The organism is Mesorhizobium sp. ORM8.1 (genome assembly GCF_053005525.2).
The window spans coordinates 2750417-2865759 of record NZ_CM132600.1 but is presented as its reverse complement, the minus strand read 5'-3'; the positions used below and the strand labels follow the sequence as shown (position 1 = coordinate 2865759).

Sequence of the window (115343 nt, the reverse complement as noted above, 5' to 3'; positions counted from 1 at the left end):
GATCATCTTCTCCGCTGCAGGAAATGACAGCACGGGGATCGATCCGCCCATCGGCGCGAAGTACGCTAGTCCGTTTAACTGGGCGGCGATCGTAGCCCGCGGTCAGGGTATCAACAACGGCGTTATCGTCGAAGCGCATGACAAAGACGGAAAGCGCGCTCCGTTCTCCAATACGGGAGGCGATATCTCGTGCCCGGGTGTGGACATCGTCAGCACGGTCGCATTTGACGGTCAGCACCATACTTCTACTTCAGCGTATGGTAAGATGAGCGGGACGTCGATGGCTTCACCCTACTGCGCGGCTGGGCTTGCCCTGTTTCGTCTGGTGCGGCCAAGCTACTCTAGCGAAGAGGCAATGGCCTGCTTGCTCAAGTCAAATACGAAGTCGAGCTCAAATGTTCCTATGTTGAGGCTCAAGGATGCACTGGGAGCTTGCCCTTGAGTTTTGAATCGAGTTCCAATTTCTTGCGGCTTTTTGGCTACGGGACGAGACGGCCAAGACGAATATTGATGCTAAATAAATAAAACAACAAGCCAGGGCTCGCGCAATGAAGTTGGCTTCGCGCTGAACGCGGCTACTACGGGCTCTAAATCCTTGCTGCCGAAATTGGCCCACTCTTTGTAGTGGACGGCCTTATTCACGGCCCACTGCTCGACCTTGCTCGCGCCATTCGAACTTGAAAGAGCAGCTTTTCGCGCCAGGGCCGCTTGCTTGGCCGCCGTGTTGCCCCAAGACTGAGCCGAGTCGACGGCCCTGCCGTAGAGGTCTTTTAGGCGCGAGACCACGCTAGGCAGAAGCTCGCTAAGTTCGTAGTCTCCGTCACCTCAGAAGACGGGGCTCGCGCATGGCGTTGCCTTGCGATCGCTGGAACTCTTGAATCCGGATGTGCCATAGTTGAGCGGCAGCTGCGAACAGCGCGCCCAGTCGAGACACCCGACATCTGGAGACGCCGACGAATGTCGCGCCCCGCGCTGCTCGCGCTACTTAGCCAAAGGGACAGTAAGTGCTACTGACTTCAGAACGTCGGTTGCAAGAGTAATTGTGCCTGCAACGACACTTGGATCGGTTGACTGGAATTCAGAGAGCAGCCCATTCGCAAATTGAATGGACGTCTTGTTGTCGACAAAAGCGCGTCGGCTGAAAGCGACGTAACCCCTTGCGCTGGCGGAAGGAACGGAAAATTCAATCTGCTTGTGAGCAGTCAACCCCTCCAGCCCATCTACTTTGGCCGTTACGTCGACCATTACTTCCTGTGCCATCGGGAAGCATATTCGGCCGGCGCACGGGTCGCCTACCTGCCTGTCCAAATTATGCGAGGCAAAGAAGGTGGCTGGAGCCCCCATTCGCGTCACCACAGCGGAGAGCACGAGGCTGCAACCAGACCTCTTGTCTTTCGAGTATGTCGTGCCGTCCAGCCAGCGCTGGGTTCCGTCCGAAAGATTTACAACTTCGGTTGACGATAGCGAATTCGGACATCCGCCGGCCACGCTCGATTCAGCATGTAGTGTCTCTACCGCCTTTTGCGTTGTGGCCACTTGGCCCAGAAGCGTGTTGAAGGCCTCCACAGCTTTCAATGTCTGGTCGCTGGACTCCGAAGATAGCTTTTGCAGCATGGTACCCGAAGTCCAAGTGATGTCGACGGTGTCGTCCGACAAACCGGCATGGGAATACGAAAGGTAATACGGCCGAGTGGTATCGGGGACAATTTCGGGAGCCGTCGTCGCAGACGCGATTGATAGCGCCGCTGGAGTGGCTTTGTCTCCCGTCCCGGCCGCTGGTGCATATGATGCGGTGAAGTGCAATTGCGCCTTTGGAAGATAATATCGGATGACCGCGCCATCGATCTTGTCCGAGATAGCCATCGATTGTTGGCTTTTGAAGACCTCTCCACCGCAGCCCGCTAGCGGCCCAATAGCTAGCGCAACGACTGCTACCGCGAGCGCACGCATATTCTTCCCCTCGTAGATACCCCAACACCGTAACCTCAGAACTAATAAATGGGGAGTGTCAAGTGGTAAAATCGGCAATTTTTGAACCAAACCCTTGCTTTTCAATCCATTGTACAGCTAAAGAATTACAGTGCCTCGGCATTTTCGGCGCGCTGATTAGGGGCGTCATCACTGGCGTTTTTGGACTTAGCTCACCGGTAGGCACCAAGAACTAGCAGCAGCCATTCCGGTCGCTTTTCCGGATTGCCAGATATGGCGCTGTTTTGCCGAGCAGGCCCTTGGCGATCACCATGTCGCGCTTGTGGCAGATCTCGACTCTGGCTGCCGCTGAGACTTTCTCGATCAGCGGCGTCGCAGCCGCGGCATTGTTGCCCAGGGGCTGCAGCAATCGCCATATTCGTCTCGATAGCCAGGTCGCCGGGGTTAAGCTGGAGTGCCTGGCTGAATGCCGCCTACGCCTTCTCAAACTGACCGGCTAGCGTCTGCGCCACCCCCAACCGGTTGTAGGCCTTGCTGGTGTTTACCATTGGGGCTGCCTGGGCCAAGGCGCGAACGCCTACCTCCACATCTCCGGACTCGATCATGGCCGAGCCAAGTCCAAGCATCGCCGCCTCATTGTCCGGTGCCTTCGCCAGCGCGCCGCGATAGGCTTGAGCGGCTTGTGTTGGGTACCCGAATGCAGACCAGGCCACCGATGCTGACATGCTCGCAAGGTCGACGGACCCAAATGTTAAGCACAGCCCCGAAATGCCTAGCACGGCTTCAACCATGCGGCCGATCGAGAGTGCATCTAAGCCCTAGATCAGGAAGATCGAGTTCGATGCCCGTGAAAGCGACCCCAGGACGATTGGGGCCGCGACTGGATTCTTCGGCAGAGGCTCAGGATGCCCAGCGGCACCCGCGACAAAGCCATGGGAGACGACCAAAACGAAGTAGATCGCCACTATCGCGGCCGGCCGAACCACCGTTCGGCGCGATGCAAAGGTCAGAAGCGTGCCTGAGGCCGGGCTTTCCGACTCGTGAGTCGGCTTTTGAGGAGCCTCGGCAATGGCGTCAAGGACTGAGTTAGGCGCAAAGCTGCCATTGGGATAAACTAGTGAATGGCCACCAGCGAAACCTTAGTGTCACTTCGAGGTTTAAGCTCGTTGCCGCCGTGTCACAAATGGTCGGTTACGACCCAGATGTGACATCGTGTGATACCCTGACGAGTTACGTCGCCTCAGGGCATACCCCGATGTGCCGGAGAGACTGCATCGGCGCAACATGCTGGCCCTAGAAGCTCCGCCTTAACAATGAAATCTATTTTTGAAGGGCGATATCACAGGCGGTCAAAGGGTGCCAAAATCCATGGCAAATTCGTCGATGCACTCCAACGGCATCAGCGAGCTGGTAACAAACGGCATTTAACAGGAATCAAGCTTGACGGGCTGTGCGAAGCGCTCTTTCTAGGCACCAATCAAATGGACAAGGGAAAGCGGTGAGATTTTCTCGATTCGGGGGCGGAAGTATTGGTCCTTCCGCAGGAATGCGTGCGCGCGCCGAGCACAGGTGCGCGAGTTCCAAGCGAGATGCCGACAGCCAGTCCGATGAGACATCTCAGCCTTCCCAGCGAGGTGCCGCTTCGCCGAGCGTATCCACCATAGCGGCGAACGAACCGCCGGCAGAATCCGACAAAGCTATTGACGCTGTCTACGATCCATCGAGTGCTGCCTGGAGCCGAGCGGCGCATGCAGATGCCGAAACTGTCCGTGCAATAGACTCGCTCCGGTCGAAAGCGCCATGGCATACCGCAAGCCGCAGCTCGGCGAAAGGGCATTCGACGATTCAGATTTCTGACGGTTGTGCTTGTTTCTCCCCAATCAAGCGGAGGCCTTGGTGAAGACCAAAATTGAGGAGATAACCGCCATCGAGGAAGGGCTTGCGCGTTTGCTCGTTGAGGACGGAGATTTTCGCGTCTTAGAGAGGGAATTCGGTCAATTCTGCCCCTTTGAGGCGCTCGGTATGGTGCGTTCAGAAATTCGGCATGGAAATTTCCTGGCTTATCTGCTGAACCCAGATCGACCTCACGGATTTCACACAAAAGTGCTACGGGCATTTTTGATGAGTGTTGCAAAGAACGCTTCCTTAGGTGGCACCAATTCCCGTTTGAAACCCCTCGACGTTCATCTGCTGGAAATTGAGGAAGCCGACGTACGACGAGAATGGCGCAACATCGACCTTCTTGTGGTGCTGCACTCTGCAAAAATAGTCATATTGATCGAGCTAAAGATAGACTCAATCCAGGGTGGTGATCAGCTTGAGCGATACCGAAAGATAGCCCAAAGCGAGTGGCCTGCAGCCGGTGGGTGGCGCCATATCAACGTGTTTCTTACAAAGTATGAAGAAGCGCCTCTCGACAGGGACTATTGGCAACCTCTGAGGATTTTTGACCTTGCAAAAGATCTGGAGGGAGTTGCAAACGGCCATAGCGATGGACCCGCCGCCGAAACCTTTCGGGCATACCTTAGAATGCTGAGGAGACACCACTTGGAGGATGAACGCCTTGAGGAGATTGCACGTAAAATATGGGCTCATCATAGTGAGGCATTGAGTTTTCTTGCCGACAGACGACCGGATGCTGTGGGTAATCTTTTTGACACCATTAAGGACAGGAAAAGTGAAATTGAAACGGCAATCAATGCCGCTGGCATTGCAGTAGTCCCTGATGCAGATCACCGAGCCAATGCTCGTTTTGCCTTCAAAAACTGGGACGATCTTCCACAGTTTAGGACATCTACGTGGACCGAGTCTAAGCGGCTGATTCTGCTAGAGCTGAAGCGAGAGAGCCAAAAATTCAATGCCTATCTCTATTTGGGCCCTGGTGATGAAATTAGTAGGGCGAAATATTTGGAATTGCTTGATAAGAAACGGATGCATCGTCCTAACGCTCGACCAGGAAAGGATTGGATGTGTTTGGCTAAATCCGAAATCTTTACTGCTCGGCATGACGACGAAATCGACTTCGATGTGTCGGTCGACATGATTAAAAAGTCGCTGCAGAATTTCGCCAAGAAAATTTTCGATCATTTTGACCCAATCCTAAATTCATTGCGTACAGCAGTTGAACCTACGATTTAGGAAGTGGCGGGCCGACAAAGTTATTAGAGAGCTATGGGCTCTGTTGCGGCAGGTCTATTCTATGGGTCTCCAAGGCGACCGCGAAATCTTTTGACTGCGCTTGCAGACGAACGAGCGGTCGACTGAGTCCACAGGTATATACTCTGAATCCAGCGTTCTTGAATGGTGTCGACCCGATGTTGGCAACGACAGCGACGGCATCTGCGGACCAACAAGCCCTTGGCGATCCGCACTGGCTCAAGCCCTATGCTGCAAAAGGCAAACACGACGCTGATGCACTTTCAACCCATCCGGCCATCGTGCCCCGGTGGCGGGTTCCGCCAGGACTAACGGCGATGTGAATCCACTCCATCGAGCCGCTACGCTGATCACTAGTCTACAAATTTGACATACCGTGGCCCAGCGCCATTGATTTGCCGGGACTTCATCAATATTTCTGGCACGACTTCACTGGTTCGCACCCGAGCTGTCTTCACCACAAATTTCGGTAGCGTCGTCGAGCGAGCGATAACAACGCGAAGAACCTTCGGCGCGCCATCGTGTTCCAAGACTTGGACTATCAAATCTTGAGCGTCAGCTTGCAGAAATATTCCGACCGAATCAGCGGACATGATCGGTCGCGCGGCCAAAGCGGCTCCGCCGACATTCGACGACCTGCTCGCCGCGATCAAGGCGGCTCGAAATTAGGATGGATGATCGCAAGAAACGGCTGAAGGCGCTGGCGTGATCCGGCACACTTACTGGAGGATTGCGTAGGAAAAGATTTTTTGTGCTGAGCTGTTTCTGCGGGCCTTGACTAACTACAAAATTCCTAAGAAGAGTGACAGCTTTCTTGTCGCAAAAAGAGTATGGCGGTTTTCGGAAAAGGGCTGTCAATAACATACGAGAGGCCCTTCCTTCTATCTGAACACTACTGATAAGAACGATTGTCGACAACGACTTGTGACCATTTCTCGGGGGTGAGCCCGCTGCTGTGTCATTATCGGCATTGGCGCGCGCAAGTCCCGATTGGGGGAGACGCGGCAAAGTGAGAATATTGTCCTACAATCCAGGGCACGATGGCGCCATTGCGCTAATCGAGGACGGCCGCCTGGTGTTTTCACTCGAGGCGGAGAAGGGCTCGAACTACCGCTATTCCGCAGTTTCAATTGCCGACGTGCTCGACGCGGTCGGTGAACTATCCGATGTTCCAGATGTCATCTGTATGGGTGGCTGGTGGCCGCTCGATCACCATGAATTCCTCCACGGCTCGCGTCGCAATGCGGGCTATCGCGGGGTATCCGAGGCGGGCGCAATCATGGAAAAGGGGCGCCTCCTGCGCGGCCGAACTGACTACTTCTCGTCCTCCCACGAACGATCCCACATAATGTGCGCGTTGGGGATGTCGCCCCTCTCGAAAGGCACGTCGAGCTACGCCCTGGTCTGGGAGGGCGAGATGGGCTCGTTCTACGAAATCGGCGCAGATCTAAGCATCACTCTGATCGGGGACGTCCTCACCCAGCCCGGCAATCGCTATGGATTGCTATACGCGCTGGCCGATCCGACCTTTCTAAGGACGGCCCCTATCCACGGGCCTCTGATGCCGGGAAGCTCATGGCGCTCGCGTCGTTCTCGACCCGCTCCACGCCGACGACAGACGAGAAGGCGCTCCTCGCCTTCTTGCTGGATGGACCCTACCGGAAGCTTTCGGATTATGACGCCCTCGACAAGGCTCCACATTTGGATGCTGGCCTAGAGGACGCCGCATTCCGCGATTTCGCAGGCATCTACAGCGACGCCATCTTCGACCGCTTCGAGAGGTTCGCGCGCGAGAGGCTTGAGAGAGGCAGACCGCTGCTTGTTGCCGGGGGCTGCGGCCTCAATTGCGACTGGAATACTCGTTGGGAGCAGAGCGGACTTTTTCTGATGTCTTCGTCCCGCCGGTGGCAAACGACACAGGATCCGCCATCGGAACCGCCATTGATGCCCAGTTTCGGTACACGGGCGAACCCAAAATATGTTGGGATGTGTACGCTGGCGCAGAATTCCGAACGGGCGGCGGCATCGATCACATCGCCTACGACGTTTTCGAGAAGGACTATGCGCTAATCGCCGATATGCTCGCCAACGATCTGGTCCTGGGATGGGCACATGGACGGTATGAGATCGGCCCCCGTGCTCTCGGAAACCGATCCATTCTCGCGGCCCCGTTCCGAGATGCCACCAGAGAACGACTGAACGGGATCAAGCAACGAGAACAGTTCCGACCAATCGCGCCCGTCTGCCTAAGAGAGGAGGCTGAGAGATGGTTCGGATGTCGTGTTGATAGTCCGCACATGCTCTACACTTTTAGGGTCACGACGAAAGAGCTTCAGGCAGTCACACATGTCAACGGAACAGCGCGCCTCCAGACCGTCACGAGCAGTTCCAACCCAGAGCTCCACGACCTGCTCGTCGCATTCCGGGACCGAACCGGATTTGGGGTGCTCTGCAACACCTCACTGAACTTCAAGGGTAAAGGCTTCATCAACGACATCACTGATCTGGATATTTATGCCAGGGAACACGGTCTGGACGGCTTCGTTGTGGGAGGTCGCGCTCATCTCCTTAGGAGTTCGCCGCGGTACCAGTTGTACCTGGGCCAAGCCGATGGCTCGCCAGCCGTCTCGTCGCATGCGGCCAGGGCGCGCTGACGACAACGTCGTCCATCGGATTAGGCGAAGCTTAGTGGATCTTCAGCATATGCGACCTTTCCAAGCCGGGTTCGAGGAAGATGAGGCGCTGAGATCAGCCTACATCCGCGAACTCACTCTGCTCCAACTTCGCGACGATGGATTGATGGATTGTGCTAACAGCCGGCCGCCTTCGATTCCGAGAACACTGGTGAGGTTTTGGCACAATGAACTTGAGTTGCCGGACGATGTCCGAGCCTGCATGGCGAGTTGGGATAGGCTGATGGACGAAGGGTTCGTCCTACGGTTGTTCAACGATGTCACGGCAACTTCCTACATCGAGACCTTCTATGGACAACGGGAGCGTGCCGCCTTCGCCCGGTGCGAACACCCGGCGATGCGCTGCGACTATCTGCGAATGTGTGTTCTGCTGGCAGAGGGCGGGTGGTACGTGGATGCCGACGACGTGCTACTCGGAGACGACTGGAAGGTGATCTTCCGAAATGACCGAATGAAGGTGCAGCCGCTCTGCTACGATATCGCTGCGGGCGGCATGATGCCTTCAGCGGATATATGGCGCACCGATCTTCCCGCCGGCAACCGTGTGTTTTACGTCAATAACGACCCCATTGCCGCGCCGGCCGGGCATCCCATACTGCGGTTAGCGCTCAAACGCGCGACCGACAGGCTCCTCGGCAGTGACGGTTTTCTCGAAATCCAGGCGACTACAGGACCTGGCAATCTAACTGCCGCTCTCGCCGCGCACGCGCACTTGTTGCAAATTGCGGATCGCCGCTTCGACTTTGAGCTCATTCGAGACTGGGACGGAATCGCCGAGATGCGTTGGGAGCTTTCCTACCGTAATGACCGGCGCAACTGGCGCAACGTCTACGGATGCTAAAGTCTTCAAATTCGGAGCGTGGACCGTGAACCTCCGTGACACAACTAAGGGCCTCCGGCGTCTTGCATTTCGCCTGTGCCGCGGCGCGATTGCCGCCATACCGGGCGGACGGATCTCGGCATTCGGTTCGGGAGGAAGTCAGATTGGCGCTATCCTAGTTCTGAATCTCGATAGGCAGCCTCGCAGGCTCAGACGGACTATGCGCGAACTGGCGCGTTTCCGGACCCGCGACGGCGCCCCGCTGACATCCATCACGACGAGAGTGCCGGCGGTTGATGCGAGGGATGGCCGGGCCGTGGCGGCATCTGCCGATGTCGACCCCATGTTCCGGCTGGGTGACCAGCTTCACGTGCAGCCGGACGCCCGGCTGGAGGAGTGTTTTGGGGCGGATCAGGTGGTGCGTATGACACGTCAGGAGATCGCTGTCGCAAGATCGCACGTGGAGGCCTGGAAGACGATCGCCTCGGGCGTAATCGAACACGTTCTAGTCCTTGAGGACGACGTGTGGTTCCGCCGGGGCGCGGCAGCCGCGATAGATCACGGATGGCGCGCAGCAAATGAGCGCTGCGGATTGGCAGGTCCCCGAATGCTGTACTTGTCTTACGAGGATGCGGGCGGCACGTGCGAACGTATCGAGGTTTGTGACGGGCTTTTTCGTCCGGTGCGCGGCCTGTGGTTCCTCTCGGGATATGTCTTGTCACGGGAAGGGGCAGACACGCTCCTCCGAGCGATGCCCGTCGTCGGCCCCGTAGACATGTGGATCAACCGCCGTTTCGATCAGCTCCGGCCTCTGGCGATGCGCACGCCGGCGATCTTGCAGCGAGCGGACGCAGTTTCGGACAACTCTTATTCGGTGCTACCTTTCCTCGCACAGGCCGGTGTGGTCGACGCGGATGCTGTCCGCGCGCCGTCGCGCGCTCGACCGGCGCGTGTGCTGGCGTGGACCGCCAAGAGTGAACGTGAGCCGCTCGCCATGGCCCTGTCGATGATCGGCCTGCGCGTGCGCACGTTCGACCACAATTCGGACGAACTGTCGATCGAAGAGCTTGATCGTCAGTTTGATAGGTATGATGCACTCGTTAACCCGCGGCTGACGGAGCACGCGTTCGCGGTCGCTTCGAGGTGCAAGCGCACAAGGTTCGTCCTTGAGCCGAACTCCCGACTAGAACGCGCAGAGCACGTCAGCCGCTTGCCGCCCTCCAGAACATCTTTCCTTCCGAACGATGGTCCTGGCGACACTTGGTGGTTGCCTCTCAGCTCGCTGCTTCCCGTAGAGCCGCCAATACAAGCCTTTCCAGCGGGGCCGCCTCGGGCGTGGAGGATGTTTCGCGATGACGCCCGAGCGTCCGGGTCGACGGCAGACGTTTTATGGCAGAGCGACGAGATGGATGACACCGCTTGGGCGATCGCACGAACGCCCGGCTGTCCCGCTCGACCACGGCGTGACGGAGCCCCGATGCCCCAGTTGGTCACCCTTATGCAGGAAACGCTTACGAAGCCGACGCCTCACTTCCGCGCTCGCGTCGGAACGTTCCCCGGCAATAGGGTCGCGTTCTCCAGGGAGGGCATTGTCCACGGCCCGAACGGTGCGGCGGTGACTATCGACGGAGTCGAATCCGGGGACCGGCTCTACCGGTCCGGCGCCTTTGTTGCCGATAATGCGCTTCTACACGGGCGCGTCGAGGTGAACATCAAGGCGGCTCGGGGGGCGGCCTCGTCACAGGCTTCTTTCTGCACCGGGACTCGCCTCGACAGGAGATCGACATCGAGATTACAGGTGACGACCCGCGTAACATGCTGGTCAACGTCTACTTCAATCCAGGTGATGACGGTACGGCCCTCGACTTCGGCTACCGCGGCTCACCATGCCGCGTCGACCTCGGCTTTGATGCAAGTCTCGATTTCCATACCTATTCGATCGAATGGTGTCCGGACCGCATCTTATGGTTCGTGGACGGTGCGCTCATGCACGAGCGGGGCAGTTGGGATCCGACGCCGATACCGCACCTTCCCATGAAGCTCCACGCAAACCTCTGGTCACCACGTTCCGAAGGCCTAGCCGGGCCGTTGGAGGACCGCTCGATCCCGTCGACGGCGATGTTCAGGGATGTCGCGATCCGCGGCTTCATAAATCTGGATAACGAAACCTCAGCTAAGCATGGTGGCGTGCAAAGCCCAGTCGCGCCTTGTATATGCACGGAGGCTCTACTGTGCTTGGCGAGAGCGGTCGAGCCGAAAGCATAGCAGACGCGTAGCCGGCACTGTAGGCTCCCCAGGCAGCTATCGGCCCAAGGAGTCGCAAGGCCAACTTTCAAACCTCGTCAGGGTATACCCCCGCGTGACGTAACCCAGCCAGCACCGCACTGCGTAACATCCGGGTCGTCGCCGACCATTTGTGACAGATCAGCGTCAGGCCTAAACCTCGAAGTTACATTTGGGCCTTTGTGCACGGCGTAAGGCAACGGCGGCTTTGCGCCCCATGCACGAACCCGCTTCGCGGGAAGGCGCGGTTGGCAATGCGGTATGGTAATCTTCGGCTTTGAGTGCCTAACGGCCCGACCAGACCATGGAGTTCCCTTCAACGAGAGGAACTCGCCATGGCTACCCTGCCGACCAATGCACCGATATCACCGCTTCGTCAGCGCATGCAGCAAGACATGCTGATGCGAGGTCTGGGACCGCATACACAGCAGGATTACGTGCGTCACGTCCGGCGCTTTACCGCATTCCTTGGGCGCGCTCCCGATACTGCGACGCCCGAGGACATCCGTCGCTTCCAGCTGTATCAGCATGAGAACGGCGTCGGGCCTGCGACCATCAACGGCGCGGTCTCAGCGTTGCGGTTCCTGTTCCTGATGACGCTGAAGCGGCGGGATCTGGCCCGTGTGCTGGTGATCATGCGCTATCCACGCAAGCTGCCAGACGTGCTGAGCGTGGAGGAAGCGGCGCGGCTGCTCGAAGCAGCACCTGGTATCAAGTACAAGGCCGCGCTCGGTGTTGCCTATGGCGCGGGCCTGCGCGTATCGGAGGTCGCGCACCTGAAGGTCGATGATATCGACTCCACACGCATGCTGATCCGCGTCGAACAGGGCAAGGGACGCAAGGACCGCAACGCCATGCTCTCGCCGCAACTTCTGGAACTGCTGCGGCTGTGGTGGCGCGAAGGCAAGCGGCGCGGGGTGATGCTTCCGCATGGCTGGCTGTTCCCGGGGCGCAGTTGCACCGATCCGATCTCGTCGCGGCAACTGCACCGCGCCGTCCAGGAGGCTGCTGAAGTCGCAGGCATCCGCAAGCGCATCAGCCCGCATACGCTGCGGCACAGCTTTGCCACCCATCTGCTCGAGCAGGATGTCGACATCCGCGTCATCCAAGTGCTGCTAGGCCACAGCAAGCTCGATACGACCGCGCTTTACACCAAGGTCTCGACCCGGACGATCCACGCGGTCGCCGGGCCGCTCGACCGGCTGATGGCGCTGATGGAAGGCAAGTCGCCGCCCGGCTGATCCGTGCGCGCCTCGATCGAGGTCGCCGACATCTTCCGTGCCGCCGGGCCCGCCTATCGGGCCGCCTATGCAGGTCATCTGAGTCTGCAGCAACTCAAGGTCATGTCGGCGATCGAGCAATGTCGTACCGCGGCCCTCGGCGGGCATGTCGAAGCCTGCGAGGACTGCGGCGAGTGGCGCATCGCCTACAATTCCTGCCGCAACCGGCATTGTCCCAGGTGCCAGGGCGCGGCCGCGCGTACATGGCTCGCCGAGCGCGAAGCCGACCTGCTGCCGGTGGGATACTTCCACGTCGTGTTCACGCTGCCGGCCGAGGTCGCCGACATCGCGTTCCACAACAAGGCGCAGGTGTACGATCTGTTGTTCAAGGCGGCATCGGAGACGATGCTGACGATCGCGGCGGATCCCAAGCACCTCGGCGCGCGCATCGGCATCACCGCCGTCCTCCACACCTGGGGCTCGGCAATGACGCAGCATCCGCATGTCCACATGATCGTACCAGGCGGCGGCATCGCGCCGGACGGAAGCCGGTGGATATCGTCGCGTCCGGCTTTTCTCCTTCCAGTGCGCGTGCTCGGCAAACTGTTCCGCCGGCTCTTCCTCACCCGGCTGGTTACGCTGCACGAGGCCGGACGGCTCAGCTTCTTCGGATCGATGGCGCACCTGGGCGACCGCCAGGCATTCCTGCGGCACCTGTCGCCGGTCCGGAAGAAGCGCTGGGTGGTCTATGCCAAGGCGCCGTTCGCGGGACCGGAGGCGGTGCTCGCCTACCTGTCGCGCTACACCCACCGGGTCGCGATCTCGAACAGCCGGCTGATCGCCTTCGACAAGAGCGGCGTCACCTTCCGCTACAAGGATTACCGCCGTGACGGCGCCAACCGCCAGCAGGTCATGGTGCTCGCGATTGATGAGTTCGTCCGCCGCTTCCTGTTCCATGTCCTCCCGCACGGCTTCCATCGCATCCGGCATTACGGCCTGCTTGCCGGCGGCTCCCGCAAGGCCAGCCTCGCGCTCGCCCGCGAACTGCTGAGCGTTGCCACACCTCCCGATGACGACACCCCGCACGCGCCGGAAGACTTCCGCCCGTCATGCCCGTGCTGCGGCGGACGCATGGTCGTCATCGAGGTGTTCGAACGGTGGAGGCAGCCGCGCGGACCGCCCAACGCGACCGCAGCGAGCCGGGAGAACTCTCCATGACCCGGCATGGCCCGCTTGCCCCCACGACCGCGCTACGCCGGCGCAGGTCAACGGAAACGCATGTGCGCTTTGCTGTTGCGCCGGTCATCAGGCACGCGAACCCAGTCAGAATCACCGTAACAAGCTCCCCGACCAAGCCGGACGTTACTTCCTCGACACGCTCGCAGCACGAAATGTGAGCGTTCGCGACAGACGCTGGCACACCCGCCACACAAATCCCCATAGCGCACAGCATGCGGCCCGCGGGTTCCTGCATGGGAGGCTTTCGTACGCCTGACGGCACCCGAAACCCTTCACAATCTCCGCCGTTTAGCTCGGCTTAAGGCGATCCCGGTAGCTGCCGTTGAAGCGGAAGGAATTATGTGCGGTGGCGTGTAGCTTGTCGGGGATCACGACCGTGCTGTCCTGCTCCAAGAGATCTAGCAGGCTGTTGAAAAACTGCTTTGTTCACGGAACGTATCAGAATCAGGCCGAGCACAAACCAGATTCAAAACGGGTATCTCCGATCCTTTTTCCACAGCCTGCTTGCTAGGCGAAGAATGGTGCGATAGTTCCATCGAATCACTAGAGTATCGCGTGCGGGTTGCGCTGATCAGAATCGATGAGCCGCTTGACCCTTATGGAAAGTCAGCTTCGGCCGCTGTTTGCTTCCAGTCTGTCAGTTCTTGGAACTGAGCGTTAAGCTCAGCCTCTACCCTTTCGCTCGCTACGCGCCCGAGAACCAACCGGAATGGAGGGGTGTGGTGCTGCATTGTTCGAATGATGCACTGTGCCGCTCGCGCAGGATCACCCGGCTGATTTCCATGGATTCCGCTATTTTCCTTTCGAAGAAGGCCGGCGGTGGCGGCGTAGTCTTCAATCTGACGGCTGGCCTGACGCAACGACCTTCCGGCAAAATCTGTCCTAAAGGGCCCAGGCTCAACCAGGAGAACGCGGATGCCTAGTGGTTGAAGCTCCTTTCGCAGGCCGTCAGACATTCCCTCAACCGCAAATTTGCTAGCCGAATATAGAGCGTTGCCCGCCTGAGCGAGGCGACCGGCTGCGGAAGACATGTTTACGATATAGCCATGTTTACGCGCACGCATTCCCGGGAGCACCGCCTTCGTCAAGCGGACAAGACCGAAGAAGTTGGTGTCGAACAGGTCGCGCAATTCCTTGTCGTCACCTTCCTCGACCGCCGCGCGCAGACCAAATCCCGCGTTGTTGACCAGAACATCAATTGATCCGAACTTCCGTTCGGAACGATGCACGACCGCGTCGATAGCCTTAGCGTCAGTCACATCCAGCTTTTGAATCAGACATCGATCCGTCCCGAAATTGGTCGTGAAATACTCAAGTTCGTCTGGATTTCGGGCCGTTAGCGTTGCGTTCCACCCGCCCTCCAGCACAGCTAGTGCCAATGCCCGGCCGATGCCTGTCGAGCATCCCGTAATCAGCCAATTCTGCATTCAAAAATCCTCCTTTTGTAGAGCCTCAGCTAGAGGCCCGGAAACATCGCTTGACCAATTCAGCATATTCATTATATCAATTAAAAAAAGCAATACCGGAGGATCACAGTGCTGGAGGGCATCGGGCCACTAAACCGAGCAGAAGGAAGCCTGGCCGAGGAACTCGTGCGCCGAATCGAGGCGCTCATCCGCGAGCGCCGTGGAGAAGGCAATGAACGGCTCGGCTCCAAGGAGGAGTTACGTCAAACCTTCCAGGTTGCCCATGGAACAATGAATGAGGCAGTGCGAGTGCTCGAAACGCGCGGTCTGGTCGAACTGCGCCGCGGGCCGCAGGGCGGCGTTTTCGTCGCTCAGCCATCAATTTTTCTCCGGCTGAGCAATATTTTCCTTGGCTTTCGCAAGAACTCCGAGTCCGTACAAGACTGCCTCGCCGTGCGTGACCAACTGGAGGTTCTAACAGCTGTCGAGGCAGCCAAGACGGCCCTTTCCCGTCCCGAAGACGTGAAGGAGATGTATCGGCTTTACGACAAGATGGCTGAGACGGTCGACGATCTAACCGTCACGCTGAAGTGGAATTGGGAGTTGCATCGATGTATCTCCCGGATGGGCGCGAACAAGATACTTTCCGGAATTTATATGTCCCTGCTCGACTATATCGAGCAGGAGCTCGACGTCGTAGCATCGGCTACCGTTAGTGACCGCCCCCAGAGAATCCTAAAGATGCATCGAGACATCGTCGATGCAATCGCGTCGGGCGACGTTGATCGGGCAGCAGCTGCGGCGCGCCTTCATCCCCTTCCGCCTGAAGAAGGTCCTGACGTCCAGATGGGCGCACTCAAGCCATATCTCACGAAAGTGCGCGAGCCATGACCGACATTGATCTTGTTGGAATGGCAGGAGCGGCCCCGGTGCTGAGCTGCACCGGCCTCGTCAAGCGCTTCGGAGGAACCCTTGCTCTCAGGGGGTCGACTTCAACGTGAGGGCGGGTGAGATCCATGCTCTGCTTGGCGCCAATGGTGCCGGCAAATCCACACTAATCAAGATCCTTGCACGCGTTCATAAGCCGGATGTCGGTGAGATCACGTTGCGTGGGACTCCACTGACTGAAGAGATGCTCGGAACGCGCCTCTCTTTCGTACATCAAGACCTTGGCCTCATCGAAACGATGAGCGTTGGTGAAAACATGGCGATGGCCTACGGCTATCCGAGGCGTCGCAGATTGATTGACTGGCGTGCAGTCGATGTCATGGCTGATGCCGCACTGCGCAAGCTTGGCGCGCCGCTGCCTCTCAACAAGCTCATCGGCGAACTGAGCCAGGCAGAAAAATCGATCGTTGCCATTGCTAGGGCGCTGACCCAAGACATCGACATTCTTGTTCTCGACGAGCCGACGGCCAGCCTTCCCGAGGCGGATGTGGAGCGGCTGTTCGCTGCGGTGCGGACGCTTCGGGCGCGGGGCGTCGGCGTTATTTACGTGAGCCATCGTCTCGACGAGGTATTTCGGCTTGCGGATGCCGCAACCGTTCTCCGCGATGGTCAAGTTGTTGCCACGTATCGCCCCATGAGCGTATCGCCCGAGCAACTTGTCAAAGACATCTGTGGCAAGACGCCCTTGCGGCGCCAAAGCGCGGGTTCTCGAAAGAGCGTTGCTGCGGTGCTCGAAGTCGCAAACCTCTGCATTGATCATATCGGTCCCGTTTCGTTCGATGTCGCACCCGGAGAAATCCTGGGATTGGCCGGACTTAGAGGCCAAGGGCATGAGGCTGTGGGACGTGCCATCAGCGGAATCGATCCGGCGTCTTCTGGAGAAATTCGTGTCGCCGGTTCGACGAGACGTCTGCTGAAACCCCAGGATGCCATCGGAGCCGGTATTGGTTTTGCCTCCAGCAAGCGAGCGGAGGAAGGGCTCGCTCCCACGATGAACGTCAGGGAGAATCTTTTTCTCAATCCGTCCAATTTTGGCCGCGGCAGTTTCTCCCTCGCCACGCCTGCACGCGAAAGCCGGGACGCCGAGATAATCCTCAGGCGGCTCGACGTGCGTCCAAAAGATCCAGAGCGGGACGTAACCACCCTCAGTGGAGGCAACCAACAAAAAGTCGTTTTGGCCAGGCTAGCCGGACGGGATTACCGTGTCCTGGTGCTCGAAGATCCCACAATGGGAGTCGACGTTGGCGCAAAGGCGGAAATCTACAAGATTCTCGCTGATGGAGCGGCCAAAGGTACGGCCTCTATCGTCATCTCGTCGGATTTGGATGAATTGGCGCAGATCTGTGACCGTGTCCTTGCGTTTAGCGCAGGCAAGATCGTTGCGGAGCTAATCCGCGACGAACTTTCGGTTGAGGCGCTTATCAGTGAAATCAGTGGCGCAACTTCGGCGGCTGTCTCTCAAGCCGACGTCCGAGCTCGCGTCCCATGATCGAACGAATGCGGTCTGAGACCCAAATCAACAAGAAAAGTGAGGAAACGGACATGGCGGACAGCAACTTGTCGCCTCAAAATCTGAATGAAATGGCGACCGGAGGTCGGGAAATCCCGATCAGATTCGTGACTGAGAAGCGTACGTTTGGTCAATCTCTGCTTCACATTGTATCGAACCATGGGCTTCTTCTGCTCGCTATACTATTTATAATTGCATACGCATTCCTGTTGCCTGACACGTTTCTTACCAAGCAGACTTTTCGTGCAATTATAGCGGCAAGCGTCATCGTCTCGTTTCTCAGCCTGGCCGAGATGATTGTCATCGCCTCCAACAACTACGATCTCTCGATCGCTTACAATCTTGGGCTCTCCCACATTGTCGTAATGGGGCTTCTGACCACAACCCCAATCCCTTGGTATGTAGTTGTAATAATTGCGATTCTTGTCGGAGCGACGATAGGCCTGATCAATGGCCTACTGGTGGAATATGCGAAGATTGACTCTTTCATCGCGACCTTGGGTGTCGGCACAATCCTTTACGGACTCGGCGCCTGGTATACCAATGGCGCCCAGGTGGTTGGTGAACTGTCGACCTACTTCACCGACATCAATGACGCGACTTTCTTGAACATACCGCTGCCGGCCATCTTTGCTGCGATCCTCGCTGTCGTTCTCTGGGTTGGCTTTGAATTCCTGCCTGTCGGCCGACAAATCTACGCTGTGGGGGGCAACCGGAAGGCGGCCGAGTTGACGGGTATTTCGGCACGTCGCCTGGTAATCACCGTTTTCGTGCTTAGCGGGGCAATTGCCGCCTTTGCTGGTGTTGTATTGGCGGCGCGTTTGCGGGTCGGCCAAAGCGCTGTCGGTCCCGAGTTTCTACTGCCAGCGTTTGTGGGAGCGCTGCTCGGATCAACGACAATTCGCCCCGGCCGTGTCAACGCGTTCGGAACGATCGTTGCGGTGCTCGTCCTGGCAATTGGAATTTCCGGACTGCAACAGCTCGGTGGCGGATTCTACGTAGAGCCAATCTTCCAGGGCACCAGCCTTATTCTTTCGGTCGGGCTCGCGGGATATGCCGCACGCCGCCGCCGCGAAGGCCGCCGCGGCTGACAATACACAGTTCAGGATCGCACGGCGCCTGCGTAACAAGTCGTGCAAATCAACTGGGAGGAACGTTATGAAGACAACCCTGAAATCCACCTTTCTGTCTAGCGCCGGAGCATTTGGCCTGTTGCTTGCAACTGGTGCTCTGGCCCTGCCCGCCGCTGCCGAAAGCCTTGACCAGATCAAAGCTGAAGCGGCGGCGGCGACGGCGCCCGTGACACAATGGGATGGTCCAACGACGGGGCCAAAGGCCGACAAGGGCAAATTTGTCATCTACCTTGCGGATACGCAAACGAACGCCGGCAGCGCGGGCACGGCTGCGGGAGCCAAGGAGGCGACGGGCGCGCTTGGCTGGAAATTCCAATTGCTGGATGGCCAGAATACGGCGACAGGCCAGTCGGCGGCGCTTGAACAGGCTATCGCCCTAAAGCCTGACGGCATCATCCTGGGGAGTTTCCCCGTGGAGCGGTTTACGGATCTGATCAAGCGGGCTGGTGCGGCAGGAATCAAGATTGTGAGTTGGCACTCGGCTGCCGCACCCGGTCCCGTTGCCGGAGCGCCGGACCTCTTCTGGAACATTTCCACCGATCCATACGCGATTGCAAATACTGCCGGCAAGTATGCCGTTGCCCACAGCAACGGCACGGCGCAGGCGGTTCTCCTCACCGACGGGCAATACCCGATCGTCGTCACCAAGACCAAGGGTGAGTCGGACGGCATCACCGCGTGCGACACGTGCAAGGTGCTTTCTCAGGAGAACGCGCCCTATACGGAAATCTCGCAACGCATGCCATCCCTTATGGGAGCGCTGCTGCAGCGTTATGGCGACAACCTTGGCTACGTGCTCGCCTTCAATGATCTGTATTTCGACTTCTCCGTGCCGACGTTGCGCTCCAATGGCATTGCCGCGGACGCCAAGCCTTTCCTGATTTCCGCAGGGGACGGAAGTGTGTCGGCATATGAACGCATCCGAAAGGGCGAATACCAGATCGGCACGGTGCCGGAGCCGCTTAACATGCATGGATGGCAGGCGATCGACGAGCTCAACCGGGCCTTCCATGGCGAGAAGCCTAGCGGATACATCACCAAGGTCCACCTTGTTACCAAGGACAACATCAACGCCGACGGCGGAGACAAGAACAGTTTCGATCCGGGGAATGGCTATCGCGATCAGTATAAGAAGATCTGGGGCGTAAACTAACCCTTTTCTCTGGCTGGCGACGCTTAGCGTCGCCGGCCAAAATAGACAATAATCAGAAATAGTAATCGTCACTCAAGAGTTGAGCATCTAGATGCCAAGAGTATTTGCTTTCGAGCGTATCGATCCAACGGATGAGTCCACCGATTGGCTTCGGCAGCAGGGCGTCGACGTCATGCTAGGGCGACCGATGTGGGAGACGGGATTCAATCGTTACAGCGAGGATGAGATCATCTCGGCCGCCCAAGGCTTTGATGGGGTCATGGGTGCGAGCGGGGCTCATTTCACGCGTCGAGTTTTGGACGCGCTACCTCAGCTCAAGTACATTTCCAAGTTCGGCGTGGGGTTCGATAGCATCGATATCCCGGCCGCGACCGAGAAGGGCATTCTTGTCACCAATACGCCCGTTGATACGCAAGCCGTACCCGTCAGCGAGCATGCCATTGCGTTGATGATGGCTCTGAACAAACGACTGACCGAATGGACGCCCAGCTTCATGGCTGAAGGTGGCTGGCGGGGTGACATCTTCGGAACCATCGTCGAAGGCTCGACGATCGGTATTGTCGGTCTTGGCCGCATCGGTGCGGGTGTTGCGAAACGCCTCGCGGGTTGGGACGTCAAGATCCTTGGTTTCGATCCGTTCCTAAAGGAAGCGCCGACGGGGGTTGAGCTCTGCTCTCTGGAGCGGCTGCTAGCGGAATCTGATGTCGTGACATTGCATGCCGTTCCAACGCCCGAAAATCATAAATTGATCGATGCGTCAGCGCTGTCGAAAATGAAGTCGAATGCGATCCTGATCAATACGGGGCGTGCTTGGCTTGTAGACTACCCGGCGCTGCGCACAGCGCTTCGGGAAAAGAGGATCGCCGGCGCTGGTCTCGACGTGTTTGAAACCGAGCCACCATCGCGATCAGACCCGCTTTTCCAGATGAAGAACGTTGTCGTCACACCGCACTCGGCAGCCTGGACGCTGCCAGGCTTGAAGAACATGGGTTGGTACGGTGCCCGCAACATGTGGTCGATGATCAGTGGCGTTGGTGAAGCCAGTATCGTCAACCTGCACTAGCCGAATTTGCCGTCTGCACTTTGAATTGGAGAACGTCGATGACTACACCGCTGGTGGCTGAAAGTTCGCGCAATGTGAAATATCTCGGCCATTCCGATCAAGGGGAAGGCCGGACGGTGTTCAGGTCATGGTCTCTAATGGCTATGCCTATGTCTGCAACAACTTTTCAGCCGGCTTGACGGTGATCGATGTCCGGAACCCTCGTGATCCGAAGCCCGTCAACTTTCTCCCCGTCCATCCGAATTCCTGGTCAATTCATTGTCAGACCCACGGCGATCTCATGCTCGTCGTCGAGGAATTCAATTTCTACAAGGCGTTCGACAACGAGGAAAGTTATTATGGCGGCTCGATCCCCGGTATTCACAGTTCGAAATTCGGCAAACGAGGCGTCGATTATACCGCCGGGCTGCGGGTCTACGACATCTCGGACCGCGCCAATCCCAAGGCTATCGGTTTCATGGAGGTCGAGGGTCTAGGGCTCCACAGAGTGTGGTGGGTTGGGGAGCGTTGGGCTTATGCCTCAGCCTTTCTTGACGGCTATACCGACCACGTCTTCATTGTCATAGACATGGCCGACCCGACCAAACCTGTCGAAGTGGGTCGGTGGTGGCTGCCGGGAATGTGGGCGGAAGGCGGGGAAACCGCGAATTTCCATGGGAGGGTTGCCCTGCATCATGCGGTGATCGCCGATGATGTCGCATATGGCTGCTGGCGCGACGGCGGACTGACCCTGTTGGACGTTGCCGACAAGACAAAACCCAAGCTGATCTCGCATCGCAACTGGTGTCCGCCCTTTGCGGGCGGCACCCACAGCGCGCTGCCGCTGCACGATCGTAATCTCGTAATCGTCGCTGATGAGGCAGTGCGCAATATCGACGTAGAGCCGCTGAAATACACCTGGGTCTTTGACATCCGATCAAAGGAGAACCCGGTCAGCATCTCGACGATGCCGGTTCCAGCCGACCAGGACTATTTCAAGAAACCCGGCCACTTTGGGCCTCACAACCTCTGGGAGAACCGTCCCGAAGGATATCAGAGTTCGCGTTTCATTTTCGCGACCTATCAGAACGCCGGCCTGCGAGTTTTCGACATCGAAAACCCTTTCTGTCCTGAAGAGGTCGGCTGGTTTGTGCCCCCGGCACCCCGCAGCCTTGTCGACTTCCGCCCGGATATCGTTCTGCAACTGCATACGGCGGATATCTACGTTGAGAAGAACGGGGTCGGCTACATGACCGACTTTAATGGCGGACTCTACATCGTCGAAATCGACGGGATCTAGACGCTACCGCACCAGTCAGCACTCGCAGTACCGAAGGGACTCGATATGTACGACAAATCAGATCCACGCGCGAGCCTCGCTCCCGCGAATGCGAAGAGCGTTGAATTCGCGACGTATCATCCGTCCGAATACGCCCGTTTCTACGAGGGGCCACCGCAGTTGAGCGACGCGCTCGTCAGGACTTGGCTTGTGCGAGGGCAGAACGCCGTCAACGCATATTCCGAGACGAAAGCAGGCGCGCAATTCGAAAGAAAGGGACAAGTTGACGAGTGGGTCTTGCTGTTGCCCGATCCCAACGTGGTGGCGGAACTGGTAGTGGGTGGCCGAAGCCACAGCCTATCAGGCGGCACAGTCACGTTCGTTCCTCCAGGTGATAGCAGTCTCACGATCGTCTCTGGTGGACGCGTGGTGCGCTTTTTCACAACCCTCTCGCTGGATCTGGCCGAGCTTTGCGTCAATGCCAGAAGTTATCTTGAAGCTGACCCGAACATACCGCCGTTCCAGCCTTGGCCAACTCCTGCCGACGGCTTCAAAGTGCGGAGCTACAGTCTCGATGTGGCTGACGAGCCGGGTCGCTTTGGTAGGATCTGGCGTTGCACGACATTCATGGTCAACTATTTGGCGCCCATCGACGGCCCACGCGACATAACCAAACTGTCGCCGCATCACCACGACGACTTTGAACAGTACTCGCTGGCCCTGCAGGGGGCATTCATTCATCACATGCGATGGCCGTGGACGCCAAACATGAAGATGTGGCGTCCGGATGAGGGCGAGTTCTGTGGCACTCCGTCCGTCGCCGTTATTCCTCCGCCGGCCATTCATACGACGCGGGCGGTGGATTCGGGCGTGAACCAGCTTGTCGACGTCTTTTCGCCACCCAGGATCGATTTCTCGCAAAAGCCGGGGTGGGTGCTGAACGCCAGTGACTATCCGCTGCCCTGAGGCAGAGCAGGGCTTTGCGGCTGCGGCCTCCGATCCGGGAGCGTGACCCTTCATGAATGAAGCACAAATCTCGTTCCGGAAACGGTTCACATCGAGGGAGTTGCTCTTGGGCACTTTCATAAAAACTCCCACGACGCACGGGATAGAAATACTAGGCGGGCTGGGATTTGATTTCGTGGTGATCGACGAAGAGCACGCACCATTCGATCGTGTCACGGTCGACAATCTGCTCCTAGCCGCGCGCGCAGCCAATACCGCAGCCATTGTCCGCGTCGCCGAAGCGACGCCGGCTAATCTGTTGGCAGCTCTTGACGACGGCGCGGCAGGTGTCCTCGTGCCTCACGTCTCGAGCGTTGAAAAGGCCCGCGACGTGGTCGCTGCTTGTCGTTACAGCGGCAAACGTGGCTTCTCCAACTCGCCGCGAGCGGGGGCTACGGTCAGCTCAATATCTGGGAACATGTTGAAACGGCCGACGCTTCAGTCTCCGTCATCGCCATGATCGAGGACCCCGAAGCGGTCGAGATCATCGATGAAATAATATCGGTGGAGGGGCTGGACGGGGTGTTTATCGGCCGAGGCGATCTCACCGTTGCCATGCACGCGAGTGGTCCGGCTGATCCCCGAGTTAGATCTGTCACAGAACGTATCATTGCTGCGGGTCGCAAAGCCGGGAAGCCCGTGGTGATCATGGTAGGCGATGCAAAGGAGGCGGCCGAATGGCGGTCTCTCGGCGTTAATTGCTTCATCGTCGCATCCGACCAAGGATTCATGCGGCAAGCCGCGGGACGAACGCGGACGGACTTTACGGAACTCGCTGACGCATGACGCGCCGGAGGGCAACTGCTCGCCACACCGCAATTCATCATTCACTTTTAGAGATAAATCAGAGGTAAGGCCATGATCCGACGTTTGAAGACGGCGAAGCCAGAAGGCGAACGCGCTGAGGAGGATGCGAAGGTTCGCGCGACGGTCGAGGCGGCGCTCGCCGATATTGCCGCGCGCGGGGACACGGCCGTACGGGAAATGTCGCAGAAGTTCGACGGCCATTCTCCCGAGACGTTTCGACTGACCGACGGCGAAATCCAAACGGCGTTGTCGAGCGTGGCCAAACGCGATCTCGAAGACATCCGTTTCGCACAGGAACAAGTGCGCAATTTTGCACAGAAGCAGCGCGAGGCCCTGCGCGACATCGAAGTCGAGACGCGGCCCGGCGTGGTGCTCGGACACAAGAACATTCCGGTCAATTCCGTCGGTTGTTATGTGCCTGGCGGCAAGTACCCTATGGTGGCCTCGGCGCATATGAGCGTTCTGACCGCCAAGGTAGCTGGCGTTAAGCGCATCGTCGCGACCGCTCCGCCGGTGCGCACACCGAAAGGTCCGCGTCCGCATCCTGCAATCGTGGCGGCGATGCATCTGGCGGGTGCCGACGAGATCTATTCGCTCGGGGGCATCCAGGCGGTTGGCGCAATGGCACTCGGCACGGCTTCGATCGCGCCTGTCGATATGCTCGTCGGTCCCGGCAACGCTTTCGTCGCCGAGGCCAAGCGACAGCTTTATGGCCGCGTTGGCATCGACCTCTTCGCGGGTCCAACAGAAACACTCATCGTTGCCGACGACACAGTCGATGGAGAAATTTGCGCCACCGATCTGCTCGGCCAGGCCGAGCATGGGCCGACCTCGCCATCGATTCTGATTACCAACAGCGAGAAACTTGCCCGCGACACAATGAGCGAAATTGAACGGCTGTTGAAAATCTTGCCGACCGCCGACATTGCCGCGCAGAGTTGGGAAGACTACGGCGAGGTGATACTTTGCGACAACTATGAGGAGATGCTGGTCGCGGCAGAAGCAATTGCCTCGGAGCACGTGCAGGTCATGACGGACCGAGACAACTGGTTCTTCGAAAATATGACCTGTTATGGTGCTCTCTTCCTCGGCTCGCGAACCAACGTCGCGTTTGGCGACAAGGTTATCGGCACAAACCATACGCTGCCCACCCGGCATGCCGGGCGCTTTACTGGCGGCCTCTGGGTCGGCAAGTTCATCAAGACGCACACCTATCAGCGAGTGCTCACCGACGAAGCCTCGGCTGAGATTGGGGAATATTGTTCGCGACTCTGCATGCTCGAAGGCTTCGTCGGCCATGCCGAGCAGGCTAACGTGCGCGTTCGTCGCTACGGTCGACGCGACGTCGGTTACGGGCAAGCTGCTGAATGAGCGCGTTGCCGAGGATGCCATCGTTTCGTCTCGACGGACGACGGGCGATCGTCACCGGCGCTTCCCGGGGCATTGGACTAGCAAGCGCGGTTGCGCTCGCCGAAGCCGGAGCTGAAGTGACGCTTGTGGCAAGGGGGCGCGAAGAACTCGAGTTACGCGCAGCGGAGATCTCGCACGGCATTTGGAAGCGCCCATACGCTGCCGATTGATGTCGGCGACGTCCAGGTGGTGGAGCGCGAACTGACACGCGCCGGGCCATTTGACATCCTCGTCAACAACGCCGGCGTTTCGCGTCACCGTTCGATGCTGGAAACTACCCCCGAGGATTTCGACTATGTGATGTCTGTTAACCTGCGTGCAGCCTATTTCGTTGCAAAATCAGTCGCCGCCGGCATGGTCAAGGCTGGCCGACCGGGTGCAATCATCAACATATCCTCGCAAATGGGCCACGTCGGTGGCTTCGACCGAACCGTCTACAGCGCTAGCAAACATGCAGTCGAGGGACTGACCAAGTCGATGGCGATGGAACTCGGCGGCTATGGCGTGCGCGTCAATTCAATTGCCCCGACCTTCATCAAAACTCCGCTGACCGAAAGCACCTTCGCGGATCCCGTTCGGCGTGCCTGGATTGAAAGCAAGATCAAGCTTGGACGTGTCGGTGAGTTGGAAGACATCATGGGGGCGGTCGTTTTCCTAGCCAGCGACACCGCCGCGATGATTACCGGGACGAGTCTATTGATCGATGGCGGCTGGACGGCCGGTTAGCACACATGGTGGGCAGCCATGCACGATACCGGACTACTGCAGGAATGCTCACCGTCGCAATAGTCAAGGGCCTGCGTGTCTAGATTGCATCACCACTTGCGGGTATGGAGAGTGAGGCGTCCGTGAGCCCAGTTGGTCGTCAGATGTTGTTCTATGTCAGCTTGTCTAATTCGGCTCCCGATACCTGACAGTCCGCAAACGGCCCCATACCGGTCGTTCCAATCAGACCTGCTAATCGACCTCGGGCACTGCCCCTGTGATAGCCAGCACTTCGAGGCCTTCGATCTCCTGCATCACCTTCCCAGCAATTCCTTGCAAGTCGCCATACATGCCGACCGTCGATTCAATAACACCTTGAATTTGCGCTTCCCGCTTGGCCCACATTCGGATCGTGGCCTTGCGCTCACGTGCAAGATCGTCCTGCATGTCGGAAAACTTCTCGACTATCGCCTCGATGCGCTGCCGAAAACGCGGCCCGGTCAGATACCCGTAGACCAATTCCATCTTTGAAGCTTGGCCGACTTGGACTAACCGGGAGTTGGACAATTCGATAAGCGACTGCCGCAGCATAACAGCGATGGGGACTGCGCACTTGGGATGCGCGACATATACGCTGTCGACTAGGTCGAATGTTTCAACGCCCGGAGGTAGGGTTTCAGAAATGAGCAGGGCGATGTCAGCCTTCGCCACCCGTTGATCGGTCCTCAGCTTGGCGAGCCAGCCCTGACTCCAGTTTTTGGTGCGCTTTGACTCCCAAAGGATGGCCCCGCATTGCTGACCAGCCGGTCCCACGACCCGCTGAAGGACGTCACCACCGAACTCGCCTTTCGCCACGGGCTCGATCACGTCCACTGGGAAGCGACTGCTAATCAGTGCTTCCAGTTCCAACTCCAGAGCTTCACCTTGCAACTGTTGAGAGCCCTGTTCAGCGCGGCGCTTCAGATCTTCGATCTGGCGCTGCATGCCGGCAATTTGTTCCTCTTTTTCGACGATCTTCATTTTGAGGCCATCTTCGGCATCGGACCTCGCCTTTGCACGAACAGCCTCCAGTCCTTCCTGAACCTTTCGCTCAATTGTCAGGGCCATTTCTCTCCGCTCGTCCTCCAGCGCGCGCTGCTTCGTGAGGAATTCTGCTTGCTGCTTTTGCGCCTGTTCGAGCTTGTCATTGCGAGCCTTTAGCGTTTCCTCCAACTCGGCCACCTTCCGGTCCCTCTCCTCCAAGTCGGCCGAGAGCAAAAGTTTGGCCTTGCGAGCCTCGTCGGCCGCGATGTGACCTCGCTCGATCCTAACCTTTTCGGCAACGAGACTCTCGACGCCTTGTTTAGCCACTGCAACGTCATGGCGCTGACGCTCGAGTTCCTCTTCTCTGAGGGCGATCGCTGCATTCGTCTGAGCAATGCGCTGCTCATACTCCTCTCGCGTAGCGGCGATTAACGGCCCCGCCAAAGACTCGTTGAGCTTGATGTCCGTCTTGCAACTAGGGCAGGTGATCGTGGGCTCGCTGAAGACCTTGTCGCCGTGCAGAGTCTTGCTGACAGGTTGAACGGTCATCGAAATTCGCCTCGGAAGAATCGGTTTCCTTGAGGCGGTAGCTTAGCCGATGCTCGCAGCAGTGAATAGAACGAAAAGGGAACTTTTTGAGCGCTCCACCGAATTGAGCTGCTCAAACGTGGCGCCGCGACAGATAATGAATTGGCGCGGTCAACTGTCCAACAACATCCAGGGACGAGCCGCTTCATCCACTTCGAAATGTGGGGTGTAATGAGGGTTTTTACGATTGTGCCCGTGAAATTTTCAAGTTATTCAATGCGCTAACAATGGCAATGGCGGAGAGAGCGGTATTCGAACATGGACCGCGTCGTGCGACCTCCTGGGCAAGCCAGTCACCGGTCATTGAGGTTCAAATAGATAGCAGGGCAATTTCGCGATCTCGCCGGCCATTGTCCTCAGCGTCACTTCCCCATAAGTGTCGGCAACCGTTCTAGCAGCCTGACCCTGGATTGCATCCAGGATGCGAGGAGGGATACCGGCTTCCATACCAATTGTTTTGAAGCGATGACGCCAGCCGTGGTTGGGCGCCACATGCGGATCTGACACAAACGTGCGCCCGAACTCGGCCAGCCGGTTTTTCAAGCCGCGCAAAGCCCCCCGAACATTTTCTGACGGATCGACATTCAAAAAGAGGTGACCGCTTGCGGCTTCTCGTACAAAAGCAGGGAATCCAAGGTCGATCACCTGCTGATGAAGGGGCACCTCGCGAGCTTCATTGGTCTTGACTGTTCCGGCCTCAGGGGTAATGCGAATGACCCAGACGTCGCCGCGCAATGATACATCCTGCTTTCGCAATTGCGCCAGTTCGCCGACTCGGGCTCCTGTGAACGCGCACAGCCATGGAATCCAGCGCTTGGCAGCATAAGTCTTCGGACTCTCCTGTCCTTGCTGATGCGACATAGCGCCGGATAGGATGGCTTTAGCCTCGTGGTCTGAAAGGCTCTTCGATCTCAGCCGAGCCGTCTTCCCTACCTTCAGCGTGACGCCTGTCGCCGGGTTATGGGTAATAAGCCCGTTTGCAACTCCCCAATCAAAGACGACTTTCAAGGCTGACAGATTGCTGTCCTTAACGGTCTTCGCCGAAACCATCTTCCCGGTCTTGGGCGACGGCGTGCTGAGGCGGTGATTTTTGAATCCGATTACATCCTTGGCCGCGACTTTCGTCGCTTCGTCATGGCCGAGGAAATCGACAAGATAGGCAAACGCATTCCGATAGCTCTCATAGGTGCTCGGTTTCCGGCCCGCCGCCTTGTTTTCTTTCCACCAACCATCCACCAACCCCGTTAGCGTGGCTGAAGCAGATTTCGTCTTTGCAGTCGTCGCTTTGAATGGTCGATTGTCCGCTGGTTGAGATTCTGCAGAGCGGTGGATTGGTCCGGCTGGCAGCGGTTCTGCTTCATACTCCCCGCGTTCAAGCTTTTGCAGTGTCAAGCTGGCTCGTTGGAAAGCAGCCCCCACCGCCCGCGCTGTCTTTGTGATGCTCCAAGGATCGTTCGAAAAGCCGTTCTGTAGAAGGAGGTCTTTGGCCCTGCTGATGCAGACGGCCCTCATCGACTTCCAAAAAATGTTTTCGATCGGCATAGTTCCCGGAATGGGGTCAGAGATCCCTTCCACTCCCGGAATCGGATCAGTCGAAGGTAAGGGATATTCCGTCCACATGCCCTCATAGAAGTCGGTATGCCAGTGCAACTGCTCGCTAGGATTTTCATAGAATCTATTGAGCCATTCATCGTGGACCGTCTGGGCAATGGAGTGCGCCTCGCGGTCTGTGATGGGTCGTTTTAAGGGTTCGATTCCTGCAGTCGGTTTTTCTTTCAGTTCGCCACGCGCGGCACCGAGCCGAAGTCGGGAGCAATCACCTTCGAACTCCGCGAGCACCTCTGCGTATTTTCGCTTGGCCTCTACGGGGTCTTTCGTTCCAAGCGTCTTGTTGACTTCCTTGCGGCCCGTCAGCGCGGCTATGTCCGCCGGTAGGCGCTTTCGAAACCAGTAAACGCCGGTCTTACGATGTTTGACAGGACGGCTCATAGCAAGGACCATGTGTAACACCCGTGTGTGGCACTCGGGCAGGCCTAAGCATATCATTTTGCTAGTTTTTCAGCTGCGTCAACACCTTATGGAGGTGATGGTGCCCAGAGGCGGATTCGAACCACCGACACGCGGATTTTCAGTCCGCTGCTCTACCAACTGAGCTATCTGGGCCTGCGCCGGCTAACGGGGTCCGCCCGCCGGATTTCGTGGGAGCACCATAAGGCACCCCTTGAAAGCGCGTGGGTTATAGCACGGGTATCCTGCCTGTCCAGAGCAATTCCCGGAAAAGTATTTAGCGGTTTTCCGGTCCGGAATTGCGTGAAAACAACCACTTAGCTTGGCGGTTGATTTCACAGGAAAAGAAAAATCGTCGGAAAGCGGCGGCTCCCGCGACTCAGTCCTCATCCTTGGGTGCGGGACCCGGCTTCGGGTTGTCTTCTTCTTCCTCCTCGTCGTCGCGGCCAGGGATGACATAGGCGCCCTTCAGCCAGCGATTGAGGTCGATATCCTTGCAGCGCAGCGAGCAGAATGGATAGTGCTCGCGCGCGGAAGGTTTTCCGCATTCGGGGCAGGGCCGCTTCGGCCGAAGCGGCGTCACTTTGTCGTCCAGGCTCATGAGCGTGAAGCGTGCCAGTTCTGGTGGGCCTTGAAGCCTTCGCCGGAAAGCAGCGCGATGCTTTCATAGAGCGGCAGGCCGACCACATTGGTGTAGGAACCGACCAGCTTGACGACGAAGGAGCCGGCCAGGCCCTGCACGGCATAGCCGCCGGCCTTGCCGCGCCATTCGCCCGACGCGACAAAGGCGTCGATTTCCTCGCGCGGCAGCCGCTTGAAGCGGACCCTCGTCTCGACCAGCCGCAGACGCTGCTTGCCGCCCGGCGTGATCAGGCAGATGCCGGAATAGACCCGATGTGAGCGGCCGGAAAGCAGGCCGAGGCAGTTGCGGGCGTCGTCGATCGTCTCGGCTTTAGGCAGGATGCGGCGTCCGACCGCCACCACCGTGTCGGCGGCGAGGATGAAGGCAGGGGCGTAATCCTCCTCGCTTTTCAGCGAGGCCAGCGCCTTGTCGGCCTTGTCCTTGGCCAGCCGCTTTGCCAGCGAGCGCGGATGCTCGGCGCGCAGCGGCGTCTCGTCGACATCGGCCGGCAGCACGCGGTCCGGCTCGATGCCGGCCTGCTGCAACAGTTCAATGCGGCGCGGCGAACCCGAGGCAAGCACGAGCTTCTGCAGGATGCTCATCGGTTCGCGCCGGACTGTTACTTGAAACGGTAGGTGATGCGGCCCTTGGTCAGGTCATAGGGCGTCATCTCGACCAGGACCTTGTCGCCGGTCAGCACGCGGATGCGGTTCTTGCGCATGCGGCCGGCCGTATGGGCGATGATCTCGTGTTCGTTTTCGAGCTTCACGCGAAACATCGCATTGGGCAGCAGTTCAGTGACCACACCTGGAAACTCGAGGACTTCTTCCTTCGGCATTCGATACCTTTGCTTGGATGGACGTTCCGGCGCCCTGGAGCGCCCAGGCCGGAATTTCGGCGGAACCTATATGATAATCGTGCGCTTGTGAACACGCTTAATCCGTCGCGTTTTTTGCCTCTGGAAGCAGAAAACGGCGGCTTATGCGCGCTTTCAGCCGCTCGCGCACGTCGCGATAGGCGCTCATGATCTGTTCGCGCGTGCCGCCGGTGTCCGTCGGGTCGGGCATCGGCCAGTACTCGACCTCGACGGCGAGCGAGCGGGTCAGCTCAAGTGCCGCGTGATGTGCTTCCGGCGCCAGCGTGACGATCAGGTCGAAATAGTCGTCTTCCAGATCGTCGAGCGTCCTGGGTTGGCGCGCGCCGAGCGAAAGCCCTTCCTCGGTCAGCACCGCATCGACGAAAGGGTCGCGCTCGCCGGCGCGCACGCCGGCCGAAGCGACGAAGGTGGTGGCTGGAAGCATGCGGCGCGCCAATTGCTCGGCGATCGGCGAGCGCACGGCGTTCATGCCGCACAAAAACAGGATCGAATGCGGCAACGCAGTCAGCACCAGAGCATGATCCCGAAAAGTGGGAACCGGTTTTCGGAGAAGGTCATGCTCCAGGAAAGAGTTGGATCAGGATGGCGATTCAACGAAACGTCATCCTGATCTAGCCCCGCCAATGCAGCACGCAGACCAGCGTGAACAGCCGGCGCGCCGTGTCGAAGTCGATCTCGATCTTGCCGGCCAGCCGGTCCATCAGCGTCTGCGAGCCTTCATTGTGCAGGCCGCGCCGGCCCATGTCGATCGCCTCGATATGGCTCGGCGTCGAGGAGCGGATGGCCTCGTAGTAGCTTTCGCAGATCAGGTAGTAATCCTTGACGATGCGCCTGAGCGGCGTCAGCGACAGGATGTGGGTGACCACGGCGGCGCCGTCGTCGCGGCTGACGGCAAAGACCAGGCGTGACTCGGCCAGCGACAGCTTGAGCTTGTAGGGCCCGGCGCCGTCATCATTGACCGGTCGAAAAGAGTTTTCCTCGATCAGGTCGAAGATCGCCACCGCCCGCTCATGCTCGACGTCGGGCGTCGAACGTCCAATCGTCTCGTCGAGCTCGACGTCGATCAGCCTGTCGCGGGTTTGGTGGTGGCCCGGCATCGCTACATGTTCAGCCGGATCGCCACGGAGCGCGCATGCGCGTCGAGCCCTTCGGCCTTGGCAAGCGCGATCGCGGCCGGTCCCAGCGCCCTGAGCTGCTCCGGGCCGAGCTTGAGGATCGATGTGCGCTTGACGAAATCGAGCACCGACAAGCCTGAGGAAAACCGCGCCGAGCGAGCCGTCGGCAGCACATGGTTGGAGCCGCCGACATAGTCGCCGATCACTTCCGGCGTGTGCCGGCCGATAAACACCGCGCCGGCATTGCGCATCCTGGCGAGGAACGCCTCGGCGTCGTCGAAGGCGAGCTCGACATGTTCGGCCGCGATCCGGTTGACCAGCGGCAGCGAGGCTTCGAGCGTCGGCACCAGGATCACCGCGCCGAAGTCGCGCCAGCTTGCCGCCGCCGTCGCCGCGCGGGGGAGCGTCCGCAACTGGCGTTCGACCGCCTGCTCCACCGCCTTGCCGAATTCGGCACTGTCGGTGACCAGGATCGACTGCGCCGACACATCATGCTCGGCCTGTGCCAGCAGGTCGGCGGCGATCCAGTCCGGATCGTTGTCGGCGTCGGCCACGACCAGCACCTCCGAGGGACCGGCGATCATGTCGATGCCGACCGTGCCGAACACCTGGCGCTTGGCCGCCGCGACATAGGCGTTGCCTGGACCAACGACCTTGGCGACGGGCTTGATCGTCTCGGTGCCGTAGGCAAGGGCGGCAACGGCCTGCGCGCCGCCGACCCGGTAGATCTCGGAGACGCCGGCAAGGTCGGCCGCCACCAGCACCAGCGGGTTGATGACGCCGCCCGAAGCCGGCACGACGATGACGATGCGCTCGACGCCGGCGACCCCGGCCGGCACGGCGTTCATCAGCACCGAGCTTGGATAGCTCGCAGTGCCGCCCGGCACATAAAGGCCGGCGGCCTCGACCGCGGTCCAGCGCGAGCCGAGCTCGACACCGGCGGCGTCGGTGTAGCGGTCATCCTTCGGCTTTTGCCGCTCATGGTGCGAACGGATGCGGTCGCGCGCGAATTTGAGCGCTTCGACGGTCGCCGGATCGGCTTCGGCATAAGCCTTGCCGATGTCGTCCCTAGAGACGGCGATGCCGAGCTGGCCGAGATCAGCCTTGTCGAATTTCAGCGTGTAGTCGATCAGTGCCTTGTCGCCTTCGGCGCGGACGCGGCCGATGATGTCGCGCACCACGGCCTCGACATCGGCCGACACCTCGCGCTTGGTGGTGAGGAAGGCGGCGAAGCGCTGCTCGAAATCGGCGTCCTCCAGGCGGAGCGTTATCGCCATTGCACCCTAGCCCCTATGCACCGGGCGCGAGGAAGCTTCCCAGGAGCCGCCGATATCGGCGAGCCGGGCCTCGATGCATTCGACGTCGAGCATGATGGTGCCGCCGCCAGCAAACACCAGTTCGACGATGCCGGCCGGCTTGCTGATCGCAACGAAGCTGATCGCCAGCAGCGAGAGCACCTCAACTGGCTTGTCGCGGGCAATCCCACTGGTTTTCGCGCCGAGCACGCGGTCGAAATGCAGAACGGCCTGCCGCCGCTCGTTGTGCTGGCGAAACAGGCCCGATTTCGCCTCCCAGACGAAGCGGTTCATGGTCATCAGGAAGCGCTTGGCGGCCGGCAGGTATTCGAGGTCGGAGACCTTCATCACGGCGTCCTGGACATGCGCCGAGACGATGCTCAGATCCTGGTCGTCGAGTGCGATGAGTTTTAGGGCTGCCATGCGGAATTCGCACCTAAACGTTGACAATTCAACGTTCTGTTATGCGGTCTTTCCGCTCGGCGCAACCGCCGGGAAAGAATGCGGTTAGCGTCAGCCCGAAATGCGCTCGATCACCGCGCCGCAGCCGGAGAGCTTTTCTTCCAGCCGTTCGAAGCCGCGGTCGAGGTGATAGACGCGGTTGACCGTCGTCTCGCCCTCGGCGGCAAGGCCGGCGATGACCAGCGACACCGAGGCGCGCAGATCGGTCGCCATCACCGGCGCGCCCTTGAGCTTGCCGACACCGTCGACGATCGCCGTCTGGCCCGAAAGCGTGATGTGGGCGCCGAGACGGGCGAGCTCCTGCACATGCATGAAGCGGTTTTCGAAAATCGTCTCGGTGATGCGCGACTTGCCCTTGGCCATGGTCATCAACCCCATGAACTGCGCCTGCAGGTCGGTGGGGAAGGCCGGGAAGGGGGCGGTGGTCACGTCGACCGGCGCAATGCCGGCGCCGTTGCGCCTGACGCGGATGCCTTCATTGGTCGCCGTGATCTCGGCGCCGGTCTCGACGAGCACGTCGAGCGCGCTCTGCAAAAGATCGGGCTGGGCGCCGGCGAGCATGACGTCACCGCCGGTCATGGCCACGGCCATGGCATAGGTGCCGGTCTCGATACGGTCCGGAATGACCCGCACGCGGGCGCCCGACAGCGCCTCGACGCCCTGGATGGTGATGGTGGCGGTGCCGGCGCCGTGGATCTTGGCGCCCATGGCGATCAGGCATTCGGCGAGATTGACGATTTCTGGCTCGCGGGCGGCATTTTCCAGCACCGTCTCGCCCTTGGCGAGCGCGGCCGCCATCATCAGCACATGGGTGGCGCCGACCGAGACTTTCGGGAAGGCGTAGCGGTTGCCGACCAGGCGGCCGTTCCTGGCCTTGGCCAGGACATAGCCATTGTCGACGTCGAGCTCGGCGCCCAGCACCTGCAGGCCTTCGAGGAACAAATCGACCGGGCGCGTGCCGATGGCGCAGCCGCCAGGCAGCGACACCTTGGCTTCGCCCATGCGGGCAAGCAGCGGCCCGATGACCCAGAACGAGGCGCGCATCTTCGACACCAGTTCGTAGGGTGCGGTGGTATCGACGATGTTGCGGGCGGAGAAATTGATGGTGCGCGAATAGCCTTCCTGTTGCTTTTCGCGGCGGCCGTTGACGGAATAGTCGACGCCGTGATTGCCGAGGATACGGATCAGCTGCTCGACATCGGCCAGATGCGGCACGTTTTCCAAGGTCAGCGTGTCATCGGTAAGCAGCGAGGCGATCATCAGCGGCAACGCCGCGTTCTTGGCGCCCGAGATCGGAATGGTGCCGGTCAGCTTGTTGCCGCCGACGATTCTGATGCGATCCATGAGAAACAGTCCCCTCGGCCCAAAAGGCCGGTTCAATCGGTTGAGTGTGCCGGCTTAGACCATTGGCCGGCTTGGTTCAAGAAATAGGATTTCCCCGGAGCCGAACCAACTGTGGCCGGCCAGTATGGCTGATTTGGTCAGTCTTTGTGCATTTTTCCAGCAGTGGGCAACCCTTCCGGCCTTTCGTCGGCACTGCCGGTGCGCCGCGAACGCGTCTGCGCCTTGCGCTTCTGCAGATTGGCGCGCAGCGCCTCGGCAAGCCGGTCCTTGCGCCCGCCGCCGGCCGTTTTTGGAGGATTTGCCTTGTCGTTCATTGTCCCGTTCCTGGCCGGCGCGAGCCGGCGGCGATTTGAGGAACGGCTAACATTTTAAGGCCGCCATGTCATGGCTGTTGGCGGCCAGACCGTGGCTTGCCGGGACGCAGCCCAAAAAGCTGGCCGCATTCGCGGCCCTCACATGCGACGCTTTGGGTTTCTCTTGGCCTTGCGCTTGCCGATTCGATATGGCAGAAGCGCCGCCATCGCAGGCTGCGGTAGCTCAGTGGTAGAGCACTCCCTTGGTAAGGGAGAGGTCGAGAGTTCAATCCTCTCTCGCAGCACCAGTTCCCTATGGCATTGAATTGCGCCTGGCCGTCGATTTGCACCGGCTCAGTTGCCGATATGCGACAACGCCAGGTCGGCCTCGTCTTGAGCCTCGAGCAGCATCTCCTCCGCCGACCGGAACATGTCCTCGAACGCCAGTTCATGCTCGAAGACGACGCCGCCGGCGCGAATGGCAAGCACGTCCTTTTCGCCTTTCGGCGCAAAATAAATCTGTCCGACCGCCTGTCTGATGCGTTCGCCGACCTCCCTGGCGTCCTGCTTCGTCGCCCCGGGAAGGAAGACGCCGAACATCGAGTTTCCGATGCGGCCGATCAGGTCGTCCTCGCGCACTGAGGAGCGGATGGCCGAGGCGACCAGCCGCAAGGCCTCGTCGCCCCATCCGAGGCCGAAGCGCAAGTTGATTGACGCCAGATGTTCCGGATGGATGACCAGAAAGGCGCCGGAGCGCGGACCGGCCGGACGCGCGGCCCTTCTGTCGACCATCGACGTGAACACCACCCCGTTGAGGCAGCCGGTCAGCTTGTCGTAGGAGCCGGATCTCGTGAGTTCCCGCCGGTAGCGACGGATCTCGATCTGCATTCGGCCAAGCAGGAGGAAGAGCGGCAGGCCGATGATGATGGGCACAAGCGTCGCGGTTACGATGCTGCGGCCGAACGGCGTCAGAACATCGCTGAACAAGAGCAGATAGTTCAGGCCGAGCGACAGGCACACGCAGGCGGCAGTGCCCAGAAACGCTCGCCAAATGACCTGCCGCCATGGTTGAACCGGCGCGGTCTGAGTTCTTGTGGTCACCAAGCCAATCTCCTCTAGGAGCCATCTGTTTAAGGCCGGTGTGCTGCAATTTCAGTTTCAGGGAAGCCTACAATTTGATGGAAGCCAGCTATTGCGGCGGGCCGAAGGTGCGAGAGCGGGTGCCGTCGGTCCAGATGAAGGTTGGCGCGACGCTGTTGACGACGATGCCGTGCTGCGCCCATTCGGCGGCCAGGCCGCGTCGCATTTCCTACGTTTTGACGATCTCCGTCACGCAGTGGACGTAGTCCATGCGGTGGCCATCGGGCGCTCGGGCCACCTCGGCTTCGTAAGCCGTGTAAAGCGCGTCGACGATGGCCGAACGGTCGCTCGCGGGACGCGACGGATCGAGCGCGTTGGCAAAGACGATTTCGGACCAGGAGCGCAGCGTCGGCACGTAAGCCTTGGCGAAATCCTTGGCGTCGCCATGGACCCGGAACGCCTCGGCGTAGGGGCAGGGCGTCACCATGGTGAACATCGTCTCCAAGGCCAATCCGGCTCGCGACACCGGGGAGGCGGGATCGTGGAAGGGTGCCGCAAACTCGTCCGGCGTCTTGTAGAATTGCTGGAACGTCGCGTTGGTATACTCCGTCTCGTTGATCCGGCCGGTCTTGAGAAGGTCGCGCCAATGGCGCGCGAAGCCGTCGAACATGTCGACCCCTGTCGTATGGCCGAGATAGCGCCCTTCCTCGTCGACGCAGAAATTGGCTAGCGCCAGCCTGCCGCCGGACCGCAGCTCGCGCGCCCTGGCAAGCAGGATCGTCTCCCAGTCGCTCCGCGCTTGGGCGCGAAACTGCGCGCGCTCGGCGCCGGTCGCGCCAACCGCCTGGACATGGTCGGCGATCATGCAGGGGCGCTTGCTGATCCAGTGCATCGCGGTGGCGGAGAAGCCGAACGACAGGGAATTGTCGGGCAGGATCTGGCGATAGAAGCTGGTGCCGCTGCCAAAAATGTAGAGAGCGGGCGTCCCGGCCAGCGGAACGTCCGTGGCTGGGCCAACAAGCCCCTGGCTCAGCCTGAACAGGGTCGAGAAGTCGTTGTGGGGCAGGTCCGTGTAGGTGATCGATATTGCCCGATGCGGCTCCGTTTCGCGGATGGCGCCGATCAGCCGCCGCATCATGTCCATCGAGGTGCCGCCGTCGGCCGCGCCGAAATCGGCTATTGCAAATGGCTGGCCGTCGGCCGGCCGGGGCATCTTGGCGACAGCCTTGACGACGAGGTCGCCGACCTTGTCGATGACGTTCTTGGCCCCCACCGTGTTCGCCGAATAGTAGCCCGCTCCGCGCATGGCAATCTTCTGGCTGTCGGCTGCGCTCATGTCTTGTTCTCCCTCTAATCGTCGACGCGGCCACCGCCGGCGCCGCGCGTGCGCGATCTTTCGCTTTCCGGCACATAGGTTTTGGCCGCAAAGGCATTGAGCGCTGCCAGCGTCTCCCGGTCGATTGCCCCGCGCCGGCCCGCGACCGGCTGCGCGATCTGCAGATGGCGTTCGATGACGACATCGGCCCTGGGCAGCGCCACCGGACGCGCCAAGCGCATGGTCGACCGGCGCAGCATGGCGTCGAGCCAGACCGGCAGTGCGACATTTAAAATCGTCAGCGGCATCACGCTCGCCTCGGGCGGATCGTCGAGCAAAAGGTTTGCCGTCCGGATCGGACAGAGCGGCCTTCCGGCGGCGACATCAGCCTCGCCCATGCGCCAGCGCGCGGCGCGCCGGGGATCCGGCGGCGCGAAGGATTGGGCATTGTCGAGCAGGCCAAGCAAGGCCGGGCCCCAGTTTTCATCCTCGACCGCAATGCGGCGTGCCGCCCGTCCGATATCCTCGGCCAGGCCCCATGAAAATCCCGCGCCGCGCGCCGCCTTGGCGCTCAGCGTTTCCACCTCGTTGAGCGACAGGTCGATCATCCAGCCTCTCCCGCCGGCGACGTCGTGGCGACGTCCTCGATCAGGGGCTCGCCGCTGAACAGCGCGATCCGCAGCCAGCGATCCGAGCGCGGATCGAAACTGCGCGCGCCGAAAAATGCAAGCTTGGCGCGCAATATGTCGACGGGCCGCAATTCGGCGCCGATCAGATTGTCGTGGATCTCGCTATAGGGAAATTTGGCGACGATCTGCGCACGCCGCACGGTATGGCGCCACTCCGGCTGGCGAAGCAGAAACTCCGCGACACTGGCTGAAGCGGGTTGCTGCGCCAGTGCGGCGGCGAGCTTGAGTGCATCGCGAGCCGTTGCCAGGGGTTGCTCGAGTTCGGCCCCGTCTTCCTCGAAGCGTTCGCCAAGCCGGGGCTCGAGCTTCTCCGCCGAAACATACCAGAACCGTGCGTTGGCGGCCGGTTCGGCGAAGTCGATATCTGCCGCCCAGGAATAGCCGTCGAGAAGCACCTGGCGGAGCGAAGCGCAGTTCATGCTGCCGTCGATCGCATGTCCAGGCGTCTCGTCGGCCTTCATCGTCTCGCCGAGTTCGTCGATCAGCGCACCGTGCGGCTCGAGGATCAGCGCAACGCAGGCTTCCTGCCCTTCCAGAGAGAATCGGTCTTCCGCGAAGCGATAGAGCGCATCCCAAGGCTGCGGCTTCGCCAGAAGTCGATCGAGGTTTTCCGCCAGCGTATCGAGATCTCCCGCCAATGCCTGGGTTGCCGCGGCTTGACTTCTGTCGTCGCTGTGCCAGCGGGCGACGCGTTGGCTTAGGTCGGCGAGCGCTGTCGAAAAGACACTTCGTTCCACCTTGCCGGCATGCGGCAGGGCGCGAACCCGCGCCAGCGCGGTTTCTCGAGCCAGGAACCAGCTATGCGTCAGCAGCGGGTGGCGGACGAGGAAAGGGGCCATGCCCAGTCCCGTCGCATTGCCCACGCCCAGCGCGCGGCGCAAATCCGGCCCCAGCCTTGCCGCGCCGTCCGGATTGCGGCGATGGGCGATGTGATCGACCAGATCGAGAGTGAAGGACCGGATCAGCCAGACGGTAAGCATTTCCGCCTGGAAGGAGCCGGCAAGCTCCGGCCGCGACGCGATCTCGTCGCGATCGGCAATGCCGAACTTGCCGTTGCCATAGACCGCCGTCGTGCGCAGCAGATAACCAACACCGAGCAGTTGCTCTTCGTCCGGCTGTTGCCCCTGCGCCAGCGCCGCGGCCACCTCCTCGAACAGCCGCACGCTCTTGTTGGCACGCGCCAGCACCAGTTCGCGGCTGGTGTAGCGGCCCGCTTCCTGCAGAGGCGCATTCGTCTCCAGCCGGGCGACGTCGGCTTCATCCGGCAACCCGTCGTAAAGAACGTAGCTCGTGTCCCAGGCCTGCGCGATCACCCGGTCGGAGCGGTTTTTATCGTCGAGCGGCGTCGAGAACGCGACAAGGCTGTAGACCCTTGCCGGTGTCTCGACCGCATAGACCGCGCGTCCGAAGCCGTTGTCGTCCAGTTCGAACCGGTCCTTGCGCACGCGCCATTGTTCGTTGGTGGCGCGTCGGATCAGCTGGCGCAGGAAACTCAGCCGCGTCGGATGCGCCGCGCCAAGCCGTTGCAGGCGCATGACGATTTCGGGCGGGCGCAGCGCGATTGCCGTCATGCGGCTGTCCCGGCGAGCTTTTCGAGCGTGGCAAGGGTTTCGGCCGCCACCTCGATGCCTTCGCTTGCGTTGCGCTCGCGCGCGGCGAAACGCCTTGTGCCCGGAAGCCTGGCCTCGCCGGCGAAGGCGCCGGCGACGATCTCCAACGCTCCGGCGAATGCTCCACCCGAGGTGGCATCGGGTGCGATTGCCAGGAAGAACTGACCGGTTCCAGGCGGACCGCCGGCGGTGCCGGAGAACGGGCTGGCGACAAGCCCCGGATTGGCCCCCGCCAGGCAAGCCGCGAAAATCTCCACCAGCAGGGCGGAGCCGACGCCTTTGTAGCCGCCGGCCGGCGCCATTGTGCCCTTCAGCGCTTCGCCGGCATCGGTGGTAGTCTCGCCATCTGCGTCGAAGGCCCAGCCGGGAGGGATGGGTTCGCCGGCGCGGGCCCGCTTGATGACTTCGCTCTTGGCGACGACACTCGCGCTCTGGTCGATGACGAAGCGCGCGCCGCCTTGCCCGTCGGGAACCGCCAGCGACCAGGGATTGGTGCCGACGGCCGCCTTGCGGCCGCCCCATGGCGCGATCGAGGCCGGCGCGTTGGTGAAGCCCAGCCCGACCAGGCCATCCCGGGCGATGCGTTCCGTGTGATAGCCCAGGGTACCGCAATTGTAGGAGTTGCGGATGGCGAGCGCCGCGAGACCTTGCGAACGTGCCGCATCGATCAATTGCGGCAGGCCGGCGGAAATGGCGGCGTGCGCGAAACCGTTGCCGGCATCGACGGCGACGACAGCCGGAGCCGGCCGTGTCAGGCGAGGCTCGGCCAATCCCAGCACTTTGCCGCAATCCAGATGGTCGCAATAGGTCGGCAGATACATCAGGCCGTGCGACTTCAGGCCGTCACGTTCGGCCGCCGCGACGCCGGCGGCCAGCGCCCGGGCCTGCGTTTCGCTTGCACCGTGGCGCATCAGGGCGGTGCAGGCCAGCGTCTCGATCCGGGCTTGCGTCAGGCGCGTCATCGGGTCACCCGCCATTCACGCCGCCGCATAACCGAACTCTCCTTCACTCGCCCGTGTCTGCAGGCGAATGCATTCGATGAACCTGAGCGATGCCGGTTGCAGGTTGCGCCCTTCCTTGGCGATCCAGCCGACCGTCCGGCTCGATCGTGGATCGGCAAGCGGCACGAAGCGAACGTCGTGGCTGGATTTCCAGCGGCAAAGCCGAGGCAGGATGGTCACGCCGAGCCCGGCCTCCACCATCGCCAGATTGGAGCTCACATTGGTCGCGGTGAGTTTGGAGCCGGCGGCAAGCGCCTCGATCTCGGCAATGCCAAGCGCTGCGGCCGCGCCGTTCTGGATGAAGCTCTCACCTTCCACCTGCGCCCACTGCAATGGATCTTTCGATTTGGCCAGAGGATGATCGACCGGGCAGACGAAATCGAGCGGCTCCTGGAACAGCGGCTCGAAGCTGAGCTGTGGCCGCTTGCTGGCGAGCACGCACAAGCCGACCTCCACCATGCCGTTCTCGACCGCCTCGACAATGGCGTTGGAATCGCTGTCGCGGACATGGATATCGAAGCGGTTGCCCTCGGCGCGCAGCTGGGCGATCGCCCGTGGCAGCAAGGTCACGGCAACGGAAGGCACGCTTGCGATGTCGCAGCGGCCCTGCCGGTCGGCCGCGTAGCTGGTTATCGCCAGGCAGGCGCGATCATAGTGGGCGATCATCGCCCGTGCCTCGTCGAGAACGATGCGACCCACGGCTGAAAGCGCGCCCTTGCGCTCGCTCTCGAACAGTGGCGCGCCGATGTCGTCCTCGAGCTGTTTGAGGGTCATCGACACGGCGGACGGCGTGCGGCCGATCTGATCCGCCGCGGCGCGCACTCCGCCGGCCTCGCAGACCGCAACGAAGCTGCGCATGCCGGTCAGGCTGATGGCTTTGGTCACTGTTAAGCTTGCCTGAACATTTGTACCAAAAATTGAGCTTGATTGAAGTTCACATCATTGGTTAGGTCGTTGTCAACCGAATTGATGCAGGACGAATGCGATGCTGAACGGACAGAACTTCGTCGCCGGCGAATGGCGCGATGGCGCCGACTGGATCGAGGACAGCAATCCGTCGGACCTGACCGATCGTGTCGGGCGCTTTGCCCAGGCTGCATCGTCCGATGTTCACGACGCCGTAGCGGCGGCGCATGGCGCGCAACGGGAATGGGCGGCGGCCGGGCTGGAAGCGAGAGCCGCGGTTCTGGATGCCATCGGCCGCGAATTGATGGCGCGCTCGAAGGAGCTTGGCGAATTGCTTTCCCGCGAGGAAGGCAAGATCCTGGCCGAGGGCGTCGGCGAGGTCTATCGCGCCGGGCAGTTCTTCACCTATTTCGCCGCCGAGGTTCTGCGCAATCTCGGCTCCTCGGCCGAGTCCGTCCGCGCCGGCGTGGAAGTCCTGACGGAGCGCGAGCCGCTCGGCGTCGTCGCGGTCATATCGCCGTGGAATTTCCCCATCGCCACCGCGTCGTGGAAGATCGCGCCGGCGCTGGCTTTCGGCAATGCCGTGGTCTGGAAGCCGGCCAGCATCACCCCAGCCAGCGCCTGGGCCCTCACCGAGATCATCAGCCGGCAGGCCATTCCGAAAGGCCTTTTCAACCTCGTCATGGGATCGGGATCGACGATCGGTCGCGAGCTCGCCGCGAACGCCGACATACAAGGCTTGAGCTTCACCGGCTCCGGCGCTGTCGGCTCGGGTATCGCGGCATTGGCCGCGGCGCGGTTCGTGAAACTTCAGCTCGAAATGGGGTCGAAGAATCCATTCGTGATCATGGACGACGCCGACCTCGAGCGCGCGGTCGACCTAGCCGTGAACGGCGCCTTTGGCGGTACGGGCCAGAAATGCACGGCATCCTCCCGCCTGATCGTCCACAAGCCGGTGCATGATGCCTTCGTCGAAAAGTTCCTTGCAAAGACCAAGGCGCTGAAGGTCGGCCATGCCTTGGAGGCAGATGTCCAGATGGGGCCGGTCGTCAGCGCCGGGCAACTCGCTGCCAATCTCGACTATGTGGCGCTCGGCAAAAGCGAAGGCGCCGAGCTTGCTATAGGTGGCGAAGCGCTCGACCGGGCGCATCGGGGCCACTACATGGCGCCCACCGTTTTCCTCAACGGGCGCTCGCGCATGCGCATCAACCAGGAGGAAATGTTTGCGCCGATCACCTGCGTCATCACCGCCGGCGATCTCGACGAGGCGATTTTCCTCGCCAACGACACCCCTTACGGACTGACGGCGGGGATCGCCACACGCTCATTGGCGCGCGCCACGAAGTTCCGCCATGCGTCGCGCTCGGGCTGCGTCATGGTCAACCTTGCGACAGCCGGCACGGACTATCATGTGCCGTTCGGCGGCGTTCGTGCCTCCAGCTACGGTCCGCGCGAGCAGGGCGCGCCGCGGTCGAGTTCTACACCCAGGTCAAGACGTCCTACATCCATGCGGGCGTACCCGAATGACCGCCGATCAGCCGCAAGTGCTCATCGACGGGCTGCAATACTGCAACTGGTCACGCGAGATTTTTGAACAGATGCGCCAGGGCGGCCTGACCGCGGTCCACGCCACTGTCGGCTACCATGAAGGTTTCCGCGAGACGGTTCGCCACCTCGTCGATTGGCGCACACGCTTCCGCGACAACGAGGACCTCATCCTTTTGGCGCGCGACAGCGCCGACATCGAGCGTGCGCGCGCCACGAACCGTACGGCGATTTTCCTCGGGCTGCAGAACCCGATGCCGATCGAGGACGACATCGGCCTGATCGAAATGCTCTTCGATCTCAGCATCCGCTTCATGCAGCTCACCTACAACAATCAGTCGCTTTTGGGCTGCGGTTGGATGGAGAAGGAAGACAGCGGCATCACGCGCATGGGGCGCGAGGCAATCGCCGAGATGAATCGGCTCGGCATGATCATCGATCTGTCGCATGCGGGCGAGCGGACGGCGTTGGAAGCAATCGCGCTGTCGCAAAAGCCGGTGGTCATCAGCCACGCCAATCCGCGTTGGCTCTGCGCCGGCAACCGCAATGTTTCAAGGACCGTCCTGCAAGCGCTACGCGAAAAGCAGGGGCTGCTCGGCCTTTCGCTTTATCCGCTGCATCTTGCGAACGGGCCGGACACGACGCTTCGGCAATTCGGCGAAATGGCTTCGGCGGCCGCCGAGATCATGGGAGCGGAGCATCTCGGCATCGGTTCCGATCTTTGCCAGGACCAGCCCGACAGTGTCGTGCGCTGGATGCGCGAGGGCCGCTGGACCCGCGAGGCGAACGGCGCCGCAAGCTTTCCGCCGCAACCGGCCTGGTTCGCGTCGAACCTCGATTTCCCCGGGCTTTCCGAGGGCCTTTTCTCCGCCGGCTTCAGCAAGGCCGAAACGTCGCTCGTACTCGGCGGCGCCTGGCATCGTTTCCTGACGGCCAGCCTGCCCGTTGCGTGATAGGTTTCGCCAGGCGAATTCCCTCAAGCCAGGTTCACGCCACCGACCACCCGCCATCCACCAGCGCGGCGCAGGCGAGCGCACAGGCACGGCCGATGCCGCGCGAGGCGCCGGTGACCAGCACCACCTTGCCGTTCAGGTCGAATTTTGGCGTGAATTCCGTCATATCCAGCCTCCCGGCGTTAGCTCGGGCAAACATTAGCTGGTCGCGCCGCGAAAGCCAGAAGTCCGAGGCCGCTGCAAAGGATTTGCTGCACTTCTGCAAATTGCGCGCGAGAAATTGCCACGTGTGGATGCTTTCATTGGCAAAGCGGGCCCATTCCCTGTTATTGCGGCCCCGAAACCGGAAAGCATGGACAGTTCATGACCAATGTTGCCTTGACCGGGTTTGCCCGCGATCTCGCCCGCCGCGCCGCCGAAGGCAGGCCGGTGCGTATCGGTGTCATCGGTTCCGGCGAGATGGGCACCGACCTGGTGACGCAGGGCATGCTGATGCCGGGCATTTCGATTGCCGCCATTTCGACACGGCGCCCGCATACCGCGCGCGAGGCGATCCGCATCGCCTATGGCGACGAGGCGATGGCCGTTGAGGCCGAGACGGCATCTAAGGTCACCCAGGCGATCGAGAGCGGCAGGATCGCCATCACCTCGAACGAGATGCTGGTCACCAATCCGCTGGTCGACGTCGTCATCGACGCGACCGGAAAACCCGGCGTCGCCGCCGATTTCGATCTGATGGCGATGGAGCATGGCAAGCATCTGGTCATGATGAATGTCGAAGCCGACGTCACCATCGGCTGCTATTTGAAGCAGCAGGCCGACAAGTTGGGTGTCGTCTATTCGGTCGGCGCCGGCGACGAGCCGTCAAGCTGCATGGAGCTGATCGAGTTCGCGTCGGCGCTCGGGCTGACCATCGTCGCCGCCGGCAAAGGCAAGAACAACCCGCTCAACCACGATGCCGTGCCCGACGACTATCGGGAAGAAGCGATCCACCGCAACATGAACCCGCGCATGTTGGTCGAGTTCGTCGATGGTTCCAAGACCATGGTCGAGATGTGCGCCATCGCCAACGCCACCGGCCTAGTGCCGGATGTTCCCGGCATGCACGGCCCCAAGGCCGATCGCGACCAGCTCGCCAAGGTGCTGATCCCCAAGGAGGCAGGCGGCCTTTTGTCGAGGAAGGGCGTTGTCGACTACACAATCGGCAAGGGCGTGGCGCCCGGCGTGTTCGTCATCGTCGAGGCGATGCATCCGCGCATCGTCGAGCGCATGGACGATCTCCATGTCGGCCAGGGCCCTTACTACGGCCTATTCCGGCCCTTTCACCTGACTTCGCTGGAAGTGCCGCTGACCGCCGCCCGCATCATGCTTTATGGCAAACCCGACATGGTGCCGCTGCCGAAACCGGTGGCGGAAGTCTGTGCGGTGGCCAAGCGCGATCTGGCCGCCGGCGAGACCTTCGACGCCATCGGCGAGACCTGCTACCGCTCCTGGACGATGGCGGTCGGTGACGCCCGTGCCAGCCGCGCCGTGCCGGTCGGGCTGCTCGAAGGCGGCAAGGTGCTGAAGCCGGTCAGGAAGGGCGAATTGTTGACGCAAGACAATGCATCACCCGACCGCACGACCAGGCTTTATGCCCTGCGCGCGCTGCAGGATGAGATGCTTTACGGGGCGTCCCTTACTTCCCCAGCTCGATCGACCTTAGCCGCGCAGCTTCGACCGCTTCGGTGACGAGTTTCGTCAGCCGGTCTTCGCCCATCAGCACGGCAAGTGCGGCCGCTGTCGTGCCGTTGGGGCTGGTCACCTGCCGCCGCAGTTCCCCTGGCTCGTCGTCGCTTTCGGCGGCGAGCGAGGCAGCGCCGAAAACCGTCTGCATGGCTAGCAGCCTGGCGGTCTCGGCCGGCAGTCCTGCCTTTTCGGCCGCGACCGTCAGGGCCTCGATGAAATGGAAGATGTAGGCCGGGCCGGAGCCGGAAACCGCGGTCACCGCATCCATCAGGCCCTCATCGTCGATCGTCGTCACGACGCCGCTTGCCGAAAGCAGCTCTAGGACGAAACGGCGGACATCGTCCGACACCAGCGGATTGGAGAACACCACCATCATGCCTTTGCCGATCGCCGCCGGCGTGTTCGGCATGCAGCGGATCACCGGCACGTGCTCGCCCAGGATCTGCTCGAACGTGGCGACCGGCGTACCGGCGGCGACGCTGACGAACGTGGTGCGGCCGTCGCCGAAGCGTTTGTAGTCAGCCATCACTTCGCGGATCACCTGCGGCTTGACGGCAATGACCACGAGGTCGGGCGCCGCATCGGCCGGAATGCCTTGCGCATCGGCGGCGGCGGGACAGCCAAGATGTTCGGCGCGGCTGCGCAGTTCAGCATTGGGCTCGACCACGAACACCGCCGACGGCTCGAGCTTTGCGGATTTCAGCCAGCCCGAGAGCATGGCGTAACCCATATTGCCGCAACCGGCGAGAACGAGCCTGATCGTCATGAAAGCCTCCGCAAGAAGGCTCTCCTTAGACGTTTGTACGCCGGTGGAAAAGTCCAAGGGAGATCGACTGTGCAGAACGATGTTGAAAGGCCCTCTTCAGGGTGCCTGCTGTTCTGAGAAGGGAAGCGCTATGTCGTGCTCCAGCAGTGTAGCCTTATAATGGTTGAGATATGACCAAAGAGCGTTGCGCAGATCATTCAGTTCGTCGTAACCCGGCGAACCTCGACCGACTTCCTTGCAGGCCAGATCCGCTCGCTGACACAGCATATAAAGGCTGTCACCCTGAACGAGAACGCCCGGGAAGGCACGACCAGGATGCCGCATGACAGCGGCATTGGTCTTGTCCGACAGTATCTCGACGTTCTCGCTACGCATCAGTGTCTCGCGGATCGGCTTGCCGCACCGTCAGAGCACGAGCCCGTTCATCCCGCAACCCTTTATGGGTTCACGACCTAGCCAGGGAGGCGAACCGGGATCGGCCGCAGCGAGACTTGCCTGAGGCCGAGCACACCCAGCACGAAGAACAGCCAGACCGGATCGCCACGGTGGAAGAAGAAACTTTCGAGGAAACCGTTCAGCGCCGTGAACAGCACCACCATCATGAAGAAATCGCCGAGGAAGATGTTTTCCTTGCGCGGCGGGATGCGCATATAGTCGCGCAGCGGCGCGATGAGGAAGGTGTAGACGGCGACGCACAGCGCCGGGATACCCATCAGCACGGCGATATCGAGATAGCCGTCATGGCCGTGCACGATGGTGCGGATGTCCCAGGGGCGGTCGAAGGGCTGGTCCTGGTTGAGCAGCAGCGGCGTTCCCCAGAAGCTTTCATAGCCGTAACCGGTCCATGGCTTCTTGGCCAGCATCTCGCCGGCGAACTCCCACAGCGTCGTGCGTCCCGTATAGGTGAGGTCGGGGAAATAGACCGCAGCCAGCTGTTTCACCGGCGCGATGAAGACAATGCCGAGCGTGCCGACGGCGGTCGCGATGATGGCCGACAGGAACAGGATCGGCGTGCCGAGCCGCATGCCGATAAGGCTTGGCAGCACGACGATCATGATCGAGAACGGGATCAGGCCGGCAGTCGTCTTGGAGCCGGTGTGCAGCATGAAGATCATCGCCGCGCAGAAGATGCCGACGCCCCACCAGCGCTGGCCGCGCCGGAACAGATAGAGGCCGGCGAAGCTGAAGCAGGCCATCACCGGGCCGGCGATGTTCTTGTGCGTGAAGACGCCGCGCCACAGGCCGGCATGCTCCGGCTCCTGCGAGTCGGCCGTGTGCATCGCCTCATGCGGGAAGACGATCAGGCCGATATAGGAAAGGCCTATCACCATCACCGCGGTGAAGATGATGACCCTCGCGAAGGACTCCGCGTCGCGCGGCAGCACCAGGATCGTCGCCATGGTGATGATGCCGATCATGGTGAAGGAGGCGGCGCGCATTGCCGAGGGCGGATCGGTCGCCAGCACCACCGAGAGGAAGAAGAAGCCGAGCATCAGCGCCCAGGACGGGCTGACCAGCGAGCGCACCACGCGCGGATCGGCAAAGGCGAGCAGCGAAAAGATCGAGACCGCGCCAAGCGAGCCGAAGCCGAGCTGGTTGACGATGTCGCCGCCGTCGCCGGTAAGCTCGGCGCCGGCCGGCTGGAAGGGCCGGAACGAGACCATGATGACGGTGAACAAAAGCGCGGCGATAGCCGTCGCCACACCGTCGCGTGTGAAAACGGCGCTGAGCGGCGCGCGCTCAGTTCTTCTCGGGCTGGCGATACTGCTCATTGGCATATCCGAATTCGGCCATCACTCGGCCAAGCGCGACATAGACGGGATAGAGCCCCGTCGTCAGCGAGCCGGTGCGCGCCAGCCTTACCGACGCGCGCAGCGGCGAGGCGGCAAGCAGCGCCAGGCTCTTCACGAAGACTTTCGCGCCGGCGAACGGTGTGCCGGCGCGCTTCTTCTTCTCGACCAGCGTCGAGATCACGCCGTTGCGCAGGCTGCGGGCACGGATCCAGTCGGCCTCGACCCGCCTTGCGGGGACGGTTTCGTTGACCTTGGCCTCGGCGCACCAGCCAAGCACGAAGCCTTTCTGCGCCGAACGGCTGAGGAAATCGGAATCGCCGCCTCCCATGAAGTTGAATTTCAGGTCGAGGAAGGGCGGACCCATTGCTGTCAGCACGTTGCGGCCAACCAGCAGATTGCCGGACGAATAAAGCGCCGGCACGCGGCCCGTTTCCCGGTAGGGCGGCGCGAACACCGGGTGCTCGGCCCATCGGGCATGTGCCGGATCGGCAAAGATTGGCACTTGCGGACCACCGACGATATCGGCGCCAAGCGTTTCCGCAGCGCTGCACATGCGCTCCAGCCAGTCGGGCTCGGCGAGCTCGTCGTCATCGATGACCAGCAGATGCTTGAAGTTCGGGAAGTGAAGCATCGCTGTTTGCCAGCCGGCATTGTAGGCGCTGCAATTGCCACGCTCATGCGCGACGATGACAAGGCCCGGCATCTCGCCGGCTTCGAACAGCGGCAGCACCGCCTTGGCGCCCTCGCGGGCCTCGGCCTCGTTTTCCATGACGATGACGGCGAAGCGCCTGACGGTTTGCTGCGCCTTGAGCGAAGCCAGCGTTTCCAGCACCTGTTTCGGCCGCTTGAAGGTCGGCAGCGTCACGACCGCCTCGACGGTTTCCGCGACAAGCCCCGGAGACCGCCCCGCGATCGATACAGAAGCGTCGGACGGCAAAGGGATCATCCGTTTCCAGCAGCGTGGGTTTCAACCTCGATAGCATCGCGGTGATAACGTTTCGTTAATCACCTTCATGCGCGGTCGCTGCAAAACCCAGGCTTTCGGCCTTTGACAGAGCCATTTAATCAAGGCTTCACCGCGCTTTGCTACCGCCTACACCAATGGATAGATGAGATGCATCTGCTGTTTGCCACATCGATCGTACCCGACGGCGCTCTTGCCTCGGGCTACGAGATTGCTAACGCCGCGATCATCGACGCGTTGCGGCGCGCTGGCGTGCGCGTAACGGTCATGGGTTTCATCTGGCCGGGAAAGATGCCGTCCGATCCTCAAAACACAATCGTGCTCGACGCCGTCGAGGTGCGCACCGAAAGCGCTTCGGGTTTGCAGAAGCTCGTCTGGCTTGGCAAGGCGGTTCTTTCAGGCCTGACCTTCTCCTCGGTCAAATTGCGTGTCGTCCCGGACGCGCGGGTTCGCGCCGCCATCGATCGCGCCGGCCCCTTCGACGGCTATGTTTTGAATTCGGTGCAGTTCGCCGGGGCCTTTGAAAAAGTCTCGCCGACCGGCCGACGATCTTCGTCGCCCACAATGTCGAGCACCGCTCGGCGCAGGAGAATGCCGCTGCGGCCGGCAGTGCGCTGCAACGCTGGATGTTCCGCCGCGAGGCGCGGCTGCTCAAGATCGTGGAGGAGCGCCTCTGCGGCGCCGCGCGCTTCGTCTTCACGCTGGCCGAGGAAGATCGCGCAGCACTTGGCGTCGCCTCGGACAGCCGCTCGGCCGTGCTGCCGCTGGTGACCCGCGCGCAGGCGCCGGCAAGCAAGGCGCCACGCCACATCGAATGCGATGCGGCGCTGATCGGCACCTGGACCTGGCAGCCGAACCGCATCGGACTGGACTGGTTCCTGACCAAAGTCGTGCCGCATCTGAAGTCGGACTTCCGCATCAGGATCGCCGGCAACATGCCTTCGGGCGTCACCTCGGCGCATCCCGGCGTCGCCTTCGTCGGCCGCGTTCCCGAGGCTCAGGCCTTCGTGCGCGGCGCCGCCGTCATCCCTCTGATCAGCACCGCCGGCAGCGGCGTGCAGCTGAAAACCATCGAGACCTTCGAGCTCGGCCTGCCATCGGTCGCCACCAGCCGCTCGCTGCGCGGCATCGGCTATCGCCCCGACAATTGCGTCGTCACCGACGATCCCGTTGCTTTCGCCGCAGCGCTCGAAACGGCGGCGGGCAATGTAAGGGATGTGGATGGCAGCGCCTTTCACCGCCGCCAGCTCAAGGCACTCGATGCCGCGGTCGGATCGGGCCTCGCCAGGATCGGCGCGGTCAGGCAGGAAGTCGCCGCATGAACATGCATGCCGCGCGCGCCGCCCTCGGCTTCGACACGCTGAAGACCATCCTCGGCATCTCGGTGCTCGCCATCCGCTGGGACGAGGCGGTCGCCTTGCTCACTAGGCTGATCGATGAACGGCGCTTCACCAAGGTGAGCTTCCTCAACGCCCACAACGCCAATATCGCCTATACCGACCCGACCTTTGCCGAAGCGCTCGAGGATTTCCTCATCCTGCCGGACGGCGTCGGCGTCGACATCGCGGCAAAGCTGCTCTATGGCGCGCCGTTTCCCAGCAATCTCAACGGCACCGATTTCATTCCGGCCTTCCTGAAGGCGTCGTCGCGGCCGCTGACCGTCGGGCTGCTCGGCGCGACGCGGGTCAACGCCGAAGCCGCATCGGCAAAGCTCTCCGCGCTCGCTACACAGCACAAATTCGTCGTCATCCATGACGGCTACTTCTCCGCCGCGCAGGAGCCTGAAATCGTCGAACGCATCGCCAGGCTGCGGCCCGATATTCTGCTCGTCGCCATGGGCGTGCCGCGCCAGGAAATGTGGATCGAGCGCCACATCGATGCCCGCCATTGCACGCTGCCTATTGCCGTCGGCGCGCTGCTCGATTTCCTGTCGGGCACGGTGCCGCGCGCGCCGCCATGGCTGCGCCGGCTGCGTCTGGAATGGCTGTTCCGGCTGTGGATCGAACCCGGCCGCCTGTGGCGTCGCTACGTGGTTGGCAATCCGGTTTTCCTGTGGCGGGTTTTCAAGCAGAGGCTGACGCATAGGCCCCGACCGGCGGAGGCGCACCGGTGAACAGCCGTTTCGTGCCGGATGCGGCCACCAGGATCGAGCCTTTGCCGGCTTCGCCGTCGGCCGCGATCGTGACGGCAAGCTATGCGCCGGACTTCGAACGCTGCCGGCTGCTGTGCGAAACCATCGACCGCCACGTCACCGGCACGGCGCATCACTATATTCTCACCGAGCACCGCGACGTCGCGATGTTTCGCCAATTGGAAGGCAGCCGCCGCAGCGTCGTCGACGAACGGGACCTGCTGCCGGGTTGGCTACGGGCTTTCGACGATCCGCTCAGCCTGTTTCGCCGCCGTGTCTGGCTGAGTTTCCGGACGCAGCCGTTGCGCGGCTGGCATGTGCAGCAGCTGCGCCGCATCGCCATCGCCGGCCATGCGCGCGAAGACGTGCTCGTTTTCTGCGATTCCGATGTTGCCTTCCTCAAGCCGTTCGATACGCGGGCCTTCTGGCGCGACGGCAAGGTTCGTCTGTTCCGGCGCGACGGCGTGCTCGCCGAGGACGGCCATGACGAGCACCGCATCTGGTCGCGCAATGCCGGCGCCGCACTTGGCATCGATGCGGCCAATGTCTCGAACCACGACTACATTTCGACGCTGATCGCCTGGCGCCGCGAGACGGTCAACGCGATGTGCGAGCGCATCGAGAAGGCGCATGGCCGCGACTGGGTCAGTGTGGTCGGCTCGGCGCGCCAATTCTCCGAATGCATGATCTACGGCCGCTATGTCGACGACGCGCTTGCAGGCGCCGGCCATTTCCACGGTTCGGAGGAATTCTGCCGCGTCCACTGGAATGGCGAGCCGCTGTCGGACGAGGCGTTCCGCCGCTTTATCGACACCATGTCGCCGGAACAGGTCGCGATCGGCATGCAGTCCTTCATCGGCACCGACATCGGCCGCATCCGTCGTTTGATCGGGCTGGATCGTTAGATCAGATTGCCTTGGCTGGCCGGCGAAGCGCCGAATAGGTCAGCAGCATCGAGGCGAGATAAAGCAGCAGGAAGACGATGTTGAGCGACAGCACGAGGTTGGGCGTGTCGGCGATCGTCGTCAGCACATAGGTGAGCAGCACAGCCTTCAGGCCGGCAAGCAGACCGAGATTGATCGCCCGCATCGCCGTCTGGCCGCGCGCGAAAAGCAACTCGGCCTGGTATTCGACAAGGTTGCGTAGGCCCGGCACGCAGACCGCCAAGGCGACCAGAGGAGCGGCCTCGGCGACGTTCTTGCCGAGCGCGTTAGGGAAGAAGTGCAGCACGATGCCCAGCGATGCCAGCGCCAGCGTCGAGACCAGGAACACCCCGCCTTCGATGCCGCTCTTGACCGCCAGCCGCGACAGAAGCTCCGGCGCCCGCATCATGCGCTGCACCAGCATCATCGAGAAGGTGCGGATCGGGATCGCTGTCAGATCCACCAGCCGCATGATGATGGCGTAGATGCCGGCGAGATGCGCACCGCCGATCGACAGCACCAAGAGCTTGTCGAACTCCATCTGCAAGTAGAACAGCACATCGGATCCGGCGACATAGATCGAATCGGCGAGCCGCCGGAAATAGAGTTCCGTGCGCAGCTTCAGCTTTTGACGTGGATAGAAGAAGGCGAAGGCGACGACCAGCGAGGCGGCATTTGCGCCGATGTAAAACAACGACCAGACGCCGACCGTGCGTTGCGCGGCGAACACGAACAGCACCGCGCCGATTGCCCTGAGCGCCGTCGCCAGGATCGCCAGCACCGCGGCGCGGCCGAACTTGCCGAGACCGTTGTTGACGATCAGCACCACCTCGACCGGTCGCCACAGAAGTGCTTCGGCAAAGACGACTGCGGCGAAGACGCCCAGCGGCACGGTCCCGGCGAAGAAGATCAGGTAGACCATGTAGGATGCGGCGGCCAGGAACGGCAGCGACAGCACGCCGAGGAACAGGAAGCCGGCGGTGAAGGTGCCGATCAGATTGGGGCGGATCGTGGCGGTGCGGTAGAGTGCCGAGATGAAGCCGAAGGCGAGGATGCGCGACAGCATGATGCCGGCCGCCGAGGCGGTGGCGAACATGCCGAATTCGGCGATCGACAGCGTGTTGGCCAAGGCCACGAAATAGGCGAGCGAGAACACCAGTCGGCCGCCGGCGCCGCTGATCGCCGAGAAATAGTCCAAAACCAGCTTCCGGCGCGTGGCCACGAAGTGGCCGATCCGCGCGAGAGGCCGCCTTTGCGGTATGTCGCTGGTCTGGGTCATATAACGGCCGACAGATAGGCCGGAAAGTTTAACGTGACGTTCTGGCGACCCGTCGAGAATCGCGCAATCGTTGCAAACAGCGCCAGAAACCGTGCTCTGCGGCGGCAAAAATTAACCTTTTGTTTCCTATGCCTGTTTAGCGTGACTTAACGATTGGCCGACCGCCGCTCCCAAGCCGCCAGAAAGTAATTCCAGGACAATGGTCGACAGGGAAAACCGCGAGGATTGGAGGCGTGAGCGCTCTTTGCTCGCACTCGGCCAGGCCGTGCGCGGCGAGGACAATACGGTGCCGATCGGCGAGCGCGCCAATTCTTCGTGGCGCGAGGACGCCGCCGCACGCCATCGCGCCGCGCGCTTCGAGCGCGAAGGCCGGACAGATCCACCACCCGCTGATGCCAATGATTTTGGCAACGCACGGCCCGAACCGGCTGCGGATACGATCGGAGCCGACAACGAATGGCAAAGAACGGATCGCTACGCACCCGCCGGACGGAATGACGCCGGCGATGCCTCGGGCCAGCCTCAAGCAGCCCTTGGGCCCCGCTCGGCAAGGCAGCCGTCTGCCGGCGAGGATGCCAACGCGCAGGAATGGAAACCGCTGATCGATCCGATGCAGGTGATCGGCGGCATTACCCGCTCCAAGGCGCTGATCCTGTCGACGACGATCCTGGGCGCCGCGCTCGGCATTGCGATAGCGCTCTCGGCGCCGAAGAAATACGAGGCGACCACCGAGCTGACCATCGAGCCCGGCGACCTCAAGCTGTCCGACCGCGATCTTACCCAATCGGTTGGGCAACCCGATGCGGCGTTGGCCGTCGTTGAAACCCGCATCAAGATGGTCACGTCCGGCAAGGTTCTCGACGAGGTCGTCAAGGAGCTCAATCTCGTCAATGACCCGGAGTTCAATGGCCAGGGTTCCGGCGGCCTCGGTGTCATGTCCTTCATACGCTCGATGCTGTCGCGACATGACGAGCCGGCCGGTGGAGGCGAGGTTCGCCGCCAGGCGCTGGCCGTCGGCAATCTGGCCGAGAGCCTGTCGGTCGATCGCTCTGGCAAGACCTTCGTCATCTCCATCAGCGCCACCACGCAGAATGCCGAGAAGTCGGCGCTGATCGCCAACAGGACGCGAGACGTCTTCCAGCGCGAGATCGGCCAATACCAGTCCGACATGGCCGGACGCGCGACCAGCACGCTGACGTCCAAGCTCGATGAGCTGCGCAAGGGCGTCGAGACGGCGGAGCGCAACGTCGAGACCTTCAGGGCCACGCACGATCTCGTCGACGCGCAGGGTCGCCTGATCAGTGACGATCAGATGCTGAAGCTCAACGAGCAGCTTTCCGTGACGCGCGCCCACACACTGGAGCTGAACGCGCGCGCCGCATCGGCGCGCTCGCTGGACGTCAACTCGATCCTCAACGGCACGCTGCCGGAAGAGATCAACTCCAACATGATGAGCGAGCTGCGCTCGCAATATGCGGCGTTAAAGCAGGAGGCCGACCGCGCGGCGATCAAGTTCGGGCCGCGCCATCCGGAGCTTCAGGCGCTCAACGCCCAAATCGCCGGCGCGCGCGAACGCATCAGCGCCGAATTGCAGCGTATTGCCGCCTCGCTGCAGGTCGAACTGAAACGCTCCGTCCAGCTCGAGCAGGATCTGTCGTCGAACCTGGCGCGGGCCAAGGTGCAGAGCGGCGACGTCAACAACAATCTTGTTTCGCTGCGCGAGCTGGAGCGCGAGGCAGCCGCCAAGCGCTCGGTCTATGAGCAATATCTGCTGCGCGCCAAGGAAACCAGCGAGCAGAAGGACGTCAACTCGGCCAACATCAACGTGCTTTCGCCCGCTCAGCCGCCTCTTGAGGCCAAAGGACCGTCGCGCGTCGTGAAGGCTTTGGCCGGACTGGTTGCGGGCCTGTTCGCCGGCATCGGCCTCGGCGGGTTGCGGGGCATCTATGCCAGCCTGCGCGAGACGGCTGATGCGCGCTCGCGCAGAGGCGGCGAAGGACGAGCCACTGTCTTCGAGGACAAGTCCCGTCAAGCTGCCCCGCCCGCGCCGCCACCGGCTACACCGGCGTCGGCGGTCAAGCCGGCGCCCGTACAGCCCGTCACACCGCCGCCGGCACGGCCAGTCGCCCCGCAACCGGCATCGTCGGCCATGCCGCCGCCAGCGCCGTCTGTCCCGCCATCCGTGGCGCAGTCAAACGATACGAACCGCCGCCCTGGGCTTCTGGGAGCTCTGGCTTCGTCGCTGCGCTATTTCGTGCAGCGCGAGCCCGAGGGCGCGCTCGACACGGATTCCGTCCCGCCCGAGAGCGCCTGGCGCGCGCCGACCGAGGGGGCTCGTTATTCACATTCGAGGCCCCGGTGCATCCTGGCTTTCAGCCGCCGCCCGCGCAAGGATACCGTCCGAACGATGCGGCGCCCGATCCCCATGGCGACGCGTACTCACGGTTCCCGACGGCCGTATCGCCCCAAGCGCCCGCCGACCAGCAGAGCCAGATCGACGAAATCCGTGCCAGCCTGCGCGAATTCCGCCAGGCGGTGCGCGATCTGAGCGAAAACCGCACCCGCCGTCGCTATTTCTAAAGCTCCCCTGCTCGATAAAAGCGACTGGTTTCGGGTTTACGGCATCCGACGACGCTTTGGCGGGATTGCCTTGTCGAATTTTCGTGAAAATGCCGCGCTGCGGATCGGCCGTCAGCGCCTTGCCTTGGCGTGTCGATATAGCCGGACGGAAGAACGAGGCCATGCATCGATGCGGCCTCAAACGAAGCTGAGGATAGTGATGGCCGAAGTGATTGATGGAAAGAGCGTCGCCGAGGACGTGGTTTCGAAGGTGAAGGCGCTGACATCGGAGCTGGTGGCCAGAGGCGCAACGAAGCCCGGCCTCGCCGTGGTGATCGTCGGCGAGGACCCGGCAAGCCAGGTCTATGTCGCTTCGAAATCGCGTACCGCCAAGGAATGCGGCTTCCATTCGCTCCAGCACACGCTGCCGGCCGATACCACGCAAGAGCAGCTTTTGAAGATCATCGGCGACCTCAATGCCGATCCGGCGATCAACGGCATCCTGGTGCAGCTGCCGCTTCCCGGCCATATCGATGCCGGCAAGGTCATCCAGACGATCGCGCCGGAGAAGGATGTCGACGGCTTCCACTTCATCAATGTCGGCAAGCTCGGCACTGGTGAGCTGGAGACCGCCTTCGTGCCGTGCACGCCGGCAGGTTCGATGCTTCTGATCGAGCGCGTGCGCGGCAAGGATCTTTCCGGCCTCAACGCGGTCGTTGTCGGCCGTTCGAACATCGTCGGCAAGCCGATGGCCAACCTTCTGCTTGCGGCCAACTGCACCGTCACCATCGCGCACAGCCGCACCAAGGATCTGCCAGCACTTGCCCGCACCGCCGACATCCTGGTCGCCGCCGTCGGCCGCCCGGAAATGGTCAAGGGCGATTGGGTGAAGCCCGGCGCCACCGTCATCGATGTCGGCATCAACCGCATCCCGGCGCCCGAGAAAGGCGAGGGCAAGTCGCGGCTGGTCGGCGACGTCGCCTATGCCGAGGCGGCCAGGGCCGCCGGCGCCATCACCCCCGTACCCGGCGGTGTCGGACCGATGACCATTGCCATGCTGATGGCGAACACTGTAGCTTCCGCCTACCTCGCGGCCGGGTTGAAGCGGCCGTCCTTCTGACCGAGAAAGCCTTTTCATTGCCGAACCTGACCGCTTCCGTCGAACGGCCGATCACGAACGATCCCGTTCAGGGCGGCCGTCAGTTCGGCTTCCTGCTGGTCGACAAGTTCTCGATGTTCTCGTTGGCCGCTGCCATCGATTGCTTCCGCTCGGCCAATCGTCTGCTCGGCCGCGATTTCTATGGCTGGACGACGATTTCGGCCGATGGCGACGCGGTCATGGCCTCCAACGGCTTGCCGCTCAAGATCGACTATTCCGTTGCCGACATGCCGCCCGTCGACATCCTCTTCGTCTCAGTAGGCCTCTCCATCGAGTTCCCCGGCAAGAGCAAGGTGCTGGCCGCGCTGCGCAGCTGGGGCCGGCGCGGCAATGCGCTCGGCGCGCTGTCGGTCGGCTCATACCTGCTGGCCGAAGCCGGCCAGCTCGACGGCTATCGCTGCACCATCCACTGGGAAAACCGCGCCGGCTTCATGGAGCGCTTTCCCGACATCAACTGCACCGGCAACGTCTTCGAGATCGACCGCAAGCGCTACACCTGCGCCGGCGGCACAACCTCGATCGACCTGATGCTGGAGATCGTGCGCGGCGATTTCGGCTCCAATCTCGCCAATGGCGTCGCCAACCAGTTCCAGCACGAGCGCATCCGCTCGGCCGGCGACCGCCAGCGTGTCGGGCCGGAGCGCGATCTCACCGGCAAGTCGGAGAAGCTGCGGCGCATCGTCGAACTGATGGCCGACCATCTCGATGAGCCGCTGTCGGCGGTGCAGCTTGCCAAGTCGGCCGGGCTTTCGGTGCGCCAGGTCGAGCGCCTGTTCCTGCGCCACCTCTCCGTCACGCCCGGCCGCTACTACATGCGGCTCAGGCTCGAGCGGGCGCGCGAATTGCTGCGCCAGACCAACATGCCGATCCTCGATGTGGCGATCGCGACCGGCTTCACCTCGCATTCCTATTTCGCGCAGAGCTACCGGCTGCAGTTCGGCCGCCCGCCCTCGGAAGAGCGCCGCACGACCTACTGAGTGCTGCCGAAGGATGCCGCTGTGCCGTGCGCATGGCGATGCTCGCCGAACGTGCGCATCGATCTGGCGTTCAGGAGCCTGCGCGGCGATCCGCATTACCGGTCAATCGTCGAGGCGCAGCTTTGTCCCGGCACAGGTGCCCGGCGCCTGGGCTTTTGCCGCTTGTCTCGGAAGACCGCCTAAAATAGTTTCCGCGACGCGGACGAGGGATCAATCAGGAGATATCCATGGCGGGACTGATAAGGGCGTCGCTGCGGCGGCCTTGCTTTTGTCGATGACGACCTTCGGCTTTGCGGCCAACAAGGTCATCATCATTCTCGACGCTTCGGGCTCGATGTGGGCCCAGATCGACGGCAAGCCGAAGCTGGAAATCGCGCGCGAATCCTTGCGTACGGTGTTGCAGTCGGTGCCGGCCGATGACGAGATCGGCTTCATGGCCTATGGCCATCGCACCAAGGGCAGCTGTGACGACATCGAGCTGATCGTGCCGCCGCAGGCGGGCTCGGCGAGCGCGATTTCGTCCGCCGCCGACAGCATGAAATTCCTGGGCAAGACGCCGCTGACGGCCGCCGTCAAGCAGGCCGCCGAGGCGCTGAAATACACCGAGGACAAGGCCACGGTGGTTCTGATCACCGACGGTCTGGAAACCTGTGGCGGCGACCCTTGCGCTCTCGGCAAGGAGCTGAAGGCCTCAGGCGTCGACTTCACCGCCGACGTGGTCGGTTTTGGCCTGACCGCCGACGAGGGCAAGCAGATCGCCTGCCTCGCCGACAACACCGGCGGCAAATACATCCAGGCGTCCGACGAGAAGGCGTTGCAGCAAGCTCTGGTCGAAACCGTCGCCGCGCCGGCACCAGCACCGACTCCGGCGCCAGCGCCTGAACCGGCACCAGCTCCCGCTCCGAAGGCAGCCGAGGTCGACTACAATCTCCTCCCGCAAGCATTCTTGAAAGCGGGCGGCGAGGTACCGAAGACCGACGTCTACTATGAAGTCTTCAAGGACGATGCCAAGGGTGTCAGTGGAGACAATGTCAACTACGGTTACAACGCCATCAAGTTCCACATTCCCGCCGGCAACTACATCGTCGTCGCGACCAGCGGCGGCGCCAAGGCCGAGCAGAAGGTCTTACTGACGGCCGACAAGGCGACGGAGGTGGCGCTCAACCTGAACGCCGCGGAGATCTCCATCCATGCCCGGCCGGCGCCGGGCGCCGAAGTCGACCGCAATGCGCAGATCAGCATCGCCTATCCCGGCGGCACGTCTGACGCCAACTATGGCGAGGTCAAGTTCGTCGTTCCTGCCGGCGAGACCAAGGTTATCGTGAAGCTGGGAGCCGGCGAGGTAAGCGAAACCATGCAGCTTGTCGCCGGCCAGATCGTCGACAAGGACATGATCGTCGGCGTCGGCAAGGCCAAGGCCAACGCCTTCTACGCCCAGGGCGGAGAGAAGGCTGAAACCGATGTCGGTTGGAAGGTGTACAAGGCGGCCAAGAAGCTCGACGGCACGCGCGATCAGGTGACCTACGCCTACGGCGCCGACAGCCAGTTCGACCTGCCGCCGGGCGACTATGTCATGGGCGTCGATGTCCAGGCGGTGTCCACCGAACAGCCTTTCAGCGTCAAGGTCGGGCAGATGACCAATGTCAACGTGACGCTGAACGCGGGCGCCCTGGTCGTCAATGCGCCAGGCGCTGACGGCTTCAAGATCTTTGAAGCCAAGAAGAACATCCAGGGCGAGCGCAAAGAGGTGACCTACGCCTATGGCGAAAAGATGCAAACCACACTTGCCGCCGGCGACTATGTGTTGGTGACCAACTTCACCAGCGACAAAGCCGACAAGGAAACGCCGTTTACCATCAAGCCCGGCGAGCGCAACGAACTCACCGTCCAGTAGCATCCGGTCGGACAAAGACGAAAAAGGGCGGCTTCGAGCCGCCCTTTTTGCTGGAAGGTTGTCAGGGATCAGGTCACGCGTTACCGAAGGCGGCGGCGCCGTGGTCGGCGCGGCCGACCAGTTGCCGGAAGCCGGCGAAAAGCTCGCGGCCGAAGCCGAACTCGTTGCCGATGAGATCGGCATCCGCCGTGCGGCGCAGAGCGAACTCCGTTCCCGGCACCAGCACCTCGAGCGTGCCGGCATCGGCGTCGAGGCGGATGATGTCGCCGTCATGGATCCTGGCGATCGGCCCTTCCTCGACCGCTTCCGGCGTCACATGGATCGCCGCCGGCACCTTGCCGGAAGCGCCGGACATGCGCCCATCGGTCACCAGCGCGACGCGCTGGCCGCGATCCTGCAGGATGCCGAGCACGGTGGTCAGCTTGTGCAGCTCCGGCATGCCGTTGGCTTTCGGACCCTGGAAACGGATGACGGCAACGAAATCGCCGGTGAGCTGGCCCGCCTTGAACGCATCATTCAGTCCTTGCTGGCTATCGAACACCTTCGCCGGCGCCTCGATAAGTCGGCGTTCGGGCTTGACGGCCGAGGTCTTGATCACGGCATGGCCGAGATTGCCGCCGAGCATCTTCAGGCCACCGGTCGGCTGGAATGCCTTCTTGACCGGCGCCAGTACCTTCTCGTCGCCGCTCTTGAGCGGTGCAGCTTCGCGCGCCACGCTGCCATCGTCGCCAAGCCGCGCTTCGATCGCATAGGGCCGCAGGCCTTCACCCCAGACAGTCTGCACGTCCTCATGCAGCAGGCCTTCGTCGAGCAGTTCGCGGATCAGGAAGCCGAGCCCGCCGGCGGCGTGGAAATGGTTCACGTCGGCAAGCCCGTTCGGATAGACGCGCGCCAACAGCGGCACGGCCTCCGACAGGTCGGAGATATCCTGCCAGGTGAGCGCGATGCCGGCGGCGGCCGCCATGGCGATCAGGTGGATGGTGTGATTGGTCGAGCCGCCGGTGGCATGCAGGCCGACGACGCCGTTGACGAAAGAGCGCTCGTCGATCATGCGACCGACCGGCGTATAGGCATTGCCGAGCGCGGTGATCGCCAGCGCCCGCTTGGTCGCCTCACGCGTCAGCGCATCGCGCAGCGGCGTGCCCGGATTGACGAAGGACGCGCCGGGCGTGTGCAGGCCCATGATCTCCATCAGCATCTGGTTGGAGTTGGCGGTGCCGTAGAAGGTGCAAGTGCCCGGCCCGTGATAGGATTTGGACTCGGCCTCCAGCAGTTCGGCGCGGCCGACCTTACCCTCGGCATAGAGCTGCCGGATCTTGGCCTTCTCGTCATTCGGCAGGCCGGTCGTCATCGGCCCGGCCGGAATGAACACCGCCGGCAGATGGCCGAAGGTCAGCGCGCCGATCACCAGTCCCGGCACGATCTTGTCGCAGACGCCGAGGAAGACCGCGGCGTCGAACATGTTGTGCGACAGGCCGACCGCGGCCGCCATGGCGATCACGTCGCGCGAAAACAGCGACAGCTCCATGCCCGGCTGTCCCTGGGTGACGCCGTCGCACATCGCCGGCACGCCGCCGGCGACTTGAGCTATGCCGCCCGCCTCACGCGCGGCCTCCTTGATCAGCGCCGGAAACGTCTCGAAAGGCTGATGCGCCGACAGCATGTCGTTGTAGGAGGTGATGATGCCGAGGTTGGGCATGCGGTCGCCGCCGAGTGCCATCTTTTCCGACGGGCTGCAGACGGCAAAGGCGTGGGCAAGATTGCCGCAACCCAGCACCGCGCGGTTGGCGATGCGCCCCGATGCCTCCGCGATGCGGCCGAGATAGGTCTCGCGGCCGGCCTTCGAGCGTTGGCGGATGCGTTCCGTGATGGCTTCGATATCGCGTCTGGCTGTCATGGTCCGTCCTCTCAAACCCGGCAGGCGTCCTCCCAGCGCCGTCGGGACAGTCACATTGAAATCAAGGTGCCCAGAACACCTCGACCGGTATAGGCGCTGCCTCGAGCACCTTGCTTATGGGTTTTTTCGCGCCTGGCCCCATCGCGCCGTCGAACGCGGTGCGCTTGTCCTCGCCTTCGATATGGACCGCGATAAAGCCGGCAGCCACGATGCGCGCCATCGACAGCGTCAGCCGCGGCTCACCGCCGCTCGCCGCATGCACGGGCATTACGATCCGCTGCGAGGACGGATCGAGCAATGCGTCAAGGTTGCCTGCATCCGGGAAGAATGAGGCGGTATGGCCGTCGCCGCCCATGCCGAGGATGACGACGTCGAGCGGCCAGGGCAGCGCTGTCAGCTCTTTGCTGTCGGCAGCGGCCGCGTCTTCGATACTTTCCGCTTCATGGTAGAGCGGCACGAAGCGCGCCGCCGCGGCCTTGTTCTGCAAAAGGTTGGCCATCACCAGCCCGGCATTCGAACGCGGCGAGGACGGCGGCACGAAACGCTCGTCGACAAGGGTCACGACCACCTTGTCCCAGGCAATCGGGATGGACGACAGGGCTGCAAAGAATTTCGCCGGTGTGGTGCCGCCGGAGACCGCGAGCATGCCGGTTCCGCGCTCGGCAATGGCCTTGGTCAGCCGGCCGGCAACATGGCCGGCGAGCGCCGCCGCCAGTTGCTGGCGGTCGGCAAAGCCGTTCCAGGTGAAATGAGCCTCGCTCAATTGCTCTCGTGCCATGTCCGTCCGTCACGTTCGATCAAGGCAATCGAGGCCGACGGCCCCCAGGTGCCGGCCGTATAGCCTTGCGCTTCCTGCCTTGCGCTTTCCCAGGCGTTCTGGATCGGGTCGATCCATTTCCACGCCGCTTCGACTTCGTCGCGACGCATGAACAGCGTCTGGTTGCCGCGCACCACATCCATGATCAGCCGCTCATAGGCGTCCGGCGCGCGCCCGTCGAAGGACTGCGCGAAGGTCATGTCCAGCGATATCTGGCGCAGCCGCATGCCGCCGGGGCCCGGATCCTTGATCATGATGAACTGCTTGACGCCTTCGTCCGGCTGCAGCCGGATCACCAGCTGGTTGGCGAAGATCGGCCCGGCGCTGTCGTCGAAGATCGAAAAGGGGATCGGCTTGAACTCGATGACGATCTCCGAAACCCGGCTCGCCAGCCGCTTGCCCGTCCGCAGATAGAAGGGAACCCCGGCCCAGCGCCAGTTGCCGATCTCGGCCTTGATGGCGACGAAAGTCTCGGTCGTGCTGTCCTTGCCGAGTTCCTCGACATAGCCTTTGACAGCGCCACCGGCCGAGGCGCCGGCGCGGTACTGGCCGCGCACTGTGTGCTTCGGCGCCTCGTTGCCGTTGATGCGCTTCAGTGCCCTGAGCACCTTCAACTTCTCGTCGCGCACGGCGTCGGCGTCCATCGAGGACGGTGTTTCCATGGCGACGAGGCAAAGCAGCTGCAGCATGTGGTTCTGCACCATGTCGCGCAGCGCGCCCGCCTTGTCGTAATAGGTGACGCGGTCTTCCAGGCCGACGGTTTCGGCGACCGTGATCTGCACATGGTCGATATGGGCCGAATTCCACAACGGCTCATAAAGCGCATTGGCGAAACGCAGCGCCATCAGGTTCTGCACCGTCTCCTTGCCGAGATAGTGGTCGATGCGGAAGATCTGGCTTTCGTCGAAATCGTCGCCCACCGCGTCATTGAGCGCGCGCGCCGACGTGAGGTCGCGGCCGATCGGCTTTTCCAGCACGATGCGCGAGTTCGGCGTGATCAGCTTGTGCTGCTTGAGCTGGTGCGAAATGTCGCCGAACAGCGCCGGCGCCACCGCGAGATAGAAGGCGCGGACGCTCTCGCTGTCGCCGATCGCCTTCTTCAATTTGTCGAAGCCGGCGCCGGTCGTCGCGTCGGCAGGCACATAGGAGAGTCGCGCCAGAAAGGTGTCCAGCTCCTTCTGGTCGATATCGGCCGCCCTCACGTGGTCGGAAATCGCCTGCCTGGCGAAAGCCTGGAACTCGGCGTCGCTCATCTTCGAGCGCGACGTGCCGATGATGCGGGTCGGCTCGGAAAACTGATGGTCGCGCTGGCGGTGGTAGAGCGAGGGCAGGAGCTTGCGTTCCGACAGGTCGCCGGTGCCACCGAAGATGATGAAGTCGAAAGGGTCGACAGGGATGATCTGGCTGGTCATGGTCGGTCCGATTTGATGCCGTGCGCCGGCAGCGGGGTTGGTATAATCTAATCGATTTAAATTTTCCAGTGCCATGGTGTCACATGTGAAGACCAATCGCTTTCACTTGCATGGTCCACATGTGTCGTTGACACTCACGCCGCCGGCAGGTTTATCGGCAAGCGATGGCTTCCGGAAGCGTTTGCGGCCGCACCATAGAACGCGAATGTGACGAAAGCTAAGGGGAAATCACCGGGCGCCCGCTGTTGTCGCGCGCCGGGCCGTCATAGCCGCCCAAGTCAGGCAGCCGCTTGGCGGTCGTCTCAAACTGCGGGATATCCAATGAGCGGGAAAAGCATGCGTCTGGAAAACAAGGTCGCCATCATAACGGGTGCTGCGTCGGGCTTTGGCGAAGGCATGGCGAGGCGCTTTGCCGAGGAGGGCGCGCGCGTCGTCGTCGCCGACCTCAACGCCAAGGGCGCCGAGCGCGTTGCCGGCGAGATCGGCGACAAGGCGATCTGGACGCAGACCGACGTCTCGCTGCGCTCCGAGTTCGACGAGATGGTCTATGCCGCCAAGAGCGCCTTCGGCCGCGTCGACATCATGGTCAACAATGCCGGCTATACGCATCGCAATGGCGACATGCTCGACGTCGACGAGGCAACTTTCGATCTGATCACCGCCGTCAACATGAAGGCGATCTATCACGCGGCCCTTGCTGTCGTGCCGATCATGGATCGGCAGGGCGGCGGCGTCATCCTAACCACCGCCTCGACGGCCGGGCTTCGGCCACGGCCCGGGCTTACCTGGTATAATGCTTCGAAAGGCTGGGCGATCACCGCCACCAAGTCGATGGCGGTGGAGCTGGCGCCCAAGAACATCCGCGTCAACTGCCTGTGCCCGGTCGCCGGCGAAACCGGCATGCTGGAAAAATTCATGGGCGCCGACACGCCGGAAATCCGCGAAAGATTTCGCGCTTCGATCCCGCTTGGCCGGCTTTCGACGCCGCTCGACATTGCCAACGCGGCGCTGTGGCTGGCCTCGGACGAAGCCGCCTTTATCACCGGCGTGGCACTGGAGGTCGACGGCGGGCGCTGCATCTGAGGCGCGCCGGAAACAAGCTTGTTTGACTGAAGGCACAAGTCGATGGGGGCGAGGAATGGTTGGCGTAAACCTGAAATTGCAGCTGCGCAGGATTCGCCGGAATGCGAAGCATAGGGTGAAGTTGTATCTTGCTAAGCGGGGCCGCGCTAAAAGCCGGGCTACTTTCATCGGCGTAACCGGAAGCTCGGGCAAGTCGACCACCTCAACACTGCTGGCGCATCTGTTGGCTGGACATGCCTCCGTTTGTTCGCAAGTGCTCGCGAACACCATCATGGCGCTTGTTTTCGCACTCCGCAAACGCATCAACAGCGGCAACTTCGACTACGTCGTCTCTGAGGTTGGCGCGGGCAAGGACTCGATAGGCCCAATGGCGGAATTGTTGAGACCGGATGTCGCTGTCGTTACCATGGTCCGCCTGGAGCATGTCGGCAAATTCAGGACGATTGAGAATGTTGCGGATGAAAAGCGCTTGCTGGTTGACGCTCTGCCCTCTAACGGGCTTGCGATCCTCAATGCCGACGATCCCTATGTGAAAGCCATGGCGGCCGGCGCCAAGTGCCGCGTCGTGACTTTCGGAATGTCGGAAGAAGCAGATTATCGCATCAGCGATGTCTATGCCGGTTATCCTGATCCGCTGACGTTCAAGATACATTGGAAACAAAATACCCTTGCGCTGAAGGCTCCATTTCCCGCCGATTATTTCTGGTTGCCGCTGGCGGGGCCACTGCCTCGGCCCTCGAACTCGGCGTCCCACCGGAAATCGTGGCCTCGCGGTTGGCAACATTCTTGCCCTTGCAAAACAGGTGCGAGGTGTTCGTTACCGAGGCCGGCCCTGAATTCATCATCGATACGGCAAAAGCGCCTTGGCACTCGATCGACCTTGCTATCGGGATGATGTCAAAGGCCACTGCCAGACGAAAGCGCATCGTCCTCGGCCAGATTTCGGACTACGCCGGTTCCAGCCGAAAATACGGCACTGCCTATAAGTCCGCACGCGAGGCTGCCGACCAGGTCATCTATGTTGGAGACAATGCCCACCGTTCCAGGGCCAGTGAAGCAGATCGCGACAGTGGCCGATTTCAAGAAATCAGAAGCGTGAAGGATGTGTCGGAATTCATCAAGCAGACGGCTTTGCCGGGAGAACTCATTCTGCTCAAAAGTTCGGCCAATCTACATCTGGAACGGGTTGCGCTGTCCTGGACGCATGATGTCAGATGCTGGGCGGCTGCGTGCGGCAAGGAGGAGGGATGCCGCGCGTGCGGGTTGTACGAAGTGCCGTTCGAACAGCACAAGGCCCGCGTCCGTCAGCGAAGGCGTGCCCGCCGCTGGCAGTTTATTCGCCGTCTCTTAGGTGGCCGGCAGTCGCTTTGACGCCCGTCATTGTCCCGGCGTTACGGGCTGCATTGACGAAGCGCGTCAGGCGCCGGTCTTTACGTAACTCTTGTAGACCCAGCCGCGCTTGCCGTTATAGACGATCTCGCACCATTTCTTGCAGCTCATCACCTGCACCGAAGCCTTGGCGGGCACCGTGCCGATGGCGCCAGCGCCTTTCTTGGGGCCACTGCGCATGGTGACTGCCCTCAGGATACGTCCATTGCTGGCCGCGCTGACCTTGTGAGCTTTCGGCTTTGGCTCAGCCGCGCTGTCCGCCGTTGCCGGTTGAGCGTCGGGAACCTGCGGCTGGGTTTCGGGAATGGCGGCGGTCCGGGCGCCATCCTTGTCGTCAGGCTGCTTTGCGTCCGCCGGTGTCTCGCTCGCCGAAGCTGGAGCCGCGACCACCGACAGCGCTGTCGAAGCGTCGTTTCCCGCAGCGGGTTCGGCGAAAGCCGTATCGGTCGATTTCTGCTCTGGGGCCGCTGCCTGGCCACTACCGGACGAGGCCGGCTGGGCCTCGGGCTGAGCCGGTGGGGTCTGCGCGCCGGAAGCCGTCCAACGCGGATTGTTCGAAGCGAGCGCAGTGATGTTGGCCTGGCGCGTCGCGATTGCCGGCGAAATAGCGTCTGCCTTGCGCGCGGCTTGCGGTGCCGCGGCGACGGTGACGACTGCGCTCGCCGCCGGGACAATCTTCGTGGTCTTCACCGGGATTGTCGGAACGGCCTGCGCGGCGCTTGCGACGGCTTGTCGGTCACTGCCTGGCATGCACAGCCATAGACCCATCGCCGCCACGCCAAGCAGCGCCGCGGTACCGACGGCTGCAATCACCAGATGCGAATTCGACTGCATGGTCTGCCAGAAAGACGGCCGCATGTCGTAGCCAAACTGCATTGTAAGGCGCCGTCGTTCCGGCGTGCCGAAACTGAAGGGCTCGTTCACTCAAACCACCTCCAACAAACGGGCCGACGTTCTTTCAATCTTTGCCGCGAAGACTTGTGCTCGATTGGCATCGGTCCCGAAAATCATTGCGGACAGGCCCGCGAAATCCCCGGATTATCGCCCAGAATGGCATCTTTCATCGTTGATTATGGCATGAGTACGCCAATTTGCGAAATTCAAACCGTTCATTAAGGATTTCAAACGGTAACGTAACGGAAGCGCTCAAGCTCGCTCTACAGTTCCCGCGGAGCGCCCGGCTTCAAATCCTGTCGCGCAGCGCGAACCAATTGAGCGCCAGAAACAGCAGCGGCGCCCGGAAGCGGCGCCCACCCGGAAAAGCGGGGATCTTGAGGTCCTCGATCAGCTTCAGCCGGTCGCGATTGCCGGCCACCGTCTCGGCATAGAGCTTGCCGAAGAAGTTGGACAACATGACCCCATGGCCCGAATAGCCGCCGATCGAGATCACCTTCGGCATCACCTCGCGCACGAACGGTTTTCTCGGCACCGTAATGCCGACATAGCCGCCCCAGCCATGCGTGATCTCGACATCCTTGAGTTCAGGATAGAGCTCGGCGATCTGCCGGCGGATGTGGATATGGATGTCCTTCGGATCGTTGACGGCATAGACCTCACGGCCGCCGAACAGCAGCCGCCCGTCCTTCGACTTGCGGAAATAACGCACGACAAAGCGGGAATCGTCGACCGACTCGCTGCCCGGCAACACTTTGGAGTTAGCACCCAGCGGCACCGTCGCGCCGATGAAGGAGCCGATCGGCATGATATGAGCCGCACTCACCGGCTCCAGGTTACCGCCATAGGCGTTGACCGCGACCAGGCATTTCTCGGCGGTGATCGTGCCTTTGGCCGTCGCGACCCTCACCTTGCCGCCGCCGGCGACGATGCCGGTCGACGGCGTCCGCTCGAACAGATGCGCGCCGGCCGCAGCGGCGGCTTTTGCCGTGCCGATCACCAGCTTCATGGGATGGATATGCCCGGTGCCGGTGTCGCGCGTGCCGCCGAAATAGCGTGTCGAGCCCAGCCGCTCGGCCGTCTCTTTGGCGTCCATGAAACCGATATGCCGATAGCCGAAGCGGCTCGCCATGATCTCGGCGTGGCGCTTGTAGTCATCGACATAGCGCCGCTTATGCGCCACCGACAGCTGGCCCGGCATGTAGTCGATCTCGATTGCGCTGGCAGCAGTGAAATCAAGCAGATGCGTCTTGGCTTCCTCCGCCAGATCGAACAGCGCCTTGGCGCGCGAGAGGCCGTATTCGGCCTCAATTCCTCGGCCCAGGCGCGCTGGCCGGTGCCAAGCTGGCCGCCATTGCGCCCAGATGCGCCATCGCCGAAGCGATACGCCTCGATCAGCACGACATTGGCGCCGGCTTTGGCTAGGTGGGTTGCCGCCGACAGGCCGGTGAACCCGCCGCCAATGATGACGACATCGCACTGGCGGTCGCCGTCTAGCGAAGAGTACTCGGGGCGAGGTCCAGCCGTATCCTCATACCACGACCGGCCGGGGGAAATGGGGGATTGGTAGGGCATGATACTCGTGAGTAGGGGAGTAGGGGAGTAGGGGAGTAGGGGAGTAGGGGAGTAGGGGAGTAGGGGAGTAGGGGAGTAGGGGAGTAGGGGTTACCTAGTCGGCGGCCAACTTTCGGATCAGGAGTCTGAGAAGTTTCCCCACGCTTTCAGTGCTGACTAGCAAAGAGGCCGTCGTTGCTTGCGGTGCGATACCGGTACGTTCAGCGATCATAAGCTGTGTTTCCAATTCCTTCAGCGACCCTTGAGCGATCCGTAGAAACTGCTGATAGGAGCCGCGGATTTCCCTGCCGTAGCCCTCTGCTATATTCGAGGGCACTGAAGTTGCAGAGCGGCGAACTTGGCTGGTCAGTCCATACAGCTCCTCCTTGGGCCAGGATTTCGTCGCGCCGTAAACCGCCACAGCCAAATCCATCGCCTGTTGCCAGACCACCAAATCCTTGTAGGAACCCGTTCTTTCAGCCATTCGTCCCTACTCCCCTACTCCCCTACTCCCCTACTCCCCTACTCCCCTACTCCCCTACTCCCCTACTCCCCTCACACATTCAGCAACAAATACTCCCGCTCCCACGGGCTGATCACTTCCATGAAGGTCTCGAATTCGGCCCGCTTGATCGCCGCGTAGGTTGCGGCGAAGGACTTGCCGAGCAGGGCGCACAGCTCCGTGTCGCCTTCGAACAAATCGACGGCTTCGAGCAGGCTGCGCGGCAGGTCGATCTCATCGGCATTGGCGGTGGTAAGCACCGGGGCCGAGGCCTTGGTCTTGTGCCTCATGCCGAGCAGACCGCAGGCAAGCGAAGCGGCCAGCGCCAGGTAAGGGTTGGCATCCGAGGAAGGGATGCGATTTTCAACGCGCCGCGCCGCGGGATCCGAGCGCGGCACACGGAAGGCGGTCGTGCGGTTGTCGTAGCCCCATTTGTTGTTGACCGGCGCGGACGCTGCCTGCGTCAGGCGTCGGTAGGAATTGACATAGGGCGCAAACATCACCAGCGCGTTCGGCACGTGCTTCTGCATGCCGCCGATGAAATGGAAGAACGCGTCGGTCTCGGAACCGTCCTCGGCCGAGAAGATGTTCTTGCCGGTCTTCTTGTCGACCACCGACTGGTGGATGTGCATGGCCGATCCTGGCTGCCCCTGGATGGGCTTGGCCATGAAGGTGGCGTAGATCTCGTGCTTCAGCGCCGCCTCGCGGATGGTTCGCTTGAACATGAACACCTGGTCGGCAAGCTCGATCGGATTGCCGTGACGCAGATTGATCTCGAGCTGGCCGGCGCCTTCCTCGTGGATCAGCGTGTCGATCTCCAGGCCTTGCCGTTCGGAGAAATGGTAGATGTCGTCGATCAACTCGTCGAACTCGTTGACGCCTGCGATCGAATAGCCGGCGCCGCCGCCGATCGGCCGTCCCGAGCGCCCGACGGGCGGCGTCAGCGGATAGTCCGGATCGGGGTTCTTGCGCACCAGGTAGAATTCGATCTCGGGCGCCACCACGGGGCGGAGGCCGCGTTCGTCATAGGCGGCAAGCACGCGCTTCAAGACGTTGCGCGGCGTGAATTCGACGGAACGGCCGTCCTGATGGACGAGGTCGCAGATCACCGCCGCCGTCGGGTCTTCTTCCCAAGGCACCGCGGTCAGCGTCGAGAGGTCGGGCAGAAGCTTCAGGTCGCCGTCGTCTTCGGGATAGTGGAAGCCGTTGCCGTCTTCCGGATAGCCGCCGGAGATCGTCGTCATGAACACGGCCGAAGGCAGCGCCAGCGACGTGTTGGAGGTGAACTTCTTCGACGGCATCATTTTGCCGCGGGCAACGCCAGCCTGGTCGGGTGTGATGCACTCGATGTCCTCGATGCCGCGCCATTCGAGCCAAGCGGTGGCTTCCTTCCAGTTCTTCACACCGCGTTCGTTTTTCAGGAAAGCAGGCGTGCGGGCACGTCCCCCCCGGCTTGACGGACGGACTTCCTTTTTTTCAGGCGGCATCATTCACCAGATTGTGTTGCGGATTTCGAACTATAGCCGGGCGCCATGGGGGAAGGGAAGGGCAAGCATCCAGATGCGCGAGGTCGGCGGACAGAGAAACTTGGCTCAGCGCCGCTTTCCCTCAACCGCATCGAGCCATCGCAACAGCGCCGCCGCATACAGCTTGCGCCAACCCGTCTGCGGCTTCGTCAGGAACCAGGACCGGCGTATATCCCAGGTGTCGCCGGCCAGATCGCGCAGCCGGGTGTTGATGATACCTTCGCCGGACAGCGGATAAACTGCGAACTCGGAAAGAAGATTTCGCCGTCGATCTCATAGAAATCGCACCGCATGTGATCGAACGGCGCCGTCAGTCGCTCCGCAATCTCGCGCATATGCAAAAACGAAGCCGGCAGATCGATCTTCACCCACTGGCTGCCGCTGCCGGGCGGGACCGCCGCATAGCTGCCGTCGCGGTCGAAATGACATTTCAACTCGTTGCCTTGTCCGTCGCGCCTTGAGGCGTAAGCGTAAGCCGTCCTCCCGTTCGAGACATGGAATTTGTACTCCAGCGGAACCGGCACATCATCCCGAACAAGCATCTCTTCGACGAAGATCAGCCGTCTTGCATCCTTATAGCCCCACTCGCCGTATTTTCGGCCATAGCGACGACGCATCCAACGCGCCGTTCGCTTCAGCAACGTCGCCATGTCCACGTCGCCGTTGTGGATCATCATGTTCCAGGCGCTGCCATGGTTGGCCTTGACCACGGCATTTCCGGTCAGCAGCGCCGGCGGGATCTGTTTTGCGTCACGGCCGGTCCACAGGACTTTCGCCGTTGTCAGTTCGGGGCATATGGAGAGCGCATAGTCCTTGGAAGCCAGCTTGTCGCAGGCCATTGCATAAAGCGGATTGTGATCGAAGATCTTCCGCCACAAGAACTTGTCGACATAGGACGCCGGTCTGGCGGGATCGGGAAAGGCACCGCTGTGGTCGTACGTCTTTTTCCAGATTACCGGGTGGCGAAGCAGACACCAGGCCCTGACAGCGGTCAAAATCGCGCGATCAGCCGTACTCACGGTCACTGCCAGCCTTCGCTTTGGCGAGCTGCGCCAGGCCGGAAGCGGACAAACACATCGCGCGTCATGTTGCGCGACACGCGGGTGCGGCCAACAACCTCCAAGCGCGGATCGAGAGCATCTTCCGCGCGCTCCGACCACAGGCGGGCCAGCGAATACGGCTCCCATAGAACGAGCTGCAGGTCGTGCGGGGCCGTGTCCGCGATGCGCGACACGACTTCCGCCTTGGGCGAAACCATGCTGGCTATGTAGACCATCTGCGCGGCGCGATAGTCATAGTCGCGCCCGTCGCAAAATTCGGCGTGCATGCGCGTGTAACCGAGTTTGGCAGCCAGAAGGTTGGCTGTCTCGACCGCATCCGGCACGATATCCAGGCCGATTATTTCGGGAACCCGGGTCTGATCGTGGATGCGGAACATCGTGAAGGGGCGGCCGCCGCAACCGACCATCACGGCACGCCTGCATCCGCTGAAATCGACATGCTCGAAGACTTCATCAAGGCGTTTGTAGGCGTCCTTCGACGACATGACGCCGATAGTCGTTTTTTCGGTCGCGATCTGCCCGAACGAAGTCGGCTCCTTCAGATCCTGGTCCAGCATCTGTCTGATTTCAGCGACGTCTTGGGCATGGACCATTTCGATGAATGCCTGCGTAAGCACGGGCCGATGGGAGAACAGCTGCGGATAGCTGTGCAGCAGCGCCTCGCCCGCCTCATGGCCCATGGCAACGCTGATATCGCGAATTCCGTTGATAAGCGCAGTCGGCGTGCGCGCCCCAGCGCTTGCCAGGAAGGCTTCGAGCTCGTCTTTCCAGGAACTCAGCATGCACCCCCGCGCTTTGCCGGTCTCTAGCAGTGCCACGCGAACGCGTCTACACCACGAGTTCGCGAGAGGATGATGTTGCGATGACCGTTCTTACCACCATCGGCTTCGACGCCGACGACACGCTGTGGCAGAACGAGCAGTTCTTCCGCCTGACCGAAAAGCGCTTTGCCGCCTTGCTCGCCGACCATGGCGACCATGAGCAGATCGCGGCAAGGCTGCTCGCGGCGGAAAAGCGCAATCTGGCCGTCTACGGCTTCGGCATCAAGGGCTTTACCCTGTCGATGATCGAGACGGCGCTCGAGGTCACCGGGGGCAAGGTGCCCGGTGCGGTCGTAAGCGAGATCCTGGCCGCCGGCCGCGAGATGCTGAGCCATCCGATCGAGCCGCTGCCGCATGCGCGTGAGGCTGTCGAGACGCTGGCGGGCGCCTATCGCCTGGTGCTGATCACCAAGGGCGACCTCTTCGACCAGGAGCGCAAGCTGGCGCAGTCGGGGATGGGCGATTTGTTCGACGCTGTCGAGATCGTCAGCGACAAGAACGCCGACACCTATGCCCGCATATTCAGCCGCCATGGCGACGGTCCGGATAAGAGCATGATGGTCGGCAATTCGCTCAAGTCCGACGTGGTGCCGGCCATCGAGGCCGGCGGCTGGGGCATCCATGTGCCGCATGAATTGACCTGGGCGGTCGAGCATGCCGAAGCGCCGGTGGCGGCCCCGCGCTTCCGCCAGATCGCCGACCTCGGCGAATTGCCGGCGCTGGTCGAGACCATCGCCAAGCCGGGCTGAAGCAACGCGGCGCGCGTTTGCGGTGTCCGCCTTGGAGCAACTCCAGGAAACGTCTACGCGATTTTTGCGCTAGGAATTGCTAGCCGCGTCCCGCCAGCCGGTCGACTACCGGTTGCAGTCTTTCGGGCGTGATTGGCTTGGCAACCACGGTATCGACAACGCTCGACAGGCCGAGGGTCTCGGGCGTGCCGGTCTTGGTTGAAAGCAGGATCACCGCGGGCAGCGCCTTGCCCGAGGCGCGCCGCAACGCGTCGATGGCCGACATCAGCCGGTCGCAATCCTTGTTGTCAGGGCCGCCATCCAGGATGACGACGCCGGGCGTGACGCCTGCCAGGGCTTTCTCCGCGGTCTCGGGCGATTCCGATATCGGCCTCAGTCCCGAACGCTCGACGATCTTCGACACCACGACCCGGTTGATCGACGACTTTCCGACGACAAGCACCTTGGAAAGATCCGTTGGCGCCGCGCTGGCGCGGTGTAGGGGTTTCGGATGATTTTGGGGGTCGTCAGGGTCGGCGGGGCACATTGGCGGGCAGGCACTCTGGTTCAATGCAGGGTTGAAACCTGAGGCCCAATTGGCGTGAGTTCACGGCCGCTGTCAAGCTGAAATGGCAGCGGTCGAAAATATAACAAGAAAATGCAGAATTCAGTGCAAGTCCTAGCATCCGTTCCCAATGCAAATCGAAAAAAATCGATAGTTTCCCGAACGTATAGCGCGCGGGAAACCATCGCTGAGATTGTTGACGTTACGTCAACCGTGGCTCTGCTGGGTAACAATCACCGGGATCAGAAGATCACCCCAGTTGCCGTCGCCGCCGTGGTGCCTGGCCGAACGCACCAGCTCGACCGAGACGCCCGCCTCGACTGCCTTCATGACCGATTGGTTCAACCTGTGCAGGTCGTTGGCGAGCATGCGGATCGTCGCCTGCTGGTCGACGCTCATTGCGCTTGCCTGCTCCTCCGCCCTCTCCTTGACCCGGCTTATCGATGCCATTGTTCTTCTCCTTGATGTCGATGCCCTTGCGGGCGTTTCCTCTGTTGTTATTCAGCCGCCGGCCTGAACTGGGCGTGCTCGGTCGATTCATGCATGGCGGTTGTCGAAGACTGGCCGCCGGTGATCGCCATCGATACGGCGTCGAAATAGCCGGTGCCGACTTCGCGCTGATGCTTGGTCGCGGTGTAGCCATTGGCTTCCGCGGCGAACTCGGCTTCCTGCAGCTCGAATAGGCCGCCATCTGCCGATCCTTGTAGCCACGCGCCAGCTCGAACATGCCGAAGTTCAACTGGTGGAAACCGGCGAGCGTGATGAACTGGAACTTGTAGCCCATGGCGCCGAGCTCTCTGGAACTTGGCGATGGTCGCGTCGTCGAGGTTCTTCTTCCAGTTGAACGATGGCGAGCAATTATAGGCGAGCAGCTTGCCTGGATGGTGCTTGTGCACGCCCTCGGCGAACTTCCTGGCCTGCGCGAGGTCCGGCTTCGAGGTTTCGCACCAGATCAGGTCCGCATGCGGGGCATAGGCCACGGCGCGCGCGATGCACGGCTCGATACCGTTCCTGACATTGTAGAAACCCTCGACGGTACGGCCGGCATCGTAGTCGACGAACGGCTGGTCGCGCTCGTCGATATCGGACGTCAACAGCTTCGCCGCCTCCGCGTCGGTGCGCGCCACCACCAGGGTCGCCGTGCCCATCACGTCGGCCGCCAGGCGCGCCGCGTTCAAGTTGCGGATATGCGCCGCCGTCGGGATCAGCACCTTGCCGCCGAGATGGCCGCACTTCTTTTCCGACGCCAGCTGGTCCTCGTAATGCACGCCCGCGGCACCCGCCTCGATAAAGGCCTTCATGATCTCGAAGGCGTTGAGCGGACCGCCGAAGCCGGCTTCCGCGTCGGCGACGATCGGCGCGAACCAGGTGTCGACCGAAAGTCCCCGGCCTTCCGAGGTCTCGATCTGATCGGCGCGCTGCAGGGTGCGGTTGATGCGCTTGACCAGTTCAGGCGCGGCATTGGCCGGATAAAGCGACTGGTCCGGATACATGGCTGACGCCGTGTTGGCGTCGGCCGCCACTTGCCAGCCCGACAGGTAAATCGCCTTCAGGCCGGCGCGCACCTGCTGCATGGCCTGATTGCCCGACATGGCGCCCAGCGCGTTGACGAAGTCCTCCTCATGAATGAGCTTCCACAGCCGGTTCGCGCCCATCTCGGCCAGTGTCTGGCGAACTTGCACCGAGCCGCGCAGCCGCTTCACATCCTCGGGCGAATAAGGGCGCTCGATCCCGTCGAAACGGCCTTCGGGCGCGGATGGGACGAGGTTGTAAAAATCAGTCATTTGGCACTCCGAGATCATAGGAAATTGGTTTGAGCGGTCGGTGGCAAACGTTCGTTCAGCGTCATTTGCCTGTGACATCATTTACATTGCGTCGCAAAATCACCTAGGAAAACCGCCAAACTGGCCGAAAAATAAAAGAAAACCTGTGTTGTCTTTGACAGGTCTGCGCTGTAAATTTGTCACGATTGTAAAAGGTGAATGCTGATTGCCGGTGGCGGGTTCCTGTGTAAAATCTTGTCAAGGACAGAAGAGTGGCTGACCAGAAGATCTTTGCCGGGCCGAGGCTGCGCCGGCTGCGCAACGCCAGGGGGCTGACCCAGACGGCAATGGCCGAAGGGCTTGGTATCTCGCCTTCCTACCTCAACCTGATCGAGCGCAACCAACGGCCGCTGACGGTGCAGCTGATCCTCAAGCTGGCGTCCGCTTACAAGGTCGATCCGCATGAATTGCAGGGCGAGGCCAAGGGATCGATCGCGGCGCTGAAGGAAGTGTTCGGCGATCCGTTGCTGGCCGGCGAACTGCCCGGTGATCAGGAGCTGATCGATCTCGCCGAGACAGCTCCGAATGCGTCGGCGGCGATGGTGAAGCTCTTTCGCGCCTATCGCGAGCAGGCCGAGCGCTTGTCCGACCTCAACCAGCTTCTGGCGAAGGAGGGCAGGGCGACCGCGCTGTCGGGCACGCGCCTGCCGGCCGATGAAGTGCATGAAACATTCGAGCGGCGGCCGAACCATTTCGCCGCGCTGGAGGAAGAGGCGGAGGCCTTCACTTCGGTGCTCGACCCCGGTGACGATCTGTTCGGGGCGCTCAAGGCCTGGCTGAGGCGTGAGCACGGTGTCGTCGTCAAGGTGCTGCCGGTCGCTACCATGCCCAATTGGCGCCGCCGCTATGACCGCCACTCGCAGCGCCTGTTCCTGTCGGAGCGGCTGTCGCCTTTCGATCAGCTGCGCGAGGTCGCCATGGAGGCGAGCCTGATCCGCATGACGGTTGCCGTCGCCGGCGAGATCCAGGCGCTGAAGCTTGGCACCGACGAGGCGCGGCGGCTCGCTCGCTTCGAGCTCGGCCGCTATGCCGCGCATGCGCTGATGATGCCCTACCAGGCCTTTCACGCCGCCGCCGTCCGCGCCCGCTATGACATCGACGTGCTGCGGTCCCGCTTCGGCGTCTCCTTCGAGCAGGCGGCAAACCGCTTGACCATGCTGCAACGTCCCGGCGCTGGCGGCGTGCCGTTTTTCATGCTCGAGGTGGACAATGCAGGCAACCGCTTCCGCAGGGCCGGCAGCCAGGGCTATCCGCAAAACCGTTTCGGCGGCGGCTGCCCCAAGCTTGCCGTCCACGCAGCCTTTTCGCAGCCCGGTCAAATCCTGGTCGAGGCGGTGGAGATGCCTGACGGCGCCGAGTTCCTGTGCATCGCCCGCACACTGGAAGGCCCGCAGGGCGCGTATTCCGAAAGGCCGCGGCGCACCGCGCTGCTGCTCGGCTGCGACATCGGCTTTCGCGACGAGATCGTCTATGGCGCGGCGCTGCCGGCCGCGGCCGCCGGCAAAGCTGGACAGAGCCTCGCGACGCCGGTCGGCCCAGCCTGCCGCCTTTGCGAGCGCGTCGGCTGCCTGGCGCGCGCCGAGCCGCCGGTGACGCGCCCTCTCGGCCTCGACGAAATGGTGACGGGCTTGAGCGCTTTCGATTTTCAGGGCTGATGCATGTCGCCCAAAACTGCGCCGCGGTTTTGAAACCACGATAAGCATCAAAGTAAAAGCTCAGGCGGCGATTGTCCCACATTTAAGCGAATGCTGGATCACGCCTGGCCTTCTGCTTTGCGCTACGCGGATGAGACATAGTCCTGTCGTCCCTGGTGCATCGTAATGCCTATAACTCGCTGACAGTCTGTCCATGACCGATACCGCCACAGCCAGTGCCGCCTTGCCAGCCGTCTCGCCGCGCGAGGAGCGGGCGGGCATGCTGCTGGTCTTCCTGTCGGCGCTGATGTGGAGTTTTGGCGGCACCATCGCCCGCTTCATCCATATCGACGACAGCTGGACGGTGGTGTTCTGGCGCTCGTTCTGGGCAGTGGCCTTCCTTGTCGCGTTCATGCTCTGGCGCGACGGCCCGCGCGGCACGGTAAGATTGTTTCGCGACATGGGGCTGCCCGGGCTTGGCGTTGCCCTGTGCTTTGCCACCGCATCGACCAGCTTCGTCGTGGCGCTCGCCTATACCACGGTCGCCAACATCCTCCTGATGCAGGCCGGCGTGCCGTTGCTGGCGGCCCTGCTGGCATGGATTCTGTTTCGCGAACGTGTCAGCCCGGCCACCTGGATCGCGATCGCCGCCGTCATCACCGGCGTCGCCATCATGGTCTCCGAATCCCTCGACGGAGCCGTCTCGCCGATCGGTGATGGCCTGGCGCTGCTGATCGCTGTGATGTTTTCGGTGGCGACCGTGATCACGCGTCGCTTTGCCCATGTGCGCATGGTGCCGGCCAATTGCCTGGCAGCGCTGCTCGCCTGCGCGTTCGCCGCGTCCCAGGCCTCGCAATTCGCCGTCTCCGCACGCGACATGGGTTTTCTCTTTGCCTTCGGTGTCATCAATCTCGGTGTCGGCCTCGCCTTTTTCGCCATGGGCGCGCGGCTGGTGCCTGCGGCGATCGCGGCGCTGCTCGGCACGTTCGAACCGATCCTCGGGCCGATCTGGGTGTGGCTCGTCCATTCCGAGGTGCCGTCGCTGCGCACCATCATCGGCGGCGCGGTCGTGGTCACGGCGCTGCTCGTCCATATCGGCCTGGAGTTCAAGCGGCAGGCTCGGCCGGCGCGCCCCGGCGTCACCGGTCTGCCGTCACCCAATTGAACGCGGGCAGCCTTGCCCATTGACAACCCTGTTGCCGGACGGGCAGGCTGCGATTACGGCAACAACAAGACAGGCGTATCTTGCCAAGTGTCTCCGCCGGCCCGATCGGGACCGGACAGCATCGTCATAACTTTGCATACGCCACGGCGAATGCCGCTGACGCAGCCAGCATGCCTCTTCGGGGCGCTGGCAAGGCTTCCAACCCTTTTGCCGCGCCCCAGCGCAGCGCCGACAGTTCGCGCTTGTCGCCCCCTGGAAAGCTCAATAGTCTGAAATCAACGCCGCCCCGCCATCTAGCGACGAGCCGGCGAGGGAACACTTACCAAAGGAGAACAGCATGATCCGCAAAGCGCTCTGGCTTTCGGCGACTTCGGCATTACTGACGCTTTTCACGGCAAGCGGCCATGCCGCGGACCGCGTCGTCAACGTCTTCAACTGGTCGGACTATATCGACCCGTCGATCATCGAGGACTTTACCAAGGAGACTGGCATCAAGGTTGTCTACGACACCTACGATTCCAATGAAATCCTTGAAACCAAATTGCTCGCCGGTGGCAGCGGCTATGACGTCGTGGTGCCGACTGCGAGCCCGTTCCTGGCCCGCCAGATCCAGGCCAACGTGTACCAGAAGCTCGACAAATCGAAGCTCCCCAACCTGTCCAACATGTGGAACGTGGTGATGGAGCGGGTGGCGAAGTTCGATCCCGGCAATACATATTCGGTCAACTATATGTGGGGCACCACCGGCATCGGCTACAACACCGAGAAGGTGAAGGCAGCACTCGGTGTCGACAAGATCGACAGCTGGGACGCCGTTCTGAAGCCGGAAAACATCTCCAAGCTCGCCGGCTGCGGCGTGTACTTCCTGGATTCTCCGACCGATATCTTCCCGACAGTGCTGAACTATCTTGGCCTCAAGCCGGATTCGACCTCTCCCGATGATATTGCCAAGGCTACGGACCTGATGCTGAGTGTCCGGCCGTCGATCCGCAAATTCCATTCCTCGGAATACATCAACGCTCTCGCCAATGGCGATATCTGCGTGGCCGTCGGCTATTCGGGTGACATCTTCCAGGCCCGCGACCGCGCGGTGGAAGCCAAGAAGGGCGTCGACATCGCCTACGCGATTCCGAAGGAAGGCGCCGAAATGTGGTTCGACGAAATGGCCATCCCGGCCGATGCCCCGCATGCTGCCGAGGCGCATGAATTCATCAACTATATGATGAGGCCAGAAGTCATCGCCAAGTCGAGCAATGTCGTCTTCTACGCCAACGGCAACAAGGCTTCGCAGCAATTCGTCAGCAAGGAAATTCTTGAGGATCCGGGCGTCTATCCCGACGACAAGATGATGTCCAAGCTGTTCACCGTGGGTCCTTATGATCCCAAGACGCAGCGGCTCGTCACCCGGTCCTGGACCAAGGTCGTCACCGGCCAGTAAGCATCGAGACACGACCCCGGCAGCCAACTGCCGGGGTCACTTCTTCAAGAGCAATTCCAGGAAAAGTGTGAAGCGGTTTTCCGTTCGGAATTGCGTCAAGGAAATCGGGCAGTTCCAGGAAAACTGGGAAGCGGTTTTCCGCCCGGAATTTGCGTGAGAAACAAGACACAAGGGTGGTGCCGCTCGAGGGGCATCGGAGCAGAAAACGGAGTGGGGACATGAAATCGCTTGGCAGCATCCGCAGGGATTTCGCGCCATGGACTGATCCGAACGCCAAGCCGTATATCCAGTTCGACAAGGTCACCAAGAAGTTCGGCGATTTCACCGCCGTCAACAATCTGTCGCTGACCATTTTCGAGCGCGAGTTCTTCGCGCTGCTAGGCGCCTCCGGTTGCGGCAAGTCCACCCTGCTCAGGATGCTCGCCGGTTTCGAGGAGCCGAGCGCCGGGCGCATCCTGCTTGACGGCCAGGACCTGCGCGGCATTCCGCCCTACAGGCGGCCGGTCAACATGATGTTCCAGTCCTATGCGCTGTTCCCGCATATGACGGTGGAGAAGAACATCGCCTTCGGCCTCAAGCAGGAAGGCATGCCTGGCCCGGACATTGAAAAACGCGTCGCCGAGATGTTGAGGCTGGTCAAGCTCGAGCAGTTCGCCAAGCGCAAGCCGCACCAATTGTCCGGCGGTCAGCGCCAGCGCGTTGCGCTCGCCCGCTCGGTTGCCAAGCGGCCGAAGGTTCTGCTTCTAGACGAACCGCTCGGCGCTTTGGACAAGAAGCTGCGCGAGGAGACGCAGTTCGAATTGATGGACCTGCAGCAGGAACTCGGCCTTACTTTCGTCGTCGTCACGCACGACCAGGAAGAGGCCATGACCATGGCCGACCGCATCGCCATCATGGACAAGGGCGAGGTCATGCAGGTCGCGACGCCCGCGGAAGTCTATGAAGCCCCGACCTCGCGCTTCGTGGCGCATTTCGTCGGCAATGTGAACATGTTCGAAGGCAAGGTTGGCGAGCGCACGGCGAACACCACGCGCATCACCGGCGCGACGGGCGCCGAGATCGTCGTCGACAATGGCGGCGATGCCGCCGCCGGCGCCAGCATCGTCTTCGCGATCCGGCCGGAAAAGATCAAGGTATCGTCCAAGAAGCCGGCAGATGCCGTCAACGCGCTCGAAGGCGAGGTTTATGACGTCGCCTATCTCGGCGACATGACCGTCTATCACATCAAGCTCGATGACGGGCAGATGGTGCGGGCGAGCGCCCTGAACGCCTCGCGTGTCACCGAGGACCCACTCACCTGGAACGACCGCGCCTGGGTTTCCTTCCGGCCTGACGCCGGCGTCGTGCTGACCAGGTAGGAGGGGGCCATGACCGACATCGCCGTGACCGGATCCACCGCCGCTGGAACAGACGCTCTGCCGACGAGGTTGGCCAAAGGCTTTGTCAACCGGCTCGTCATCATCGTTCCCTATCTCTGGCTGCTGTTCTTCTTCCTCATTCCGTTCGTCATCGTCTTCAAGATATCGCTGTCGCAGTCGGCGATCGCGATGCCGCCCTACACGCCAGTGCTCGATTTCAGCGACGGCATTTCCGGCTTCTTCGCCGGCTTCCGCGAACTGAATTTCGACAACTATGTCTGGCTCACCCAGGATGCGCTCTACTTCAAGGCCTATCTGAGCAGCGTCATCATCGCCGCGATCTCGACCCTGCTGACGCTGATCGTCGGCTATCCGATCGCCTATGGCATGGCGCGGGCGCCGGCGACGGTCCGGCCCACCCTCCTGATGCTGGTGATCCTGCCGTTCTGGACCTCGTTCCTGATCCGCGTCTATGCCTGGATCGGCATCCTGAAGCCGGAAGGGCTGCTCAACCAGCTGCTGTTGTCGCTGCACATCATCAGCGAGCCGCTGGTCATCCTCAACACCTATACGGCGATCTTCATCGGCATCGTCTACTCCTATCTGCCCTTCATGGTGCTGCCGCTCTACTCGTCGCTGGAGAAGATGGACAACTCGCTGATCGAGGCGGCGCAGGACCTCGGCTGTCCGCAGATCGTCGCTTTCTGGAAGATCACCTTCCCGCTGTCGCTGCCGGGCGTCGTTGCCGGCTGCCTGCTGGTGTTCATTCCGGCCGTCGGTGAGTTCGTCATTCCCGATCTTCTGGGCGGTTCGCAGACGCTGATGATCGGCAAGACGCTGTGGAGCGAATTCTTCTCCAACCGCGACTGGCCGGTTTCGTCGGCGGTTGCCGTCATCCTTCTGCTGGTGCTCACCATTCCGATCATGTTCTACCAGCAGGCTCAGGCGCGCGCTCAGGAGCAAGGCAAATGAACTCGACCTGGAGCCGCTTCAACGTCACCTCGGTGGTGCTTGGCTTTGCCTTCCTCTATTTGCCGATCGTGCTTCTGGTCATCTTTTCCTTCAACGAATCGAAGCTGGTCACCGTCTGGGGCGGCTTCTCGACCAAATGGTACGTGTCCCTGTTCCACAATCAGGGCCTGATGGACGCGACCTGGGTGACCGCGCGCGTCGGTGTCATCTCCGCCAGCGTCGCGACCGTGCTCGGCACGCTGGCCGCTCTCACCTTGACCCGCTACACGCGGTTCAGGGGGCGTATCCTGTTTTCGGGCATGGTCTTTGCGCCTCTGGTCATGCCGGAAGTGATCACCGGCCTTTCGTTGCTTTTGCTTTTCGTCGCTGTCGGGCTCGACCGCGGCTTCCTGACCGTCACGCTTGCGCACATCACCTTGACCATGTGCTTCGTCGCCGTCGTCGTGCAGTCGCGCCTGATCACCTTCGACCGCTCGCTCGAAGAGGCCGCGATGGACCTTGGCGCACCGCCGGTGAAGACCTTCTTCCAGATCACCTTGCCGGTCATTCTGCCGGCGATCGTGTCCGGCTGGATGCTGGCCTTCACGCTGTCCCTCGACGACCTGGTCATTGCCAGCTTCACGTCGGGTCCAGGCGCCACGACGCTGCCGATGAAGATCTACAGCCAGGTGCGTCTAGGCGTGACGCCTGAAATCAACGCCGCCTGCACCCTCCTGATCGCGGTGGTGGCGGTCGGCGTCATCATTGCCTCGATCGCCAACAAGCGACGCGAGGTCCAGCGCCAGCTCGACGAGCAGGCGGCGCAACGCGGATAAGCGATAGAAAAGAGCGGCGGCGGCGGGTTTGCACCTCCGCTTTCGGTCATTTCGAAATCTGTGCGTCTACTGGCCTGAAACGCCGGGTGCGATCGGCGAGATGAACGGCGTGCTCCAGTTGCCGCCGACGAAAAACAGCGACTGGTTCTGGGCGGGCGGCGCCGGACTGACCGCCTGGCCGTTGGCCTGAGGCTGCGGCGCCGGCTGGCTGTTCGGCACCACGCCGCCCGACAGCGCCAGTCCGCGCCCGGCGTAAGAGGCGATGCCGGACAACCAGATCTTGTATTTCTGCGCATTGATCTCGGCCTTGTCCAACCGTGCGACGCCCTTAGAAATGCTCGCCTTGATCTCGGCGCCGTCGATCGGCACCGATCCCTTGTCGACGTCGTCGAGGGCGAAGAAGCCGCCTTGCTGGTTGCGTTTCAGGAAAGCCGGCAGGTCGAGGCCGTTGAGCGTGCCGGGCCCAAACGTCGCCGAGAACGATCCGTCGGCATTCTCGAAGATCGAATTCCACGCCTTGCCCGGCCCTTTGAGGATGACCGACACGGTTCCGGTGCCGGCCGGCACCAGCCGCGTCACCCCCGCCGCCGTGGCAAACGCTCCGGTGTCGACATCCGAAGCCAGGAGCCGCATTTCGACCTGTGTGCCGTCGGGCTTGCGGTCGAAGCGCAGGCTGCTCTGGATAGTGCCGCCGAAAGCCGATGCATCGGAGATGTCGAAGACGGCAAGACCATTCTTGACCTGCGCTGTAGCGGCGACATCGGCAAGCTGGACCGGCCCCGCGGTGGCATGCGCCGCCGACAGTCTGAGGTCGAGGTTTATGCGATCGGCGAAGCTGGTGTCGATGTCGCCTGGGCCGTCCTCGCTGGTCGGCGCGACGGGCGTGAACGCCGTCAGGAAGGACCTGAGATCGAGCGTGTCGAAGGCAAGCGTGCCGGCAATTACCGGCCGCGCCTCGGCGAAGGAGAAATCCAGCGCTCCCATGCCCGGATTGTTGTTGAGCGTCACCGTCGTATTCTCGAACTTCGCCCGCCCCGCCGAGGCATTCACCTTGCTGGCGAACGCGACCGAACCGACCGCCGCGCCGGGCGCGATGCCGGCCTGCGACCACTCCAGCACGCGCCTGAGCGAAGGCGCGGCAAACTTCGCCTGGCCGTCGAAATAGGCATTGTCGGACATCGAAGCCGTGCCGTCGAAGGAAAATGTCGCCGGCGCCGCCTTGAACGAGAGCGTGACGGGCGCCGACCCGCCGGCAAACAGCACCAGCGGCTTGGCGGTGGAGAAATCGAGCTGCACGCTTTCGCCGCGCCAGATGCCGCTGGCGGTCAGCGACGCGTCGCTGTTCATCGCTTCCCAATTGACCTGGCCGTTAAGGCCGCTCAGGATTTCGGTGTCCTTGCCGTCCGCCGACGTCACGACACGGCCATCGCGGAACTCGACGACACCGAACGGATCGGATGGCAATTTGCCGAGATCGGGCTTTTGCGGGTTGGCCGTCACCACACCGCGCGCGGTATCGATCGAGCGCGAGATACGCCCGCCGGTCGGCAGCGGCGGCAGGTAGAAGCCGTTCGCGGTACGCTCGACCCTGATCGTCGGCCGCACAAGCCTTGCGGTGGTGAACGCCACGTCGCCCTGCAAGGCGGCCATGGCCGAGAGGTCGACTTCGACGCGATCGGCCTCGACCACCGGCGGCGCGTCGGTCTCCGTCCACTGCGAAAGCGTGACGTCGCTGAGGATCGCGCGGAATTTCGGCCACACCTCGATGCGCGGCGAGCCGTCGATCGTCACCCTGAAGCCGCTCCAGGCGCTGAGCTCCCAGGCAATGCGGTCGCGCACGATGCGGGTCGAAGCAATCAGCGGCAACGCCGCGACGGCGAGCGCGATGACCAGCACCGCAACGCCGATCACCCAAATGCCGCGCCGGATCAAAGATGATGGCATTTCGCCCCGTATGCTTCCGTTGCCGACAAAAATCGCCCGACGGGTGTAACCGAGCGCTGACGCTTTTCAAGTCTTTATGGCCTTGCGATGGCATTTGCCCGCCGCCCGGCATTGGCGGCCCGAACAAAATCTTGCTCTGCTGCGCTGCAATAGGCATAAGCGATCTGCCCGATCCCGCTCCGCAATCGCGCGCCGGTTTTGGGATAATGGCATAAGCGATGTTGGGCTTAACTGCCCCGAACGCGACGCGCTTGGGAGAAGCGATCATGGCCGCCGAGACACCTTTGTGGACCCCGACGCAGGACCAGGTCGACGCAGCACCGATGACGGCTTTCCTGAAGGCTGCGGCGGTCAAGGCGGACGCATCCTTCTCCAGCTATGCGCAGCTCCATCGCTGGTCGATCGACGATCGTGAGGCGTTCTGGAGCCTGGTGTGGGATTTCTTCGATCTTGTAGGCGACAAGGGCGAGACTGTGCTCGTCGACGGCGACAGGATGCCGGGCGCCGCCTTCTTCCCCGATGCGACGCTGAATTTCGCCGAGAACCTTTTGAAGAAGAGCGGCAGCGGACCGGCCATCGTCTTTCGCGGCGAGGATAAGGTCGAGCGCAGGCTCTCCTGGAACGAGTTGCGCGCGCTGACATCGCGGCTGCAGCAGCTCTTCCTGTCGCTTGGCGTGAAGGCCGGTGATCGCATCGCCGCCATGATGCCCAATATGCCCGAGACCGTGGCCGCTATGCTGGCGGCAAGCTCGATCGGCGCCGTCTGGTCTTCCTGTTCCCCCGACTTCGGCGAACAGGGCGTGCTCGACCGCTTCGGCCAGATCGAGCCGGTCGTCTTCATCGCGCCGGACGGCTACTGGTATAACGGCAAGGCGATCGAGGTCGCCGACAAGGTCCGTGCGGTGGCGGAAAAGCTGACGAGCCTGCGCAAAGTGCTGATCGTCGACTATCTCGGCACCTCGGCAGATGTCGCCGCCACCATCGACAAGGCAACGGCGCTGGAAGAGGCGCTCGCGCCCTTTGCCCCCAAGACGCTTTCCTTCGAGCGGCTGCCTTTCGCTCATCCGCTCTACATCCTGTTCTCGTCGGGCACGACCGGCATTCCGAAATGCATCGTGCATTCGGCCGGCGGCACGCTGATCCAGCACGTCAAGGAGCATCGTCTGCATGCCGGCCTAGTCGACGGCGATCGCTTCTTCTATTTCACCACCTGCGGCTGGATGATGTGGAACTGGCTGGTCTCGGGCCTCGCCTCCGGTGCAACGCTGTTGCTCTATGACGGCTCGCCTTTCTATCCCGACGGCAATGCGCTGTTCGACTTCGCCGATGCCGAGCAGATGACCTTTTTCGGCACCTCGGCGAAGTTCATCGATTCTGTCCGCAAGGCTGGCCTGAAGCCGATGGCGAGCCATGATCTGTCCACCGTGCGCGCCATCTCCTCGACCGGCTCGCCGCTGTCGCCGGAGGATTTCCGCTTCGTCTACGACGGCATCAAGAAGGACGTGCATCTGGCCTCGGTTTCCGGTGGCACGGATATCGTCTCCTGCTTCGTGCTCGGCGTGCCGATCGAGCCGGTGTGGACCGGCGAGATCCAGGGACCCGGCCTTGGGCTGGCCGTCGATGTCTGGGACGACGACGGCAAGCCGATCCGCCAGGAGAAGGGCGAACTGGTCTGCACTAAGGCCTTTCCGTCGATGCCGATCGGCTTCTGGAACGACCCGGGCGGGAAGAAGTACGCTGCTGCCTATTTCGAGCGCTTCGACAATGTCTGGTGCCATGGCGATTTCGCCGAATGGACGGTGCATGGCGGCATGATCATTCATGGCCGTTCGGATGCCACGCTCAATCCGGGCGGCGTGCGCATCGGCACGGCGGAGATCTACAACCAGGTCGAGCAGATGCCCGAGATCCTCGAAGCGCTGTGCATCGGCCAGGATTTCGACAATGACGTGCGCGTCGTGCTGTTCGTGCGGCTGGCCGCCGGCGTCAGTCTCGACGAGGATCTGGAAAAGCGCATCCGGGCGAAGATCCGCTCGGGCGCCAGCCCGCGCCACGTGCCGGCCAGGATCGTCGCGGTCAGCGACATCCCGCGCACCAAATCCGGCAAGATCACGGAACTCGCCGTGCGCGACGTCGTCCATGGCCGCACTGTCAAGAACAAGGAAGCGCTCGCCAACCCGGAGGCGCTTGAGCTTTTCCGCGACCTGCCGCAACTGGCGAGCTAGTTCGGGATTGGCCGAGGCTTCTCAACTTCGTGTCCCTGGGCGGAGCAGGAGCGAAGCTGCGTCGCGGAGCTGCCGTTAAGGCGTTGCAACAGGACAGAATTCTGCTCCGCTGCGTTTTCGATCGAAGGTAACGGCATGGATCCCAGGGGTGGCATGGATCCTCGGGTCTGCGCCGCGTCGCTTCGCTCTCCTTGCTTCGCCCGTGGATGACGATGGGATGTATGTTTCGGCTAACGTCGAATTTCTGCGAACCCATCAAAATACTCAAATGGCGCATCGGCATGGTAAACAAAATCCTACCGACGAATTTACCTAGATTTCATGGGTGGTACACATTCGTAAATTTTTTTGCGACCCGGTAAGGAGTTGTTAAGGGACGCCCCCGATAGTCGCGAGTAACTTGAGGGAGAAATCCCGTTCCTCGTCCCCTGAGGTTCAGCTCAAGCCCCCGTTGTGACAGCATCCCATTTTCAAGGCGCCCCCTAGGGCGCCTTTTCTTTGGCCGCAGCCTGTCCCTAAACCGCTACTCGGCGAGCACGCGGGTCGAAGGGAAGGCGACTTCGACCAGGGTTCCTTCGCCAGGCGTCGAGGTGATGGTGAAGCGGGCACGGTTCGCCTCCACCATCGCCTTGGTGAGCGGCAGGCCGAGGCCGGTGCCGTCGCCACGTCCGCGCTTCAGCGCATTGATCTGCTTGAACGGCTTCAGCGCCTGTTCGATCTCGGCCGGGGTCATGCCAATGCCGGTGTCGCGCACGCGCATGACGACGTCGCCCGAGACCTCGTAAGCCGTCGACACGATCACCTGTCCGCCGGCCTGCGTGTAGCGGATGGCGTTGGACAGGATGTTGAGCGCGATCTGGCGAACGCTTCTCAAATCCGCCACCACCTCAGGCAGCCGCGAGGAGAAGCTGGAGCGGATGATGACGCGTTCGCGGTTGGCCTGCGGCTGCATCATCGCCACCGTCTCGGCCAGCGTGTCGTTGAGCGACACCGCCTCATAGGCCATCTCCTGCTGTCCGGCCTCTATCTTCGAGATGTCGAGCAGGTCGTTGACGAGGTCGAGCACATGGTTGCCGGAGCGGTTGATGTCGCGCAGATAGTCGCGATAGCGGTCATTGGCGATCGGGCCGAACTTCTCGTCCACCATCAATTCGGAAAAACCGATGATGGCGTTGAGCGGCGTGCGGATCTCGTGGCTGATGCGAGCCAGGAAATCCGTCTTCTGCGAGGAGGCGCGCTCGGCCACCGCGCGCGCTTGCGTCAGGTCTTCCTCGGCCCGCTTCCACTGCGTGATGTCGCGCACCACGGCGCAGAAGCCGCTGTCGCCGGGCAGCCTTCCGATGGTCATGAACAGCGGAATGAAGCGCCCCTGCGCCTCACGGCCGATGACCTCGCGGCCGTCATTCAAGACGCTTGCCACGCCGGGCTCGGAAAGGCCGGCAAGATAGTCGCGCGCCGCGCGCTGGCTCTCGATGGCGAACAGCGATGCGAAGGGCTTGCCGACGACCTCGTCGCTGTCGAAGCCGAACAGCGCTTCCGCCGGCCGGCTGATCGAGCGGATGTTGCCGTCGCGGCCGATCAGCACGACGCCGTCAGTCGCGGTGTCGATGATGGTGCGCATCTCGGAGATCCGCGACTTCAGCTCCGGCACGTCCGGCTGCAATGCCGGTTCGTCGTTCGCGGCGCTGAAATGCGCCGCATCGTCCTCGCCGGAGCGACGCACCACCAGCATCAGCGCCTTGCCTTCGCGCCACGGCACCGACCGCAGCAACGCGTCGATCGGAAACTCCTGGCCCTGGCGAGTCTTGAGCTTCAGCGAGCGGTCGCTTTCGTCCGTGGCGCCGTCATCGGCGTAGGGGTCGGCAAAGAGCGCGCCCAGCCCGCCGGCGTCGGCGAGGTCGTCCACAGCGTCGTAGCCGGTGAGCTCGAGGAAGGCTTCGTTGGCATAGTGCAACACATCGCCCGAATGGATAAGCAGCGGCACCGGCAGCCTGGACAGGATGGCGGTGTCCGGCGCCTTGGTCTCATCGCCGGTGGAAAAGGCCGAGGGCACGAAGCCTTCGAGCTTGAGCGGCGGCACCTGAAGGCGCGGCCGTTCCGGCGAAGCGGCTTCGGGTGCTTCCGGCTGTTTCGCCGTGGCGCCGGCATCCGCATCGGAACCAGCCCAATCCTCATTGTCCTGCGCGTCGCGGAAATCGTCGGCGGTCATGCTGTCGCCGTCCGCAGTCGCGTCAGGCGCCACCTGTACCGGCTCAACGGCAGCGGGTTCGACCGTCTGCGCCACATCCGCTTTCTGGTCGGCAACGGACGCATCAGCGGCGGCGTCCGTAGATTTCTCGCCATCAGCATAGTTGAGCAGCGAGCCGGAAACGGGCGGCGTTGCGCCTTTGTCGGCGGAACTCGTCTGCGTGGCGTCTTCCGCGCCATCGAGCCGTGCCAGATCCTTCTGATCCTCCGCCTCGGTCTGAGCCTCGGCGGTTTCCGCTTCGGTCTCCGTCTCCGAGGCCTTTGCATCGGCCGTGGCTTCCGCCGTCTCGGAGCGTTCAGACTCCGGCGGCAGGGTCACAGGCGATGCGTCAGGCTCGTCCGGCGCCACCCCGGGCCCGGCCGGCTTGGCGTCTTCAATGGCAGCTTCGCTGACTGGCGATTGTGGCGTCTCAACGTCTTCGACAGCAACCGGCTGCTTCTCGGTTTCGGGCACAGGCGGCTCGGCCGGGGCTGAACTGTCTTTGCGCAGCCTTTCGCCGATCTCGCGGAAGGCGCTGCGTTCAAGGACGGAAAGGCCCCTGTCACTTCCCGGCTGCTTGTCATTGGCCGGCTGGCGATGCTCGGCGAGCCTGATCACCTTGTCGGCGAAACGCCGTTCGGGCTGCGGCACGATGGTCAGTGCCGGCACCTCGCCCTGGAACGGATCCTTAGGCTTCGACGGCTCCGCTGTCGGCGGCTCCGCCGCCGCAGCCTCATCGGGTGCGCCGGCATTGGGCACCAGCGCCAGGCCGAGCGCCTCCGGGTCGACCACGGCGTCGGCGCTGCGCGCGACGCCGAAACCGCGAAACCCTTCGAAGGCGCGGCTGCGGCCATAAACAGGCAATGCCGCCAGATCGACCGGGATCTTGAGATCGGTGCCGGCCACCGGCCACAGCACCGAGCGGCCCGACCAGGTGTCGCGCCGTTCGAGCAGGCCTGCGATCTCGCCGGAGGGGTCGAGGCCGAAAGTCGTGGCGACGTCCTTGAAGCGGCGGCCGATCACATCGGCGGCCGGCCGACCGACGATGTCGGCGAATTCCGGCGACAGCGCGCTGAACTTGCCCTCGGCGTCGGTGCGCCAGACGAATCGCAACGGCGCCGCCGAGCGATCGATGTTGCGCTGCGCGACCGGCTGAGTTGGCGCCCTGATTTCGGCGATCTTCTGGGGAACTTCGGCTTCAGCAGCTTCGGCCGGCTCGATCTCGGCCGACCGCTGCGCCTGATCGGCCTCGTCGTCACCGGAATGAAAATACCAGTGATCGTGCTGGCCCGGGTCGGTACTCACGGCCTGCTGGCCGGGCTCGGCGGCGTTGGCCTGATCGATCGATGCCTGCGGTTGGTCGGCCGGGATCTGGCTTGCCTCGGCGGGGCTTGCGCTGTCTTCGGAAGGAGCTTCCTCCGGCTGCGCGGTGTCAGCCGTGGGCTGCGGTTCCTCGGCGGGCTGAGCGTCGACCTGAGGCGCCTCCGCGACGGCCTCGGCCTGTCCGCTGGCCGCAGGCGGCGGGCTGTTGTCCTGTATGGCCTCGTGTTCAATAGTCGGCAGGGTGGGCGCGGCAGCCGCTATCTGAACATCGGCCTGATCGCCCTCGGCTGAGGGCTCGCTTTCATGGCTTTCGGCGTCCTCAAGCTGGCTCTCGTCGATCACCACCAGCAGATGGCGTGTATCGGTGAGGCGTGCAAAGCCGGCCGGGTAGGCGGTGCTGGCGCCGGGAACGAGCCGCTTGACGACGCGGTCGCCACTGCTTGCCACATCCGCAACCAGGGCAGCCAGTGTTTCCGGTTTGATGCCGAGCGCGGCAAATCCGTCCGATGCCGCCTCGGCTTGGCCTTGCGCATCGACGAAGGCGATGAAATGTCCGGCCTCGGTGAAACCGCCAATGGCGCGGCTGGTGATTTCGGCCGCGCTGCGCGAGCTGGTCTGTGCCGCCGGCACGGCCAGCATGATCGCCTTTTCGCCGTCCGGCATCGTCACCGCACTGGCCAGGAAGCCGACGGCGCGGCTCACCATGCCAGTGGCGAGCCTTACCATGATGGAGCGGTCGCTGCCGATGTCGGGAAAACCGCTGGTCGCCATGATCTGCCGCCGGGCAATCAGCGGCAGCCCTGCGGATGCGCCGATGATGGCTTCGATATCTGGATAGCCGAACACGGCCGCCCCCGGGCCGTTCGCCCAGATCACCTGTTCGAGGTCCGCCGACAGGATGGCCAAAGCGTCGCCGGCGGCAAAGCGCTGGCGCACCGCGTCGAGCACGGCAACGTCGAGGAAGGAGTAGTTTTCAGGCGGCATGCGCAGGCCAACCCTCCGAAGCAGGCATTTCAGTTAACACTTTGTTAATAAAAGCCCGCGGCCGGAAGGTCCACAAGCTGGGCGGTTTAACGGTCGAAATCTCTGGGCTCGTGGTTAACGGCGCTGTTGGATGACGTCGGGGAAGATTTTATGGTGCAGTGCAACAAAGATGTTGCAACGCACAAAAAAACCTCTATATTGCCATCATACATGAACGAGACGGCTTTCTGTCAAAGCCGCTACCTGAAAAGGTTGGAAAATGTCCAAGACCACCACTAAGACCGCCGAGACCATCGAAAACGTTGAATTCCCGAGCTTCGATGCTTCCAAAGCCACCGACCAGATCCGCGCCTTCGCCGAGAAGGGCGTTGAGCAGTCGAAGGAAGCCTATGCCAAGCTGAAGACCGGCGCCGAGGAGACCCAGAAGGTTCTGGAGTCGACCTTCGAGACCGCCAAGACCGTTTCCAACGACGTTTCGCTCAAGACCATCGCCGTGCTGCGCTCAATTTCGAAGCCGGCTTCTCGCATCTCGAAGCCCTGATCGGCGCCAAGTCGCTGTCGGAAGTCGTCGAGCTGCAGACCTCTTTCCTGCGCAAGCGCGTCGAGACGGCTGTCGAGCAAGCCAAGGAACTCCAGACCATTGCTTCCAAGGCGGTCGAGGATGTCTCCAAGCCTGCCAAGACCGCTTTCGAAAAGGCGATCAAGGACGTCAAGGCTGCCTAATTTAAGCGCACAACCCTGCGATGCATCAAAACGTCGCATTTCATCAGACAAATAGGTGCGATAGGGTTGAGTAACCAGATACCCGGAAATGGAACCTCCTCCCTCCGTTTCCGGGTGACCAGCCAGCACCTCCTCCCGCTGGCTCGTAACAGGAAAAGGCCGGCACCTCCTCCCGCCGGCCTTTTCTTTTGCCTTTTCTCAGGGCGCGATGCGGACAACCTGTCCTTTGCCAAATCAAGGGCCTTGAATTAAAATCCGATAGCCCGTATTGGACGCGTCGCCGACGACAGAGCGGATATCGGAGACTTACACCGCGATCCTTCTCAGGCAGACGTGCCGTTGTAGCTCAGATGGTTAGAGCGCCGGATTGTGGATCCGGAGGTCGCTGGTTCGATCCCAGCCAACGGTACCATCGGCCCCATCAAGTGTCTGAATTTGTTGGTGAATTTCGTCCTTTGGCCGAAATTTGCATCACAATAGGTAGCACAATTTGGTAGCCCAAACGGTGATTGCCGGGCACGGACAGTGACACCAACCCATTGATATCAAGAGCTTTTTGCGACTGCACGACGATCATAGACGGAAACCGTCGGGTTACTTGGGAAGTAAAATCAAACCGGAATCGCCCAGGCAGGCGGATGCTGAGTTCAGCTTGTATGCAGATCCGGTCCCGATAGTCGTGGGCGGCCGGAACGCCCTGGAAAGGCTGCGTGCCTAGCGCGCTTGTGCCTTTTTGAAATCGGCATGCCGGGAGGCGCTGGCCATACGGGTGATCGCGGCCGATCGGGCGGCTGCCGCCTTGTCAACGTCGCGCTAGGTCCCAGTTACCATCGCTACATCCTGGATGATTGTTTGGCGCTGCGCGAGCGTGAGCACGCGGAATTCAGCGACCGTCTCCAAGAAGCCAATGGCATATGGATTTGATCTTGTATCTGGCTGCCGACGGTCCGCCAAAAAAGCGAAAGACTGCGATGCTCGTTTCGGCCGGCCCGATTTGCGTTGCATCAAAGCTTACCGCGGTTGCCAAGCCTAGAATGCCAGCCGGCTCGTGTCAGCGATGGTCCACACAGCAGTTGGGATACCTGTGAAACGTCGATAAAGGGCCGAAACGGACCCAGTCCTCCGGCTAGATACAGTCGCTCGGGATTGGACAGCTCGAGCCAGGAAATCAGAGGAATGTGGAATGGACGACCGTACGAGAAAGGCGACTGAGACGAAGCGTCTATCCAGGCAGGAGTTACACGATATCGACGCCTATTGGCGTGCCGCCAACTATCTGACGATCGGGCAGATTTATTTGCTCGACAATCCGCTGCTGCGCGAACCGCTTCGCCTCGATCATGTCAAGCCGCGGCTGCTTGGCCATTGGGGAACATCGCCTGGGCTCAGCTTTATCTACGCCCATCTCAACCGCGCCATCCGGCAGCGCGACGCCAACGTCATTTATGTTTGCGGCCCCGGCCATGGCGGACCCGCCATGGTGGCGAACACCTATCTCGAGGGCACCTACAGCGAAGTCAACCCGGACATCTCGCTGGACGAAAGCGGCATGAAGAAGCTGTTCCGCCAATTCTCGTTTCCAGGCGGCATCCCCAGCCATGCAGCGCCGGATGTTCCCGGATCGATCCACGAGGGCGGAGAGTTAGGTTATTCGCTCTCCCACGCCTATGGCGCGGCGTTCGACAACCCGGACCTGATCGTCGCCTGCGTGGTCGGCGACGGCGAGGCGGAAACCGGACCGCTTGCCACGGCCTGGCATTCCAACAAGTTCCTCAACCCGGTACGCGACGGCGCCGTGCTGCCGATCCTGCATCTCAATGGCTACAAGATCGCCAATCCGACCATCCTCGCCCGTATCCCCGAAGAGGAATTGCGCGCCCTGTTCGTCGGTTACGGCTACGAGCCGCTGTTCGTCGAGGGCCACGAACCGGCATTGATGCATGAGAAGATGGCGGTCGCGCTCGACGATGCTCTGGATCGCATCGAGGAGATCCAGGCGGCGGCTCGCGAAGACGGCGCGTCTGCGCAGTCTCGGCCGAGATGGCCGATGATAGTGCTGCGCAGCCCGAAGGGCTGGACAGGCCCCAAGGAGGTCGACGGACTGAAGACTGAGGGCTTTTGGCGCTCGCATCAAGTTCCCTTGTCTGGGCTTGCTGAAAATCCCGCACATCTGAAGATGCTGGAGGAATGGCTGCGCAGCTACCGACCTGAAGAACTGTTCGATGCGACGGGTGCGCCAGTGGCCGCGATCCGCGCCACCGCTCCTCAGGAATCAAGGCGCATGAGCGCCAATCCGCATGCCAATGGCGGCCTGCTGCGCCGCTCTCTCGACTTGCCTGGTCTCCACCAGCACGCGATTTCGATCGAGCGTCCCGGAGCCGTGAAGGCCGAGTCGACACGGGTCATGGGTCACTTCCTGCGCGACGTGATGGCGCTCAATCAAGATGCCAGGAACTTCCGCATCGTGGGGCCCGACGAGACGGCGTCAAACCGGCTTCAGGATGTGTTTGAAGTCACCGAGCGCGCCTGGATGGAAGAGATCCTTCCCGAAGACGTTCATCTCGGCCGCGACGGCAAGGTGATCGAGATCCTTTCGAGCACACCTGTCAGGGCTGGCTGGAAGGCTATCTGCTTACCGGCCGGCACGGCTTTTTCTCCTGCTATGAGGCCTTCACCCACATCATCGATTCCATGTTCAACCAGCATGCGAAATGGCTGGACGCCAGCCGCAAGCTGCCTTGGCGACGTCCGGTCTCGTCGCTGAACTATCTGTTGTCGAGCCACGTCTGGCACCAGGAACACAATGGCTTCAGCCACCAGGATCCGGGCTTCATCGACGTTGCCCTGAACAAGAAGGCCGATGTCGTGCGCGTCTACCTGCCGCCGGATGCCAACAGCCTGCTGTGCGTGACCGACCATGTGCTGCAGACCTGGAACCGCATCAACGTCATTGTCGCCGGCAAGGCGCCATCCTGGCAGTGGCTGGCGATGGATGATGCGATCGTTCACTGCAATTCCGGCATTGGCATCTGGGACTGGGCATCGACGGACCATGGTGCCGAGCCAGACGTGGTCATGGCATGCGCCGGCGACGTGCCGACGCTCGAGACGCTTGCCGCCGTCCAGATCCTGAAACAGCATGTGCCAAACCTGAAGATCAGGGTGGTCAACATTGTCGACCTGATGACCCTGCAGCCCAAGGAACATCATCCCCACGGCCTGTCCGACCGCGACTTCGACGCGCTCTTCACGAAGGACAGGCCGGTGATCTTCGCTTATCATGGCTATCCCTGGACCATCCATCGCTTGACCTACCGACGGACCAACCACAACAACATCCATGTGCGCGGCTACAACGAAGAAGGCACGACCACGACGCCTTTCGACATGACCGTCCTTAATGGCCTTGACCGGTATCATCTTGTGCTGAGTGTGCTTGACCGTATCCCGGAGCCGACCGGTGCGCATGTCGCGCTGAAACATGCGATGCAAGGCAAGCTGATCGAACATCGCGCCTATATCCGAGCTCATGGGCAGGACATGCCGGAGATCCTCGGCTGGAAATGGGAATAGCAAGCAATGATGTGGCTGCGTCCCAGATTGTTTGCATCATCTTTTGTCGGACGGCGCATGGGACATGACGAGCATGCGTGATGCGATCCTCGTCCTCAATGGCGGCTCATCAAGCCTGAAGTTCGCGGTCTTCGAAGACCAGTCGGATCTTACTCTTTATTGCGCGGCAGCGTCTCGTCGATCGGGCGACATCCGCGCTTGCGCACCAAGGCCCTCGCAGAGGCTCCTGAAATCGACAGGAGCCTCGGCGAGGGACCAATCGACATCGCCAAGGCATTCTCCGCAGTGGCCTCATTGCTGGCCGATCGCGATTATCTGCGGCGGATCGGCAAGATCGGCCACCGAATCGTTCATGGCGGCCTGGCGTTCGCCGAGGCAGTGCGGCTCGACGCTGACACACTGGCAGCCCTGCACCGGCTTGAGCCGCTCGCGCCGATCCATCAGGCCATCAATCTCGAGATCGTTGCACTGGCGAGCGAGCTGGTGCCGCAAGCCATCCAGGTCGGCTGCTTCGATACGGCATTTCATACAGCGCGGCCGGAGCTTGCCAAGCTCTACGGCCTGCCTCGGGAGATGTCGGAGCAGGGGATCGTTTCCTATGGCTTTCACGGACTATCCTACAGCCACATCGCCGAAAAGCTTCAGGGGCGCTACGACGCCCACGCCGGCGGCCGCGCGATCGTCGCGCACCTTGGCAGTGGAGCCAGCCTGTGCGCCATGCGGGCCGGGGCTAGCGTGGCCACGACCATGGGGTTTTCGACGCTTGATGGTCTCGTCATGAGTACCCGCTGTGGCGCGCTGGATCCGGGCGTGATCCTGCACCTTCTGCGGGAGCGGAAGCTGTCAGGGAGGACCTGACCGACCTACTTTACGAACGTTCCGGCCTGCTGGGCGTGTCCGGCATTTCCGGAGACATGCAAATCTTGCTCGAAGCGAAGGACCCCGCGGCCATCAAGGCTATCGACCTTTTCGTCTATCGTGTTGGGCGAGAGATCGGCTCACTTGTCGCCGCGCTCGGAGGACTCGACACACTGGTGTTCACCGCGGGGATTGGCGAGCACGCGCCGCTGATCCGGCAGAAAATCTGCCAGGCTGCCGAGTGGCTTGGCCTGGAGCTTGATGAAGACCTGAACCGGCGTGGCGATATGCTGGTCAGCGCGGCAACGTCACGTGTCGATATTCTCGTCATTCCTGCCGACGAGCAGCACGCCGTGGCAAGGGAATTGCTTACATTCTGAGCGGTCGCTCCTGCGTCTGAGGCCAGGCGGCAGTGACTATGCCGGCAACTTGGCGCCTTGCTTTCGCTGAACCAGAACGAGCGTTGGATCATCAGGGTCCGCCGTGACGGTGAAGCCCATGTCGCGCTCCAGCTCGATCGCCGCGCGATTTTCCCTGCTCTCGATGGACTCGATCGATTCAAGGCCGTGCTCATCGGCAAATCGTGCGATGTGGGCGAGCAATTCCCAACTCACCCCAACATGCTTGCGGTCGTCGCGAATGCAGATGGCGACCTCGCCACGCCGATCGGCGGGATCGCTGGCTAGCGTCGCCACCGCGATCAACATTCCGTCGGGTGCGAATGCCAGGAAATTATGGACGTGGGCATCGTCGGAGCGGGTCATCGCAACCAGCCGTTCGTGCGAAACTTCCCGCACCGCGCCGAGAAAGCGGAAGCGCAGATCTTCAGGTGTCACATGGGTGAAGAACTCTGCCAATGTCGGCTCGTCTTCCGGGCGCGCGCGTCGTACTTCGAAACAAAATCCGGTGTGGGTGGTAAGTGTCCTGGTCATTGTCGTATGGTCCTTAGGGTTGTCGACCGCCGTCCGGGCGCTGAGGCGCTATTCGCCCAAGTCGAACAGCACGTCCTGCTTGAGGATCTCGACGCTGCGCAGGCCAAGAAGGCGAATGACGCCTTTGTCTTTCAGGCGGGTGAAGACCCGCGACACCGTCTCGATGGTCAGGCCGAGATAGTCGCCGATATCCAGTCGCGACATCGGCAGCTCGACCTGGCGCAAGCCGCCCTGGCGTCCGGTCATGTCGACCAGGAACGCAGCTACGCGTTCGATAGCGTTCTGGCGGCCGAGGACCAGGAGGTGTTCCTGGGCTCTGATCAGACCCTTGAGGGCCAACGGCAGCAACTGGCGAGACATATCTGCGGCTGCGGCGATCCGGACAACGCGGATGCCGGTCGCATTGATTGCCTCGGCGAAGAAATGGTGCGTGGTGTCGGCCTCGAAGCCGAATGTCTCTCCAGCCATATGGAACGCGCTGATTTGTCGGCGGCCGTCAGCCAGCAGGCGGTATACGCGCACTGCGCCGAATTCGACCTGGTAAAGCGGGCCGGCCTTCTCGCCCTGGGCGTAGATCTCGGTACCGGCCGGGAAGAAGCTGATCGGCTGTGCCTGAGCTCCATCGAGATGGACAGCGCTTTGCGTTGGCAGTTCAATGTTGGCGATCTGTCGAGCGTGCATGGCTGTGTTTCCGGGTTGATCCGTGACCACAGCAATCGCGCGAATTCGAGTCGACCGAAATTCGGTTATGTCCCTAAGGAGAACTACCTAGTGCACCCGGTGGCACCGAAAACGAGATAGATGCTGAAGCTTGCTTGCGTGATCGCGCTTTCCTTGATGGCGATCAAAGCACGCGATCGGGGGATGAATTCACCCCGTCTTGGCCCTTCAGCGAACGGCCGAGGAGAAATGCAGGGTCTCGCCATCCACCGCGAAGGCCCCCTTTTCCAAATGATGAAGGGTCTTGGGCGGCGGCCCAGCCGGATCGATCCAGGCTTTCAGAACCTCCAGAACGAAGAGATTGTATTTGTTGACCAGGCGGGTGTCGACGACGCGACATTCGAGATTGGCAAAACACTCCGCGACAAGGGGCACCGACACGCGCTCGGCGTGAAGCGGCGTCAGCCAGGTGGTCGCGAACTTGTCCGTGTCTCTACCCGAAGAGTTACCCACACGCAGAACCTTCTCCGCCAGCCCAACCCGAGGAATGGCGATCACGCACTCCTTGGTCGTGTGTAGGGCTGCAAAGGAATAATCGTTGCTCGACACCACGCAGGCGATCTTTGGCTGCGTGAAGTCGACCATCATGTGCCTGGACATGGCCATTACGTTGGCGCGGCCTTTGGCTGAACGGGTTGCCAACAGAACGACCGGGCCCGGCTCAATCAACCGACGGACTTCCGTTAACGGGAGTTCCTCGAACGTCATGTTAACCCCGTTTGTATCTTCGAGCGCGATCGCCTCCTGTGTTGTGCCGGTCGAGAGCACTCGTCGCCTTGACCAGGGTCAAATCGTGCCGGACGGCTTGATCGGGATCAATGTCTTGTTGGTCCGCTCTGTGATGGTCGGACAGGATCTACGAAAGGATCACACCATGTCCGCCTATATCGTCCTTTGGAGCGCCATGCTCGGATTTGCCTACCTCGCCGGGGCCGCAGTCTATTTCGAACTGGTGTTGGCCAAGCGCCTCAGGGCGCCCGCGGCAAGCCCTGGTTTTGGCCGCCATGGACGGCCTCGTCAGACAAGGATCGGGCACTGACGTCGGGGCGAAAGAGTTTCATGGAACCGCGCACCGTCCTTAGGCCCCTTTTGTTCGGAGGTGCACTCCTTTGGGTCCTCTCGGCGTCGGCTGGCGATAATTTTCAAATCGCGACCGGCAAGGCGCTGGTCGAGACGAACTGTTCGCGCTGCCATGCCATCGGCCTGGCCGACAAAAGCACCCATCCCGATGCGCCACCCTTCCGGACTTTGTCCAACCGCTATCCAATCGATGATCTGCAGGAGGCGCTGGCCGAGGGGATTTCGACGGGCCATCCCGACATGCCGGAGTTCGTCGCATCGCCCGACCAGATCGATGCCATCCTCTCCTACATCAAAAGTCTTGGCCGACGCTGAAAAGTTGACCTTCGGCGCTGCGATCGGGCTGATGTACCTTATCTTTCGGACTGAACAACCAAGTTTCAGCGGTCGAGAGGTTGAACGGTCGCTTAAGCGCCATGATCTTCGAGAGGAGCAGGAGGCTGGTGCTTCGACAGGTCCTCAGTCGATGTCGGCAGATGCTGCCTTGCGTTTTCGCCCCGTAATCATGGCCCGGACAAGGTTTTCACGATGGCGCCAGCTTGCCAGCGCGACACCGCCAATGTGCAGGAAGACAAGCAGCAGCAGGCCGTGCGCTGCCAGGCTATGCACCGCCTCGACCCACGATACGCCGAAATAGGCATCCGTCGTCATCAGCCATCCGGTCAGTGCGGTTGAAGCCATCGCTGCAATCAGCACGATCACCATCGCTCCGCCGGCTGGATTGTGGCCGATGTAGCGGGCTTCGCGACCGCTCAGTATTGCCCAGAGGTAACGCAGCACCGTCACCGGATCACGCACGAATTGCGAGAACCGCGCATAGGGCGTGCCCACGACGCCCCACAAGAGCCGCATCGCGACCAGCACGGCGGCGGCATAGCCAGCCCAATGGTGAATGTCCTCGGAGGAATGGGAGGTGAACCAGGCGGTGACGAAGCTGAGCGCCAGTGCCCAGTGGAAACTTCGTACCACCCAGTCCCAGACGCGCACCATCTCCGGAGATGGTTGCGCGTCCGCGGTCGCTGAAACACTCAGATCAATTTTCGCCGGCTTCGGCATTGTCAAGCTTTTCAAGGGTCTCGGCATTATAGGCCAGGTTCACTTTCTTGCCGGCCTTGTCGACCGCGTAGACTTCGTAGCAGCCCTTCTCCACCTTGATCTGGCGGACGGTGAGGCCTTCGCCGATCAATTGCGCCTCGAGCGTTGCCTTGGGCTTGAATTGCGATTTTGGCGCGGCGCTGCAACTGCCGCCGGCGGCGAGGGCTGGCGCTGCAATCAATCCCGCCAGGGCGACTAACGTAAGTGTGCGGTACATGGTGGCTCCATTCTGAAAGCGCTGATGTTGCGCCTGTGGGTGGGATGCGGATCGGCTTTGGTCAGACGGCGATGTGACCGTCATCGGTGCGGCATAATCAATTCAAGCTGACAACCGGCTGACAGTTGTATGGCGCTGCGGATCAGGCTCCCGCCAGTCGGTTTGATCTGGCGCAAGGACGGCGTCTGACACGGCGAGCAGCATGACGGTCGGGATTGGGAGCGCTTCTGCTCCGTCCTGAAGGAGGGATTCCAATGAACGCCAAATCAAGGAGAGCGGCGCTCGGGCTCACTGGCGCAATGCTCATGGCCGGCAATGCCGGCGCCGTCCAGGCTGCCGCGCTTGTTCAAGTCTCACTGTGGGACAAGGGCGCGAGTATGGAGATGCCGATGGGCCTTGCCTATGAGACGCCAGGCCTTGATCTGGCCAAGGCGACCATGGGCATCAAGGCTTTGCCCGGTGCGGTGAAGGCCGGGGAGGTGACCTTCAATGTTAAAAATGATTCCAAGGACACCGTTCACGAAATGATCGTTATGTACCTTGCCGATCCTGGCAAGTCGCTTCCTTATGTTGACGCCGAGAACCGGGTCGACGAAGACAAGGCGGGCGATAAGGGTGAGGTTTCGGAGCTTGATCCCGGCAAATCAGGTACTTTGACCGTCGACCTGAAGGCTGGAAAATACTTGCTCATCTGCAACGTGCCAGGTCACTACGGGGCCGGTATGTGGGCCGAATTCACCGTGGATCCGTAAGCGGGCCGTGGTTGACACGCTTGTCATTATGGTTGGCGCAATGCGAGGCCGACGGTGCTCCCTGGTCGCCTGACTCCGCTGTCAGGCTGTTGTCAGCTTTGCTGTTCTAGCCGGGTTCCGCGACCAGCAATGATTCACAAAACCACCGCCTGCGCGGTCGCCGCATGCGTTCAGGAGCTTTTTGAACATGCAGCTTTTCAAATCCGGACTGGTCTTGGTCCTCTTAACAGCGTCGGCGCCGGCCTTCGCAAACGCGACGGTAAACGTCAAGCTATGGGACAAGGACGGTGTCGTGAACACCGATGCCAAGATGGGATTAGGCATGCCGGCGAACATGAGCATGGCAACCATGAGGATCAAGCTGGACCAGACCGTCGTGCCGGCAGGTAAAATTACTTTCCAAGTCAGCAACATCTCCAAGGACACGGTCCACGAGATGATCGTTGTGCCGGTCGCAGATGCCAAGAAAACCGCGTTGCCCTATGCACCCAATGAGAATCGCGTCAACGAGGATGCGGCGGGGCATCTCGGCGAGGTATCCGAGCTCGATCCGGGCAAGACCGGATCGCTAATTCTCGACCTCAAACCGGGCACCTACGCCGTTTTCTGCAATATCCCCGGTCACTTCATGAATGGAATGTGGGCGACAATCCTGGTCAAGTAGGTGGTGATCTAACACCATAGCCCGTTGCGCCAGAAAGCGCGACGGGCGTTCGGCGCATTTCCGCCGCTTCGGCATTGCGTTGGATCAAGCATGTGCCTCACCAGAGGTGCCGCAGTCTCGTCGCCGAGAGATGTTCTCGAAAATAGGACCTAGTCCGCACAGATCAAGCGTCGAGCGCCTCCCGCCCCGAAACCGCTGTGATGGCGATGCGGAAGAAGACGTGCGGCTGGCTTTCCGCAACTGTGGCCGTCTCGGGTTTGAGCGCACCGGGCTCCCACCAGTCGGCGTGCTTGCTCAGCAACGCCCAGGCATGATCGCGCTGAACCTTGTGCCCGATCCGGTCGGGAAGCTCCTCATAGCGGCCCTCAACAACCACGCTCCTCCATCCCCGCCCGTGGCCGCGTTCGTCGACCTGTACAGCGACCAGCAGGTTGGCGCGCATCCACTCGATCTTCTTGCCCGGCATGGAAAACGCATAGAGGTGATTGTCGGCATGGGCATAGTAGAAAGGCACGATATAGGGCTGCCCATCTTTCGCACAGGCCAGATGGCCAACGCGGTTGGCTGTCAACAATCGCGTGCATTCCAGGGTGGATAGCGTCCGGATGAGCATCTAGGCTTCCTCCTGTCCCTCCGCGACGGATTGGCGTCGGGACTTCTTTGCTGCGTTCGAAATGAGCCGTCGCTGTTCGCGGCGCCGGCGGGCGTTTTGCGTCCGGTCGGCTTCGTCCATAATGGCGAGGACTTCAGTGTCGGACATCTTCGGGAAATTCAGGTAGTGTTGACTGACCCCCCGGTAGCGGGTCGGCTGGCCGAGGCATACGGTCCAATCGGCCTCTTGGGCTAGATCGGTTAGCGTGCCCGTCGGCGCAACCGGGAGAGCGATGACGATCTCCCGGGGAGATCGCCTTTTCAGAGCGCGTATCGCAACCTTCATCGTGGTTCCGGTCGCAACCCCATCGTCGACGACAATTGCCGTCTTGCCGGCGATCGACAAAGGCCGATGCTTGCCGCGGCAAGCCCTACTGCAACGCTCAAGTTCGGGGCGCTCCCTTGCGATCAGGATGCGAAGTTCATCATCGTCGAGGGAACAGACCTCGATTATCTCCCTGTTGAGTACAATGTCCGGAGGGTCGCCGTCGACGATCGCGGCGAGCGTGAGCTCCGCATTCCGCGGCGCTCCGATCTTTCGCACGATGACCAGATCAAGCGGAGCATTGAGCGCCTTGGCAATCTCGGCCGCGACACAAACGCCGCCTCCCGGCAACGCGAGGACAACGGGATTTGGCAGCCGAAGTTTCTGGAGCTCGATGCCGAGTTTCTGCCCGGCTTCCTGGCGATCTCGGAACATCGATCAAGCCCCCGGCCACATGTCGCGCAGCGTCTTCTTCATCGATTTGCGAACCTGTATGAGCTCGCCGTGGGAGAGGTGCTGTTCGAGAAGCTCGAACACCGCCTTGATCGCCTTCTCGATGTCGATGTCGGCTTCGTAGCTGAATCTGGTCCTGACGGCGATGATGAAGTCGCGCTTCTTCCGCTCCCGTTGCGGATCGTCAGCCTTCCAGCCCTCGAAATAGATGCCTCTGATCAGCGTCGGCAATTGGGCCGAAAGGTCAGCGATTTCTGCCGGCGAAAGCCAGTCCCTCAGTGTTTGGAGGACCGACTTCAGCAGCCGGAAAGCGCTCTGTTCACTCCAGTCCAAATCCCTGGCGAGGTCATTGACCCACTGCTGCGCCTGTTCGGCTGCATGTGTGAAACCTTTGAAAGGAGAATGGGATCCTGAGTGTGTCATGTCGGCTATCCTTTCGGGTCGCCTCTTTTCTAACGTCTGGTGCCTTCCCGCATTGAGGCGGATCAAACGTCCTCAGCGTCAGCCGCCTGACGATGTCATCAGGAACGGAACGATCCGGTCGCTCTTGGCCACGGCTGGCCGTCCGGCCGAGCCGTAGGAAATGCCCAGCGCATCCCAGGTCTCGACCAGCGCGTCCTGCAATTCGGCGATCAGCGCGTCGGAGTGGAACGGCGTCGGCGTGATGCGCAGTCGCTCCGTGCCGCGCGGCACGGTCGGATAGTTGATCGGCTGGATGTAGATGCCGTGCACGCCGAGCAGGCGGTCGCTGGCCATCTTGCAGAGCTCGGGATCGCCGACCAGCACCGGCACGATGTGGGTGGCCGATTCCATCACCGGCAGGCCGGCGGCGGAGAGGATCTGCTTGGTCGTGGCCGCCTGGCACTGCTGCGCGTCGCGCTCGGTCTGCGAACGCTTGAGATGCCGGATCGAGGTGGTGGCGGCCGCGGCGATCGCCGGCGGCAGCGCGGTGGTGAAGATGAAGCCCGGCGCGTAGGAGCGCACGGCATCGATGACAGCGCTGGTGCCGGTGATGTAGCCGCCCAGCGTGCCGAACGCCTTGGCCAGCGTGCCTTCGATGATGTCGATGCGATCGGCCAGGCCCTCGCGCTCGGTGATGCCGCCGCCGCGCGGTCCGTACATGCCGACCGCATGGACCTCGTCGATATAGGTCATGGCGTTGTAGCGCTCGGCAAGCTCGACGATCTCTCTGATCGGGGCGATGTCGCCGTCCATCGAATAGACGCTCTCGAACACGATCAGCTTGGCGCGCTCTCTGCCTGCCGCCTGCAGCAGGCTTTCCAGATGTGTGACGTCGTTGTGGCGGAAGATCTTCTTTTCGGCGCCCGAACGGCGCACGCCTTCGATCATCGAGGCGTGGTTGAACTCGTCCGAGATGATCAGGCAATTGGGCAAAAGCCGGGCGATGGTCGAGATCGACGCCTCGTTGGAGACAAAGCCCGAGGTGAAGACGAGTGCCGCCTCCTTGTCGTGCAGGTCGGCAAGCTCATGCTCGAGCTCGACCAGCGGGTTGGACGTGCCGGAAATGTTGCGGGTGCCGCCGGCGCCCGAGCCCATCTTGCCGGCCGCGTTCTGGAAGGCGGCGATGACATCGGCATTCTGGCCCATGCCGAGATAGTCGTTGGAGCACCATACGGTTATTTCCTGGGCGCGCCCATTGGAGCGCCAGATGGCGCGCGGAAACTTGCCCACGATACGCTCGAGGTCGGCGAAAACGCGGTAGCGCCGCTCGGCATGGAGCTGGTCGATCGCGTCTTCGAAGAACCGCTGATAATTCATTGTCTGGTCTCCCGAATGGCAAATGCCGAGCGGCGACAGGAGGTCCCGCGCTTGCGTCACCTTGCAAACGGAGCGACAGCCCGCATTGAGCCACGTCAATCTTCATGGACAGTCCTCGCAAGATTAGGCGAACCAGAAGCCAGCCGCCCATGCGAGCTTTTGTGATAGCGACGTTGGGGGTACGACCGCTCCGGTAGATGGTCCATTCGGCAGTGAGGCTTGTCGTCGACCGACTCGTTGCGCGGTCCAAGCAAGCGCTGGTCGGGCTGACGAAGATCGCGGCGACGATCGGACTGCTTGCCGGCCTGCACCCGCCTCGCAACGCCGGAAGATGTTTCGGCCCTGATCTGCTTCCCGCAACGCCAATTTCATCACGGGCAGCTATCATCCGGTTGACGGAGGCTGTACGGCCAAATGAGCCGACTTACATTTTTCCCAGCATCGCAAACGCGGCCAAAATGATTCAAATCAAAGCGCCGCACGTGCCATTCTTTCATAATGACAAGATGTGGAATCCGATCGCAAGCGCCCCATATGGCCGCAGCCTCGAATTGGCCGTCATTGACGACGACGGGATGCACGCGCTCGTGTTCCCTTGTGAAAAAGGTCGGGATGGCTGGAAAGACGCCACAACCGGCACTCGCGTTGACATCCGTCCAACGCATTGGAGGGACTGGGTGCCAAGAGAGAAGCAATCGGACTTGCTTCCTGTTTCATCCTAGTGCTTGGCGTCCGCGATCAATGCCATGCGCACCAGATGCGACAGGCTGCCAGCGCCCATTTTGCTCATGACGTTCGCGCGATGGATTTCGACCGTTCTCGGGCTAATTCCTAGATCGTAGGCGATTGTCTTGTTGGGCAAACCAGAGACCAAGCCATCGAGCACCTGCCGCTCACGCTCCGACAGTCCAGCCAGGCTCTGGCGAATCTCTGCGGCTTGCGGGTGGGTCACTGCCGCGTGACTGCGGTTGTCCAGCGCCAGGCGGATGGCATCGATGAGAATGTTGTCGTCGAACGGCTTCTCAATGAAATCGGCGGCTCCCTCCTTCATTGCCTGAACAGCCAGCGCAACATCCGCGTGACCCGTCATGACAATCACTGGAACAGCGTCTCCGCGAGCTCTGAGCTGCCGCAGGAATTCGATGCCATCGATGCCGGGCATGCGCACATCGGTCAGGATGCAGCCATCGATGGCTTTCGTCGCTGAGGCCAGAAAAGCTGTCGCCGACTCATGCAGGCGGACGGCAAAATCGGCCGTCGCGAGAAGAAAGCCCAGCGATTTGCGAACGTCGACGTCGTCGTCGACGACGTGCACGACATCATTGCCTGCCATGAGCGACCTCGTCCTTTTCGACAATGCGCAACGTGAAGCGGAACGCCGTCCCGCCATCGGGTATTGCCTCGGCCCAAATATGACCGCCATGCGATTCGACGATAGTGCGGCAAATGGACAAGCCTACGCCCATGCCCTGTTTCTTGGTGGTGACAAAGGGTTGGAACAGTTGCGCCGAAATCTCCGGGGCCAGGCCCGGGCCTGTGTCTCTCACGCTGACCTCCGCCATTCCATCCGGGCGGGCCCTGGTCACCATGCGCAACTCACGGCGTGGCGCCCCTTGCATTGCCTCAACCGCGTTTCGCATCAGGTTGAGCAGGACCTGCTGAATCTGGATACGGTCGGTCAAAACCAATTCAGCCGCCGGGTCAAGCTCATAGCTGACGCGCACGTCGGCTTCCCTGGCCCCTACCAGCGCAAGCGACGAGGCCTCCTCGATAATTGTCGTCAAACGCTCCACCTGGCGCTCGCTTTCGCCTCGAGCGACGAAATCGCGAAGGTGACGTATGACGTCCCCGGCCCGCAAGGCCTGCTCGGCAGCCCTCTCGACGGCTTCGCGCAACAGGTCGGCGTTGTCATCCTTGCTCTTTTCGAGAAGTCGGCGACTGCCCTTGAGGTAATTTGTGATGGCTGTCAGCGGCTGGTTGATTTCATGCGCCAGCGTCGATGCCATCTCGCCGAGTGCGGTGAAACGGGCCATGTGAAGCAGCTCCTGCTGCTGCTCCTGTATCCTCGCCTCCGATTTGTGTTGCTCGGTCAGATCGCGGCAGAAGCCGGTGAAGAAGCGTCCGGTTCCCGGATGCATTTCGCCGACGGAAAGTTCCATCGGGAAAGTCGTGCCATCCTTACGCGCCCCGGTAACGGTGCGGCCGAGCCCGATGATCCGGCGCTCTCCCGTCGTCAGGTAGCGCAGCAGATAGGCATCATGCTCGTCGCGATAGGGCGGAGGCATCAGCACTTTGACGTTTTTGCCAATGACCTCGCCTGACTGATAGCCGAACAGCGTTTCGGCAGCCGTGCTGAAAGACTGGATACTGCCTTGCTCGTCGATGACGACCATTGCATCGGGCACGGTCGCCAGGATCGAACGCAGATGATCTTCGCGCAGCAGAAGCGCTGCATTCGCGAAAGAAAGATCGCTGACATCCGTGCCTTCAATGAAGATGGCAGTTATTCGCCCATCATCGGCCCTGACCGGCTGATAGACGACATCCAGGATGCGCTCTTCAATTGGCCCATCGCTTTTATTGCGGAGGCCAACCTTCACGCCTTTGCCGCTGTAGGGCTCGCCGGTCAAGTATACACGGTCGAGACGTTCGAGGAATTCTTGTCTTTCGAGTTCGGGAAAGGCCTCGCGCGCCGATTTTCCAATAATTTGCCGGTCGCCGATGAGTCGCTGGTAGGAGGCATTGGTCAGCACGAATACATGGCCAGGCTCGCGTATCAGAGCCATGAATCCCGGAGCCTGATCGAACATTTGCGACAACAGGGATTTCAGCGTCGTCCCGCCAGGTGACAAACTGAGTGCTTCGTCTTGGATCACCTGCGGTTCCTGAGCTCGAGACACATGCAAGAAAGCCTGATTATCACCTCTCCGTTCAGAGACAAAACGGGATCGAGATCGAAGGTTTGAGACGCAATCGCAATTGGCGGGGTCTTTGACGCGCGTCAAGGAAAGCGGCGCCCATGCATGTAATTCGTGGCGCGATAGAACCGCTTCAGTGAAAGGCGCGTCCAATGGCCTACAAGTCAATAATCGTGAACCTCGCCGTCGATGCGCCTCCAGCCGCCATCGTGAAGGTAGGTATCGAGCTTGCGGAGCGTTTTGGGGCCCATCTCACCGGTCTGGCGGCCGCGGATGTCCCGCCTTTGGTCGCGACAGGCGAAGGCATGGTCTATGAAGGCGAGGTCATGCAGATTCAGCGCACCGAAATCGAAAAGCGCCTCGCCGAACTGCGCGGCGAATTCGAGAGGCTGGTTCCGTCCTCGATCAGCAGCGAATGGATGCAGCAGGTCTGTAGTCCAACCCGCCTGCTCAGTGCTCTCGCTCGCGCGGGAGATCTGATCGTGACCGGGGGCGACGAAGGTGAAAATGTCTTCCGCGCCGTCGACATCGGAAGCCTGGTTCTGGGCAGCGGCCGGCCGGTCTTCGTCGTCGCCAGTAATTTCGAGCATGTCCCGGCAAGGACCGTACTCGTCGCATGGAAGGATACAAGGGAGGCGCGCAGGGCGATCACCGATGCCTTGCCCTTCCTCTCTAAGGCCAACGAAGTGGTCGTCGCCACGATAGATGGCGATCCCGATGACAGCACCCGCAACAGCCTGGCCGATGTAGCGGTCTATCTCGAGCACCACGGCATCATGGCGAGGACCGAAATGCTCTCCGGCGCCGCCGACGCAGAACGGTTGCTTGCGTTCGCGCGCTCGATCCACGCGGACCTGATCGTCTCCGGCGCCTATGGCCACAGTCGATTGCGTGAATGGGCCTTCGGCGGCATGACCCGGACGCTTGTACAGGAGAGCGGCATCAATCGCCTGATGTCGTACTGAGGCTTCCATGTCGACCGGCAGAATCGATTTGGTGCGACAGGCGACATACAGCGCCACCAAGATGCAATCCGATCGCCGCTCGCAAGGTGTCATCGGCGCCTATTGGTCGCTCGAAAAAGACCAGCTGGTGACGCTACTGGGAACATCAACATCTGGGCTGCTAAGCTTCGGCGCGGCGGTCCGACTGGCAAAGTTCGGTCGAAATTCGCTGTCGTCACGGTCCAGGCGATCGGCTGGGACAGTTTTCGCCCGCCAGTTTCGCAGCCCTCTGGTTCTCATCCTGATTTTTGCGGCAGCCGTGTCGGGTTTCGTCGGGGAGGGCCATGAAGCCGCGATCATTGGCATGATCGTGCTGGCAAGCTGCATCCTGAGTTTCACCCAGGAATATGGCGCATCTCGCGCAATGGAAGCGCTGCAGCAACGGATTTCCCGCAAAGCCAACGTGTTGCGCGACAGCGTCGAACGCTCGATAGACGCTCGGGACATCGTTCCTGGCGACGTGGTCTGCCTTTCGGCCGGCAATCTCATCCCTGTCGATGGTGTCGTGCTGGAATCGCAGGACTTCAATGTCAGCGAAGCGGTACTGACAGGCGAGACTTTCCCGGTTGTAAAATCGGCGGGACGCTCGACACCGGAAGCCGGAATCGCCCAGCGGTTCAATGCAGTCTTCACCGGCACCTCGGTCCGCAGCGGCACGGCCAAAGTGCTCGCCGTTGCCACCGGAACCAACACGGAGTTCGCGCGGATCGCGAGCGCCCTCGAAAGGCGCATCCCTGAAACAGGGTTTGCGCGCGGCATTCGGCAGTTCGGCTATCTGATGACGGAGATCATGCTGGCTATCGTGATTGTGGTCTTCTTCGCCAACCTGATGCTCGCGCGACCGCTGATCGAATCGCTTCTGTTTTCTCTGGCGCTCGCGGTTGGCCTGACGCCGGAACTGCTGCCCGCAATCATCAGCGTCACATTGGCTCGAGGCGCGCGGACCATGGCGGCGAACGGCGTCATCGTGCGCCGCCTCGATGCCATAGAGAATCTGGGAAGCATGGACCTTCTTTGCACGGACAAAACCGGTACCTTGACCGAGGGCGTGATCCACCTCGACGGGTGGCTGGACCTGGAAGGCAATCCTTCAAGCGATGTTCTGCTCTGGGCGCATCTGAACGCCACCCTGCAGACCGGACTCAAGAACCCACTGGACGACGCCGTTGCCGGCACTCCGCTCGCGGATGGCGCGGGCGCCGGATTCACGAAGGTCGAGGAGATCCCTTACGACTTTATTCGCAAACGCTTATCCGTCGTGGTTCGCAACGACAGGGCTGAACAGATTCTGATCAGCAAGGGCGCGGTGCAGAACATCCTTGAGGTGTGCGATTTCGTTCTGGGCACCGGTGGAGCTTCAGGCGCATTGGACGACCGGCACCGTTCGGCAATCGACGACAAGTTTCGGCGCTGGAGCGCGCAAGGCTACCGTGTGCTCGGTCTCGCGATCCGGCGTTTCGAAGGGCAGGCGAAGTTCAGCCGAGACGACGAAAACGCGCTCGTCTTCGCCGGTTTCCTGCTCTTCCTCGATCCGCCGAAAGCCGGCGTGAGGGAAACGCTGGCTGCACTGGCCAATCGCGGAATTGCGGTCAAAGTCATCACCGGCGACAACCGCTATGTCGCCGCGCATCTGGCGCAGGCTGTTGGTCTTCGCGCCGACAAGATCATGACCGGCGAAGACCTGACGAAACTGACGAAAAGCGGTCTTTGCGCCAGTGTCGACAGCACCGATCTGTTCGTGGAAATCGACCCCAACCAAAAAGAGCGCATCGTCGATGCGCTTCGCAGAAAAAGTCATGTCGTCGGATACCTTGGCGATGGCATCAACGACGCGCCCGCACTTCATGAGGCTGATATCGGCATTTCCGTAGACACTGCCGTCGATGTCGCGCGCGAAGCGGCCGACATCATCCTGCTTCAGCGGGATCTTGGCATTCTGGTGCGCGGCATTGACGACGGCCGCAAGACATTCGCCAACACCATGAAGTACATTTCCATCACGACCAGCGCCAATTTCGGCAACATGATCAGCATGGCCGTCGCCTCGCTGTTCTTGCCATTCCTGCCGCTGTTGGCCAAACAAATCCTGCTCAACAATTTCCTGTCCGACATCCCCGCACTCTCCATTGCCGGCGACAATGTCGATGCGGATCAGCTGCAGCGCCCCCGCCAGTGGGACATCCATTTCGTCCGCAGGTTCATGGTCAGTTTTGGTCTTGTCAGCTCGCTGTTCGACTTCGCGACCTTTGCGTTTCTCCTGTTCGTGGTGCACGCCACCGTGGCCACATTCCAGACAGCCTGGTTTGTCGAATCCCTGCTTACCCAACTCTCCATTCTGCTCATCGTGCGCACGCAGAATCCATTCTGGGTAAGCCGCCCAAGCCGGCTGCTTGCTGGCCTGACGCTCGGCATTGGCATCGTCGCGGTCGCTCTTCCCTATGCGCCATTTGCTGCCTGGTTCGGGTTCGTGCCGCTTCCCCTGCCCGTGCTTGCAGGGTTGCTTGCGATCACAGCTCTGTACGTTGTCGCCTCCGAGGTCACCAAGCATTGGCTGTTTGGCAAGGGAAGCCGCCGCAGCGCTCAGCCGAAGATAATGAGGAAGGTTGCGACGAGCACATCACGCTGACATATGCGAAAAGCTCATGCGCTAAGGGGTGGTGTCGTGCGCGAAGCTGGCGGCGCGGCGAGCTTCGGGGAGCGAGATTGCCAACAAGATAACAGCGCACTTCTTTGCGCCGGCGCAAAGTATCCAGGCTCCAGCTCCAACAGTCTGGTTTCATCGTCATCTGCTGACTGATGCCAACAGGAGCAACCGATGGTGTCGAAATTGGTCCTGGCACGCGCGCCTTGAGCTGGCGGATTGGCATCTTTGTCTTCTCCGGTCAGTTACCGAGAGATTTCGCGCGATAATCTGGCGTGGCGTACGAATGATCGAGATCAATCATCATCAGCCCTGAAGCGGCTATGACAGCGGACCAAGGAGTGAACGGCATGAGTTTTCTTGACTACTTCATCACAATTGACGTGAGGACGACCCTCATGGCTCGTATGATACGTAAGCTGGGCGTTGACAGGCAGCTGAAAGTCGTTGCGGATCATGCCGCCGTCACCAATAGGGCCGTTGACCGATGCCGGTCTTGCGGCCATCAACAGGAATGCTCGGCCTGGCTTGACGAGACGCAGCATGCCGATCATCCCCCGCCTATTGCCGCAACAGCGACTTGATCGCGCGCTTGCAGCTTGCTTCGGGACAGAGGCAGCCCTGACGTCTGCCCGATCCGTTTCGCGAGGGGCAGGACGTCATAACCGAAGGCGCGCCCTCGGCCCGGACGGCGTCTTCGTCGCCGACAGCGTGCTCGCCAAGCATGACGAGCGCTATATATGCCGAAGGACGTCGCCGACGGACTCAAGGCCAAGGGCGTGTGGGAGGAAAGCAAAAGCCCAATGAGGGCTGGCGCTTCTGGGTCGGCAGCACTGCTATGAAACCAGGATGACGGAGAACGGTTCGGCACAAAAGAGGCTGTCTTTGACATGCCTGACACCGGCAACGTTCTCCGCGGCAACGATCGCTGCCTTCCGTTGACGCTCGTCGACAATTGCGCCCGTCAGCTCGACAATGCCGTTGTCGACCTTCACGTCAATCAGGTCACCATCGCTCCACGATTGACCTTGCAACTCGGCAAATATAGCGTTGCGGATCTGCTCGTCATCGGGTGGCGTGGCGCCTGCTTTCGGCATGGTGCGGATCAGGGCGCGCAGCAGATCTGTTCGCGTGATGATGCCAACAATTTTGCCTTGATCGACGATCGGCACGTTCTTGATGTCGTGCTGCACCATCAGGTCGACAATCTCCGCTACCGAGGCGCCTGGAGGCGCCGAGACGACGTCCGTTGTCATCACCTCATGGATCAGGCGACCATTTGCTCGCACGTAGTCTTCGGCAAACTTCCCGGGGCCATGAAGAAACCGCAGCCAGCGAGGTCGAACCCGTTGAGTGCCAAGTTCTTCCCGGCGCAGGAAATCGCCTTCACTCACAATCCCAGCCAGCGCTCCGTCGCTGCGCGTTACCGGCAGACAGCTGACTTTTCTTGAAAGCATAAGGTGGACTGCTTCGGCGAGCGTAGCACTCGTGTCAATCGTGATCACCGGCTTCGTCATTATGGCTTCGGCTTGCATTCCCACCTCCTGATTTTCGTCAGGCGACACTGGGACATTTCGATCCGCAATGCTTTGATCTGCGTCACTTGGAGCTAGGAGTGTCCTCGGCGCTGTCGTCGCGATCGATCAGAATGCGCTCGGCGGCGCCATCGAGATCCTCGTATTGACCGCTTCGCAATGCCCAGAGGAAGCCGGACAGGCCGAGCGCGCCAAGAAGCAGAGCTGCCGGGATGAGGTAGATGAGGCTCGTCATCGAGATCGGGCCTGCACGCCAGCGCTGCGGGGTCTGGCTTGCGACACGCTTTCGGGGGACCCGCCCCTTGCGAAGCGCTGAAGCCGCATGGCGTTGCCAGTCACCAGCAGCGATGAGGCAGACATCGCGATCGCCGCGATGAGCGGCGTCACATGCCCGGTTATCGCAATCGGCACGGCGATGGCGTTGTAGACGATGGCGATAGCGAGGTTCTGACGGATTAGCCTTCCGGCCTTGCGCGAAATCTCCAGCGCAAGCGGCACGGCAAGCAGGCTTTCGCGCAGAAAGACGAAGTCGGCGATGTTGCGGCCGACATCGGCCGCCGTCGCCGGCGCAATCGAGACGTGCGCGGCGGCCAGTGCCGGCGTGTCATTGAGCCCGTCACCGACCATCAGGACCCTGTGGCCTGCCCGGGTCAGCGCCTCGACCCATTCGACCTTGCCGGAAGGAAGAAG

At 61.6% G+C, this 115343-nt stretch carries 101 protein-coding genes, 3 tRNA genes and 9 pseudogenes (2 of these 113 running past the window's edge); 56 read left to right on the top strand and 57 right to left on the bottom strand.

The features are described from left to right. Positions 1 to 442, top strand: the final stretch of a protein-coding gene (locus ACVDG8_RS14580; RefSeq protein ID WP_447255270.1) for a S8 family peptidase. Its footprint begins 1103 nt before the window's first position; only the last 442 of its 1545 coding nucleotides appear in the window; its start codon lies off the left edge, out of view; its stop codon occupies positions 440 to 442. Between the two features lie 71 nt (positions 443 to 513). On the opposite strand, the gene ACVDG8_RS14575 is transcribed toward ACVDG8_RS14580, so the two are convergent. The 4 genes from ACVDG8_RS14575 to ACVDG8_RS14560 all read right to left on the bottom strand — a co-directional run bounded on the left by ACVDG8_RS14575 (position 514) and on the right by ACVDG8_RS14560 (position 2720). Further along, positions 514 to 786 (bottom strand): hypothetical protein, encoded by a 273-nt coding sequence (locus ACVDG8_RS14575; protein ID WP_447255269.1) that lies wholly within the window; start codon positions 784 to 786, stop codon positions 514 to 516. 195 nt (positions 787 to 981) lie between these two features. Then, positions 982 to 1950, bottom strand: coding sequence for a hypothetical protein (locus ACVDG8_RS14570; RefSeq protein ID WP_447255268.1), 969 nt, complete (start codon positions 1948 to 1950; stop codon positions 982 to 984). Between the two features lie 211 nt (positions 1951 to 2161). Then, a complete protein-coding gene (locus ACVDG8_RS14565) occupies positions 2162 to 2338 on the bottom strand; it encodes a hypothetical protein (protein WP_447255267.1) in 177 nt (58 codons plus the stop codon). Positions 2339 to 2402: 64 nt separating this feature from the next. Continuing rightward, complete coding sequence (locus tag ACVDG8_RS14560) at positions 2403 to 2720, bottom strand: tetratricopeptide repeat protein (RefSeq protein WP_447255266.1); 318 nt, start codon at positions 2718 to 2720, stop codon at positions 2403 to 2405. A 1105-nt stretch (positions 2721 to 3825) separates the two neighbouring features. Here ACVDG8_RS14560 and ACVDG8_RS14555 point away from each other — a divergent pair. The 8 genes and pseudogenes from ACVDG8_RS14555 to ACVDG8_RS14520 all read left to right on the top strand — a co-directional run bounded on the left by ACVDG8_RS14555 (position 3826) and on the right by ACVDG8_RS14520 (position 13319). Next, on the top strand, positions 3826 to 5067 hold the full coding sequence (locus ACVDG8_RS14555) for a PD-(D/E)XK nuclease family protein (protein WP_447255265.1): 1242 nt from the start codon (positions 3826 to 3828) through the stop codon (positions 5065 to 5067). Between the two features lie 1036 nt (positions 5068 to 6103). After that, positions 6104 to 6802, top strand: coding sequence for a hypothetical protein (locus ACVDG8_RS14550; RefSeq protein ID WP_455707770.1), 699 nt, complete (start codon positions 6104 to 6106; stop codon positions 6800 to 6802). Positions 6803 to 6947: 145 nt separating this feature from the next. After that, a complete protein-coding gene (locus tag ACVDG8_RS14545; protein WP_455707769.1) occupies positions 6948 to 7739 on the top strand; it encodes a carbamoyltransferase C-terminal domain-containing protein in 792 nt (263 codons plus the stop codon). Positions 7740 to 8001: 262 nt separating this feature from the next. Further along, a complete protein-coding gene (locus ACVDG8_RS14540; RefSeq protein ID WP_455707768.1) occupies positions 8002 to 8619 on the top strand; it encodes a glycosyltransferase in 618 nt (205 codons plus the stop codon). After that, positions 8582 to 9313 (top strand): annotated as a pseudogene (locus ACVDG8_RS14535) (glycosyltransferase family 25 protein); the annotation flags it as partial. The gene ACVDG8_RS14540 and the pseudogene ACVDG8_RS14535, both read left to right, overlap by 38 nt. Before the next feature lie 1037 nt (positions 9314 to 10350). Beyond that, complete coding sequence (locus ACVDG8_RS14530; protein WP_447257351.1) at positions 10351 to 10863, top strand: family 16 glycosylhydrolase; 513 nt, start codon at positions 10351 to 10353, stop codon at positions 10861 to 10863. A 353-nt stretch (positions 10864 to 11216) separates the two neighbouring features. After that, entirely contained in the window at positions 11217 to 12122 is a 906-nt protein-coding gene (locus ACVDG8_RS14525; protein WP_447254306.1) for a tyrosine-type recombinase/integrase, read from the top strand. Between the two features lie 3 nt (positions 12123 to 12125). After that, on the top strand, positions 12126 to 13319 hold the full coding sequence (locus ACVDG8_RS14520) for an IS91 family transposase (protein ID WP_447254307.1): 1194 nt from the start codon (positions 12126 to 12128) through the stop codon (positions 13317 to 13319). Positions 13320 to 13936: 617 nt separating this feature from the next. Here ACVDG8_RS14520 and ACVDG8_RS14515 read toward each other — a convergent pair. Further along, positions 13937 to 14767, bottom strand: coding sequence for an oxidoreductase (locus ACVDG8_RS14515; protein WP_447255260.1), 831 nt, complete (start codon positions 14765 to 14767; stop codon positions 13937 to 13939). A 108-nt stretch (positions 14768 to 14875) separates the two neighbouring features. On the opposite strand from ACVDG8_RS14515, the gene ACVDG8_RS14510 reads away from it, so the two are divergent. The 12 genes from ACVDG8_RS14510 to ACVDG8_RS14455 all read left to right on the top strand — a co-directional run bounded on the left by ACVDG8_RS14510 (position 14876) and on the right by ACVDG8_RS14455 (position 25759). Continuing rightward, a complete protein-coding gene (locus tag ACVDG8_RS14510; protein WP_447255259.1) occupies positions 14876 to 15637 on the top strand; it encodes a FadR/GntR family transcriptional regulator in 762 nt (253 codons plus the stop codon). Between the two features lie 106 nt (positions 15638 to 15743). Then, complete coding sequence (locus ACVDG8_RS14505) at positions 15744 to 17183, top strand: sugar ABC transporter ATP-binding protein (protein WP_455707767.1); 1440 nt, start codon at positions 15744 to 15746, stop codon at positions 17181 to 17183. A gap of 53 nt (positions 17184 to 17236) precedes the next feature. Further along, positions 17237 to 18295 carry an ABC transporter permease gene (locus ACVDG8_RS14500; protein ID WP_447255257.1) on the top strand — a complete coding sequence of 353 codons (1059 nt, stop codon included), beginning with the start codon at positions 17237 to 17239 and terminating at the stop codon, positions 18293 to 18295. Between the two features lie 67 nt (positions 18296 to 18362). Next, positions 18363 to 19490: a substrate-binding domain-containing protein gene (locus ACVDG8_RS14495; protein WP_447255256.1), complete on the top strand. Its 1128-nt coding sequence runs from the start codon at positions 18363 to 18365 to the stop codon at positions 19488 to 19490. 91 nt (positions 19491 to 19581) lie between these two features. After that, the gene (locus ACVDG8_RS14490; RefSeq protein ID WP_447255255.1) at positions 19582 to 20553 is read left to right on the top strand and encodes a hydroxyacid dehydrogenase; all 972 of its coding nucleotides are present in this window, start codon (positions 19582 to 19584) and stop codon (positions 20551 to 20553) included. Between the two features lie 127 nt (positions 20554 to 20680). Beyond that, the gene (locus ACVDG8_RS14485; RefSeq protein ID WP_455707766.1) at positions 20681 to 21832 is read left to right on the top strand and encodes an LVIVD repeat-containing protein; all 1152 of its coding nucleotides are present in this window, start codon (positions 20681 to 20683) and stop codon (positions 21830 to 21832) included. Positions 21833 to 21877: 45 nt separating this feature from the next. Next, positions 21878 to 22777 (top strand): hypothetical protein, encoded by a 900-nt coding sequence (locus tag ACVDG8_RS14480; protein WP_447255253.1) that lies wholly within the window; start codon positions 21878 to 21880, stop codon positions 22775 to 22777. Between the two features lie 52 nt (positions 22778 to 22829). Next, positions 22830 to 23276, top strand: coding sequence for an aldolase/citrate lyase family protein (locus tag ACVDG8_RS14475; protein ID WP_447255252.1), 447 nt, complete (start codon positions 22830 to 22832; stop codon positions 23274 to 23276). Then, positions 23273 to 23602, top strand: coding sequence for an aldolase/citrate lyase family protein (locus tag ACVDG8_RS14470; protein ID WP_447255251.1), 330 nt, complete (start codon positions 23273 to 23275; stop codon positions 23600 to 23602). The genes ACVDG8_RS14475 and ACVDG8_RS14470 overlap by 4 nt, the downstream gene beginning before the upstream one ends. Before the next feature lie 72 nt (positions 23603 to 23674). Then, positions 23675 to 24994, top strand: a complete 1320-nt coding sequence (hisD, locus tag ACVDG8_RS14465) for a histidinol dehydrogenase (protein WP_447255250.1) — start codon at positions 23675 to 23677, stop codon at positions 24992 to 24994. Continuing rightward, on the top strand, positions 24991 to 25203 hold the full coding sequence (locus ACVDG8_RS14460) for an SDR family NAD(P)-dependent oxidoreductase (RefSeq protein ID WP_455707765.1): 213 nt from the start codon (positions 24991 to 24993) through the stop codon (positions 25201 to 25203). The genes hisD (ACVDG8_RS14465) and ACVDG8_RS14460 overlap by 4 nt, the downstream gene beginning before the upstream one ends. Continuing rightward, positions 25118 to 25759, top strand: a complete 642-nt coding sequence (locus tag ACVDG8_RS14455; protein WP_455707764.1) for an SDR family NAD(P)-dependent oxidoreductase — start codon at positions 25118 to 25120, stop codon at positions 25757 to 25759. Before ACVDG8_RS14460 ends, ACVDG8_RS14455 begins: the two co-directional genes overlap by 86 nt. Before the next feature lie 231 nt (positions 25760 to 25990). Here the strand turns inward: ACVDG8_RS14455 and ACVDG8_RS14450 are convergent, their stop codons facing one another. The 12 genes from ACVDG8_RS14450 to ACVDG8_RS14395 form a co-directional block, all read right to left on the bottom strand. Continuing rightward, on the bottom strand, positions 25991 to 27310 hold the full coding sequence (locus tag ACVDG8_RS14450; RefSeq protein ID WP_447255249.1) for a DUF2130 domain-containing protein: 1320 nt from the start codon (positions 27308 to 27310) through the stop codon (positions 25991 to 25993). Between the two features lie 339 nt (positions 27311 to 27649). Continuing rightward, positions 27650 to 29350, bottom strand: coding sequence for a DUF6538 domain-containing protein (locus ACVDG8_RS14445; protein ID WP_447255248.1), 1701 nt, complete (start codon positions 29348 to 29350; stop codon positions 27650 to 27652). A gap of 86 nt (positions 29351 to 29436) precedes the next feature. Continuing rightward, a tRNA-Phe gene (locus ACVDG8_RS14440) sits at positions 29437 to 29512 on the bottom strand. 223 nt (positions 29513 to 29735) lie between these two features. Next, the gene (gene yacG / locus ACVDG8_RS14435; RefSeq protein WP_447255247.1) at positions 29736 to 29957 is read right to left on the bottom strand and encodes a DNA gyrase inhibitor YacG; all 222 of its coding nucleotides are present in this window, start codon (positions 29955 to 29957) and stop codon (positions 29736 to 29738) included. After that, complete coding sequence (locus tag ACVDG8_RS14430; RefSeq protein WP_447255246.1) at positions 29954 to 30580, bottom strand: Maf-like protein; 627 nt, start codon at positions 30578 to 30580, stop codon at positions 29954 to 29956. Before ACVDG8_RS14430 ends, yacG begins: the two co-directional genes overlap by 4 nt. A gap of 17 nt (positions 30581 to 30597) precedes the next feature. Beyond that, positions 30598 to 30816, bottom strand: a complete 219-nt coding sequence (gene infA, locus ACVDG8_RS14425) for a translation initiation factor IF-1 (protein WP_006200926.1) — start codon at positions 30814 to 30816, stop codon at positions 30598 to 30600. Positions 30817 to 30913: 97 nt separating this feature from the next. Then, positions 30914 to 31324, bottom strand: coding sequence for an arsenate-mycothiol transferase ArsC (locus tag ACVDG8_RS14420; protein ID WP_455707839.1), 411 nt, complete (start codon positions 31322 to 31324; stop codon positions 30914 to 30916). 142 nt (positions 31325 to 31466) lie between these two features. Then, positions 31467 to 31952 carry a UPF0262 family protein gene (locus tag ACVDG8_RS14415; protein WP_447255244.1) on the bottom strand — a complete coding sequence of 162 codons (486 nt, stop codon included), beginning with the start codon at positions 31950 to 31952 and terminating at the stop codon, positions 31467 to 31469. Positions 31953 to 31954: 2 nt separating this feature from the next. Beyond that, on the bottom strand, positions 31955 to 33247 hold the full coding sequence (gene hisD / locus ACVDG8_RS14410; RefSeq protein WP_447255243.1) for a histidinol dehydrogenase: 1293 nt from the start codon (positions 33245 to 33247) through the stop codon (positions 31955 to 31957). 6 nt (positions 33248 to 33253) lie between these two features. Next, positions 33254 to 33688, bottom strand: coding sequence for a DUF2948 family protein (locus tag ACVDG8_RS14405; protein ID WP_447255242.1), 435 nt, complete (start codon positions 33686 to 33688; stop codon positions 33254 to 33256). 90 nt (positions 33689 to 33778) lie between these two features. After that, positions 33779 to 35071: a UDP-N-acetylglucosamine 1-carboxyvinyltransferase gene (gene murA, locus ACVDG8_RS14400; RefSeq protein WP_447255241.1), complete on the bottom strand. Its 1293-nt coding sequence runs from the start codon at positions 35069 to 35071 to the stop codon at positions 33779 to 33781. A 137-nt stretch (positions 35072 to 35208) separates the two neighbouring features. Then, positions 35209 to 35385: a hypothetical protein gene (locus tag ACVDG8_RS14395; RefSeq protein ID WP_447255240.1), complete on the bottom strand. Its 177-nt coding sequence runs from the start codon at positions 35383 to 35385 to the stop codon at positions 35209 to 35211. A gap of 212 nt (positions 35386 to 35597) precedes the next feature. On the opposite strand from ACVDG8_RS14395, the gene ACVDG8_RS14390 reads away from it, so the two are divergent. Further along, positions 35598 to 35672 (top strand) — tRNA-Thr (locus ACVDG8_RS14390). A gap of 46 nt (positions 35673 to 35718) precedes the next feature. On the opposite strand, the gene ACVDG8_RS14385 is transcribed toward ACVDG8_RS14390, so the two are convergent. The 6 genes from ACVDG8_RS14385 to ACVDG8_RS14360 form a co-directional block, all read right to left on the bottom strand. After that, a complete protein-coding gene (locus tag ACVDG8_RS14385) occupies positions 35719 to 36465 on the bottom strand; it encodes a GGDEF domain-containing protein (protein ID WP_447255239.1) in 747 nt (248 codons plus the stop codon). A 208-nt stretch (positions 36466 to 36673) separates the two neighbouring features. After that, positions 36674 to 37780 (bottom strand): SAM-dependent methyltransferase, encoded by a 1107-nt coding sequence (locus ACVDG8_RS14380; RefSeq protein ID WP_447255238.1) that lies wholly within the window; start codon positions 37778 to 37780, stop codon positions 36674 to 36676. A 14-nt stretch (positions 37781 to 37794) separates the two neighbouring features. After that, positions 37795 to 38367, bottom strand: coding sequence for a DUF3726 domain-containing protein (locus ACVDG8_RS14375; RefSeq protein WP_447255237.1), 573 nt, complete (start codon positions 38365 to 38367; stop codon positions 37795 to 37797). Then, positions 38364 to 40019, bottom strand: a complete 1656-nt coding sequence (locus tag ACVDG8_RS14370) for a hypothetical protein (RefSeq protein ID WP_447255236.1) — start codon at positions 40017 to 40019, stop codon at positions 38364 to 38366. The genes ACVDG8_RS14375 and ACVDG8_RS14370 overlap by 4 nt, the downstream gene beginning before the upstream one ends. Continuing rightward, positions 40016 to 41035 (bottom strand): Ldh family oxidoreductase, encoded by a 1020-nt coding sequence (locus ACVDG8_RS14365; protein ID WP_447255235.1) that lies wholly within the window; start codon positions 41033 to 41035, stop codon positions 40016 to 40018. Before ACVDG8_RS14365 ends, ACVDG8_RS14370 begins: the two co-directional genes overlap by 4 nt. After that, complete coding sequence (locus tag ACVDG8_RS14360; protein WP_447255234.1) at positions 41036 to 41944, bottom strand: LysR family transcriptional regulator; 909 nt, start codon at positions 41942 to 41944, stop codon at positions 41036 to 41038. It abuts the gene before it with no gap. Between the two features lie 100 nt (positions 41945 to 42044). Between ACVDG8_RS14360 and ACVDG8_RS14355 the strand changes: the two genes are divergently transcribed. Further along, positions 42045 to 43559 (top strand): aldehyde dehydrogenase family protein, encoded by a 1515-nt coding sequence (locus tag ACVDG8_RS14355; protein ID WP_455707763.1) that lies wholly within the window; start codon positions 42045 to 42047, stop codon positions 43557 to 43559. Beyond that, positions 43489 to 44463 carry a membrane dipeptidase gene (locus ACVDG8_RS14350; protein ID WP_447255232.1) on the top strand — a complete coding sequence of 325 codons (975 nt, stop codon included), beginning with the start codon at positions 43489 to 43491 and terminating at the stop codon, positions 44461 to 44463. Before ACVDG8_RS14355 ends, ACVDG8_RS14350 begins: the two co-directional genes overlap by 71 nt. A 64-nt stretch (positions 44464 to 44527) precedes the next feature. Here ACVDG8_RS14350 and ACVDG8_RS14345 read toward each other — a convergent pair. Further along, a pseudogene (locus tag ACVDG8_RS14345) lies at positions 44528 to 44629 on the bottom strand (3-oxoacyl-ACP reductase); the annotation flags it as partial. Positions 44630 to 44826: 197 nt separating this feature from the next. On the opposite strand from ACVDG8_RS14345, the gene ACVDG8_RS14340 reads away from it, so the two are divergent. After that, positions 44827 to 46194, top strand: coding sequence for an NAD(P)H-dependent oxidoreductase (locus tag ACVDG8_RS14340; protein ID WP_447255231.1), 1368 nt, complete (start codon positions 44827 to 44829; stop codon positions 46192 to 46194). On the opposite strand, the gene proC is transcribed toward ACVDG8_RS14340, so the two are convergent. From proC to ACVDG8_RS14320, 4 genes are all read right to left on the bottom strand, one after another. Then, complete coding sequence (proC, locus tag ACVDG8_RS14335) at positions 46142 to 46957, bottom strand: pyrroline-5-carboxylate reductase (protein WP_447255230.1); 816 nt, start codon at positions 46955 to 46957, stop codon at positions 46142 to 46144. The two genes, ACVDG8_RS14340 and proC, sit on opposite strands and share 53 nt — an antisense overlap. Positions 46958 to 47053: 96 nt before the next feature. After that, positions 47054 to 47332: a DUF6959 family protein gene (locus ACVDG8_RS14330; RefSeq protein WP_447255229.1), complete on the bottom strand. Its 279-nt coding sequence runs from the start codon at positions 47330 to 47332 to the stop codon at positions 47054 to 47056. 77 nt (positions 47333 to 47409) lie between these two features. Then, on the bottom strand, positions 47410 to 48729 hold the full coding sequence (locus ACVDG8_RS14325) for an O-antigen ligase family protein (protein WP_447255228.1): 1320 nt from the start codon (positions 48727 to 48729) through the stop codon (positions 47410 to 47412). Next, positions 48698 to 49696, bottom strand: coding sequence for a glycosyltransferase family 2 protein (locus ACVDG8_RS14320; protein ID WP_447255227.1), 999 nt, complete (start codon positions 49694 to 49696; stop codon positions 48698 to 48700). Before ACVDG8_RS14320 ends, ACVDG8_RS14325 begins: the two co-directional genes overlap by 32 nt. Positions 49697 to 49864: 168 nt before the next feature. On the opposite strand from ACVDG8_RS14320, the pseudogene ACVDG8_RS14315 reads away from it, so the two are divergent. From ACVDG8_RS14315 to ACVDG8_RS14305, 3 genes and pseudogenes are all read left to right on the top strand, one after another. After that, positions 49865 to 51036 (top strand): annotated as a pseudogene (locus tag ACVDG8_RS14315) (glycosyltransferase family 4 protein). Then, entirely contained in the window at positions 51033 to 51827 is a 795-nt protein-coding gene (locus tag ACVDG8_RS14310; protein ID WP_455707762.1) for a WecB/TagA/CpsF family glycosyltransferase, read from the top strand. Before ACVDG8_RS14315 ends, ACVDG8_RS14310 begins: the two are co-directional and overlap by 4 nt. Next, complete coding sequence (locus ACVDG8_RS14305) at positions 51824 to 52750, top strand: DUF6492 family protein (RefSeq protein WP_447255225.1); 927 nt, start codon at positions 51824 to 51826, stop codon at positions 52748 to 52750. Before ACVDG8_RS14310 ends, ACVDG8_RS14305 begins: the two co-directional genes overlap by 4 nt. A 1-nt stretch (position 52751) precedes the next feature. Here ACVDG8_RS14305 and ACVDG8_RS14300 read toward each other — a convergent pair whose 3' ends face one another. Then, a complete protein-coding gene (locus ACVDG8_RS14300) occupies positions 52752 to 54047 on the bottom strand; it encodes a lipopolysaccharide biosynthesis protein (RefSeq protein WP_447255224.1) in 1296 nt (431 codons plus the stop codon). A 244-nt stretch (positions 54048 to 54291) separates the two neighbouring features. On the opposite strand from ACVDG8_RS14300, the gene ACVDG8_RS14295 reads away from it, so the two are divergent. The 4 genes from ACVDG8_RS14295 (at position 54292) to ACVDG8_RS14280 (ending at position 60636) form a co-directional block, all read left to right on the top strand. Next, on the top strand, positions 54292 to 56595 hold the full coding sequence (locus ACVDG8_RS14295; RefSeq protein WP_455707761.1) for a GumC family protein: 2304 nt from the start codon (positions 54292 to 54294) through the stop codon (positions 56593 to 56595). Between the two features lie 231 nt (positions 56596 to 56826). Then, positions 56827 to 57726 (top strand): bifunctional methylenetetrahydrofolate dehydrogenase/methenyltetrahydrofolate cyclohydrolase FolD, encoded by a 900-nt coding sequence (gene folD, locus ACVDG8_RS14290; protein WP_447255222.1) that lies wholly within the window; start codon positions 56827 to 56829, stop codon positions 57724 to 57726. A 17-nt stretch (positions 57727 to 57743) separates the two neighbouring features. Beyond that, positions 57744 to 58742 carry a GlxA family transcriptional regulator gene (locus ACVDG8_RS14285; protein ID WP_371011193.1) on the top strand — a complete coding sequence of 333 codons (999 nt, stop codon included), beginning with the start codon at positions 57744 to 57746 and terminating at the stop codon, positions 58740 to 58742. 274 nt (positions 58743 to 59016) lie between these two features. Continuing rightward, positions 59017 to 60636: a vWA domain-containing protein gene (locus tag ACVDG8_RS14280; protein ID WP_455707838.1), complete on the top strand. Its 1620-nt coding sequence runs from the start codon at positions 59017 to 59019 to the stop codon at positions 60634 to 60636. 73 nt (positions 60637 to 60709) lie between these two features. On the opposite strand, the gene edd is transcribed toward ACVDG8_RS14280, so the two are convergent. The 3 genes from edd to zwf all read right to left on the bottom strand — a co-directional run bounded on the left by edd (position 60710) and on the right by zwf (position 64762). Further along, the gene (gene edd, locus ACVDG8_RS14275; RefSeq protein WP_447255220.1) at positions 60710 to 62533 is read right to left on the bottom strand and encodes a phosphogluconate dehydratase; all 1824 of its coding nucleotides are present in this window, start codon (positions 62531 to 62533) and stop codon (positions 60710 to 60712) included. A 61-nt stretch (positions 62534 to 62594) separates the two neighbouring features. After that, on the bottom strand, positions 62595 to 63311 hold the full coding sequence (gene pgl / locus ACVDG8_RS14270) for a 6-phosphogluconolactonase (protein ID WP_447255219.1): 717 nt from the start codon (positions 63309 to 63311) through the stop codon (positions 62595 to 62597). Then, entirely contained in the window at positions 63293 to 64762 is a 1470-nt protein-coding gene (gene zwf / locus ACVDG8_RS14265) for a glucose-6-phosphate dehydrogenase (protein ID WP_447255218.1), read from the bottom strand. The genes pgl and zwf overlap by 19 nt, the downstream gene beginning before the upstream one ends. A 336-nt stretch (positions 64763 to 65098) precedes the next feature. On the opposite strand from zwf, the gene ACVDG8_RS14260 reads away from it, so the two are divergent. From ACVDG8_RS14260 to ACVDG8_RS14250, 3 genes and pseudogenes are all read left to right on the top strand, one after another. Further along, positions 65099 to 65845 (top strand): SDR family oxidoreductase, encoded by a 747-nt coding sequence (locus ACVDG8_RS14260; RefSeq protein WP_447257350.1) that lies wholly within the window; start codon positions 65099 to 65101, stop codon positions 65843 to 65845. 55 nt (positions 65846 to 65900) lie between these two features. Beyond that, positions 65901 to 66479, top strand: a pseudogene (locus tag ACVDG8_RS14255) (Mur ligase family protein); the annotation flags it as partial. Positions 66480 to 66496: 17 nt separating this feature from the next. Beyond that, positions 66497 to 67216: a glutamate ligase domain-containing protein gene (locus ACVDG8_RS14250; RefSeq protein ID WP_455707760.1), complete on the top strand. Its 720-nt coding sequence runs from the start codon at positions 66497 to 66499 to the stop codon at positions 67214 to 67216. Positions 67217 to 67261: 45 nt separating this feature from the next. On the opposite strand, the gene ACVDG8_RS14245 is transcribed toward ACVDG8_RS14250, so the two are convergent. The 6 genes and pseudogenes from ACVDG8_RS14245 to ACVDG8_RS14220 all read right to left on the bottom strand — a co-directional run bounded on the left by ACVDG8_RS14245 (position 67262) and on the right by ACVDG8_RS14220 (position 73553). Then, entirely contained in the window at positions 67262 to 68158 is an 897-nt protein-coding gene (locus tag ACVDG8_RS14245) for an SH3 domain-containing protein (RefSeq protein WP_447255216.1), read from the bottom strand. A gap of 259 nt (positions 68159 to 68417) precedes the next feature. Next, positions 68418 to 69703 (bottom strand): annotated as a pseudogene (locus ACVDG8_RS14240) (NAD(P)/FAD-dependent oxidoreductase). Positions 69704 to 69797: 94 nt separating this feature from the next. Beyond that, positions 69798 to 70166: a four helix bundle protein gene (locus tag ACVDG8_RS14235; protein ID WP_447255214.1), complete on the bottom strand. Its 369-nt coding sequence runs from the start codon at positions 70164 to 70166 to the stop codon at positions 69798 to 69800. A 71-nt stretch (positions 70167 to 70237) separates the two neighbouring features. Then, positions 70238 to 71674, bottom strand: coding sequence for a glutamine synthetase family protein (locus tag ACVDG8_RS14230; RefSeq protein WP_455707759.1), 1437 nt, complete (start codon positions 71672 to 71674; stop codon positions 70238 to 70240). Positions 71675 to 71859: 185 nt separating this feature from the next. Then, positions 71860 to 72588, bottom strand: a complete 729-nt coding sequence (locus tag ACVDG8_RS14225; protein WP_455707758.1) for a hypothetical protein — start codon at positions 72586 to 72588, stop codon at positions 71860 to 71862. Between the two features lie 143 nt (positions 72589 to 72731). Then, positions 72732 to 73553: a hypothetical protein gene (locus tag ACVDG8_RS14220; protein WP_447255213.1), complete on the bottom strand. Its 822-nt coding sequence runs from the start codon at positions 73551 to 73553 to the stop codon at positions 72732 to 72734. Positions 73554 to 73633: 80 nt separating this feature from the next. On the opposite strand from ACVDG8_RS14220, the gene ACVDG8_RS14215 reads away from it, so the two are divergent. Then, positions 73634 to 74341, top strand: coding sequence for an HAD family hydrolase (locus tag ACVDG8_RS14215; protein WP_447255212.1), 708 nt, complete (start codon positions 73634 to 73636; stop codon positions 74339 to 74341). Between the two features lie 79 nt (positions 74342 to 74420). Here ACVDG8_RS14215 and ACVDG8_RS14210 read toward each other — a convergent pair whose 3' ends face one another. The 3 genes from ACVDG8_RS14210 to aceA form a co-directional block, all read right to left on the bottom strand. Continuing rightward, positions 74421 to 74867, bottom strand: coding sequence for a response regulator (locus ACVDG8_RS14210; protein ID WP_447255211.1), 447 nt, complete (start codon positions 74865 to 74867; stop codon positions 74421 to 74423). Positions 74868 to 75092: 225 nt separating this feature from the next. Beyond that, positions 75093 to 75335, bottom strand: coding sequence for an SMc00767 family acetate metabolism repressor (locus tag ACVDG8_RS14205; protein ID WP_447255210.1), 243 nt, complete (start codon positions 75333 to 75335; stop codon positions 75093 to 75095). Positions 75336 to 75382: 47 nt separating this feature from the next. Beyond that, the gene (gene aceA, locus ACVDG8_RS14200) at positions 75383 to 76669 is read right to left on the bottom strand and encodes an isocitrate lyase (protein WP_455707757.1); all 1287 of its coding nucleotides are present in this window, start codon (positions 76667 to 76669) and stop codon (positions 75383 to 75385) included. Between the two features lie 251 nt (positions 76670 to 76920). Between aceA and ACVDG8_RS14195 the strand changes: the two genes are divergently transcribed. From ACVDG8_RS14195 to ACVDG8_RS14170, 6 genes are all read left to right on the top strand, one after another. Continuing rightward, entirely contained in the window at positions 76921 to 78363 is a 1443-nt protein-coding gene (locus ACVDG8_RS14195; protein ID WP_447255208.1) for a helix-turn-helix domain-containing protein, read from the top strand. Positions 78364 to 78556: 193 nt separating this feature from the next. Then, positions 78557 to 79507, top strand: coding sequence for a DMT family transporter (locus tag ACVDG8_RS14190; protein ID WP_447255207.1), 951 nt, complete (start codon positions 78557 to 78559; stop codon positions 79505 to 79507). Positions 79508 to 79844: 337 nt separating this feature from the next. Continuing rightward, the gene (locus tag ACVDG8_RS14185; protein ID WP_447255206.1) at positions 79845 to 80945 is read left to right on the top strand and encodes a polyamine ABC transporter substrate-binding protein; all 1101 of its coding nucleotides are present in this window, start codon (positions 79845 to 79847) and stop codon (positions 80943 to 80945) included. A gap of 218 nt (positions 80946 to 81163) precedes the next feature. Further along, entirely contained in the window at positions 81164 to 82303 is a 1140-nt protein-coding gene (locus ACVDG8_RS14180) for an ABC transporter ATP-binding protein (protein ID WP_447255205.1), read from the top strand. Positions 82304 to 82312: 9 nt separating this feature from the next. Continuing rightward, a complete protein-coding gene (locus tag ACVDG8_RS14175; RefSeq protein WP_447255204.1) occupies positions 82313 to 83275 on the top strand; it encodes an ABC transporter permease subunit in 963 nt (320 codons plus the stop codon). After that, positions 83272 to 84090: an ABC transporter permease gene (locus tag ACVDG8_RS14170; protein ID WP_371011172.1), complete on the top strand. Its 819-nt coding sequence runs from the start codon at positions 83272 to 83274 to the stop codon at positions 84088 to 84090. Before ACVDG8_RS14175 ends, ACVDG8_RS14170 begins: the two co-directional genes overlap by 4 nt. Positions 84091 to 84156: 66 nt before the next feature. Here ACVDG8_RS14170 and ACVDG8_RS14165 read toward each other — a convergent pair whose 3' ends face one another. Next, positions 84157 to 86034 carry an AsmA family protein gene (locus ACVDG8_RS14165; protein ID WP_447255203.1) on the bottom strand — a complete coding sequence of 626 codons (1878 nt, stop codon included), beginning with the start codon at positions 86032 to 86034 and terminating at the stop codon, positions 84157 to 84159. Between the two features lie 266 nt (positions 86035 to 86300). Here ACVDG8_RS14165 and ACVDG8_RS14160 point away from each other — a divergent pair, with 266 nt between their 5' ends. Then, complete coding sequence (locus ACVDG8_RS14160; RefSeq protein WP_447255202.1) at positions 86301 to 88259, top strand: acetoacetate--CoA ligase; 1959 nt, start codon at positions 86301 to 86303, stop codon at positions 88257 to 88259. Positions 88260 to 88782: 523 nt separating this feature from the next. Here ACVDG8_RS14160 and ACVDG8_RS14155 read toward each other — a convergent pair. Then, positions 88783 to 92793: a PAS domain S-box protein gene (locus ACVDG8_RS14155; RefSeq protein WP_447255201.1), complete on the bottom strand. Its 4011-nt coding sequence runs from the start codon at positions 92791 to 92793 to the stop codon at positions 88783 to 88785. Positions 92794 to 93052: 259 nt separating this feature from the next. On the opposite strand from ACVDG8_RS14155, the pseudogene ACVDG8_RS14150 reads away from it, so the two are divergent. The 5 genes and pseudogenes from ACVDG8_RS14150 to ACVDG8_RS14130 all read left to right on the top strand — a co-directional run bounded on the left by ACVDG8_RS14150 (position 93053) and on the right by ACVDG8_RS14130 (position 98327). After that, positions 93053 to 93516 (top strand): annotated as a pseudogene (locus tag ACVDG8_RS14150) (phasin). 335 nt (positions 93517 to 93851) lie between these two features. Then, a tRNA-His gene (locus ACVDG8_RS14145) sits at positions 93852 to 93928 on the top strand. 771 nt (positions 93929 to 94699) lie between these two features. Then, positions 94700 to 97089: pseudogene (locus tag ACVDG8_RS14140) on the top strand (phosphoketolase family protein). A gap of 198 nt (positions 97090 to 97287) precedes the next feature. Beyond that, positions 97288 to 97947 carry a hypothetical protein gene (locus tag ACVDG8_RS14135; protein WP_455707756.1) on the top strand — a complete coding sequence of 220 codons (660 nt, stop codon included), beginning with the start codon at positions 97288 to 97290 and terminating at the stop codon, positions 97945 to 97947. Positions 97948 to 97982: 35 nt separating this feature from the next. Beyond that, the gene (locus ACVDG8_RS14130; protein WP_455707755.1) at positions 97983 to 98327 is read left to right on the top strand and encodes a hypothetical protein; all 345 of its coding nucleotides are present in this window, start codon (positions 97983 to 97985) and stop codon (positions 98325 to 98327) included. Positions 98328 to 98363: 36 nt separating this feature from the next. Here ACVDG8_RS14130 and ACVDG8_RS14125 read toward each other — a convergent pair whose 3' ends face one another. The 3 genes from ACVDG8_RS14125 to ACVDG8_RS14115 all read right to left on the bottom strand — a co-directional run bounded on the left by ACVDG8_RS14125 (position 98364) and on the right by ACVDG8_RS14115 (position 100367). Next, positions 98364 to 98879, bottom strand: coding sequence for an N-acetyltransferase family protein (locus tag ACVDG8_RS14125; protein WP_447255197.1), 516 nt, complete (start codon positions 98877 to 98879; stop codon positions 98364 to 98366). A gap of 48 nt (positions 98880 to 98927) precedes the next feature. Continuing rightward, positions 98928 to 99560 (bottom strand): helix-turn-helix domain-containing protein, encoded by a 633-nt coding sequence (locus tag ACVDG8_RS14120; RefSeq protein WP_447255196.1) that lies wholly within the window; start codon positions 99558 to 99560, stop codon positions 98928 to 98930. Between the two features lie 207 nt (positions 99561 to 99767). Continuing rightward, positions 99768 to 100367 carry a flavin reductase family protein gene (locus ACVDG8_RS14115; RefSeq protein WP_447255195.1) on the bottom strand — a complete coding sequence of 200 codons (600 nt, stop codon included), beginning with the start codon at positions 100365 to 100367 and terminating at the stop codon, positions 99768 to 99770. A 291-nt stretch (positions 100368 to 100658) separates the two neighbouring features. On the opposite strand from ACVDG8_RS14115, the gene ACVDG8_RS14110 reads away from it, so the two are divergent. Continuing rightward, positions 100659 to 100994, top strand: coding sequence for a c-type cytochrome (locus tag ACVDG8_RS14110; RefSeq protein ID WP_447255194.1), 336 nt, complete (start codon positions 100659 to 100661; stop codon positions 100992 to 100994). Between the two features lie 144 nt (positions 100995 to 101138). Here ACVDG8_RS14110 and ACVDG8_RS14105 read toward each other — a convergent pair whose 3' ends face one another. Then, positions 101139 to 101669 (bottom strand): cytochrome b/b6 domain-containing protein, encoded by a 531-nt coding sequence (locus tag ACVDG8_RS14105; protein ID WP_447257347.1) that lies wholly within the window; start codon positions 101667 to 101669, stop codon positions 101139 to 101141. Between the two features lie 43 nt (positions 101670 to 101712). Next, entirely contained in the window at positions 101713 to 102075 is a 363-nt protein-coding gene (locus tag ACVDG8_RS14100) for a PepSY domain-containing protein (RefSeq protein WP_447255193.1), read from the bottom strand. Positions 102076 to 102245: 170 nt separating this feature from the next. Here ACVDG8_RS14100 and ACVDG8_RS14095 point away from each other — a divergent pair, with 170 nt between their 5' ends. After that, positions 102246 to 102743: a sulfocyanin-like copper-binding protein gene (locus ACVDG8_RS14095; protein ID WP_447255192.1), complete on the top strand. Its 498-nt coding sequence runs from the start codon at positions 102246 to 102248 to the stop codon at positions 102741 to 102743. A gap of 187 nt (positions 102744 to 102930) precedes the next feature. Next, entirely contained in the window at positions 102931 to 103407 is a 477-nt protein-coding gene (locus ACVDG8_RS14090; protein WP_447255191.1) for a sulfocyanin-like copper-binding protein, read from the top strand. A 163-nt stretch (positions 103408 to 103570) separates the two neighbouring features. Here ACVDG8_RS14090 and ACVDG8_RS14085 read toward each other — a convergent pair whose 3' ends face one another. Genes ACVDG8_RS14085 through hemA form a run of 4 tightly spaced genes read right to left on the bottom strand, consistent with a single transcriptional unit; the run spans position 103571 to position 106555 of the window. Further along, positions 103571 to 104020 carry a pyridoxamine 5'-phosphate oxidase family protein gene (locus ACVDG8_RS14085; protein ID WP_447255190.1) on the bottom strand — a complete coding sequence of 150 codons (450 nt, stop codon included), beginning with the start codon at positions 104018 to 104020 and terminating at the stop codon, positions 103571 to 103573. Next, the gene (locus tag ACVDG8_RS14080) at positions 104021 to 104758 is read right to left on the bottom strand and encodes a phosphoribosyltransferase (protein ID WP_447255189.1); all 738 of its coding nucleotides are present in this window, start codon (positions 104756 to 104758) and stop codon (positions 104021 to 104023) included. A 3-nt stretch (positions 104759 to 104761) separates the two neighbouring features. Further along, complete coding sequence (locus ACVDG8_RS14075; RefSeq protein WP_447255188.1) at positions 104762 to 105265, bottom strand: DUF2267 domain-containing protein; 504 nt, start codon at positions 105263 to 105265, stop codon at positions 104762 to 104764. A gap of 12 nt (positions 105266 to 105277) precedes the next feature. Beyond that, complete coding sequence (gene hemA, locus ACVDG8_RS14070; protein WP_447255187.1) at positions 105278 to 106555, bottom strand: 5-aminolevulinate synthase; 1278 nt, start codon at positions 106553 to 106555, stop codon at positions 105278 to 105280. Positions 106556 to 106767: 212 nt separating this feature from the next. Between hemA and ACVDG8_RS14065 the strand changes: the two genes are divergently transcribed. Beyond that, entirely contained in the window at positions 106768 to 107277 is a 510-nt protein-coding gene (locus ACVDG8_RS14065) for a hypothetical protein (protein WP_447255186.1), read from the top strand. Here the strand turns inward: ACVDG8_RS14065 and fixJ are convergent. After that, entirely contained in the window at positions 107274 to 107888 is a 615-nt protein-coding gene (gene fixJ, locus ACVDG8_RS14060; protein WP_447255185.1) for a response regulator FixJ, read from the bottom strand. The two genes, ACVDG8_RS14065 and fixJ, sit on opposite strands and share 4 nt — an antisense overlap. Further along, positions 107875 to 109431 carry a PAS domain S-box protein gene (locus ACVDG8_RS14055; RefSeq protein ID WP_447255184.1) on the bottom strand — a complete coding sequence of 519 codons (1557 nt, stop codon included), beginning with the start codon at positions 109429 to 109431 and terminating at the stop codon, positions 107875 to 107877. The genes fixJ and ACVDG8_RS14055 overlap by 14 nt, the downstream gene beginning before the upstream one ends. Before the next feature lie 194 nt (positions 109432 to 109625). On the opposite strand from ACVDG8_RS14055, the gene ACVDG8_RS14050 reads away from it, so the two are divergent. The 4 genes and pseudogenes from ACVDG8_RS14050 to ACVDG8_RS14035 form a co-directional block, all read left to right on the top strand. Next, complete coding sequence (locus tag ACVDG8_RS14050; RefSeq protein ID WP_447255183.1) at positions 109626 to 110438, top strand: universal stress protein; 813 nt, start codon at positions 109626 to 109628, stop codon at positions 110436 to 110438. Positions 110439 to 110499: 61 nt separating this feature from the next. Beyond that, positions 110500 to 113103 carry a magnesium-translocating P-type ATPase gene (gene mgtA, locus ACVDG8_RS14045; protein ID WP_447257346.1) on the top strand — a complete coding sequence of 868 codons (2604 nt, stop codon included), beginning with the start codon at positions 110500 to 110502 and terminating at the stop codon, positions 113101 to 113103. 338 nt (positions 113104 to 113441) lie between these two features. Further along, positions 113442 to 113702 (top strand): DUF6455 family protein, encoded by a 261-nt coding sequence (locus ACVDG8_RS14040; RefSeq protein WP_455707754.1) that lies wholly within the window; start codon positions 113442 to 113444, stop codon positions 113700 to 113702. A 44-nt stretch (positions 113703 to 113746) separates the two neighbouring features. Beyond that, positions 113747 to 113960: pseudogene (locus ACVDG8_RS14035) on the top strand (cytochrome c maturation protein CcmE domain-containing protein); the annotation flags it as partial. Here the strand turns inward: ACVDG8_RS14035 and ACVDG8_RS14030 are convergent. The 3 genes and pseudogenes from ACVDG8_RS14030 to ACVDG8_RS14020 form a co-directional block, all read right to left on the bottom strand. Beyond that, positions 113955 to 114653 carry a CBS domain-containing protein gene (locus tag ACVDG8_RS14030; RefSeq protein WP_447255181.1) on the bottom strand — a complete coding sequence of 233 codons (699 nt, stop codon included), beginning with the start codon at positions 114651 to 114653 and terminating at the stop codon, positions 113955 to 113957. The pseudogene ACVDG8_RS14035 and the gene ACVDG8_RS14030 sit on opposite strands and share 6 nt — an antisense overlap. A gap of 64 nt (positions 114654 to 114717) precedes the next feature. After that, the gene (gene ccoS / locus ACVDG8_RS14025; protein ID WP_447255180.1) at positions 114718 to 114888 is read right to left on the bottom strand and encodes a cbb3-type cytochrome oxidase assembly protein CcoS; all 171 of its coding nucleotides are present in this window, start codon (positions 114886 to 114888) and stop codon (positions 114718 to 114720) included. Then, positions 114885 to 115343, bottom strand: a pseudogene (locus ACVDG8_RS14020) (cation-translocating P-type ATPase); it runs 1822 nt beyond the window's last position. Before ACVDG8_RS14020 ends, ccoS begins: the two are co-directional and overlap by 4 nt.

Bases quoted from the DNA above. Each gene is read 5' to 3' on its own strand.
- ACVDG8_RS14085 (WP_447255190.1), bottom strand. From the start codon at position 104,020: ATGCTCATCCGGACGCTATCCACCCTGGAATGCACGCGATTGTTGACA.
- ACVDG8_RS14370 (WP_447255236.1), bottom strand. From the start codon at position 40,019: ATGACGGCAATCGCGCTGCGCCCGCCCGAAATCGTCATGCGCCTGCAA.
- ACVDG8_RS14495 (WP_447255256.1), top strand. From the start codon at position 18,363: ATGAAGACAACCCTGAAATCCACCTTTCTGTCTAGCGCCGGAGCATTT.
- ACVDG8_RS14415 (WP_447255244.1), bottom strand. From the start codon at position 31,952: ATGCCGGGCCACCACCAAACCCGCGACAGGCTGATCGACGTCGAGCTC.
- ACVDG8_RS14220 (WP_447255213.1), bottom strand. From the start codon at position 73,553: ATGCTGAGTTCCTGGAAAGACGAGCTCGAAGCCTTCCTGGCAAGCGCT.
- ACVDG8_RS14560 (WP_447255266.1), bottom strand. From the start codon at position 2,720: ATGGTTGAAGCCGTGCTAGGCATTTCGGGGCTGTGCTTAACATTTGGG.
- ACVDG8_RS14470 (WP_447255251.1), top strand. From the start codon at position 23,273: ATGATCGAGGACCCCGAAGCGGTCGAGATCATCGATGAAATAATATCG.
- ACVDG8_RS14500 (WP_447255257.1), top strand. From the start codon at position 17,237: ATGGCGGACAGCAACTTGTCGCCTCAAAATCTGAATGAAATGGCGACC.
- pgl (WP_447255219.1), bottom strand. From the start codon at position 63,311: ATGGCACGAGAGCAATTGAGCGAGGCTCATTTCACCTGGAACGGCTTT.
- ACVDG8_RS14175 (WP_447255204.1), top strand. From the start codon at position 82,313: ATGACCGACATCGCCGTGACCGGATCCACCGCCGCTGGAACAGACGCT.
- zwf (WP_447255218.1), bottom strand. From the start codon at position 64,762: ATGACCAGCCAGATCATCCCTGTCGACCCTTTCGACTTCATCATCTTC.
- proC (WP_447255230.1), bottom strand. From the start codon at position 46,957: ATGACGATCAGGCTCGTTCTCGCCGGTTGCGGCAATATGGGTTACGCC.
- ACVDG8_RS14030 (WP_447255181.1), bottom strand. From the start codon at position 114,653: ATGCAAGCCGAAGCCATAATGACGAAGCCGGTGATCACGATTGACACG.
- edd (WP_447255220.1), bottom strand. From the start codon at position 62,533: ATGACAGCCAGACGCGATATCGAAGCCATCACGGAACGCATCCGCCAA.
- ACVDG8_RS14525 (WP_447254306.1), top strand. From the start codon at position 11,217: ATGGCTACCCTGCCGACCAATGCACCGATATCACCGCTTCGTCAGCGC.
- ACVDG8_RS14120 (WP_447255196.1), bottom strand. From the start codon at position 99,560: ATGCACGCTCGACAGATCGCCAACATTGAACTGCCAACGCAAAGCGCT.
- ACVDG8_RS14570 (WP_447255268.1), bottom strand. From the start codon at position 1,950: ATGCGTGCGCTCGCGGTAGCAGTCGTTGCGCTAGCTATTGGGCCGCTA.
- ACVDG8_RS14190 (WP_447255207.1), top strand. From the start codon at position 78,557: ATGACCGATACCGCCACAGCCAGTGCCGCCTTGCCAGCCGTCTCGCCG.
- ACVDG8_RS14325 (WP_447255228.1), bottom strand. From the start codon at position 48,729: ATGAGCAGTATCGCCAGCCCGAGAAGAACTGAGCGCGCGCCGCTCAGC.
- ACVDG8_RS14300 (WP_447255224.1), bottom strand. From the start codon at position 54,047: ATGACCCAGACCAGCGACATACCGCAAAGGCGGCCTCTCGCGCGGATC.
- ACVDG8_RS14515 (WP_447255260.1), bottom strand. From the start codon at position 14,767: ATGCAGAATTGGCTGATTACGGGATGCTCGACAGGCATCGGCCGGGCA.
- ACVDG8_RS14090 (WP_447255191.1), top strand. From the start codon at position 102,931: ATGCAGCTTTTCAAATCCGGACTGGTCTTGGTCCTCTTAACAGCGTCG.
- infA (WP_006200926.1), bottom strand. From the start codon at position 30,816: ATGCCGAAGGAAGAAGTCCTCGAGTTTCCAGGTGTGGTCACTGAACTG.
- ACVDG8_RS14170 (WP_371011172.1), top strand. From the start codon at position 83,272: ATGAACTCGACCTGGAGCCGCTTCAACGTCACCTCGGTGGTGCTTGGC.
- ACVDG8_RS14110 (WP_447255194.1), top strand. From the start codon at position 100,659: ATGGAACCGCGCACCGTCCTTAGGCCCCTTTTGTTCGGAGGTGCACTC.
- ACVDG8_RS14080 (WP_447255189.1), bottom strand. From the start codon at position 104,758: ATGTTCCGAGATCGCCAGGAAGCCGGGCAGAAACTCGGCATCGAGCTC.
- ACVDG8_RS14165 (WP_447255203.1), bottom strand. From the start codon at position 86,034: ATGCCATCATCTTTGATCCGGCGCGGCATTTGGGTGATCGGCGTTGCG.
- ACVDG8_RS14160 (WP_447255202.1), top strand. From the start codon at position 86,301: ATGGCCGCCGAGACACCTTTGTGGACCCCGACGCAGGACCAGGTCGAC.
- ACVDG8_RS14380 (WP_447255238.1), bottom strand. From the start codon at position 37,780: ATGAGCGCAGCCGACAGCCAGAAGATTGCCATGCGCGGAGCGGGCTAC.
- ACVDG8_RS14205 (WP_447255210.1), bottom strand. From the start codon at position 75,335: ATGGCATCGATAAGCCGGGTCAAGGAGAGGGCGGAGGAGCAGGCAAGC.
- ACVDG8_RS14350 (WP_447255232.1), top strand. From the start codon at position 43,489: ATGACCGCCGATCAGCCGCAAGTGCTCATCGACGGGCTGCAATACTGC.
- ACVDG8_RS14365 (WP_447255235.1), bottom strand. From the start codon at position 41,035: ATGGCGGGTGACCCGATGACGCGCCTGACGCAAGCCCGGATCGAGACG.
- ACVDG8_RS14490 (WP_447255255.1), top strand. From the start codon at position 19,582: ATGCCAAGAGTATTTGCTTTCGAGCGTATCGATCCAACGGATGAGTCC.
- ACVDG8_RS14340 (WP_447255231.1), top strand. From the start codon at position 44,827: ATGACCAATGTTGCCTTGACCGGGTTTGCCCGCGATCTCGCCCGCCGC.
- ACVDG8_RS14210 (WP_447255211.1), bottom strand. From the start codon at position 74,867: ATGTGCCCCGCCGACCCTGACGACCCCCAAAATCATCCGAAACCCCTA.
- ACVDG8_RS14475 (WP_447255252.1), top strand. From the start codon at position 22,830: ATGAATGAAGCACAAATCTCGTTCCGGAAACGGTTCACATCGAGGGAG.
- ACVDG8_RS14450 (WP_447255249.1), bottom strand. From the start codon at position 27,310: ATGACCGTTCAACCTGTCAGCAAGACTCTGCACGGCGACAAGGTCTTC.
- ACVDG8_RS14480 (WP_447255253.1), top strand. From the start codon at position 21,878: ATGTACGACAAATCAGATCCACGCGCGAGCCTCGCTCCCGCGAATGCG.
- ACVDG8_RS14100 (WP_447255193.1), bottom strand. From the start codon at position 102,075: ATGACGGTCACATCGCCGTCTGACCAAAGCCGATCCGCATCCCACCCA.
- ACVDG8_RS14420 (WP_455707839.1), bottom strand. From the start codon at position 31,324: ATGAACGCCGTGCGCTCGCCGATCGCCGAGCAATTGGCGCGCCGCATG.
- ACVDG8_RS14355 (WP_455707763.1), top strand. From the start codon at position 42,045: ATGCTGAACGGACAGAACTTCGTCGCCGGCGAATGGCGCGATGGCGCC.
- ACVDG8_RS14185 (WP_447255206.1), top strand. From the start codon at position 79,845: ATGATCCGCAAAGCGCTCTGGCTTTCGGCGACTTCGGCATTACTGACG.
- fixJ (WP_447255185.1), bottom strand. From the start codon at position 107,888: ATGGCAGGCAATGATGTCGTGCACGTCGTCGACGACGACGTCGACGTT.
- yacG (WP_447255247.1), bottom strand. From the start codon at position 29,957: ATGAGCCTGGACGACAAAGTGACGCCGCTTCGGCCGAAGCGGCCCTGC.
- ACVDG8_RS14180 (WP_447255205.1), top strand. From the start codon at position 81,164: ATGAAATCGCTTGGCAGCATCCGCAGGGATTTCGCGCCATGGACTGAT.
- ACVDG8_RS14040 (WP_455707754.1), top strand. From the start codon at position 113,442: ATGACAGCGGACCAAGGAGTGAACGGCATGAGTTTTCTTGACTACTTC.
- murA (WP_447255241.1), bottom strand. From the start codon at position 35,071: ATGGATCGCATCAGAATCGTCGGCGGCAACAAGCTGACCGGCACCATT.
- ACVDG8_RS14395 (WP_447255240.1), bottom strand. From the start codon at position 35,385: ATGAACGACAAGGCAAATCCTCCAAAAACGGCCGGCGGCGGGCGCAAG.
- ACVDG8_RS14125 (WP_447255197.1), bottom strand. From the start codon at position 98,879: ATGACCAGGACACTTACCACCCACACCGGATTTTGTTTCGAAGTACGA.
- ACVDG8_RS14310 (WP_455707762.1), top strand. From the start codon at position 51,033: ATGAACATGCATGCCGCGCGCGCCGCCCTCGGCTTCGACACGCTGAAG.
- ACVDG8_RS14375 (WP_447255237.1), bottom strand. From the start codon at position 38,367: ATGATCGACCTGTCGCTCAACGAGGTGGAAACGCTGAGCGCCAAGGCG.
- ACVDG8_RS14095 (WP_447255192.1), top strand. From the start codon at position 102,246: ATGAACGCCAAATCAAGGAGAGCGGCGCTCGGGCTCACTGGCGCAATG.
- ACVDG8_RS14485 (WP_455707766.1), top strand. From the start codon at position 20,681: ATGGTCTCTAATGGCTATGCCTATGTCTGCAACAACTTTTCAGCCGGC.
- ACVDG8_RS14405 (WP_447255242.1), bottom strand. From the start codon at position 33,688: ATGGCAGCCCTAAAACTCATCGCACTCGACGACCAGGATCTGAGCATC.
- ACVDG8_RS14105 (WP_447257347.1), bottom strand. From the start codon at position 101,669: ATGGTGCGCGTCTGGGACTGGGTGGTACGAAGTTTCCACTGGGCACTG.
- ACVDG8_RS14050 (WP_447255183.1), top strand. From the start codon at position 109,626: ATGGCCTACAAGTCAATAATCGTGAACCTCGCCGTCGATGCGCCTCCA.
- ACVDG8_RS14460 (WP_455707765.1), top strand. From the start codon at position 24,991: ATGAGCGCGTTGCCGAGGATGCCATCGTTTCGTCTCGACGGACGACGG.
- ACVDG8_RS14155 (WP_447255201.1), bottom strand. From the start codon at position 92,793: ATGCCGCCTGAAAACTACTCCTTCCTCGACGTTGCCGTGCTCGACGCG.
- hisD (WP_447255250.1), top strand. From the start codon at position 23,675: ATGATCCGACGTTTGAAGACGGCGAAGCCAGAAGGCGAACGCGCTGAG.
- ACVDG8_RS14280 (WP_455707838.1), top strand. From the start codon at position 59,017: ATGACGACCTTCGGCTTTGCGGCCAACAAGGTCATCATCATTCTCGAC.
- ACVDG8_RS14430 (WP_447255246.1), bottom strand. From the start codon at position 30,580: ATGAGCATCCTGCAGAAGCTCGTGCTTGCCTCGGGTTCGCCGCGCCGC.
- ccoS (WP_447255180.1), bottom strand. From the start codon at position 114,888: ATGACGAGCCTCATCTACCTCATCCCGGCAGCTCTGCTTCTTGGCGCG.
- hemA (WP_447255187.1), bottom strand. From the start codon at position 106,555: ATGAATTATCAGCGGTTCTTCGAAGACGCGATCGACCAGCTCCATGCC.
- ACVDG8_RS14540 (WP_455707768.1), top strand. From the start codon at position 8,002: ATGGACGAAGGGTTCGTCCTACGGTTGTTCAACGATGTCACGGCAACT.
- hisD (WP_447255243.1), bottom strand. From the start codon at position 33,247: ATGGCGATAACGCTCCGCCTGGAGGACGCCGATTTCGAGCAGCGCTTC.
- ACVDG8_RS14445 (WP_447255248.1), bottom strand. From the start codon at position 29,350: ATGGTCCTTGCTATGAGCCGTCCTGTCAAACATCGTAAGACCGGCGTT.
- ACVDG8_RS14320 (WP_447255227.1), bottom strand. From the start codon at position 49,696: ATGATCCCTTTGCCGTCCGACGCTTCTGTATCGATCGCGGGGCGGTCT.
- aceA (WP_455707757.1), bottom strand. From the start codon at position 76,669: ATGACTGATTTTTACAACCTCGTCCCATCCGCGCCCGAAGGCCGTTTC.
- ACVDG8_RS14215 (WP_447255212.1), top strand. From the start codon at position 73,634: ATGACCGTTCTTACCACCATCGGCTTCGACGCCGACGACACGCTGTGG.
- ACVDG8_RS14235 (WP_447255214.1), bottom strand. From the start codon at position 70,166: ATGGCTGAAAGAACGGGTTCCTACAAGGATTTGGTGGTCTGGCAACAG.
- mgtA (WP_447257346.1), top strand. From the start codon at position 110,500: ATGCAATCCGATCGCCGCTCGCAAGGTGTCATCGGCGCCTATTGGTCG.
- ACVDG8_RS14260 (WP_447257350.1), top strand. From the start codon at position 65,099: ATGCGTCTGGAAAACAAGGTCGCCATCATAACGGGTGCTGCGTCGGGC.
- folD (WP_447255222.1), top strand. From the start codon at position 56,827: ATGGCCGAAGTGATTGATGGAAAGAGCGTCGCCGAGGACGTGGTTTCG.
- ACVDG8_RS14230 (WP_455707759.1), bottom strand. From the start codon at position 71,674: ATGATGCCGCCTGAAAAAAAGGAAGTCCGTCCGTCAAGCCGGGGGGGA.
- ACVDG8_RS14330 (WP_447255229.1), bottom strand. From the start codon at position 47,332: ATGCGTAGCGAGAACGTCGAGATACTGTCGGACAAGACCAATGCCGCT.